Annotated in this window: 157 protein-coding genes, 5 tRNA genes and 2 pseudogenes (1 of these 164 running past the window's edge); 18 read left to right on the forward strand and 146 right to left on the reverse strand. The window is 51.3% G+C overall.

The window, feature by feature from the left end; all coding sequences use genetic code 11:
• Positions 1–328 precede the first annotated feature (328 nt).
• Entirely contained in the window at positions 329–3,391 is a 3,063-nt protein-coding gene (locus tag AC1XDK_RS19570) for a twin-arginine translocation signal domain-containing protein (RefSeq protein WP_483351655.1), read from the forward strand.
• Positions 3,392–4,177: 786 nt separating this feature from the next.
• A complete protein-coding gene (locus AC1XDK_RS19575) occupies positions 4,178–4,525 on the forward strand; it encodes a DUF7344 domain-containing protein (RefSeq protein ID WP_483351656.1) in 348 nt (115 codons plus the stop codon).
• 889 nt (positions 4,526–5,414) lie between these two features.
• Here the strand turns inward: AC1XDK_RS19575 and ddfA are convergent.
• Entirely contained in the window at positions 5,415–5,744 is a 330-nt protein-coding gene (gene ddfA / locus AC1XDK_RS19580; protein WP_483351657.1) for a DdfA family disk-determining factor, read from the reverse strand.
• A 577-nt stretch (positions 5,745–6,321) separates the two neighbouring features.
• On the opposite strand from ddfA, the pseudogene AC1XDK_RS19585 reads away from it, so the two are divergent.
• Positions 6,322–6,627 (forward strand): annotated as a pseudogene (locus AC1XDK_RS19585) (RNA-guided endonuclease TnpB family protein); the annotation flags it as partial.
• Between the two features lie 884 nt (positions 6,628–7,511).
• Here AC1XDK_RS19585 and AC1XDK_RS19590 read toward each other — a convergent pair.
• Positions 7,512–8,027, reverse strand: coding sequence for a hypothetical protein (locus tag AC1XDK_RS19590; protein WP_483351658.1), 516 nt, complete (start codon positions 8,025–8,027; stop codon positions 7,512–7,514).
• A 781-nt stretch (positions 8,028–8,808) separates the two neighbouring features.
• Here AC1XDK_RS19590 and AC1XDK_RS19595 point away from each other — a divergent pair.
• Positions 8,809–10,287 carry a S8 family peptidase gene (locus AC1XDK_RS19595; RefSeq protein WP_483351659.1) on the forward strand — a complete coding sequence of 493 codons (1,479 nt, stop codon included), beginning with the start codon at positions 8,809–8,811 and terminating at the stop codon, positions 10,285–10,287.
• A 130-nt stretch (positions 10,288–10,417) separates the two neighbouring features.
• Here AC1XDK_RS19595 and AC1XDK_RS19600 read toward each other — a convergent pair whose 3' ends face one another.
• Positions 10,418–10,777 carry a hypothetical protein gene (locus AC1XDK_RS19600; protein ID WP_483351660.1) on the reverse strand — a complete coding sequence of 120 codons (360 nt, stop codon included), beginning with the start codon at positions 10,775–10,777 and terminating at the stop codon, positions 10,418–10,420.
• 803 nt (positions 10,778–11,580) lie between these two features.
• On the opposite strand from AC1XDK_RS19600, the gene AC1XDK_RS19605 reads away from it, so the two are divergent.
• Positions 11,581–12,081, forward strand: coding sequence for a hypothetical protein (locus tag AC1XDK_RS19605; RefSeq protein WP_483351661.1), 501 nt, complete (start codon positions 11,581–11,583; stop codon positions 12,079–12,081).
• Between the two features lie 150 nt (positions 12,082–12,231).
• On the opposite strand, the gene psmA is transcribed toward AC1XDK_RS19605, so the two are convergent.
• Positions 12,232–12,966, reverse strand: coding sequence for an archaeal proteasome endopeptidase complex subunit alpha (gene psmA / locus AC1XDK_RS19610; RefSeq protein WP_483351929.1), 735 nt, complete (start codon positions 12,964–12,966; stop codon positions 12,232–12,234).
• Between the two features lie 567 nt (positions 12,967–13,533).
• Between psmA and AC1XDK_RS19615 the strand changes: the two genes are divergently transcribed.
• Entirely contained in the window at positions 13,534–13,764 is a 231-nt protein-coding gene (locus tag AC1XDK_RS19615) for a hypothetical protein (RefSeq protein WP_483351662.1), read from the forward strand.
• A 9-nt stretch (positions 13,765–13,773) separates the two neighbouring features.
• The gene (locus tag AC1XDK_RS19620) at positions 13,774–14,190 is read left to right on the forward strand and encodes a PIN domain-containing protein (protein ID WP_483351663.1); all 417 of its coding nucleotides are present in this window, start codon (positions 13,774–13,776) and stop codon (positions 14,188–14,190) included.
• Between the two features lie 262 nt (positions 14,191–14,452).
• Here AC1XDK_RS19620 and AC1XDK_RS19625 read toward each other — a convergent pair.
• The 56 genes and pseudogenes from AC1XDK_RS19625 to AC1XDK_RS19900 form a co-directional block, all read right to left on the reverse strand.
• Positions 14,453–15,064, reverse strand: a pseudogene (locus AC1XDK_RS19625) (MATE family efflux transporter); the annotation flags it as partial.
• A gap of 81 nt (positions 15,065–15,145) precedes the next feature.
• Positions 15,146–16,384 carry an RNA-guided endonuclease InsQ/TnpB family protein gene (locus AC1XDK_RS19630; RefSeq protein WP_483351664.1) on the reverse strand — a complete coding sequence of 413 codons (1,239 nt, stop codon included), beginning with the start codon at positions 16,382–16,384 and terminating at the stop codon, positions 15,146–15,148.
• A gap of 392 nt (positions 16,385–16,776) precedes the next feature.
• Positions 16,777–17,274, reverse strand: a complete 498-nt coding sequence (locus tag AC1XDK_RS19635) for a hypothetical protein (RefSeq protein WP_483351665.1) — start codon at positions 17,272–17,274, stop codon at positions 16,777–16,779.
• On the reverse strand, positions 17,274–17,807 hold the full coding sequence (locus AC1XDK_RS19640) for a hypothetical protein (RefSeq protein WP_483351666.1): 534 nt from the start codon (positions 17,805–17,807) through the stop codon (positions 17,274–17,276). The genes AC1XDK_RS19635 and AC1XDK_RS19640 overlap by 1 nt, the downstream gene beginning before the upstream one ends.
• A complete protein-coding gene (locus AC1XDK_RS19645; RefSeq protein WP_483351667.1) occupies positions 17,800–17,985 on the reverse strand; it encodes a hypothetical protein in 186 nt (61 codons plus the stop codon). Before AC1XDK_RS19645 ends, AC1XDK_RS19640 begins: the two co-directional genes overlap by 8 nt.
• A 259-nt stretch (positions 17,986–18,244) precedes the next feature.
• Entirely contained in the window at positions 18,245–18,832 is a 588-nt protein-coding gene (locus tag AC1XDK_RS19650) for a dihydrofolate reductase (RefSeq protein ID WP_483351668.1), read from the reverse strand.
• A gap of 173 nt (positions 18,833–19,005) precedes the next feature.
• Entirely contained in the window at positions 19,006–19,227 is a 222-nt protein-coding gene (locus AC1XDK_RS19655) for a hypothetical protein (protein WP_483351669.1), read from the reverse strand.
• Entirely contained in the window at positions 19,224–19,472 is a 249-nt protein-coding gene (locus tag AC1XDK_RS19660; RefSeq protein ID WP_483351670.1) for a hypothetical protein, read from the reverse strand. The genes AC1XDK_RS19655 and AC1XDK_RS19660 overlap by 4 nt, the downstream gene beginning before the upstream one ends.
• A gap of 204 nt (positions 19,473–19,676) precedes the next feature.
• Entirely contained in the window at positions 19,677–19,997 is a 321-nt protein-coding gene (locus AC1XDK_RS19665) for a hypothetical protein (protein WP_483351671.1), read from the reverse strand.
• A 276-nt stretch (positions 19,998–20,273) separates the two neighbouring features.
• Entirely contained in the window at positions 20,274–20,648 is a 375-nt protein-coding gene (locus AC1XDK_RS19670) for a hypothetical protein (RefSeq protein ID WP_483351672.1), read from the reverse strand.
• A 184-nt stretch (positions 20,649–20,832) separates the two neighbouring features.
• The gene (locus tag AC1XDK_RS19675) at positions 20,833–21,207 is read right to left on the reverse strand and encodes a hypothetical protein (RefSeq protein WP_483351673.1); all 375 of its coding nucleotides are present in this window, start codon (positions 21,205–21,207) and stop codon (positions 20,833–20,835) included.
• Positions 21,208–21,300: 93 nt separating this feature from the next.
• Positions 21,301–21,690, reverse strand: coding sequence for a hypothetical protein (locus AC1XDK_RS19680; RefSeq protein WP_483351674.1), 390 nt, complete (start codon positions 21,688–21,690; stop codon positions 21,301–21,303).
• Positions 21,691–21,726: 36 nt separating this feature from the next.
• Positions 21,727–22,479 carry a DNA polymerase sliding clamp gene (locus AC1XDK_RS19685; protein ID WP_483351675.1) on the reverse strand — a complete coding sequence of 251 codons (753 nt, stop codon included), beginning with the start codon at positions 22,477–22,479 and terminating at the stop codon, positions 21,727–21,729.
• Positions 22,480–22,591: 112 nt separating this feature from the next.
• Positions 22,592–23,629: a hypothetical protein gene (locus AC1XDK_RS19690; protein ID WP_483351676.1), complete on the reverse strand. Its 1,038-nt coding sequence runs from the start codon at positions 23,627–23,629 to the stop codon at positions 22,592–22,594.
• A 755-nt stretch (positions 23,630–24,384) separates the two neighbouring features.
• Entirely contained in the window at positions 24,385–24,696 is a 312-nt protein-coding gene (locus AC1XDK_RS19695; protein WP_483351677.1) for a helix-turn-helix transcriptional regulator, read from the reverse strand.
• 520 nt (positions 24,697–25,216) lie between these two features.
• Entirely contained in the window at positions 25,217–26,962 is a 1,746-nt protein-coding gene (locus AC1XDK_RS19700) for a helicase C-terminal domain-containing protein (protein WP_483351678.1), read from the reverse strand.
• 72 nt (positions 26,963–27,034) lie between these two features.
• Positions 27,035–27,424 carry a hypothetical protein gene (locus AC1XDK_RS19705; RefSeq protein WP_483351679.1) on the reverse strand — a complete coding sequence of 130 codons (390 nt, stop codon included), beginning with the start codon at positions 27,422–27,424 and terminating at the stop codon, positions 27,035–27,037.
• Complete coding sequence (locus tag AC1XDK_RS19710; RefSeq protein ID WP_483351680.1) at positions 27,421–27,891, reverse strand: hypothetical protein; 471 nt, start codon at positions 27,889–27,891, stop codon at positions 27,421–27,423. Before AC1XDK_RS19710 ends, AC1XDK_RS19705 begins: the two co-directional genes overlap by 4 nt.
• Positions 27,892–27,946: 55 nt before the next feature.
• Complete coding sequence (locus AC1XDK_RS19715) at positions 27,947–28,690, reverse strand: hypothetical protein (protein WP_483351681.1); 744 nt, start codon at positions 28,688–28,690, stop codon at positions 27,947–27,949.
• Positions 28,691–28,951, reverse strand: a complete 261-nt coding sequence (locus tag AC1XDK_RS19720) for a hypothetical protein (protein ID WP_483351682.1) — start codon at positions 28,949–28,951, stop codon at positions 28,691–28,693. It abuts the gene before it with no gap.
• A 217-nt stretch (positions 28,952–29,168) separates the two neighbouring features.
• Entirely contained in the window at positions 29,169–29,618 is a 450-nt protein-coding gene (locus AC1XDK_RS19725) for a hypothetical protein (RefSeq protein ID WP_483351683.1), read from the reverse strand.
• 474 nt (positions 29,619–30,092) lie between these two features.
• On the reverse strand, positions 30,093–30,404 hold the full coding sequence (locus AC1XDK_RS19730) for a hypothetical protein (protein WP_483351684.1): 312 nt from the start codon (positions 30,402–30,404) through the stop codon (positions 30,093–30,095).
• An 88-nt stretch (positions 30,405–30,492) separates the two neighbouring features.
• On the reverse strand, positions 30,493–30,705 hold the full coding sequence (locus AC1XDK_RS19735) for a hypothetical protein (RefSeq protein ID WP_483351685.1): 213 nt from the start codon (positions 30,703–30,705) through the stop codon (positions 30,493–30,495).
• On the reverse strand, positions 30,702–31,070 hold the full coding sequence (locus tag AC1XDK_RS19740; protein ID WP_483351686.1) for a hypothetical protein: 369 nt from the start codon (positions 31,068–31,070) through the stop codon (positions 30,702–30,704). The genes AC1XDK_RS19735 and AC1XDK_RS19740 overlap by 4 nt, the downstream gene beginning before the upstream one ends.
• Before the next feature lie 117 nt (positions 31,071–31,187).
• Positions 31,188–31,904 carry a hypothetical protein gene (locus AC1XDK_RS19745; protein WP_483351687.1) on the reverse strand — a complete coding sequence of 239 codons (717 nt, stop codon included), beginning with the start codon at positions 31,902–31,904 and terminating at the stop codon, positions 31,188–31,190.
• A gap of 474 nt (positions 31,905–32,378) precedes the next feature.
• A complete protein-coding gene (locus AC1XDK_RS19750; RefSeq protein ID WP_483351688.1) occupies positions 32,379–32,714 on the reverse strand; it encodes a hypothetical protein in 336 nt (111 codons plus the stop codon).
• Between the two features lie 285 nt (positions 32,715–32,999).
• Positions 33,000–33,251 (reverse strand): hypothetical protein, encoded by a 252-nt coding sequence (locus tag AC1XDK_RS19755; RefSeq protein WP_483351689.1) that lies wholly within the window; start codon positions 33,249–33,251, stop codon positions 33,000–33,002.
• Positions 33,244–33,486, reverse strand: coding sequence for a hypothetical protein (locus AC1XDK_RS19760; protein ID WP_483351690.1), 243 nt, complete (start codon positions 33,484–33,486; stop codon positions 33,244–33,246). Before AC1XDK_RS19760 ends, AC1XDK_RS19755 begins: the two co-directional genes overlap by 8 nt.
• On the reverse strand, positions 33,476–33,856 hold the full coding sequence (locus AC1XDK_RS19765) for a hypothetical protein (RefSeq protein ID WP_483351691.1): 381 nt from the start codon (positions 33,854–33,856) through the stop codon (positions 33,476–33,478). The genes AC1XDK_RS19760 and AC1XDK_RS19765 overlap by 11 nt, the downstream gene beginning before the upstream one ends.
• A 271-nt stretch (positions 33,857–34,127) precedes the next feature.
• Entirely contained in the window at positions 34,128–34,631 is a 504-nt protein-coding gene (locus AC1XDK_RS19770) for a hypothetical protein (RefSeq protein ID WP_483351692.1), read from the reverse strand.
• Positions 34,632–35,269: 638 nt separating this feature from the next.
• A complete protein-coding gene (locus tag AC1XDK_RS19775) occupies positions 35,270–35,686 on the reverse strand; it encodes a hypothetical protein (protein WP_483351693.1) in 417 nt (138 codons plus the stop codon).
• A gap of 2 nt (positions 35,687–35,688) precedes the next feature.
• Positions 35,689–35,967 carry a hypothetical protein gene (locus tag AC1XDK_RS19780; RefSeq protein WP_483351694.1) on the reverse strand — a complete coding sequence of 93 codons (279 nt, stop codon included), beginning with the start codon at positions 35,965–35,967 and terminating at the stop codon, positions 35,689–35,691.
• On the reverse strand, positions 35,964–36,374 hold the full coding sequence (locus AC1XDK_RS19785; protein WP_483351695.1) for a hypothetical protein: 411 nt from the start codon (positions 36,372–36,374) through the stop codon (positions 35,964–35,966). The genes AC1XDK_RS19780 and AC1XDK_RS19785 overlap by 4 nt, the downstream gene beginning before the upstream one ends.
• A gap of 376 nt (positions 36,375–36,750) precedes the next feature.
• Positions 36,751–37,194: a hypothetical protein gene (locus AC1XDK_RS19790; protein ID WP_483351696.1), complete on the reverse strand. Its 444-nt coding sequence runs from the start codon at positions 37,192–37,194 to the stop codon at positions 36,751–36,753.
• Positions 37,184–37,537 carry a hypothetical protein gene (locus tag AC1XDK_RS19795; RefSeq protein ID WP_483351697.1) on the reverse strand — a complete coding sequence of 118 codons (354 nt, stop codon included), beginning with the start codon at positions 37,535–37,537 and terminating at the stop codon, positions 37,184–37,186. The genes AC1XDK_RS19790 and AC1XDK_RS19795 overlap by 11 nt, the downstream gene beginning before the upstream one ends.
• Entirely contained in the window at positions 37,534–37,788 is a 255-nt protein-coding gene (locus tag AC1XDK_RS19800; RefSeq protein WP_483351698.1) for a hypothetical protein, read from the reverse strand. The genes AC1XDK_RS19795 and AC1XDK_RS19800 overlap by 4 nt, the downstream gene beginning before the upstream one ends.
• Positions 37,789–37,790: 2 nt before the next feature.
• Positions 37,791–38,201, reverse strand: coding sequence for a hypothetical protein (locus tag AC1XDK_RS19805; protein WP_483351699.1), 411 nt, complete (start codon positions 38,199–38,201; stop codon positions 37,791–37,793).
• 49 nt (positions 38,202–38,250) lie between these two features.
• A complete protein-coding gene (locus AC1XDK_RS19810) occupies positions 38,251–38,973 on the reverse strand; it encodes an ATP-grasp domain-containing protein (protein WP_483351700.1) in 723 nt (240 codons plus the stop codon).
• Positions 38,970–39,200, reverse strand: coding sequence for a hypothetical protein (locus AC1XDK_RS19815; RefSeq protein WP_483351701.1), 231 nt, complete (start codon positions 39,198–39,200; stop codon positions 38,970–38,972). The genes AC1XDK_RS19810 and AC1XDK_RS19815 overlap by 4 nt, the downstream gene beginning before the upstream one ends.
• Positions 39,185–39,778, reverse strand: coding sequence for a hypothetical protein (locus AC1XDK_RS19820; protein ID WP_483351702.1), 594 nt, complete (start codon positions 39,776–39,778; stop codon positions 39,185–39,187). Before AC1XDK_RS19820 ends, AC1XDK_RS19815 begins: the two co-directional genes overlap by 16 nt.
• Positions 39,771–40,040: a hypothetical protein gene (locus AC1XDK_RS19825; RefSeq protein ID WP_483351703.1), complete on the reverse strand. Its 270-nt coding sequence runs from the start codon at positions 40,038–40,040 to the stop codon at positions 39,771–39,773. The genes AC1XDK_RS19820 and AC1XDK_RS19825 overlap by 8 nt, the downstream gene beginning before the upstream one ends.
• Positions 40,037–40,270: a hypothetical protein gene (locus AC1XDK_RS19830; RefSeq protein WP_483351704.1), complete on the reverse strand. Its 234-nt coding sequence runs from the start codon at positions 40,268–40,270 to the stop codon at positions 40,037–40,039. Before AC1XDK_RS19830 ends, AC1XDK_RS19825 begins: the two co-directional genes overlap by 4 nt.
• Positions 40,263–40,829, reverse strand: a complete 567-nt coding sequence (locus tag AC1XDK_RS19835; RefSeq protein ID WP_483351705.1) for a hypothetical protein — start codon at positions 40,827–40,829, stop codon at positions 40,263–40,265. Before AC1XDK_RS19835 ends, AC1XDK_RS19830 begins: the two co-directional genes overlap by 8 nt.
• A gap of 502 nt (positions 40,830–41,331) precedes the next feature.
• Complete coding sequence (locus tag AC1XDK_RS19840; protein ID WP_483351706.1) at positions 41,332–41,613, reverse strand: hypothetical protein; 282 nt, start codon at positions 41,611–41,613, stop codon at positions 41,332–41,334.
• 103 nt (positions 41,614–41,716) lie between these two features.
• Entirely contained in the window at positions 41,717–42,055 is a 339-nt protein-coding gene (locus AC1XDK_RS19845) for a hypothetical protein (RefSeq protein WP_483351707.1), read from the reverse strand.
• The gene (locus tag AC1XDK_RS19850; RefSeq protein WP_483351708.1) at positions 42,052–42,441 is read right to left on the reverse strand and encodes a hypothetical protein; all 390 of its coding nucleotides are present in this window, start codon (positions 42,439–42,441) and stop codon (positions 42,052–42,054) included. The genes AC1XDK_RS19845 and AC1XDK_RS19850 overlap by 4 nt, the downstream gene beginning before the upstream one ends.
• Complete coding sequence (locus AC1XDK_RS19855) at positions 42,438–42,608, reverse strand: hypothetical protein (protein ID WP_483351709.1); 171 nt, start codon at positions 42,606–42,608, stop codon at positions 42,438–42,440. Before AC1XDK_RS19855 ends, AC1XDK_RS19850 begins: the two co-directional genes overlap by 4 nt.
• Positions 42,609–42,640: 32 nt before the next feature.
• Positions 42,641–43,072 (reverse strand): hypothetical protein, encoded by a 432-nt coding sequence (locus tag AC1XDK_RS19860; protein ID WP_483351710.1) that lies wholly within the window; start codon positions 43,070–43,072, stop codon positions 42,641–42,643.
• 61 nt (positions 43,073–43,133) lie between these two features.
• Positions 43,134–44,339 (reverse strand): hypothetical protein, encoded by a 1,206-nt coding sequence (locus tag AC1XDK_RS19865; RefSeq protein WP_483351711.1) that lies wholly within the window; start codon positions 44,337–44,339, stop codon positions 43,134–43,136.
• 65 nt (positions 44,340–44,404) lie between these two features.
• Positions 44,405–45,214 (reverse strand): hypothetical protein, encoded by an 810-nt coding sequence (locus AC1XDK_RS19870; protein ID WP_483351712.1) that lies wholly within the window; start codon positions 45,212–45,214, stop codon positions 44,405–44,407.
• A gap of 66 nt (positions 45,215–45,280) precedes the next feature.
• The gene (locus tag AC1XDK_RS19875) at positions 45,281–45,808 is read right to left on the reverse strand and encodes a hypothetical protein (protein WP_483351713.1); all 528 of its coding nucleotides are present in this window, start codon (positions 45,806–45,808) and stop codon (positions 45,281–45,283) included.
• A gap of 62 nt (positions 45,809–45,870) precedes the next feature.
• A complete protein-coding gene (locus AC1XDK_RS19880) occupies positions 45,871–46,317 on the reverse strand; it encodes a hypothetical protein (RefSeq protein WP_483351714.1) in 447 nt (148 codons plus the stop codon).
• Positions 46,318–46,324: 7 nt separating this feature from the next.
• On the reverse strand, positions 46,325–47,488 hold the full coding sequence (locus AC1XDK_RS19885) for a hypothetical protein (protein WP_483351715.1): 1,164 nt from the start codon (positions 47,486–47,488) through the stop codon (positions 46,325–46,327).
• A 60-nt stretch (positions 47,489–47,548) separates the two neighbouring features.
• Positions 47,549–47,848 carry a hypothetical protein gene (locus AC1XDK_RS19890; protein ID WP_483351716.1) on the reverse strand — a complete coding sequence of 100 codons (300 nt, stop codon included), beginning with the start codon at positions 47,846–47,848 and terminating at the stop codon, positions 47,549–47,551.
• An 88-nt stretch (positions 47,849–47,936) separates the two neighbouring features.
• Entirely contained in the window at positions 47,937–48,077 is a 141-nt protein-coding gene (locus tag AC1XDK_RS19895; protein ID WP_483351717.1) for a hypothetical protein, read from the reverse strand.
• Entirely contained in the window at positions 48,074–48,472 is a 399-nt protein-coding gene (locus tag AC1XDK_RS19900; protein ID WP_483351718.1) for a hypothetical protein, read from the reverse strand. The genes AC1XDK_RS19895 and AC1XDK_RS19900 overlap by 4 nt, the downstream gene beginning before the upstream one ends.
• A gap of 145 nt (positions 48,473–48,617) precedes the next feature.
• Between AC1XDK_RS19900 and AC1XDK_RS19905 the strand changes: the two genes are divergently transcribed.
• Positions 48,618–48,902 (forward strand): hypothetical protein, encoded by a 285-nt coding sequence (locus AC1XDK_RS19905; RefSeq protein ID WP_483351719.1) that lies wholly within the window; start codon positions 48,618–48,620, stop codon positions 48,900–48,902.
• A gap of 41 nt (positions 48,903–48,943) precedes the next feature.
• Here AC1XDK_RS19905 and AC1XDK_RS19910 read toward each other — a convergent pair whose 3' ends face one another.
• From AC1XDK_RS19910 to AC1XDK_RS19975, 14 genes are all read right to left on the reverse strand, one after another.
• A complete protein-coding gene (locus AC1XDK_RS19910; protein WP_483351720.1) occupies positions 48,944–49,492 on the reverse strand; it encodes a hypothetical protein in 549 nt (182 codons plus the stop codon).
• Positions 49,493–49,783: 291 nt separating this feature from the next.
• On the reverse strand, positions 49,784–50,089 hold the full coding sequence (locus AC1XDK_RS19915) for a hypothetical protein (protein ID WP_483351721.1): 306 nt from the start codon (positions 50,087–50,089) through the stop codon (positions 49,784–49,786).
• A 72-nt stretch (positions 50,090–50,161) separates the two neighbouring features.
• Positions 50,162–50,539, reverse strand: a complete 378-nt coding sequence (locus AC1XDK_RS19920; protein ID WP_483351722.1) for a hypothetical protein — start codon at positions 50,537–50,539, stop codon at positions 50,162–50,164.
• Positions 50,540–50,695: 156 nt separating this feature from the next.
• Entirely contained in the window at positions 50,696–50,890 is a 195-nt protein-coding gene (locus AC1XDK_RS19925; protein WP_483351723.1) for a hypothetical protein, read from the reverse strand.
• 62 nt (positions 50,891–50,952) lie between these two features.
• Positions 50,953–51,288, reverse strand: a complete 336-nt coding sequence (locus AC1XDK_RS19930) for a hypothetical protein (RefSeq protein WP_483351724.1) — start codon at positions 51,286–51,288, stop codon at positions 50,953–50,955.
• Between the two features lie 69 nt (positions 51,289–51,357).
• A complete protein-coding gene (locus AC1XDK_RS19935; RefSeq protein WP_483351725.1) occupies positions 51,358–51,798 on the reverse strand; it encodes a hypothetical protein in 441 nt (146 codons plus the stop codon).
• 62 nt (positions 51,799–51,860) lie between these two features.
• On the reverse strand, positions 51,861–52,232 hold the full coding sequence (locus tag AC1XDK_RS19940; RefSeq protein ID WP_483351726.1) for a hypothetical protein: 372 nt from the start codon (positions 52,230–52,232) through the stop codon (positions 51,861–51,863).
• A 60-nt stretch (positions 52,233–52,292) separates the two neighbouring features.
• Positions 52,293–52,520 carry a hypothetical protein gene (locus AC1XDK_RS19945; RefSeq protein ID WP_483351727.1) on the reverse strand — a complete coding sequence of 76 codons (228 nt, stop codon included), beginning with the start codon at positions 52,518–52,520 and terminating at the stop codon, positions 52,293–52,295.
• A 76-nt stretch (positions 52,521–52,596) separates the two neighbouring features.
• Positions 52,597–52,983: a hypothetical protein gene (locus tag AC1XDK_RS19950; protein WP_483351728.1), complete on the reverse strand. Its 387-nt coding sequence runs from the start codon at positions 52,981–52,983 to the stop codon at positions 52,597–52,599.
• 60 nt (positions 52,984–53,043) lie between these two features.
• Entirely contained in the window at positions 53,044–53,223 is a 180-nt protein-coding gene (locus AC1XDK_RS19955; protein ID WP_483351729.1) for a hypothetical protein, read from the reverse strand.
• 1 nt (position 53,224) lies between these two features.
• Entirely contained in the window at positions 53,225–53,455 is a 231-nt protein-coding gene (locus AC1XDK_RS19960; RefSeq protein ID WP_483351730.1) for a hypothetical protein, read from the reverse strand.
• Positions 53,456–53,920, reverse strand: coding sequence for a hypothetical protein (locus tag AC1XDK_RS19965; protein WP_483351731.1), 465 nt, complete (start codon positions 53,918–53,920; stop codon positions 53,456–53,458).
• 255 nt (positions 53,921–54,175) lie between these two features.
• On the reverse strand, positions 54,176–54,679 hold the full coding sequence (locus AC1XDK_RS19970) for a hypothetical protein (protein ID WP_483351732.1): 504 nt from the start codon (positions 54,677–54,679) through the stop codon (positions 54,176–54,178).
• A gap of 59 nt (positions 54,680–54,738) precedes the next feature.
• Complete coding sequence (locus AC1XDK_RS19975) at positions 54,739–55,089, reverse strand: hypothetical protein (protein ID WP_483351733.1); 351 nt, start codon at positions 55,087–55,089, stop codon at positions 54,739–54,741.
• A 133-nt stretch (positions 55,090–55,222) separates the two neighbouring features.
• On the opposite strand from AC1XDK_RS19975, the gene AC1XDK_RS19980 reads away from it, so the two are divergent.
• Positions 55,223–55,555, forward strand: coding sequence for an SWIM zinc finger family protein (locus AC1XDK_RS19980; protein ID WP_483351734.1), 333 nt, complete (start codon positions 55,223–55,225; stop codon positions 55,553–55,555).
• A gap of 277 nt (positions 55,556–55,832) precedes the next feature.
• Here the strand turns inward: AC1XDK_RS19980 and AC1XDK_RS19985 are convergent, their stop codons facing one another.
• From AC1XDK_RS19985 to AC1XDK_RS20015, 7 genes are all read right to left on the reverse strand, one after another.
• Positions 55,833–56,111 carry an SWIM zinc finger family protein gene (locus tag AC1XDK_RS19985; protein WP_483351735.1) on the reverse strand — a complete coding sequence of 93 codons (279 nt, stop codon included), beginning with the start codon at positions 56,109–56,111 and terminating at the stop codon, positions 55,833–55,835.
• A 54-nt stretch (positions 56,112–56,165) separates the two neighbouring features.
• Positions 56,166–56,630 carry a hypothetical protein gene (locus tag AC1XDK_RS19990; protein WP_483351736.1) on the reverse strand — a complete coding sequence of 155 codons (465 nt, stop codon included), beginning with the start codon at positions 56,628–56,630 and terminating at the stop codon, positions 56,166–56,168.
• A gap of 62 nt (positions 56,631–56,692) precedes the next feature.
• A complete protein-coding gene (locus tag AC1XDK_RS19995; protein WP_483351737.1) occupies positions 56,693–57,466 on the reverse strand; it encodes a hypothetical protein in 774 nt (257 codons plus the stop codon).
• Positions 57,467–57,526: 60 nt separating this feature from the next.
• Entirely contained in the window at positions 57,527–57,808 is a 282-nt protein-coding gene (locus AC1XDK_RS20000; protein ID WP_483351738.1) for a hypothetical protein, read from the reverse strand.
• A 92-nt stretch (positions 57,809–57,900) separates the two neighbouring features.
• The gene (locus tag AC1XDK_RS20005; RefSeq protein WP_483351739.1) at positions 57,901–58,365 is read right to left on the reverse strand and encodes a hypothetical protein; all 465 of its coding nucleotides are present in this window, start codon (positions 58,363–58,365) and stop codon (positions 57,901–57,903) included.
• A 63-nt stretch (positions 58,366–58,428) separates the two neighbouring features.
• Complete coding sequence (locus AC1XDK_RS20010; RefSeq protein WP_483351740.1) at positions 58,429–59,274, reverse strand: hypothetical protein; 846 nt, start codon at positions 59,272–59,274, stop codon at positions 58,429–58,431.
• Positions 59,275–59,327: 53 nt separating this feature from the next.
• Entirely contained in the window at positions 59,328–59,645 is a 318-nt protein-coding gene (locus tag AC1XDK_RS20015) for a hypothetical protein (protein ID WP_483351741.1), read from the reverse strand.
• A gap of 366 nt (positions 59,646–60,011) precedes the next feature.
• Between AC1XDK_RS20015 and AC1XDK_RS20020 the strand changes: the two genes are divergently transcribed.
• Positions 60,012–60,443, forward strand: a complete 432-nt coding sequence (locus tag AC1XDK_RS20020; RefSeq protein WP_483351742.1) for a hypothetical protein — start codon at positions 60,012–60,014, stop codon at positions 60,441–60,443.
• A 117-nt stretch (positions 60,444–60,560) separates the two neighbouring features.
• Here AC1XDK_RS20020 and AC1XDK_RS20025 read toward each other — a convergent pair whose 3' ends face one another.
• Together AC1XDK_RS20025 and AC1XDK_RS20030 are read right to left on the reverse strand one after the other, a co-directional pair.
• On the reverse strand, positions 60,561–60,908 hold the full coding sequence (locus AC1XDK_RS20025; RefSeq protein ID WP_483351743.1) for a hypothetical protein: 348 nt from the start codon (positions 60,906–60,908) through the stop codon (positions 60,561–60,563).
• Complete coding sequence (locus AC1XDK_RS20030) at positions 60,905–61,063, reverse strand: hypothetical protein (protein ID WP_483351744.1); 159 nt, start codon at positions 61,061–61,063, stop codon at positions 60,905–60,907. Before AC1XDK_RS20030 ends, AC1XDK_RS20025 begins: the two co-directional genes overlap by 4 nt.
• 131 nt (positions 61,064–61,194) lie before the next feature.
• Between AC1XDK_RS20030 and AC1XDK_RS20035 the strand changes: the two genes are divergently transcribed.
• Positions 61,195–61,686 (forward strand): DUF7995 family protein, encoded by a 492-nt coding sequence (locus tag AC1XDK_RS20035; RefSeq protein ID WP_483351745.1) that lies wholly within the window; start codon positions 61,195–61,197, stop codon positions 61,684–61,686.
• 150 nt (positions 61,687–61,836) lie between these two features.
• Here the strand turns inward: AC1XDK_RS20035 and AC1XDK_RS20040 are convergent, their stop codons facing one another.
• The 14 genes from AC1XDK_RS20040 to AC1XDK_RS20105 all read right to left on the reverse strand — a co-directional run bounded on the left by AC1XDK_RS20040 (position 61,837) and on the right by AC1XDK_RS20105 (position 69,943).
• Entirely contained in the window at positions 61,837–62,079 is a 243-nt protein-coding gene (locus tag AC1XDK_RS20040; protein ID WP_483351746.1) for a hypothetical protein, read from the reverse strand.
• Positions 62,080–62,143: 64 nt separating this feature from the next.
• Complete coding sequence (locus tag AC1XDK_RS20045) at positions 62,144–62,443, reverse strand: hypothetical protein (RefSeq protein ID WP_483351747.1); 300 nt, start codon at positions 62,441–62,443, stop codon at positions 62,144–62,146.
• Positions 62,444–62,502: 59 nt separating this feature from the next.
• A complete protein-coding gene (locus tag AC1XDK_RS20050) occupies positions 62,503–62,661 on the reverse strand; it encodes a hypothetical protein (RefSeq protein ID WP_483351748.1) in 159 nt (52 codons plus the stop codon).
• 232 nt (positions 62,662–62,893) lie between these two features.
• Positions 62,894–63,085 (reverse strand): hypothetical protein, encoded by a 192-nt coding sequence (locus AC1XDK_RS20055; RefSeq protein WP_483351749.1) that lies wholly within the window; start codon positions 63,083–63,085, stop codon positions 62,894–62,896.
• Positions 63,085–63,567 (reverse strand): hypothetical protein, encoded by a 483-nt coding sequence (locus tag AC1XDK_RS20060; protein ID WP_483351750.1) that lies wholly within the window; start codon positions 63,565–63,567, stop codon positions 63,085–63,087. The genes AC1XDK_RS20055 and AC1XDK_RS20060 overlap by 1 nt, the downstream gene beginning before the upstream one ends.
• A gap of 180 nt (positions 63,568–63,747) precedes the next feature.
• A complete protein-coding gene (locus AC1XDK_RS20065) occupies positions 63,748–64,089 on the reverse strand; it encodes a hypothetical protein (protein ID WP_483351751.1) in 342 nt (113 codons plus the stop codon).
• Positions 64,086–64,682, reverse strand: coding sequence for a hypothetical protein (locus AC1XDK_RS20070; RefSeq protein WP_483351752.1), 597 nt, complete (start codon positions 64,680–64,682; stop codon positions 64,086–64,088). The genes AC1XDK_RS20065 and AC1XDK_RS20070 overlap by 4 nt, the downstream gene beginning before the upstream one ends.
• A gap of 154 nt (positions 64,683–64,836) precedes the next feature.
• A complete protein-coding gene (locus AC1XDK_RS20075) occupies positions 64,837–65,949 on the reverse strand; it encodes a hypothetical protein (RefSeq protein WP_483351753.1) in 1,113 nt (370 codons plus the stop codon).
• A gap of 130 nt (positions 65,950–66,079) precedes the next feature.
• Positions 66,080–66,766, reverse strand: coding sequence for a hypothetical protein (locus tag AC1XDK_RS20080; RefSeq protein WP_483351754.1), 687 nt, complete (start codon positions 66,764–66,766; stop codon positions 66,080–66,082).
• Positions 66,767–67,002: 236 nt separating this feature from the next.
• Positions 67,003–67,188 carry a hypothetical protein gene (locus AC1XDK_RS20085; RefSeq protein ID WP_483351755.1) on the reverse strand — a complete coding sequence of 62 codons (186 nt, stop codon included), beginning with the start codon at positions 67,186–67,188 and terminating at the stop codon, positions 67,003–67,005.
• A gap of 49 nt (positions 67,189–67,237) precedes the next feature.
• Positions 67,238–67,528, reverse strand: coding sequence for a hypothetical protein (locus AC1XDK_RS20090; RefSeq protein ID WP_483351756.1), 291 nt, complete (start codon positions 67,526–67,528; stop codon positions 67,238–67,240).
• 360 nt (positions 67,529–67,888) lie between these two features.
• Entirely contained in the window at positions 67,889–68,641 is a 753-nt protein-coding gene (locus tag AC1XDK_RS20095) for a hypothetical protein (RefSeq protein WP_483351757.1), read from the reverse strand.
• Positions 68,642–68,710: 69 nt separating this feature from the next.
• Positions 68,711–69,472, reverse strand: coding sequence for a hypothetical protein (locus AC1XDK_RS20100; protein WP_483351758.1), 762 nt, complete (start codon positions 69,470–69,472; stop codon positions 68,711–68,713).
• Between the two features lie 60 nt (positions 69,473–69,532).
• Entirely contained in the window at positions 69,533–69,943 is a 411-nt protein-coding gene (locus tag AC1XDK_RS20105) for a hypothetical protein (RefSeq protein ID WP_483351759.1), read from the reverse strand.
• 134 nt (positions 69,944–70,077) lie between these two features.
• Between AC1XDK_RS20105 and AC1XDK_RS20110 the strand changes: the two genes are divergently transcribed.
• Complete coding sequence (locus tag AC1XDK_RS20110) at positions 70,078–70,407, forward strand: hypothetical protein (RefSeq protein ID WP_483351760.1); 330 nt, start codon at positions 70,078–70,080, stop codon at positions 70,405–70,407.
• A gap of 254 nt (positions 70,408–70,661) precedes the next feature.
• Here AC1XDK_RS20110 and AC1XDK_RS20115 read toward each other — a convergent pair whose 3' ends face one another.
• The 3 genes from AC1XDK_RS20115 to AC1XDK_RS20125 form a co-directional block, all read right to left on the reverse strand.
• Positions 70,662–71,321: a hypothetical protein gene (locus AC1XDK_RS20115; RefSeq protein WP_483351761.1), complete on the reverse strand. Its 660-nt coding sequence runs from the start codon at positions 71,319–71,321 to the stop codon at positions 70,662–70,664.
• Between the two features lie 82 nt (positions 71,322–71,403).
• Positions 71,404–71,778 (reverse strand): hypothetical protein, encoded by a 375-nt coding sequence (locus AC1XDK_RS20120; RefSeq protein WP_483351762.1) that lies wholly within the window; start codon positions 71,776–71,778, stop codon positions 71,404–71,406.
• Between the two features lie 199 nt (positions 71,779–71,977).
• A complete protein-coding gene (locus AC1XDK_RS20125) occupies positions 71,978–72,910 on the reverse strand; it encodes a hypothetical protein (protein WP_483351763.1) in 933 nt (310 codons plus the stop codon).
• A 210-nt stretch (positions 72,911–73,120) separates the two neighbouring features.
• On the opposite strand from AC1XDK_RS20125, the gene AC1XDK_RS20130 reads away from it, so the two are divergent.
• Positions 73,121–73,738 carry a DUF6735 family protein gene (locus AC1XDK_RS20130; protein WP_483351764.1) on the forward strand — a complete coding sequence of 206 codons (618 nt, stop codon included), beginning with the start codon at positions 73,121–73,123 and terminating at the stop codon, positions 73,736–73,738.
• A gap of 508 nt (positions 73,739–74,246) precedes the next feature.
• On the opposite strand, the gene AC1XDK_RS20135 is transcribed toward AC1XDK_RS20130, so the two are convergent.
• A complete protein-coding gene (locus tag AC1XDK_RS20135) occupies positions 74,247–74,798 on the reverse strand; it encodes a DUF7567 family protein (RefSeq protein ID WP_483351765.1) in 552 nt (183 codons plus the stop codon).
• A gap of 145 nt (positions 74,799–74,943) precedes the next feature.
• Here AC1XDK_RS20135 and AC1XDK_RS20140 point away from each other — a divergent pair, with 145 nt between their 5' ends.
• Both AC1XDK_RS20140 and AC1XDK_RS20145 read left to right on the forward strand, forming a co-directional pair.
• Positions 74,944–75,402: a hypothetical protein gene (locus AC1XDK_RS20140; protein ID WP_483351766.1), complete on the forward strand. Its 459-nt coding sequence runs from the start codon at positions 74,944–74,946 to the stop codon at positions 75,400–75,402.
• Between the two features lie 60 nt (positions 75,403–75,462).
• Positions 75,463–75,825, forward strand: coding sequence for a hypothetical protein (locus tag AC1XDK_RS20145; protein WP_483351767.1), 363 nt, complete (start codon positions 75,463–75,465; stop codon positions 75,823–75,825).
• Between the two features lie 1,003 nt (positions 75,826–76,828).
• On the opposite strand, the gene AC1XDK_RS20150 is transcribed toward AC1XDK_RS20145, so the two are convergent.
• Entirely contained in the window at positions 76,829–77,023 is a 195-nt protein-coding gene (locus tag AC1XDK_RS20150; RefSeq protein ID WP_483351768.1) for a hypothetical protein, read from the reverse strand.
• A 1,416-nt stretch (positions 77,024–78,439) separates the two neighbouring features.
• Here AC1XDK_RS20150 and AC1XDK_RS20155 point away from each other — a divergent pair.
• Positions 78,440–79,234: a lamin tail domain-containing protein gene (locus tag AC1XDK_RS20155; protein ID WP_483351769.1), complete on the forward strand. Its 795-nt coding sequence runs from the start codon at positions 78,440–78,442 to the stop codon at positions 79,232–79,234.
• A gap of 21 nt (positions 79,235–79,255) precedes the next feature.
• On the opposite strand, the gene AC1XDK_RS20160 is transcribed toward AC1XDK_RS20155, so the two are convergent.
• The 15 genes from AC1XDK_RS20160 to AC1XDK_RS20230 form a co-directional block, all read right to left on the reverse strand.
• Positions 79,256–79,468, reverse strand: a complete 213-nt coding sequence (locus tag AC1XDK_RS20160) for a hypothetical protein (RefSeq protein ID WP_483351770.1) — start codon at positions 79,466–79,468, stop codon at positions 79,256–79,258.
• Positions 79,461–79,643, reverse strand: coding sequence for a hypothetical protein (locus tag AC1XDK_RS20165; RefSeq protein WP_483351771.1), 183 nt, complete (start codon positions 79,641–79,643; stop codon positions 79,461–79,463). Before AC1XDK_RS20165 ends, AC1XDK_RS20160 begins: the two co-directional genes overlap by 8 nt.
• Entirely contained in the window at positions 79,640–80,260 is a 621-nt protein-coding gene (locus AC1XDK_RS20170; protein WP_483351772.1) for a hypothetical protein, read from the reverse strand. The genes AC1XDK_RS20165 and AC1XDK_RS20170 overlap by 4 nt, the downstream gene beginning before the upstream one ends.
• Positions 80,261–80,262: 2 nt before the next feature.
• Entirely contained in the window at positions 80,263–80,658 is a 396-nt protein-coding gene (locus AC1XDK_RS20175) for an SHOCT domain-containing protein (RefSeq protein WP_483351773.1), read from the reverse strand.
• 2 nt (positions 80,659–80,660) lie between these two features.
• Positions 80,661–81,638: a DUF8159 domain-containing protein gene (locus AC1XDK_RS20180; protein ID WP_483351774.1), complete on the reverse strand. Its 978-nt coding sequence runs from the start codon at positions 81,636–81,638 to the stop codon at positions 80,661–80,663.
• A gap of 72 nt (positions 81,639–81,710) precedes the next feature.
• Positions 81,711–82,133, reverse strand: a complete 423-nt coding sequence (locus tag AC1XDK_RS20185; RefSeq protein WP_483351775.1) for a hypothetical protein — start codon at positions 82,131–82,133, stop codon at positions 81,711–81,713.
• A 104-nt stretch (positions 82,134–82,237) separates the two neighbouring features.
• Complete coding sequence (locus AC1XDK_RS20190) at positions 82,238–82,483, reverse strand: hypothetical protein (protein ID WP_483351776.1); 246 nt, start codon at positions 82,481–82,483, stop codon at positions 82,238–82,240.
• Between the two features lie 223 nt (positions 82,484–82,706).
• The gene (locus AC1XDK_RS20195) at positions 82,707–82,943 is read right to left on the reverse strand and encodes a hypothetical protein (protein ID WP_483351777.1); all 237 of its coding nucleotides are present in this window, start codon (positions 82,941–82,943) and stop codon (positions 82,707–82,709) included.
• A gap of 186 nt (positions 82,944–83,129) precedes the next feature.
• Complete coding sequence (locus AC1XDK_RS20200; RefSeq protein ID WP_483351778.1) at positions 83,130–83,627, reverse strand: hypothetical protein; 498 nt, start codon at positions 83,625–83,627, stop codon at positions 83,130–83,132.
• A 6-nt stretch (positions 83,628–83,633) separates the two neighbouring features.
• Entirely contained in the window at positions 83,634–84,074 is a 441-nt protein-coding gene (locus tag AC1XDK_RS20205; protein WP_483351779.1) for a helix-turn-helix domain-containing protein, read from the reverse strand.
• A 334-nt stretch (positions 84,075–84,408) separates the two neighbouring features.
• Positions 84,409–85,557, reverse strand: coding sequence for a hypothetical protein (locus AC1XDK_RS20210; RefSeq protein ID WP_483351780.1), 1,149 nt, complete (start codon positions 85,555–85,557; stop codon positions 84,409–84,411).
• Positions 85,550–85,798: a hypothetical protein gene (locus tag AC1XDK_RS20215; protein ID WP_483351781.1), complete on the reverse strand. Its 249-nt coding sequence runs from the start codon at positions 85,796–85,798 to the stop codon at positions 85,550–85,552. Before AC1XDK_RS20215 ends, AC1XDK_RS20210 begins: the two co-directional genes overlap by 8 nt.
• The gene (locus tag AC1XDK_RS20220; protein WP_483351782.1) at positions 85,791–86,036 is read right to left on the reverse strand and encodes a hypothetical protein; all 246 of its coding nucleotides are present in this window, start codon (positions 86,034–86,036) and stop codon (positions 85,791–85,793) included. Before AC1XDK_RS20220 ends, AC1XDK_RS20215 begins: the two co-directional genes overlap by 8 nt.
• Complete coding sequence (locus AC1XDK_RS20225) at positions 86,029–86,940, reverse strand: hypothetical protein (protein WP_483351783.1); 912 nt, start codon at positions 86,938–86,940, stop codon at positions 86,029–86,031. The genes AC1XDK_RS20220 and AC1XDK_RS20225 overlap by 8 nt, the downstream gene beginning before the upstream one ends.
• Before the next feature lie 113 nt (positions 86,941–87,053).
• Positions 87,054–87,458 (reverse strand): hypothetical protein, encoded by a 405-nt coding sequence (locus AC1XDK_RS20230; protein ID WP_483351784.1) that lies wholly within the window; start codon positions 87,456–87,458, stop codon positions 87,054–87,056.
• Positions 87,459–87,730: 272 nt separating this feature from the next.
• On the opposite strand from AC1XDK_RS20230, the gene AC1XDK_RS20235 reads away from it, so the two are divergent.
• Together AC1XDK_RS20235 and AC1XDK_RS20240 are read left to right on the forward strand one after the other, a co-directional pair.
• Positions 87,731–88,912 carry a S8 family peptidase gene (locus tag AC1XDK_RS20235; protein ID WP_483351785.1) on the forward strand — a complete coding sequence of 394 codons (1,182 nt, stop codon included), beginning with the start codon at positions 87,731–87,733 and terminating at the stop codon, positions 88,910–88,912.
• A gap of 51 nt (positions 88,913–88,963) precedes the next feature.
• Entirely contained in the window at positions 88,964–89,281 is a 318-nt protein-coding gene (locus AC1XDK_RS20240) for a hypothetical protein (RefSeq protein ID WP_483351786.1), read from the forward strand.
• Here the strand turns inward: AC1XDK_RS20240 and AC1XDK_RS20245 are convergent.
• The 29 genes from AC1XDK_RS20245 to AC1XDK_RS20385 form a co-directional block, all read right to left on the reverse strand.
• Positions 89,263–89,349 (reverse strand) — tRNA-Leu (locus tag AC1XDK_RS20245). The genes AC1XDK_RS20240 and AC1XDK_RS20245 overlap by 19 nt on opposite strands.
• An 8-nt stretch (positions 89,350–89,357) precedes the next feature.
• Positions 89,358–89,443: transfer RNA gene (locus AC1XDK_RS20250), tRNA-Ser, on the reverse strand.
• Positions 89,444–89,543: 100 nt separating this feature from the next.
• A tRNA-Ser gene (locus AC1XDK_RS20255) sits at positions 89,544–89,629 on the reverse strand.
• 10 nt (positions 89,630–89,639) lie between these two features.
• A tRNA-Ser gene (locus tag AC1XDK_RS20260) sits at positions 89,640–89,726 on the reverse strand.
• Positions 89,727–89,934: 208 nt separating this feature from the next.
• Positions 89,935–90,034: transfer RNA gene (locus AC1XDK_RS20265), tRNA-Leu, on the reverse strand.
• Between the two features lie 271 nt (positions 90,035–90,305).
• The gene (locus tag AC1XDK_RS20270) at positions 90,306–91,001 is read right to left on the reverse strand and encodes a hypothetical protein (protein ID WP_483351787.1); all 696 of its coding nucleotides are present in this window, start codon (positions 90,999–91,001) and stop codon (positions 90,306–90,308) included.
• Positions 90,998–91,372: a hypothetical protein gene (locus AC1XDK_RS20275; protein WP_483351788.1), complete on the reverse strand. Its 375-nt coding sequence runs from the start codon at positions 91,370–91,372 to the stop codon at positions 90,998–91,000. Before AC1XDK_RS20275 ends, AC1XDK_RS20270 begins: the two co-directional genes overlap by 4 nt.
• Before the next feature lie 240 nt (positions 91,373–91,612).
• Positions 91,613–91,915, reverse strand: coding sequence for a hypothetical protein (locus AC1XDK_RS20280; protein WP_483351789.1), 303 nt, complete (start codon positions 91,913–91,915; stop codon positions 91,613–91,615).
• Complete coding sequence (locus AC1XDK_RS20285) at positions 91,908–92,198, reverse strand: hypothetical protein (RefSeq protein ID WP_483351790.1); 291 nt, start codon at positions 92,196–92,198, stop codon at positions 91,908–91,910. Before AC1XDK_RS20285 ends, AC1XDK_RS20280 begins: the two co-directional genes overlap by 8 nt.
• A complete protein-coding gene (locus AC1XDK_RS20290) occupies positions 92,195–92,851 on the reverse strand; it encodes a hypothetical protein (protein ID WP_483351791.1) in 657 nt (218 codons plus the stop codon). Before AC1XDK_RS20290 ends, AC1XDK_RS20285 begins: the two co-directional genes overlap by 4 nt.
• 47 nt (positions 92,852–92,898) lie before the next feature.
• Entirely contained in the window at positions 92,899–93,426 is a 528-nt protein-coding gene (locus AC1XDK_RS20295; protein WP_483351792.1) for a hypothetical protein, read from the reverse strand.
• Positions 93,427–93,623: 197 nt separating this feature from the next.
• The gene (locus AC1XDK_RS20300; protein ID WP_483351793.1) at positions 93,624–94,997 is read right to left on the reverse strand and encodes an RtcB family protein; all 1,374 of its coding nucleotides are present in this window, start codon (positions 94,995–94,997) and stop codon (positions 93,624–93,626) included.
• Positions 94,994–95,368: a hypothetical protein gene (locus AC1XDK_RS20305; RefSeq protein ID WP_483351794.1), complete on the reverse strand. Its 375-nt coding sequence runs from the start codon at positions 95,366–95,368 to the stop codon at positions 94,994–94,996. The genes AC1XDK_RS20300 and AC1XDK_RS20305 overlap by 4 nt, the downstream gene beginning before the upstream one ends.
• Positions 95,365–95,670: a hypothetical protein gene (locus tag AC1XDK_RS20310; RefSeq protein ID WP_483351795.1), complete on the reverse strand. Its 306-nt coding sequence runs from the start codon at positions 95,668–95,670 to the stop codon at positions 95,365–95,367. Before AC1XDK_RS20310 ends, AC1XDK_RS20305 begins: the two co-directional genes overlap by 4 nt.
• A 55-nt stretch (positions 95,671–95,725) precedes the next feature.
• The gene (locus tag AC1XDK_RS20315; RefSeq protein WP_483351796.1) at positions 95,726–96,127 is read right to left on the reverse strand and encodes a hypothetical protein; all 402 of its coding nucleotides are present in this window, start codon (positions 96,125–96,127) and stop codon (positions 95,726–95,728) included.
• Between the two features lie 44 nt (positions 96,128–96,171).
• On the reverse strand, positions 96,172–96,492 hold the full coding sequence (locus AC1XDK_RS20320) for a hypothetical protein (protein ID WP_483351797.1): 321 nt from the start codon (positions 96,490–96,492) through the stop codon (positions 96,172–96,174).
• A gap of 292 nt (positions 96,493–96,784) precedes the next feature.
• Positions 96,785–97,060: a hypothetical protein gene (locus AC1XDK_RS20325; protein ID WP_483351798.1), complete on the reverse strand. Its 276-nt coding sequence runs from the start codon at positions 97,058–97,060 to the stop codon at positions 96,785–96,787.
• Positions 97,061–97,689: 629 nt separating this feature from the next.
• Positions 97,690–97,878, reverse strand: coding sequence for a hypothetical protein (locus AC1XDK_RS20330; protein ID WP_483351799.1), 189 nt, complete (start codon positions 97,876–97,878; stop codon positions 97,690–97,692).
• A gap of 12 nt (positions 97,879–97,890) precedes the next feature.
• Positions 97,891–98,184: a hypothetical protein gene (locus AC1XDK_RS20335; RefSeq protein WP_483351800.1), complete on the reverse strand. Its 294-nt coding sequence runs from the start codon at positions 98,182–98,184 to the stop codon at positions 97,891–97,893.
• A 553-nt stretch (positions 98,185–98,737) separates the two neighbouring features.
• Complete coding sequence (locus tag AC1XDK_RS20340) at positions 98,738–98,950, reverse strand: hypothetical protein (RefSeq protein WP_483351801.1); 213 nt, start codon at positions 98,948–98,950, stop codon at positions 98,738–98,740.
• The gene (locus tag AC1XDK_RS20345; protein WP_483351802.1) at positions 98,947–99,276 is read right to left on the reverse strand and encodes a hypothetical protein; all 330 of its coding nucleotides are present in this window, start codon (positions 99,274–99,276) and stop codon (positions 98,947–98,949) included. The genes AC1XDK_RS20340 and AC1XDK_RS20345 overlap by 4 nt, the downstream gene beginning before the upstream one ends.
• Positions 99,277–99,527: 251 nt before the next feature.
• Positions 99,528–99,761 carry a hypothetical protein gene (locus AC1XDK_RS20350; protein ID WP_483351803.1) on the reverse strand — a complete coding sequence of 78 codons (234 nt, stop codon included), beginning with the start codon at positions 99,759–99,761 and terminating at the stop codon, positions 99,528–99,530.
• A 243-nt stretch (positions 99,762–100,004) separates the two neighbouring features.
• Positions 100,005–100,313 (reverse strand): hypothetical protein, encoded by a 309-nt coding sequence (locus tag AC1XDK_RS20355; protein WP_483351804.1) that lies wholly within the window; start codon positions 100,311–100,313, stop codon positions 100,005–100,007.
• Positions 100,314–100,386: 73 nt separating this feature from the next.
• Positions 100,387–101,001, reverse strand: coding sequence for a DNA N-6-adenine-methyltransferase (locus tag AC1XDK_RS20360; RefSeq protein WP_483351805.1), 615 nt, complete (start codon positions 100,999–101,001; stop codon positions 100,387–100,389).
• The gene (locus tag AC1XDK_RS20365) at positions 100,985–101,266 is read right to left on the reverse strand and encodes a winged helix-turn-helix transcriptional regulator (protein ID WP_483351806.1); all 282 of its coding nucleotides are present in this window, start codon (positions 101,264–101,266) and stop codon (positions 100,985–100,987) included. Before AC1XDK_RS20365 ends, AC1XDK_RS20360 begins: the two co-directional genes overlap by 17 nt.
• Positions 101,263–101,475: a hypothetical protein gene (locus AC1XDK_RS20370; RefSeq protein WP_483351807.1), complete on the reverse strand. Its 213-nt coding sequence runs from the start codon at positions 101,473–101,475 to the stop codon at positions 101,263–101,265. The genes AC1XDK_RS20365 and AC1XDK_RS20370 overlap by 4 nt, the downstream gene beginning before the upstream one ends.
• Positions 101,468–101,863, reverse strand: coding sequence for a transcriptional regulator (locus AC1XDK_RS20375; protein WP_483351808.1), 396 nt, complete (start codon positions 101,861–101,863; stop codon positions 101,468–101,470). Before AC1XDK_RS20375 ends, AC1XDK_RS20370 begins: the two co-directional genes overlap by 8 nt.
• Complete coding sequence (locus AC1XDK_RS20380) at positions 101,853–102,182, reverse strand: hypothetical protein (protein WP_483351809.1); 330 nt, start codon at positions 102,180–102,182, stop codon at positions 101,853–101,855. The genes AC1XDK_RS20375 and AC1XDK_RS20380 overlap by 11 nt, the downstream gene beginning before the upstream one ends.
• Before the next feature lie 490 nt (positions 102,183–102,672).
• A protein-coding gene (locus AC1XDK_RS20385) for a hypothetical protein (protein ID WP_483351810.1) crosses the window boundary here: on the reverse strand, positions 102,673–102,974 show its 3' portion. It continues 52 nt past the right edge of the window; only the last 302 of its 354 coding nucleotides appear in the window; its start codon lies beyond the right edge, outside the window; its stop codon occupies positions 102,673–102,675.

Genomic DNA, 102,974 nt, shown 5'->3' on the forward strand with positions numbered 1-102,974 from the left:
GAGCAGTTCTTGGTTGAGCATAGACACCAAAACCACGGAACTGCTCGCTTCTTAAACTGGCCTAACTAGACAGTGCCGGCTACGAAACAATTTCATCAACAGGAACAGTTCCGCTAGATAACTATAATCGCTCTTCTTTTGTTTCTCGTAATAGATTCACTGTGATCCGTACATGAAACAGATGCAGGTAAGGACTACCGCAGTTCCATAGCACGGGCGAAATAGCACAAAATAGTGAATCAGCACGCAACCACGTAGAATCTGAATAGGCCTGAATTACGCTCGTTTAGGTATTTAACGTGGTCTAATCGAAAACAAGTGCTTATAAATGACGAATATGAACAAAAATACCGAATTCAACAGACGCGACTACTTGAAAACGGCTGGTATGACCACAGCTGCAATGAGTGTAGCGGGATGTGCATTCATTGACGATATCCTGGGTCGCCCGAAAGATAGTGAACACGTTCCATTTACAGTCTGGGAAGAGCTCAGAACGGCGCTCCAAACTAGTCCGGACCATCTACCAGCTCGTGCCACCCGGTTAGTTACCACCGACAATCCGGATCCAGAGAAAATATTCCGATTTGTTCGTGATGAGATAGTCACCTATCCGGATGAGATTGATCAATTCAATCATAATGGTACTCGAGTTCGATGGGGTATCCGAGGAACATTGCGAGGTGGTGCAGGAACACCCCGTGAGAAGGCTGAATTGCTGGCATATCTATATCGCCGTGCCGGATGGACGGCTGAGGTACTGATCGGTGAGGGTTTAGACGACCCGACACAAATGAAGCGTTTACTTTGGCAACCCCTTGAACGACAATTTGCACCACAAATTGACGAAAAGCAAATAGAAGAGTGGCACAAACGACTCGATCAATCAGCGAAAGACGTCCAAACCGTGGATACAATCGACGAACAGGGTCGCGAGAGTCAGCGCCTCGCTAACCATCTGCTTCAGCAGGTGCCATCTACAGAAGTTTATCCCCAAGAATTTGACTGGGAGAGTGGTGCTTTGCCAGTCGTTCGTGTCGTGATTGATGGAGACGACTATTATGCAGACCTATTTGATCTCGATTTACCCTTTGGTGAGAGCCGTGATTCGACCGACTCTCTTGAAATCGCTCCTGATGCATCCGAAACACTACCTGTGGAGGTGACCCTCTCAGCTGTGACAGCTGACGATCCAGAAGAATCATTTGAACTCGTCTCTGGGACTTGGAGTGCCGACGAATTGGTTGGCCGCCAACTTCTGCTTCAGACCCTACCGGGTATCGATTCGTTTGAGCAGCCAACCACCACTTTTCGTGATATCCAGACATTTATCCCCGCTCTCACGATGCAGGCTGTTGACCTAGATAAAAACGAGTCTGGTGAGTTGTCTGTGACAGGTGATGCTGTAACGCGAGCGGGTGATAGGCTCCATATTGAGGAAGATGACACGGTCTCTCGCAACGGAGAGCCATTTGTTCGATCTGAAGGTGGACCAGTATCAAGTGATGTGTCTCGGCTTGATGTGACAGTTGATAGTGGACGATTTCCAGAAATTCAACTTGATGTCCATGCGACCGACGAGACAGGAAAACCAGTAGAGCAACTCCCCGCGACGGCATTCAGAGTTACAGAAGAACAAAAGCCAGTCGGAATTTCAATGACGAGTAATCAACAGGCTCCTCGTGTGGTTATCCTATCGGACACTTCGTTGAGTATGCCCAATCGCTATCTTGGAGATGGAATGACGGAATTAGTCACGGCACTCCGCTCGCATATCCTCAGTGAGTATCCGAACTCTGACATCCGACACTGGGAAACAAACTCTGATCTGTGGACATACTTAGATCGTGCAGCAGGCTCCGATGCGAATCTCATCGTCTATGCGACTGATGGACACGTAAATGATGAACTCTCCCCCGAGATCGAAACTGCACTTCAGCAAGGACCTCCTGCAATAATGCTCAGTGTTTTCGAGAATGAAGACCCTGAGTTGCAAAAGATGGCGGATCTCACCGGTGGGGTGGTTAAACCGGCAGGCGATCACGCGACTGCACAGAAGGCAGTCATCGATTATCTTGAAAAACAAGCACCAACGCTTCCCACATACACACTGACCTATGGATCACCAGCACCCATGGGTTCGTCGGGGAAGCGTCATGTTCGCGTTAGTATTGCTGACAGCGATATTGAGGACCAAACTCAGTACTCTATTCCCAGTTCACCCGCACTACCGCCTCATCTTGCAGGACTCTATCTTACGGTGACGATTGACAAACAAGAGGTAATCCGTACATTAGCTGGGTATGATCCTGTTCGCCACGAAAAACAGCCCGTCACACAGGATATGGTAGATGATGTGACGAGCTCTCTATTCGGGAGTAATTTGCTCTCGTTCGAGGCTGCAGCTCCAGCTGAATCAATCTGGCTTGACGATCTTCTTACTGCGAAACTCTCTGTGGATGGTATCGACCAAGCGCTGATCGACGGCGATGAAAAAGAACTCAATCGTCAGTTGGACGCAGGGTTCACACATATCCCACCTGAATTTTGTTTGCTCACTGGACCACTTCCCGAAGCGATCACTGACCACTCGCTCACATTCCACACTGGATTACGGGTAACACTGTATCAAGAGTATCCTGTTTTCGACGAAAAGCGTGTGGTTCAGCATGTGGATCTCCTTCCATTTTCGAACTTTGCGACAGCTGCGGATGATCCACAGGAAGCGTTTGAAATCACCGTAGAAAAGACAGCCCGACTTGCAATAATAGAGAGTGAACTCTTCAAGACGAGTACTCACTCATTATTGGCAGACAAACAATTGGATGAGTACGGAGCTATCGATGATGCCACAATTGATGAATGGGGTGATGAGCGTGCAGACCTCTGGGACCAATTATTCGATACCATGGATGTATTCAGTGAGTCTGATTACCAGCTCGTACCAACCACTGGGGCTCCATTTGCATTCTGGAACATCGATGAAAAGACTGGTGAATTACTTGGTGTACTCCCCGATCAGAGTGGTGGTGGATCATCTGAGGAAGGAATTCGAAAGGCAATTCGGGAAATTGATCGAGTTATCTACGCGTACAATATCTTGCTCTCTACTATGAGTTCCGCAGGTGCGCTTGCGACACCGGGTGCATTCGCCATTGGCATCGTTGCTGCTTATGGACAGACATTGGCCCGACTCTATGGTGCAGCATCTCTTGCTATTGTTACCATGGATACGTCGTCACTCGACAAGCAAGTCCATAGAGCAATCGCCTATCTCGCATGTAATGTTGCCAGAGCAATCATCTTCGCAGGTATCGGTAAGTGGGTTGTTGATGTTATTGATAATCTGCTATCGATTGCTGGAACGAATCCGACAGGATGTCCTGGATAAGATTATTGTTGAAATATTGCTACGTTGAGATTCACATTCTTGAGTGTTCTTTGACCCACCTCTCCTGCTAGTCTCTAGCCAATAGATGCCGATACAACTACTCACGCCAACGCGTTCGGCATCAGTCCATTCGTTCACAAACCGAACGAATGTGCTGAAATCGTGTGAACGGAAAAAGAGCGACGAGTGTGATATCGCTTTGTTCGAGGAAAGCTAGTGGTCTCGAGAGCGATGGTTTGCAAGAAAATGGTGATCGCGTCTGAACGAGGGGTGCCGAACGATGTCCGTGCTGTATAGAGATGCTCGTGAAGGGCGTCGCACACTGTTGCTGGTGTATTGCTTTCATCGGTTTCCAGCGCGTACTCTCCACATTCGCGATCTTAAACGGGATCAAGGATATTCATCGCCGTTTCAGCCGAACTAAGTGGCAAAAATACGACTCTGACCATTTTCAGTTTATAGAGGAAAGACGATCGATTATCCCATCTTATAGAATGGTTGTCACAATTCCGGAGCTGAAAACGGCTAATGTATTATTACAATTACGGTCTTAGGTATATTTGCTGCATTCGTTTTAAGCTTTCTCTCCGTCGTTTTCAGGCATTTCACTCGATATCGTCCTAAATTCTCACCTAATAAGCACAAACTTTAAGTGCCATTCATTCAGTGATATATAGAAAGATAGCACAGCTCGCCTCCGGATTATCTTTTGTTTCCGTCTATGCTGTCCCGGTGTGTCGTGTTACAGAAGTGATGCGTCCCCAACGAACACAACCAATACCAACGATGAGTGCACCACTGCGTACGGACGACCCATTAACCCCCGACCTCACGTTAAGTACTGCCAGTAAATTACTAAAAAAACCCATACGACGGGAGATTATCCGGTATTTTATTGCCGAAAAGACAGCAACGACTAAGCTTACCCAATTGGCTGACTACGTTCACAAAGAAATCGACAACCTCAACAGCTCTGAACAGGCACGGATCAGGCTTCTCCACATACACCTTCCGACACTCGCTGATTCTGGTGTCGTTGAATACGACGAGCGTAGCGAGACTGTACGGTGTCGGACTAGTGAACGACTCGAACATCTCCTCAAAATTGTCGACGCTCAAGAGTCGCCAAACTAATTGACATCCCCCTCGCTCGCCCTGAAGGGTGAAGACTCCCATCGCACCACAGCAGGTTCTGTGAGATGTTTAAGGTTCGTGAACGAAACGGTCCTTGTCGAGAGTTCAATCCATCACGGAATGGCATTCACTGGCTGTGTCACACAGCCGTTTCCTATCCCCGAATCAGATGCTCCCACCGTTTCCAGCAGGGGACGAACGATTGTCGGCAAGTTCGGAGGTACTTGTGCCGCCACCGGTACCGACGAATCCCAAAGGGATATCTTTGAGCTTCGGTCGAATGGATCCGTATTTTTCTGATTGTCCTGATATGGGCGTGGAGAGACCACGTCGAATAAATAGAGATACGTCGGAGGAGTACCTAAGACAATACTATGCGGGGAAAGTTACCAAAGAGGGCAATTCATCCCCGCGCTTAAAGGCGAGGCTTTCTTGCCTGCAATTCCGTAACAACGATACAGTTGAAGAGCAATCTACCGTGTTATGTTTAATGCAGGCGCTAAACCCCGTCCTTTAGGCGAGGATACAGCGCCATCTTCATTTGTTCAAACGTCCTATTCAGAAGCCTCAGGTACTCTCCGTGCCTATCTCTTAGTTTCGAACCGAATGATGTTATCATTCGGTCACCGACAGTCCGTAAACTGGCAGTTGACTCGGTGTTTGCCACGGCGGAAGCCGAAACAAACAAGTAAGCCCACGGACACGCGAACCGACGCAAAATAACCAAGTAACTCTGAGTCTCGTCCGTTTCCCGGACGAAATAGGAGTAACGGCTCCGTGGCATAGCCAGTACCTCGTCGGGGTGCGAACCCTAAGAGACCAACGAACCACCCAGTAGTGGGTGAGGAAGCCCCGTGCGTTAGCGCCGAGAAGATGTCACCACGCCAAGTTAGTCATCAATTCCTGAGTCAAACTGCTGGACTGTAATCTGTCCACTGCTATCGACTCTAACGTAATATGCATCGTAATTGAATAGAATATGTCCATTTGTGTTGCGCGAAATTCCACTAGCGTTTGGTGCGAAGAGCGCATCAAGTGCGTCAGGATCAACAACCTCAGAAAGGGGCGCGAGGTCAGTAGGATCAACGTCGTTCAGTATCGCAACGGCTCTGATCACTGCTTCACTGGCGCAGTCTGTTGCCGGATCGAACTCGGTCTGGCAGACGACAGTATCTCTCTGCTTGTCCTCATCGTCGGACGGGGATTTGCGTTCAGTCATTATGGGGGTGAGAAGTGCTGACTCTATAATGTAACACACATGGCATGTGAAACAGTCAGACTATGTCCAACAGATTTGTTTTCACCATCTGAAACAGATACACAGTTTGTCTTTGCTCCTCTATGTTAATATTTGGCATTGATTTATATAAAATTGTGGCCGCTATCAAGTATGAAGTTGATGAATTGTTTTCACTTCCCGCTCATTTCGGAGACGTGTAGTACCCTCCAGATCCTGTCAGAATATGTGTACTATGTATGGAGTTCTTCCACTGTACGAGTTTGATCAAATAGATGGTACCGGAATATCTTAGCAAAAATAGAGGGTGCTAAGCTCCCTTCCTCAAGGAGCGACTGAAGGGAAGCGAGTAGGGGAGGGGATACAGCACCAGCACATGCAGCACACACCTGAATCCAGGTAGTTAAGCCATTGTAAACAGTTTCCGGAAGTACAACGCATGAAGTACGGTCCCCGATACCCACAGTTCCCAGAAACCGACTCCCAAGAGGAGTCGCTCGACTGGACACGGGACATCGTGAGACAAACCTATAACCACGGTCTGTACTGATTCGACCAAATCTCTGAATCGGAAGGCACCGTTAAACAGCGCGTTACCAAGATTCGTGACGAGCTTCCAGAGTTGAAAACGTGGTGAACCGACCTCAAGCAAGTCTACTCGAAAGTCCTGCAAACCGCTATTGAGCGGATTGCAACGAATGTCACTAATCTCGGGAAGCTCAAAGCGAAAGGGTATGACATTGGCTCGTTGAATTGGAAGAAACCGCGAGAGTTCCGTAGTTTCACGTATCAGCAATCAGGTTTCAAACTCGACAAGAAGAGTGGCCCAGATGGGTACCCGATGATGGAAGTGAGCGAGTTGAGGAGTATGCTCTCTTCTCGCGGAGTGGATTTAAACACTCCATCGAAGAGGTCGCCGAAGAGCGGGACGATCTTCGCCTGTTCACAGTAGAAGACGTCGTCGAAGCATTGGATGCGTGACTCGTCTTTACGGATACGCTATTCGTTACGGAGATACGTCCGTATCACCAATACACCATCTCTATCGACGACGTAACAGACAAACTGATGGCCTGTTGTGCCTGCATCACGTCCACTGCAACGCTTGCTATAAGCACATAACTGCAGTCGAAACCGCGACGGACGATGGAACCCTCGACGTATCTCCGTCGGAAGAGAGCGAAACGATGCTGAACCGGACAATTGCGACTGTGATGGCCTTGGTGGCATCCTGTGTTAGCGATGCGTGCAAACGGGATGAACAGAACTGCCGAACGAACCACCGCTTCAACCCTTATTATCTATACCTTAGGTCAGACAAGGCAATAAACTCCCTGAGTATCCAGTAATATGCAATATCAGCATTCGTTGGAACCTCCAGAAAGCATATTATACTATATTACCGACTAATCTTAATGTTCAAAAGCAAACCAATTCGTAGCATGCTGGTTGCATCATTGTCATCATCGCCCAACGAAGATCAGGATGATGAGATTGTCGCTCTTTCAGAAGAAGAGCAGATTGACCGCGATCTAATATAGAATCGAGCGCATACCCGTATCTTTAGGCTTGGGAGGATGTCAATACGTAGTGTAGTGTGGATTGTATCTCCTGATCAAATAGCCAGGCATAAATTTTCACTAATATCACATTACATTCAGTCTCATCGCTTTTGTTGTAGCGAGGAAACCCCGTCGCTTGCGGCGGGGGAGGAACCCAAGAGCCATCTATTTTTGTATTTCACCATATTTATTTTGTTGTTCCGTTCGTCCGTCGCGTGCGGTACTCTTCAAGGACAATCGACCCAGTTGATTCTCCTTCATCATTATAAAGAGTCGTTCGTGGCGCAAAGAGGAGATCTGGGTTCACACAGGCCGTCTGTTTCGACTGGTTATTGAGAAGCATTTTGACTGTTGTACAATCAATCCCGTTCACGGTATCGGTACCAGTCACAGTAACCGAGAATGTTCCGGGCTCGGGGGTTTCACCACCGACCGTCACATCGGTGCTGTCGACGGTGAACGTTTCGCCGACCACGAGATCTCGGCCGTCAACAATAACCGTCGGGGCCCGCGCGAGGAGGAAGAAACCAAACCCTGTCTGAGAGTTAATCACCTGTTTGAACACGGATTTAGTAGTGCCTCGCACTGTCGTAGTTGATGAATTGCCATCTGCCGGTGTGCCTGTGATCTTAACTGTGACCTCCTCGCCAGCACTCTCAAGCACTTCAAACTCGATGACTGGCCCGCCAACTGTCGTGTTCAATCGGTAGTACTCTCCCTTGTGTAGGCTCTCGGCGCCTGTAGCTCGTTCTGCGGTTGACGTGAGCGTTGTCCCCGGTACCGGTGTCGTTGTGTTCTCGATCGTGGTTGGAGTTACGGTCGAAGTTTTGTTTTCGTTATTAGAAGCTCCAGTGGTACATCCGGCAATTAAGAGTGTGAAACAGAGCAGTACCACTCCTATGGACGACCGTCTCATCGTGTTCTCTCTAGTTGAATAGTGGGCGTCATACTGATCTGCGGTTTGTCGTCGGTACTATAAGTGATGATCCTCGTCACAATTCTCAAGAGAGACCAGAATTCTTCCGAGACGTTTTTGTCTCGTCCCTCTCCTCTTCGCGTTTTGATCGCCTTCGTGACAACGATCTGTTTGTCGTCTCTGTCGAATCCTATTATATTACTTGACATTAGGTTCCTTCATGACTGCGCGTGTAGAGTTTCTACACAGCCATTTACAGAACCGCTTTCTGCCAATCTATACTCATCGTCTGAACTTTGTTCACAATGTGGAATAGATATCATCGTATGAACAGAGCTCTCGATACAAGATTCACTCAACATAAAATACATATTTAAATAGATTAATACCAGAGCTGGTCTCGTCAGTGAATGCTTGTTTGAGACAGACAGGGGGAGACTGAGCCCTTTTATAAAAGAGATATCCTACTCAAATAATGTTTTTATATATCAAATAATATATCTTCGATAGTAACCGTATTAGATAAAAAGAAATATTTAATAGTAATTAATTGTTGAATGAATGTGTCATGGTAAAGCACGATAGACGGACGTTCCTTCAACTGACCGGCGCAACACTCAGCGCGACAACACTTGGCGTCGGCACTACGACAGCGACCACTTCGGACTCGCGGTTCTTCATCAACCTCCGTGACGTCGACCGCTCGGAGATTCCTGACGACATCGAGATCATCCACGACCTCTCGCAGGCTGACGTACTCGTCGCACGTGGGGACCAAGAACGCGTGAACGGTACAACAGTCCCCGACCGCGTGATCAATCGGGGGGACGACCGCACTGGTGCCGTCAAGTCACGGGACGGGCCGACCACCAGCGGCAAGGGTTCGAGCCACAATCACGACGGGTCGGCCAAGAACAGCGAGTACCAGTGGGACAAACGCATCCAGGACCTCAACAATGAGCTGACCGACAAGCCGGGTGGCGGCAAGTCCATCCACGACACGACGACTGGCGAGGGCACACGCATCGCCGTCGTCGACTCAGGCGTCTACGACGCTCATCCCGACCTCGAAGACGTCGTCAATGATGAGCTCTCTGAAAACGTCTCGGAAGATGAGTACGACTGGCGGCCCAACGGCGCGGGCAACCACGGAACACACGTCGCTGGCATCATTGCCGCGACCAACAGCAACGACGGTCCCAACGGTGGCGTTCTCGGGACGGCACCGGACACCGAAATCGTCTCCTATCGGATGTTTTCCAGGGAGGAGGGAAAACAGGGCGACGGCTACGCCGGGTGGGTGAAAGCCGCCGAAGCAGGCTGTGATGCCATCAACTACAGTGTTGGCTTCCCCGCACCATATGTCTACGTCGATGAATATCCATTCTTGACCGAAGAACTCCGCATTGCAGAACAGGTCGCGGAGTACGTCCGCTCACAAGGAACGGTCATCGTAAACTCCGCAGGCAATGACTCGCTCGACATGAGTCCAGAGAACACCCTCGGTATCCCGACGGAGGCCGAGGGTGTCTTCGGCGTCGCCGCGACTGGCCCCATTGGCGTTGGCTGGGGGGACAAGCACAGCGACAACAAGGAAAAGTGGCTTACAGGCAACCGGCTGGAAGAGCCGACGACCGAACCTGCCTTCTACACCAATTATGGCAGTGCAGTCGATGTTAGCGCCGCCGGTGGTAATGCTGACCTCGAAGAAATTCAGGCGGGCAACGAGGACGCATATAACGACCTTGTCTACTCGACGATCGTGAAGACGACTTACGAGGACGGCCTTGACGAGGACGACAAAGGTGACAAGCCAAGCGAAATCGTTGATACGGAACCGGGCTACGGCTGGAAAGCAGGCACCTCAATGGCCGCCCCACAGGTTGCGGGTGCGGTTGCGCTTGTTCGTTCGCTCCGCCCCAACGCTAGCGTTGAACAGATTGAATCGCTCATTCAGGAAACCGCAAGTAGCGCGCCCGGCGGACAGACCTACCATGGTGCTGGTCACCTCAATCTGAAGCGTCTCGTCAAACGCGCTGAAAAGTAGAGAATATGTATGGTTGAGGAGCGACCCTCGGAATAAACCCGGTTTGGACTTTGGCCCCTGCCTATCGGGCGAAAGCTAACCATTCAGATCACGCGGCAAGTTTCAGGTTTCTTCGTTCGAATTTCGCGTGTTACGACCCAGTTGCCACTCGCTGAAGAATCTGACTGAGCGTGTCCATTCGCTTGCGATCATAGTGGGTGAGGTCATAGCGGTTGCTATTGTTGCGCTCGCTGAATATCTCGATAATCTCAAACTGGACGAGTAATGCCAGTAGATTCCCCACCATTTGGGGAGTCATATTGGAATCGGGAAGGTTTTCACTTAATTGCTTGGTAGAGGGATAGTTCCGCGAACAGACTTCAAGCGCTTCACGGACACGCTCATGATAGGCTTTCAAGAGGCCGTACTTCTCAGGCGATGTTTCCTGCAGGCACTGTGCTTGCCGTTGAAGCGAGTCAGTCATATGTTGTGCGTTACTATCTTCGACCATACTATATTATAAATTCCAGAGCTACTTAACCAGAGAGGAATGGACGAAAACTAGCTTTCGATTTATAGATTGACACGAATGTTTAGGCGGCACTGTCTAGTTAAGCGATTCTGTTGTAGAGTGGCGTTTCAGCGTCTGTAGCGGAAGTAGCGAACGAATCACTTTGTCTCATCATGACGAGGTTTTCAGTAAAACTGCCGAATTCAGTCTTCTCTCGGTGCAGCCACTCTCACTGTCAATAATTCGTCTCTTTCGAACAGTGCGAAAATCTTGTCGATCGTATCGCAGTCACTGGGTTTCCTTATCTAGACAGTGCCGATTAGGGTATATTATTTGTTTGTATATCAGCAAAATAATACTAAACCATAGTTGAGGGCTTTCTCTTGCCCTATGTGACCGGAAGAGAATCGAAGATGACATCATCTACGTGGTGACTTTATTTTCGCATCTTCTTTATGAGGCGTGTCAGAAACCAGTCTACTAAACCATCTCTCAATACGGACCGTTCACTGATTTAAACATCTGTACACCAATTTTCGCGTACTTTGAATCTCTTGCCGGTTTACCGGTTAATATCAATATTCAGTGTGTGATACCTAATGTCGGGTATTGTCGCGTGCAACGACTCTCCCCGACATACGTGGGTACGTTCCGGCTGACGGGCAGGGGTGAAGCGAGAAATCCACCGCTCACCCACCAGCCCGCCGAACCCTATAACATGGGGCTTCAACCGGACTTTGCTGTTCAGTACTTCAAATTACAACGCCGGTTAGCTTATCCCAGTCAATCGTATAGTGTTTTCTGTGAAAGAACAGAACGAACCGGATCAGATCAATGATCAAGAAATGCTTGATCAAACACTTGATGCGCTACTGGCTACCGAGAGGCCTGCAAGTGCGACGACAGATATCGCAGATATCGTCGATGAAAGTCCCGAAACAACTCGTTCAACATTGAACGAACTCTATAACCAGGATCGTATTGAGCGACTGGACATTCGTGACACCGGTGTTCGTTGGTGGGCACCACGTCCAATGGATGAGGTCTTGAAATCGGTCGGTGCAGAAACGATCTTGAAACGACTGAGTGACGAATTAGCAACCTCGATTTCACTCGGCGATGGAACTGTCTACGAGAATGGTGACAAACACCCACCGAGTGAACTAGATCAGGAAGCAGAATCACAGAATGAGCTTCATTCGCCCAAATCTGACTCAGGAGGACTGGTCCCGAGTAGCAAAGAATCTGGGGAAAAGCGTCAAGAGTTGAAAGAGGGCGCTGATCTTGAGGATGTTTCGGAATAGCACAGCTAGAATCACATCATTCCAAGTTGGATTTAAGTTAATGGCAAAGGCCAACGTGAAATATAACTGATAATTTTCTTTCAGGGGTATCTGAAACCAGTGAAAAGCCTTGAGAAAGTATTGTATCTCCAGATTGGCTACTGCCTAGGTTCACTCATCTGGACCAGAAAGATCACGAAGGTGTTCTGCAACTGTTTCCTCATTTACCGTCTTGTACTGGTTTGAATCCGAGTCAATGGTTGCAACACTGACGTCCGCTGCGGAGAACTCATCGTCTTTCACGCTTTGTAAAGCCTGAAAAACTGCCTGGATACCATTATCAAGCGAGAGGTCGGTTCTATACTGCTCTTCGAGAGTGGCTTGCAGGTCATCACTTTTCGCACCGATTGCAGTGGCTCTCCATTCGGACGTTGTCCCAGCCGGCGTTACTTCGAAGAGTTGGGGTTCGCCCTTGCTGATGCCACCAATAAGAAGCCCGACTCCAAATGGCCGTGTACCACCTTTCTGCGTAAGTTCTTGAATATCATCACAGACAGCGGTGGTGAGCGTCTCGACACTTATCGGTTGATCATAGCGCCATTGTTCAACTTGTGCATGCTGACGTGCCTTGTCGACCAATCGACAAGCGTCGGCAGCATGGCCGGCAGAGGCAATCCCGATGTGTGTGTCGGCCTTATGGAGCTTTTCGACCGACGATGATTCCATCAGCGGTGATCGGGTATTGATTTCGGCTGCGAGCACCACACCGTCAGTCGTCCGAATGCCGACACAGGCACTGCCCCGTTTGACTGCTTCGCGAGCGTATTCAACTTGGTACAGTCGGCCGTCCGGGGAGAAAATTGATGTGCCTCGATCGTATGCCTGCTGTTGATTTTGTCCGTGCATTTTTGTATAGAGCGCTTGGCTCTCGTTGCTACCCATTGGTGTGGGTTTTGTAAAGGAGTTTTGTTGACCTGACGAGAAGCGTGGGGAAAAGACCAGATTATAGAATTCTTGACAATGAATGTGCACGTGAACGGCGCTGAGAACATTCGACTAAAAGTAACTCCGATCCCGTCCGTCCTCGGACGCGATAGGAGACTGTACTGTGGCATAGTCAGCATCTCGTCGAGGTGCGAACCCGAAGAGACTAACGAATCGCTCGGTGGTTGGTAGGAGGCTGTTGCTTCAGGCGCGGGAAGATGTCACTCAACAACGGAGTGCGATTTCAGACGGGGGCATTTTACCAAGCGAGTGTATCGATGTGTCTGTCTGTGAACGTGTGAAACAAGTAGCAGTCGAGACAAATGGAAGGAAAAGCATCGACGCTTATTGCTTCCAGCCTAATCGCAGGCGGATGCAAGATGGTCAGTACTGGTCACACGGCAGGCTATCTAGTCATTGCAGGAAACTCGAACTCACCTACCGCTATGAGAATACCAAGGTCATCGACTGAAAAACACAGTACTCTGGATGCCCACAATCACAGTCAACGTTGATGTTGATCTCAAGCAGCGAATGGAAAACCATCCAGAGATCAACTGGAGCGAGGTCACCCGCCAGGCAATTGAAGACAAAGTCAAGAAGCTCGACCTAATGGACGAACTCACCGCTGACAGTAAACTCAGCAATGAGGATGTCGAGGAAATTTCCGCTAAGATCAACCAGAGCGCACGCAAATCCCTTGAAGAAGAGTCAAGGTAGTATTACCGAATGAAGCTGGTTGTCGACGCCAACGTCGTCATCTCTGCACTTATCGCGAATTCGAAAACACGTGAACTCATTGTCACACTTGAATCAGATCTTCTAACTCCTGAAATTGTCCACGACAAAATCGGGAACTACGAAGATATTATCGTCAAGAAATCCGGCATGGATGGGGACCGAGTCAATCAGTTCATTGAACTACTTTTTCAATATATCGATGTCGTCCCCGCTGCAGACTTCTATCCGTTCATTGAGCAGGCCGACAAGGCGATTGGGGCGACAGACCCTGACGATGTATTGTATGTTGCCTGTGCACTTGCTTGTGAAGCAAGCGTCTGGAGCGACGACTCTGATTTCGATGAGCAATATCTAGTACCAGTGTATTCAACAAGTGAGGTTGTCACTTCATTCGACACAATTTGAGAGCGAGAATAGCAGCTACGAATTCCACAGAATGCCGAGACGGCACAGAAACACGCCTCAGGCCGAACAGTTCACCTACAACGTCGAAGTCTCCCCAGAATGGTCAAAGTGCCAATGAAAACGACGAGAACCCCGAAGACCACCACTCTGTAGTCTCCATCGATGAGTGACTGAGGAACTGATGACGAAGTATTTCCACGAGAGGTCACGGTCATTGACAGGGAAGCGTTGAGACCCGAATTAACTATGGCTGGAGAGTATACTAATCGTCTCCCAGCGTCTTCGAGGAACTCTCGGTGAAGTGGCTGTCTGCTCGCTCAACACTCCGCCATGTTCCGCGACGGAACCAGAGATACGCAATAACGCCTCCAATAACGTTGGAGACCGCAAATGCAACCCAGATCCCTGCTGATCCAAGCATATCTGAACCGACCCACGCAATCGGAAATCGGATGACTCCCAGCGTTAGGATTGCAACGGCGGCTGCAAGTAGTGTCTTTCCAGCGCCACGGAAGCCACCACTATACGCGCGCATCACCCCAATGAATCCAAAGGTGAGAGCTGTGTAGCGGATGAATGTTACTCCTTCCGCGACAACTGTGGAGTTTGTTGTGAACACTCCCACAATTGGTTCGGCGAGCAGTAATACGACTAATCCGAATCCGGTCAATGTAATCAACATCACCTTTGCACCGTAATGATTTGCTCGTTCGGCACGATCTATTTTCCCCGCACCAATGTTCTGGCCGGTCATAGTTTCGATGCCCTGTGAAAACGCAATTGCTGGAAGGAATATGACCGAAAACACCCGTGTTCCAATTCCATACGCGGCAACCACGGTTTCGGGAAACGCAGCGATCACGACTAGCATCAGGGTAAACTACCCCTCCCTGCTCGCTCACGGGATACCCCGCTCGCTCCCTGAGGAAGGGGCTTTCATGTGGACTCCCGGCGATCAGTCCGAGGCTAAGGCCTGCGGTCCGTCGTCGGTCATTGTCCCACGATTTATACGCACGTCTACTGGTGCATCTCCATCCAGGGACTTTTGCCCCGAACGGAGTCTGTGATACTGCTGGCGGGCGTATCGTAGCCCGATGTTCTTCGCGCCGTTGTAGTCCGCGTTCACCGCGTAGCCGCACTTCCGGCAAGAAAACTCGGTGCCAGAACGGTTTGCTTTCGCGGTGAACCCGCACTTCGAACAGCGTTGTGAGGTGTGGTTGGGTTCGACCTGCTCGACCGAGACACCACGTTCCGGGGCCTTGTACTCGACGTACTCGTAGAGCCGCCGGAAGGCCCAAATGTGGTGCCACTCGGCGTGCGGTAGGCGATCGCGGATGTCGGTTAAGTCTTCGAACACGATTACGTCGCAGTTGTTCTCGACAGCTTCTCGAACTACGTCGTTCGCCACGGTGTGAATGTACTGTTTCCGCCAGGCTCGTTCGCGTTTTCCGAGCCGAAGAAGTGCATTGTGTGCGGCTTGCGTTCCGCGTTGTTGCATCTTCGCACGGCGTTTCTCGAACTCGTCGATCCAGTGGTCGTAGTCGTCGCCCTGCCAGAACGTCCCAGTCGAACTTGTAGCGAGTGAGTTCACACCGAGATCGATACCGAGGACCGTTTGGTGCTCCGTATCTGCTGAATCGTCGGTGTTCTCGCTGTCGTACCGCCGGGTCGTGATGTGCAGGGAAAAGTCGCCCGTTGCTTCGTCGCGGTGCAGTGTTCCCTGCCGAAGCTCGTACTCGTCGTTCAGGACGAACTGTTCGTAGGGTGTCGGGCTGTCCGAGGGAAACACGTACTCGCAGACGACACGTCCCGCTACCGTGGATAGTGACGCCTGGCTTCGGTGGATGGTCGAAGACCGTTTGTCGAAGTCCATAAACCATGATGTGAACTCCGGTTGTGAAACGCGCTGGCGTTTCTTCCATCGTTCGACGCACCCTTTCACGGCTTCGACGGCACGGTAGATCGCCAGTATGACGAGGTTTGCTGTCAAGTCGGTCTCGGCGCGAAGCTCGTCGTACAGCGCGCTCTGTGCCTGTCGCTTGTTGGTCACGCAGTCGTCGTAGTCGGTATTGTCCCAACAGAACTCAGAGGCACGGTTTGCACACCAAAGGAACTGTTCTCTGGTGGATTGGAGTGCGTCGCATTGCTCGTCGGAAACGGCGAGTTTCACGACGGCTGTTCGACGCACTTCCATAATTCAAAGAAGGACTTCGGGTGCATATATTTAATGGTTAGGTGCCGGTCAGCAATCCCCCTGCAACCCATCGGTTTTCCGAATTCCATCGGTGTGTGGGTTGGTCCAAATACCCAGCTTCGCAACGCGCTCCTCCCCTCCCTACTCGCTCGCTTCGCTTGCTCCTTGAGGAAGGGGACTCCGCGCTACCGGTCACTTGAGAAAGATCGAACCGTGGTCACATCCGATCAGTTGTCTCTGACAAACTGGACATTGTTCGACATCGCATCCGGCGTTGTGCTGCTCTCCACGCGGTACCTGACAGTCAGGGCAGCGATCCGCATCGCGTGGAATATACAATGGAATCTCACCGAGTGTCTTTTTCGATTCCTCTCCGTACGGAATTCGTTCGGTCACAAGAAGGATCCAATCGATTGGTTTTCTTCTTTCCGACGTTCTGTATCCTGCTGTTTCTTGACATCGTCCGGGAGACGACCGGACTCCGGACGAATACCGTCAAGATCCTCTCCTTCGTCGTATTGTGCCATTGCTTCTGCAGTTGCTGCCCAGACGTCTTCCTCATCCGGCTCGATCTGACGGAATACCGTGTCTGAATTGATCTTGAGCTCCCACTCGATAGTTTCGGTGCGATGTTTAACGTTATATTCGATTGACTTTACGTTAACAAATGCTGGCTCTCCGCGTGCTTCATTGTAGGCATCGTCGTCGCGATCAACGGCTTCAAGGAGCTCATCCATCGTTCCAATGCCTTCTCCTTCTTCACCACAGTAATACCACAACCCCCCGCCTTCTTCAGGGTCATAGAAGACCCACCCGCCCGGACATGGGTAGTGAATTCCATTGTACTTGGTAGAGTCGTATTTCTCGGCCCAATCTGGCTTCTCAGGCATTACTGACCCGCCTCCAACTCTCCTTCACGGTAGCAAACTTGCTCGTACCCGCTGTCCATCTCTGCGCGCCGCTTTGCGGTCTTCACAGCGAGCTCTTTCGAGGGAGCTTCGACGAACATGGTTTGATCAGTGGATACCTCTTCGAGGGTGCGTGTTTCGGACACTCCAACCTCCCAGTGATACCAAGTTTCTGCAGCGAGTGCTTCACGAGGAATCCGCTCGATCTCTCCGGCAGGTTCTTTTACACCAGTCCGGTAGGAGCAAATCTGAACACCCTCGTCACCGATGGTGGATCGGGCTATGTCTTCGTCTTCGACAACTTCTAATCGGTAGTCCCCGAATTCAGCCCACTCATCACTTGCTGCAGTGATCTCTCGTTTGGTCCACCGAATATTACCTTCATGGTAACCTTCACAGTGTGCAATTCGATCACCCTTTTGGAGAGAACGAACGATATCTGCAGTGGATTGACCGTGAGGCCGCGGGATCTGGTACCGATCAAGATCTGAATCCTCCGACTTTGACTTACTCATCTTCGATCTCCTTCATTTTGTCTCGAAGTTCGACCATGTCGTCGTAGACTTCTTTAGACTCTTCGTGCAGCTCTGTAGGCCAATTCATGGTTCGAAGCTCGTACGTCATCTGTTCGAGCTTTTTTGACCGAGTAGGTTTCCCGTGCTTTCCCGTCTGTGGTTCTGTGGATCCGTTCATTGTACTTCACACCATGCTTAGTTGGGCATGGTGAAAAAGATACCGATTGGTTGTGATATGAACAAGACCCAGAGAAAAGGACGGCAACTACAGTTGTTCGTAGAGCTCGTAGCTACAGCACGGTGTGATCTCTCGCCCATCGAGAACCGACGTGACTGGTTCTTCGAACGTGTTTCCACATTCCACACATACATAGGGTCCGCCCATGTCTTCGCTGATCGGATTGGGCATCTATTTGTCCACCTTCGTTCCTTGCATTTCAGAATGCATCTTTTGGTATTGGATCACAGTTTGGTTCGGTGTAGTAGTACCCGTCTTCCGTCATTCCGTAACCGTCGGGCGGATCGTGATTTACTGAGATCTTCCGCCTGTATCGGACGAAATCGAACTTTTCACGAATGACGCGTACTGTTTCGCGCCAGATTGAACCATCCCATTCTGGGAAATACACATCCCCATCATATGCTTCGTGAATCTCCGTAAGTACCATCTCGTCAGCGTACGGGAGAAACTCTTCGTATACTGTTGCACCACCAGCAACGAAGACGCGGCTGTCATCCACAACAGACATGGCCTCATCGATATCATGGACGACGATGACATCATCTGTAATCTCGTCTGTTGACCTGGTCAACACGATGTTTGTCCGTCCCGGCATCGGGCCACCAAGCTTCCCGGAGATGTTTTCATAGGTCGGACGACCTACCACGACCGGATGTCCCATTGTTGTCTCATTGAAGTGGCGCAGGTCTTCGGAGAAATGCCACGGGATCTCTCCGTCACTACCGATAACGCCGTTCTTAGCGACCGCAGAGATAAGACAGAATGTTGGTGTCTGTTCAGTCATTCAGTAACTCCTCCCTATGCTCACAGAATGCGAGCTGATCATCACAGATGGGACACCTCTCGTGGTCACACCCACCATCGTGAAGGTCACCTTGTCTTGCGGTACAGCCAGGACATTCCTCGGAAGCGTCCTCTGTGGGGTGGTCTCCGTATGGAATCCGTTGAGATTGTGAATCAGCAGTCATCGACGCCCTCCTCGAACCCTTCATCGATCTTTCTTCGTAGCTTTGCTTGCATCCGATTGCGAAGTGTTGCGAGCTCTATCCGATCTATATCGGCAGACTCCACACCAGCTACTCCCGAAATGTGTTGCAGTGCGTTACGGATGGGCTCTGAATCATCTTCTCGGATCTCTTCATCCAGTGTAACAATAAAGGCGTTATGTCTCTTGGTCATGGTTCTGATTTGCTATTGAGTAGTTCGGAAAGTGCTGCACTGACGGCACCAAATGCCACCCACCCCTCCTCGACGGATACGTATACCGTTCCATCGTATGTGCGGAAACAGTCGCCGATTCTTGTGTATCCTCTCTCGAACCCTCCAACATTCACATGCCCGTCTTCGTCGACGAGACTTGGTGAATCGTAGATCTCGTCCCAGGACTTTGGTTCTAAGTCACTAATCACGTCTTGAGTGCTCATGATCTCACTCGTGGGTCTGTGGGATCAACCTCACCGGCATCCAATTTGTGTGCAAAACACCCTCGACAGAGCTTTCTTCGACGTCCTTTCTTCATTTTGATGGCGCGAAGTGCACCTGCGTCCTCGTCATTGCACCACTCACAGACGGAGATATTTCGCCACGCATCCGGTTCCTCATCCTGGTTGTCGAAACCCTGAGATTCCTCAATCATCATCCAACACCTGTTGTTGATCTTCGGAGGATGGATTCTTGTACTCACTCTTGTCGCGGGCTTCTTCGCTGATCTCGTGTTGTATAACTTCGTTTTCAGTGACGTAGACTCGATTCGAGTTGCTACACGATTGGCACATTATCGTTAGGACACCTGGGCCAGATATTGACGCAGATACCTCCACAAGCCAGTCTGCTTCGTTTTCACAGCCATCGTATCGACACTCTTTGTTACCATTGTATTCTTCGGCTGCAATTGGATCGATGTCTACGTATTGGCCCGATCCTTGTTGGGCGCTGGATTCTCCTGTCATTGTAAAAGTGCTCCTATATCATGCTTAATTGGGCATGGTGAAAAAGATACCGATTCAACAAGTCATCGCCCTACGGGAGAGTGATTGTGACATTGCCATCGTCGGGGCACGTCGACTCGTGCATACTCGCTTGTTCATCTGCAACAGTCTCCAGGTCGCTCCCATCAACCGTCGAGGGCCTCAATTGAGCCATGCTCTCAGCTTGCGCCTTTGTCAGTACCCATCCGCACTCACATGACCCTGCGATTTCTTCATCTGTGTCATTCTCGTCCATAGTCAGTTTTTATTCATCTCGGTGACTATCGACCATTCCGCGGCCAATTGACCTACTGTTTGTACAGACATCGAAGCCTCTCCAGCGATTTTGATTGCACCTGGGAGATAATATTCTATCTTCTCGTACCTAATCCCACTGTAAGCCATCTCTGCTGCAATTTCCAAGCACTTCTCTTCTCCGATTGCTTCGTTGGATTGGTCTTTGACGATCTCCGTGAGACCCTCCATTTCTTCGACTGGTTGCCCAGTCACTTTTGAGATCTCTAAGAGTAGCTGATGTTCTCGTCCAGAGGAGAGCTCTTGGCTAGAAACATCGTTGTCTCTTGGTGCCTGCAGGGAATGCCCGGTGTTGAGTCCTTCGAGCCAGTCGAGCATAATTGTAGCACACCCATATGTTCCTCTCCAGTAATCACCTTGCCCGAATCGGCCGGGAGTCCCGCCTTTGTCTGGATTGTAACAATCGCGTTGGAATGCGGCTGCTTCCCGTAGATCGCGCAGATACTGTTTAACATCTTCAAGACACTCTGGTTGATCGTATGATGTGGGTGGATTCATCTATTTATCCACTCTGGTATTGACTGGCAGCAATTATCTTCCCCATCTCTTTTGAGATCTCCATCGTTGATTCGCGGTGTGGCCCCTGAATTTCTATGGTGATCTCTTCATTCATTATTGAAGCACAAACAGAGTACTCTCCATGTGAGACCTCATGGGCTATCGTGGGTTTTGTCGCTAATGCGGTGACAGCTTTTGCAATGAGGATGTGTTTCAGTTCAGAGCCCGATTCTTCAGCGTCAAGAATTATCTCACCATCGTCATAGGACACATCGTGAACAACGGTTGTGTCTGGGTCCATTCCCTGTTCGATGAGCATTTCGTCGATTGTATTCTTCAGATATCGTGTGGGCACTGATTCCTCTTTTGTGTCGGTCATTGTTGTCTATTGATGACTCTCTAAACCGTGTTTATCAAGATGTTGGACAATAGTGGCGTTCGTCTCAAACAGCGATCTCGGTGGTTGCTTCGTTCACTTGAGCGCTTCCCAGACGTTCCGATCACTTCCTTCTGCTCGCTCGATTTTCTTGAGCTCGTCACGTACTGCTGCCCATTCGACGGCTCGAAAGTCAGAGGTCTTTGCAGGACCTTCGACAATCAACCCGAGTTGATCAGCAATGCTGTAGAGGTAATCTACGCGATTGGATCTGAAGAGCTGGTGTGGGATAGTGGAGTCTCCGATTACCCACAGATACACTTCGACGAGCTGCTCTTTCGAGAGCGTATCTTGACTATCAGCCAGGTCAATCCCGACGATGTCCGCTATCTCTCGAATGGCCTGCACACCCATTCCGGGGCGCGATTCGTATACGAGACGACTATACTGTTCCGTGTGTGCTGCTGTGGTGGCTGCTTTACTCATGGATTGTGATTCGTGTGGTGGTTGTGATTGTTGTGTCTACTCGGATTGAATTCGCGGTGCAAGCATGAATACCGTATTACCGGCCCCATCTGCGTAGTCGTAGGAGATTTTCATCGGCATCTCTTCACCGATTTTCAGTGTAACATCTGTGGATTTTGGGATGGACTTTTTCATGTCCTTGAGGTAGTCGATACTAAAGAGAGATAGAACATCAGCGGGTTCTATCTCCTCCAGTTTTTCACCCTCTTTGAGCGTTAACATCGCATCATCTGTATCCCCTTCTCCATGTATCTGGAGAGCGGACACCCCATCAACCTCTGTGATCGTAAATTCGAGGTGATCGGTCACCATATCTCCTGCCTTGATACCTTGGCTAAGATGGGAACTATCGAGGACCACTTTACCATCAAGCCCCAGGTCAGGGATCTCTGGCTCTTCACGGATTGACGCTGGGTCAATAAGCGCAAGCGTATACTCGAGCCCGTCAACCTTGATGTGGAGCTTTCGCGTCTCTTCGTCTAGTTCCATCTCGACGAGGCCGCCAGAACTAGCCATCCCGACAATATCCTGCATCCGGTTCAGGTTTATACCGAGAACACCTTCTGTTGCTTCATAGCTCTCGAATGCACTCTTCTGAAGCGTATCCGAAATCATCGAAACGTTTGCTGGATCAACGGCTTCGATGAGGATCCCGTCTTCACTGAGCTTCATTTTGAATTCATCAACAATCGCGTCAGCGTTGTCGAGTGTCGTTTCCAGAGCGTCTGCTTCGATTATTGCGTGGAACATTGGTTCTATTTGTGTTTCCGTCCTATTTCCGGTATGACGATTGCGGGGGGTTCCCGCGTTACAAGCTGATTATATGCCAACAGTAATAAAGTTACTGGATATGGTTCAATTATTACTTTCTAGTGCAATCACCGATGTTCAACGTTTCCTGGTGGTATTTCTCCACCTCTGATGTCGAACATTGCGGCGAAATCATGTAGGCGAACTGCGTCGCGATAAAGGCTGCTGCTGCGGCACGAACGACAGTAGAGCTAACACCCGATGGGAACCGATGTTTGTGCTGCTTCCCTATTGCGTCAGGCAACATCCCCTTTGACGGGGCATTTTCTGGAGTCGAGACGTCCAGGGAATCAATCAGATCTGGATTGCTTCGAATCGTCTTAATCGTTTTCAGGTTCATCCCTAACCCAAGCGCGTGCAGATCGACTCGGTAACCGACGGCCGACCGTGCTTGCTTGATGGCGGCTATTCGGTCATCGGGTGACTTCATCGTCTTTAGCCCCCCTAATGCAATGTGTTGTATCGAATCCAAGAGGCCAAGATTCTCGATTGTCTGTAATGCTGTATCGTACGGGGGTTGTACTGGCAATATGAGCTTTGCAGGACAGTCTGATGATTCATATTGGGATAAGAAATCGAGTGTAATATCAAGAGAATCAACATCCTGATATTGGTGTGGGATCTCCGTCTCCATTCCGGTTCGATCTGATGCAACGACATAATCTGCACCCACCTTGGTGGCAGCATCAAGGACATCATCGGGAGTCCCAAATTGCTTCACCCCTGAATCAATGATTAGATCAGAACAGGACCCTCGGACACTTGGTCGGGCCTCGTGCCAGCTCATCAGCTTCCATCGCCACCCCCACCATGGAGAGATCCCCGATGCATAGACATCAATCAATGCATCATCACAGAGTGCCATTCGCTCTTCAATTTCTCGCGAATATTGCGGCGGGACTGTCTCGGATTCGTCTACCGTGAGCTCATCAGTAGACCCGATATTTATGACCTCGAGGCTCCCTCCGTTATGCCTAACTTTCGCAATTCCTGCTTCTCTATCGATTTCTTTGATTTCGATTGAGTCACCTTCGGTGAAGTTTGGCAGTGTGTTGGCTATGTTTGCTGCTGCGAGAGTCGATTGGATCATCTTGTGTTCTTCCTCACAGCCGCCTACTCTCGCCAAGTATATAAATACACTGTATATGGTTCAATAATCAAAAGAAGGACACTATTGATAACGCCTACCGATCACACATCGACTGGCGTACTCGAGTGCCTCAACTGATGATCCATCGAATTCGCTACGGGCTTTTTGTCCGTCTCCGAAAGCACTACGAACTCTGTGAACTCCTCACCACATAGACGGCATCGATAGTCACCGTCTCGTTCATTTGACCATCCAACATAGCGGCAGCACGGCGTCAGGGGCTCGTCCCGTGGCGCATCCGTGAGTAATTCTTCGAGCGTTTCATAGACTTGCGGATTGAGCATCCACTCGGTTTGTGACTCTCCCGTCGTTCCTTCTGGAGCAACGATGATATCGTTTGAGTGGAGCTTTGCAAAATGCTCTTTAATTCGTTTGTCGATCTCTGACCGCGTGAACGTCTGGGGCGGGTCCGGGATTAACGACAGTTTTGATCTGTGTCGAACGATGTAATTGACAACGCTGGTTGAGAGTCCTGAATCGTATCTCTGTGGCATGGTTTTGGTGTGTTGGTGTTAGTGTAGTCACTCGTCGGTGTCGGTACTTGAAACGTAATTCGTCAGGCCCCTCGAAGGAGGCCACCTAAACTGCACGAGTCTGCGTTCCGTATGGGATTTGTTCTGCACCTGGTTCTAGGGTGCTGGCCTCACTTGGTTTGGTGTATCGTGTCTCTGCGAGGCTGGAGACGCTTTATCGTCTTAGAGTCGGGACTTTTCCCACTCTTGCTCTTCTTTGAGATATTGTTGACCTCTGCTCGTGACCTCGTAGTAGTTCGTTCGCTTGTCGATCTTCCCCTTATTGATGAATCCGTGATCGATGAGTTTGTCTAAGTTTGGGTAGAGCCGACCGTGGTTAATCTCCATCTCATATCGGTCCTCCAGGATGGATTTGATTTCTTGCCCACTCGGACGTTTTTCCCCAAGAGCTGCATAGAGGATCTTCTCGTTGAATCCCGAGATTGGTGGGACGCGATTGTGTCCAGTGACGATTGAATCTGTTTCAGTTGCCATCTGTGATACTCATTCTGTACAAAGAGTGTGGATAACTTATAACTTGTCGAATAATTAATATATTTGATCAACTAGTGACTTTCACCAACTCATCAATTGACAACTAAAGTATGGTTCTGGCTACTATTCACTCACATCGAGGGCAGCCGTTTTCAGAGATGTGGTAGTAGCCAGTGCATTCGAGACAACATGCCATATCCGGGAATGACAGGTTGTCGTTCTGCCCTGAATATACGTATGCCGTTATTAGATCGTGTTGATCATTCGCAAGGTTATCCTCGTAGATAATCACCCAACGTTTTGTTGGGTGAATGTACGCCTTGTTATTGTGTGCGTTTTGGACAGGAATTGAATTCCTGAAACACTCTCGTATTTGTTTTGTCGCTTCTATCTTGTTCTTTTTCGTGAAGGGTTTCTTCGTGATCCTTTCACACCATCGTTTTTTGATGTGCAACGTAAGGAAGAGATATGGCTCTTGGTTCGACGAAGACTCTTCTATATCTATAGACATCTATTTGACCTACTGAATTGCGTCTGTAAACCACTCTGGCGGCCCTGCTCGATTCATCACGTCATTGAAACACTCGTCGAGAACGTAGTAGTCACATTGATCGTCCTTATGCCGGATACCCCGACCATAGCTTTGGACGATGTCTCGGAGTGCAGTCTCATAGTACCGCTCCCAGTCACTCCGTTCGTTAATGAGGTAGTTCCACCGTGAATCCTGGGTATTCGGATATGGTACCTTCAACAGCACTTGCCACTCACACTTTTCGTCATGCAAGTCAACGCCCTCCATGCACGCCGGGGAGAGGAAGATATCCTCATCGCTAAACTGCCATTTATCCAGTTGGACTGACGTACTATCGTCGCTATTCTGTTCGTGGACAATCGCATTGTCTTTGAGCTCGTCGCTGAATTTGCTGTGAAGGTTCCATCCGCGATCGTAGCTAACCGTGTGAATGAGACCTTTCTGTCCCTTGTGCTTCATCGATAGGCGTTTGATCTCCTCCACGACCTCATCCCAATGGTCGCTGAGACCTCCACTGGAGAACTCCCCGATAATCGTATCGGTGTGAATGGGTCGATTTTCGACCGGGAATGGCATGTCCTTCTGAACTACTTTTGTCTTTTCAGGATCCAAGCCGAGCTCTTGCAACCATTTCTCGGGTGATTGGAGGTAGGGCATTGTGGCCGTCGAAAGGACGATTTTCTCTGCCCGACTCCATACCTTCTCTTGGAGGAATTTGTCAACATCGACGGGTTTGAGAACGATTCGTTTGGATGGTTCCTCGGTTGGTCCCGTAATATCATTCACCTCGACAACCCACGGACGACCGTCCTTAATCTCCGAGAGTGCGTAGCCCCACTTGCGCTTGAATTCCTCACACTGTTCGACGCCCTGATTCAGCTCCTCTGATCGTGGCGAATCTTCGTCAACGTTCTCGAATTCGTCGATATACTCAGTTGCTCGAATTGCAAGTTCCTGTACTTCCGTGCTCACATCCTTCATCCGCTTCATATTGGTGTGGACCTCCTCATTGATCGTGCCATAGACCGAATTCGGAAGCTTCCACGGAGATATTACAATCCCAGCATGCATGCTGGCAACGTTATCTACCAGTTTGTGTGCCTCGTCGATCTCGAGCAGTTCCCGATCATCAAAGGAAATTTGACCTGTGCCACCACGGTCGTCTTCCGATTGGGGTCGATCGTTTGCCATATCGGTGACAGGGAGATACGAGTCGATGATCAGATAGGCAAGCGTGATAACAGAAAAATCACTCATCATCGCATCTTCCTTCGCTTTCCAGTACGTGCATCCCTCAGTTGCCATATCACGACAGGTCGTCTCACTCTCTTTTCCACTAGAGACAGGGCAGTTCTTACAGGAGTAATCCTTACCCGTCTCTGGGTGGTTCCGTGCGCGACAGACGTAATCTGCCCGTCCGCGTAACACCTCATAGTGTTTGTTGAGGACCTGGTCATCCTCTAACTGATGTCGCAGAGTCTTGAGAGGTGTCGTCATAAAGGCATCTTCTGCTTGCCGCCCGAGTGCGGTATTGTTCGGTGATTTCCCGATTCCTACTGGAAGTATCTCAAGCACATTATCGCATTCCTCGTCTTCCCACAGTGCCTCTGAGGACTCTTCAAGCGCCTCTTTTTGATTCTCTCGGTAGGTTGGGAACGGAAAGACGTCGTCTGCGTCTGGTCGTTCGATATCCGTTTCGTCGTCTGGCTTCTCTTGGTGGTTCTGTTGCGGCATTAGTCCGTCCTCATGTTCTTGAATTACCCGCTATTATTTAAAAATTGCGATGGCTATTCGGCTAGTACTTCTCTACCCCTCGAATGGGACAAACTCGTCGAATCCCTCACCACAGAACTTGCATTCATAACACGTGTCATGCTCTGACGAGAGATTCAGAAACCCGCTATAGGCACAGCAGGGGGTAACGAGATCACCAGGGCTTGGATAGGGCCCTAGTTCGTCATGGACTTTCTTTGCTCGGTCAGACACGGTGAACTTCGGATCATCTGACGACGATTCCTGCGGTTCTCGAAGCAGAATATTCCGTTCACGAAAGGCCAAGAAGTCGGTGATACACTCGTCTGGGATCTCCCCGTAGGTGAACGGCTCGTCAAGCTCGAGAAGGCGAGAGATAACTGCCCGTCGAACTTGAACCATGTAGGTGATTTGGCCTGCTTTTGGCTCTTGTTCAGTGCTCATTCTCTCTCACCATCGGGATTGACGACCGCTTCTGACCATCCCTCTTCGTCAAATTCGATAAACTCGTCAAATGGGCCTCCACATAGCTTACACTCGAAATTATGTTCGTTCTCGGCCCGTAGGTTGACGAATCCCCGATAATAGCAACATGGGGAAACCAAATCTCCATCGTCGGGTTCTGGACCGATCTCTTTCAACATCTGTTTTGCTTTCGGGTCCCATTCCCAACTCCACCGATTTGAGTTACCCGGCTTCCGGGAATGATGGATGAAGATCCCTTCTTCGGTAAACTTCTTGAAGTAGTCTTTGCAGACCTCTGGGAGATCCTGACGATGGAATGGCGTCTCGACTTGAAGAAATCGCTTCAGAATCGACTGATTCATCAAGATATATCGGCTTCGATACGCTGCAAGCGGCGATGCACTGTTCGTTTCCTGTTCGGTTTCCGTAGCTGGTTCTGCGCTCATTGGTCCTTTAGTGAATCCGCGTGAAATCGGTGTCTAACAACGATACTTCGAGTATTTAGAGATCGTCCGCATCGGGCGGAGACGCATACGGCAAGATCTCGTCGATGAGATACCGGATATACTCGGTCGTCTCCATCTCTGGTGAGTAAACTTCTACCCACCCAGACTCTGCTAACGAGACTCGTCGAAGTTCATCCATGTAATCGACGTCAAGTGTCGTGACCGACGATTTCTCAAGTGCGTCATTCACTTCTTTGTCTGTCATCTTATCGTCAGCCCACTTCACTCCTGATCTGCCTGTATCCTCTTCTAGTGGGTCACTCCAACCGGTTTCGTAAACCATCAACCGGTCGCGATTGTCGTTAAGGAATGCATGCAAATCGAGTTTCGCAGACTCTATCGTACAGTTGACTTGAGAATGCGATGCAAGGTCAAAGACGAACGACCCAGCAGACGATGATGCAAGCATAAATCCGTCATGGTCGTTGTGATCCGGGGTTGGAATGCCTGCAAACTCGGTGTACTTCCGGTCCTTCACTTCCCGTTCGCCGATTACCACGGAACTGCCATCGTCAAAGGCACCTTCCTTTTCGGCAACCTCATCCCATATTGCACGACCTTCGACCGCGTTTGTTCCTGAAGCACCGAGGTCAGCTTGGATGGATTGGTTGATCGATGCCATCTTGACCAGTTCGTGCTCTTCCCCCTGAATTAAGGCATCGCTCGTGGACTTCATATCCAAGGCACCCATATCATTGAGCGCCCCATCCGTCACAATCCCGATCTTTCCAGCCTGCATCTATGCCCCTCCTGATGGGAGCGCGAGCGTTTCTGTAATGAGCCGATCAACCGAGTCGCTCGGTGCAACAGATTTCACTGAATGGACGACCGGGGAATCGTGATCCGAGACGAGTGCGGGACAGCTTTTCTGCTCCGTGCCGACTTGGACGAGATACGGCGATTCTTCGTCACCTTCTTTCGATTCGAGCGAAAGAAGCGTTCGTGAATCGGATTCACTTCGGTCGATAACGGTGAATTCTTTCCCGTAATCGTTGATCATCACTCGATCTCCTTCTGAAAGGAGATTCATCACTGTACGAATCCTCGATCGATATTGAGGAGTCTCTGGTGTTAGCGTATTCATGGTTCTGTTTGGTCCGTCCTCTCGCAAGTGCGGATACTCGCGATCTACTCTGTATTCACGCTAGCCGAACTTAAAAGTACCGAATACGGTTCACTCAAACAGACAATGACACGATCGGAATAGTGAATCGAAATTACTGATCGGAATCTGCTTCTGGCGGCTCGACGACTTTGACAAGATGGTAGGTTGCTGGCTCGTTATCCTTGCCTTTCACCAAGCTGTCCTCCGAGCCGCCGTGAGATATACTCAGTCCCACCTCTAGATCCTCCGCCTCTTCTGGCGATAGTTCATGGGACTCGACAACCGACTGGTGGGCAGACTCTGATTGTCCAAGGTCGAATTGAGCATCTTCGCAGATCAGTTCAACGACGTCGTCATAGAATTCCGGGTAGTGCTCTTTCAAAATCGGGAGCTCGTACGGAAGGCGCTTTACCGCACGTCGATGGGCTGTATTCTTGAGCTTGTAGACGGTACTCTGATTCCGATCTCCGACCCCCACGATTGCTTCGATTTCAGCAGGAGTGAGAAAGACGCGCCCCTCGTCATCGGGTCGCTGAAAGGCGTCTGGTTTCGTGTCGGTCATTTGTATTCATATCACGATTCTGTATCGCGGTATATAAATACACCGCAGTTAGTGTAGACCAAATACCGTTATTTTAATAGCTGATTGTCTGAGGACCTCTTTGTGAGCAACTCCATATGAGATCGACAGAAGAAAAACATCGCAATAAGAGAAAGACTCACGCCAAGATAGAAAATGCTCTGATGGACGTGACTTCTCTGTATAATTCGTTGGATGGCACTAACAACAACCCCGATATTTAGCACAATGCTTACGTCACAGCCTAATTTTCCCCACTCTACGAGTCGAGAAGATTCGCGGATCTGGTTACTGGTATTCATTTATCTTCTCGCTGATTCGGATCATCTGTCTCGTTGATCACTGCCGCTGCTGGAACAATCGTCCCACAACAACTCACTTTCGCGGACTCTGGCCCACAGACAGTCGTACTAATCGGTTGTTCCTCACAGTCTGGATTGAAATCACACATTGTGATCAGTGCTCCCTTCCGCGGATAATCTCGCGCATCGATTGCTCTCCATCTGATTCGAAGTAGAGCTCTCCGTAGTGGATTGCAAGCCCTCCCCCTCCGAAGAGGATAGTCAGGGTGACGAACCGGATAACTAGCTCTTCGAAGTGGAGCGCACTTGGTTCGGGTGTGGCTTGGAGAATGATCTGTGTAACAGTCCAAAGGAACAAGATACTACTGGCCTCAAGCATTGTCTTCTCCTGTACTGGGTTCTGTACGCCCGCCTGTAGTGGTTCTGTTATGGTGGTTCTTCGCTTGCATTGGTCCATCCTCGTCATATGCATTCACCCGCGGATATTTAAAGATAACGAATACAGTTCACAAAACAGAATAATTACCAAACTATGGGATCACGAAAAGATGAACTCACCAGCGAGGCTTTTCTCGCTGCTCGTTGAGAAACATCGCGTAGTTGAAGGGCAAACTACCCAGGATAAAGACGATTCCAAGCCCTCCACGAACGAGGTCGGAATGCCGTGGCACTCCAAAGAGGTATGCAGGGACACTGAGCAGCACGAGGACCATCCCCATTGTGAACAACGTCAGAAAGATTCGATCAGGCGAGATGAGTGTGTTCACAGTGTTCCTCCATGGATCAACCATACAAACAGCGCAGAGATGATGGCATTGACACTCGCGACGAACACAATCGCCCATTGGTACTTGCGGGTTTTCTTACAGCGCTCTCGATCCTTCGAGAGAATCTGTGAGCCCGTATCCGAGTACCCCGATGTAATCGCTAACGCGGTGATAATCCAGAGCATCATCCCCTTCAACACTAGCAAAGTGAGAACGAAGGTGAGCGTCTCGGGTAACGGACGATGGTAGACTTCGAATGCGGCTAAGAGACCAACAACCACGCCCCCATACAGAAGCGTCTTCTTGAGCTTCCAAACACACCGCCGCAATGGCCGTGGCTGTTGGTTGCTTACTTCGTTACTCATCCGTCAGTACCCCCTCGGGAATCGTATCGGATGGAGATCGTTGCCTACCGCTACTGCCGTCTTTGGGATCGTTTTGTGATATCATCTGTCTTCTATCTCGTGTTTGGTTATCCGCGGTCAGTGCGTTATCTTGAAATCTGATTCGACACTGTCGACCAGTGTCTGTGTGTCTTGATCGTGGTTAGTGAGCACTAGTCCTGCATCAGTCTCTTCGATGGTCGCGTCGCTCGCTTGGATCGTGCCTTCCCCACTCGAGAGACGTCCAGTAATCTTCCCGGTCGCCGGGTTGATGGACGTCAACTGAAACTGTCGAACCTCTCGTGTGAGCAAGTGGAGTTTGAGCAATTCGAATGGCTCAATCTCTGCAAATTCATCAGGGACATTCTCACTGTAGGTGTTCGGATCGTCAACACCCGTATCCACTCGGACGAGAGACTGGATGTTCTGATGGCCGATGGTGTCACCGACACCAAGCACCAGTGGATGGTTCCCGCCTTGCGTCTGGAATGTGGCCGTTTTCTCCGGACCAATTCTGATTCTGGAGCGGCCATTCTCAATCTTGATCACGACTCCGTAGCAAACCTCGGGAGCGCCAGAATAGCGGTACTCACCGCCAGATCTGTGAGTGGTCCATTCAATATGAAGGGCGTCTCCTTTCTCCAGCTGACTCGGTTGTACTAGCTGGCCTTCCATTCCCACCTCTGGCGTGTCGACGAGAACTGTCCGCTGGGCTTGGATGGCTTCGTCAAGGTCGCTACTAACGAGTGTATCTATGTGTGGTACATCGGTCTGCGTTGCTATGGTGGCCTGGTTCGAGGCCTGCGATTCTGACATTGTGGTCCGTCCTCACTCCCATGTATTACCCGCGATATATTATAACTTGCGATTGGCTTCGATATCACTCGAACGTATCTCCACACCAATCTCCGTGATCGACAGCAGTTAATTCACCATCGAAGTCATTCGGCCGATTTTGCTTCAGATATGGCGACCGAGTGTGATGCTCTCGATACTCTTCTCGGTGGTCTTCTGAACAGAACCACAATGGCCCATGGGTGTTGTATTCGTTACCTTCCGCGAGTCTGAATGCCCATTCTGTATTAAGCGGCTGCCCACAAATTTCACACTTGGTCATGGTCTCAACGGAGCAAATCGCCCAAATCAACGCGCATTCCGGTTTGGTCCTCTACCGTCTCAGAGATCCCCTGCAGTACCCAGAATATTGCTGCTGATCCTCCTGCAAAGAAACTCACAACCACAGCCACTCCAAAAATTAGATCACTTGCCATACTCTTGGATGATCACTCTCTACTGGTTCCAATCTTTTGGTCTACGAGGAAACTTTTTGAACCATGTGGGATCACCAGTTGCACTATCATCATACATTTTTGTATGAATGTAGTTCTCCGTCCAAATAACCATCTCGTAACCGATTGGACTGATTTCGTCGTCTGGAACTTCCTCCACACTGGTGTACAGCTCTTCACGATCGACAGTGTAGTCCGCCGTTTCGTTTAGGAATTGGATTACAATGGTCTCTATGTCCTCTATACTCAGTTCTTCCTCGATCTTCTGACGTGGTGTGCTTTTGATGAGCATAAATCCTTCACAAGACTTTCTCGTGCCCGCATTCACTACAGGCATACCCTGATCGAACCCTCCCTCGAATCACATGACCCCATCTCAGGTCGTGCGATCCACATTCTTCACAAATCATTGTTGATCGAATATTGTTCGAGGATGTTATTTATATTCCGCAGCCACGGACGATTCGACCACACTCAGTGCACTGCTTGGATGGCCATCCCGGTTCAGGAAGTTTCCCGGACCACGAATGGGTCTGGCATTTGAGCCAGCAATTCACCGTCTCTGGATACACAACGGCTTTCACGAGCATGTAGCCTTCTCGGATCCCGTAGTGAAGTAAATTCACGCGAGAACACCATCCTTGAATTCGCTAGCGAGACGTTCGGCGGCCTTCTGCCCAACTTCCGATTGAACCCGCTTTACTTGTCCGAAGATGTCCCAGTCGTAAACACGCCAGTAACTTTCTGCGTTCCCACAATCTCCGTTGTCGCATATCCACAGTAGCACGTAACTCGTGTCCGTGCAATCCATCACGGAACCACAATCGGGGCAATTGCGTTCGGTCTGTTCTGCTGGTGGTGTCTCGTCAGTCATTAGAATCACCACATCGTGCCTCTCCTGCAGGTGTGAGACTCACGTCGAAGATAGTGTTCTCACGATACCGTTTGACCTCCTCTTCTTTGAACAGGATCGCCTGCAGCGACAACCCATCGTAGACGTATGCGAGCTGTGTCCTGTCGTCGAGGTACTTCTCTCCACGAGGCGAATCGTCCGCAATCGTCTGGTAGTGTTTGCTCTCCGACCTCGTCTCTTTTGATTCACTCGCCATCGTAAGCCTCCGCAAGTGCCTTCGACGCATATCGTTGTGCACGAATCCAATAGAACCCAGACAGGTGCATATCCGTTATTTCCTGTTCTCTTTCCGGGTCTTCCTCTTCCAGTGCGTCGTCTATTGTACTGGCGACGTCCATCTCCCCCGGATCCTCCTGGTGTTTAAGCAGGGCATCTCGGACTCTTTCGTGCTCTTCTGCTGCCTTGAAATACACACTCGCCGCGTAGAGCAGTATGTTCTTGAAGTACTCGTCGCCAGCCTCTGTGCGCCCATCCTCGTCACGCATGGTCTCGCTGTCGTACTCCCCAGGCGGCGTTGCATTTCGAAGCTGTTCTGTGATATCTTCCGATTCGGTATTCTCTGTCATTGTTTGCTGAAGTAGTCCTCAAACGACCGTGTTTGCTTTCCTATCCGACTATCGTACCAGATGTGAACGCATCTGGGGCAATCGAACACACCACGTGTTCCCGTCGTTGCTCGTGCGTTCGTTCCACAAAACGAGCAAAAACCAATTGCAGCTGGTGGACCCGTTTCTGCTCTTCCAAGTGGCCCCATTGGGTACGGACGACCGCCGTACTTCTCGTTATGGAACCGGTGTTCTTCCAATCCACGCTGTACCCGAGAGGGTGTTTCTGAAGTCACGCGGACCACTCCGTTATGTTGTGGTTCTCTTCCTTTCGACGGTCTATCTCTTCCTTCTCGGGGTTCGGGGGTAGACGTGTGCGTGTCCACTCTCGGTCACCTTCCTCAGCTTTCTCCCGAAACACTTCTGGATGGTAGTGCCATTCCCATCGGTAGTTGCATTCCTCACAACAGAATGCTCCTCCACTGTGAGGGCCATTGTATGGGTCGTCGTCTGGTCCGTATCCGGTTGGGAACCTCCACCCGACGAGTGGCATGTAATGCTCTTCGAAGCCACACCAGTCACAGACGGTTGGTTCTTCTGCCTCACTCCATTTGGAGTTAAACGCACGCACCTCGTAGTCGTAGCCGAATTCACGCTCAAAGAATGCCTTGAGCCCGACCGCTTCGTGACGGGAGTCGTAGTTTCCCATCTGGGCCATGTAGTCTCCGTCTTCGTACGCCTCTTTGTCCACAAGGTCGAACTGGTAACCAGTATTCCGCTCGTCTTGTCCCCTCATCGTCTCACACCTTGCTCAATATAGCATTCAACGATCCCGTCCAATCTGAAAACAGGTGGGTCAATGTGCGCTTTCGATGGTTCGTCATCGAATACGAGTCCACGTTCAACCGGATCCTCGTTAAGCGGATGGGGATCGTGAAACGAGTCGTCTGCGTGGACGTATAGCGTGATCAATTCTACGCTGTTCGGGAGGTTCGTTACTTCAAACCCAATCCATCCACGGACGCTAATGTCGTTACAGAGAACTTCAGTCTCTGCTTCGTGCCGACGCACACCGTTGTGGACCGGCAAATCATATGTTTCGTCGGCTGTCCCGTAGCTTTGTTTTCTCCCACGCCATACTCGTAGTGTGGCTGTCTCGGTGTTACCAGTCAACGGAATACACCTCATTATTACGCTTCGCGATGTCCTCGTTGCACCACAGGCACATCGACGTGGACCAGATCTCACCATATGCGTTGACATCGCTTTCACACACTGGTGTTTGGTTCTCACACGTCGGACACAACTCCATTCGAGCACCCGATTGAATCATTGATTCAGCATTCCCATATTTGGTCACATACCGTCTCCAGTACCGTCTGAATGTACCAAGGAGAGTGTCCCGCTGAATACCCCCGTCGGACTCAACAGGCATCACGCGAACCTCCCTTGATACGGGATACGCGGCCCGCTGTTCTCGTCCTCATCATCGTCTTCGATAGGCGCGGGCCAATTCGGAGTGTAGCCCGAGAATCGGTCGGAGTAGACGACGTGCGCCTTTGTCTCTCCACAGTAACAGCGGACGACCTCGTGGCGAAGCCATCCCTCCGCGTCCCCTGTCGTCGAGAACGCGATTCGTTCACGGTAGAACGATAGTCCGTGCTCTTCGTCCCGAGCTTCTGCCTCGAATGGGTACGTTGCGTCTATCGTGTGGTACGCTTCCGCTCGAAAGTCGCCGTCGTCCCACGCCGTTACTTCGAGCGTGAACGCCCCGGAAAGTCGGACCTCTGCCAAGTCTTCGATAGACTCGACGACGTTCCGGTCGTACTCGTATTCAGTCCCTCCCTCCATGTTTAGCAGTCCTCCAGCCGGTCGTTCAGACGCGCTATCTTCCTCTCTTTCTCGGCTTCGACCGCGTCTTCCCCGAACACGAGTGCGAGTTGTTCGGCGATGATGAGCACGTCGGCGATTTCTCCGACAATCTCCTCGTTGGTAGTCCGACCACGGTAGAGGCGGGAGAGTTCTAACGAGAGTTCGTTGCACTCTTCGATGCCCATGCAGATTTGGGCTTCCTCTCCCCACTGATCGAGCGCTTTCTGGTAGACACCCGCCTCGTATCCAGCGTCAGTCATGGCAACTCGCCATCCTTATTTCGGCACCACGCGAGAATGTCCTCGGCAGGACCATCCGCGAACCGTTCCGTGACGACATCTAAGTCCGAAATGATGGACGGGAACGGTACTTTGCGGTCTATCAGTACCTCAACGACAGCCACGAGACTACGACGGAACTCAGTCGGCTCCCCTTGGTCTAATGGATGCTCTTTCTCCAAATTGTGGAGGACCATGTTACCCCAGTCAGATATTGTCGATATTTCCGTCACTATCGAAGCCGACAACTCATCACCGTAGACTTTCACTGCCGCGTCACTCGGGTTTATGTCGTCCAGCGAGTCACCGTCTTTATCATAGGCAGTAGCGACCGCATTCGCTACGCACGGATTGTCGAGACCGACCTGTTCGGTTCGTTCCACGGACATCACAGGAACCACCGAATTTCCTCTCTTTCGAAGAAATCGTTCCCACAACGCGGGCATTTTTTCCGATTGGGATTGAACCCGTCTTCGTTACGAGTCTCTTCCCATCCACAGTCACACCGGTTCATGTCTGTCGTCATTGTCTCACCTGCGAAGTACGTTCTACAGATCCATTACTCGGCATCTGTTGGAAACACCTGTACATTATGCTGCGTACTCGTCGTCAGTTCTATTCGGTGCCCCTCTCTGATGTGATGGTCTTCAGCGTCTCCCATCGATGTCCCACGCCAGTTGCATTCTTCGTGCTTGCAGTTGTAGGGACGTTGGTACGACTTCATCATGGGCTTTCGGCCGTCTATTGTTGGATTACTATTGATCATTAGTACCACTTGAATACATCATCCAGGACATCATCTAACGCGGACACACGGTAGCCATTGAGATATCCCGTATCGATCTTTTCGTCGTATCGGCCGTTCTTGATATCGCTCACAATCTGGTCCACCGTGTCCTCAGAATCGCTCGGATCGCTCACGTTCATCCGATACAATACGCACTTGAGACACTCATTTTGTCTGATTTTCTCTCTCGGTGCGTGACGGCCAACAGTCTCTGTCTTGTTCCACATCGCACCAACGACGTAAGTATCTCCGTCTTCTTGCCATCCAACGAGGGTTGATTCTCCATAGGGCCTTCGAAGAACAAACTGATCGTCTTCTACTCCCGTGACGATGTTTTCACGTCGGTAGGCACGATTAGCAACCTCTTCGAAGAGCTCTTTCGGGTTCTGATACGTTCCAGGGGATGATTGATCACTTGCCATTTTTCTTCTCCCGGAACCGTCTGAGCCACTCCTTGCGGACTGACTCCGGAGGTTCCTCACCGTGTTTGAGGTAGACCGCAACAACCTCGTCGTTCCCTTCCGCTTCCATTAGGTCGACCGCGAACTGGGAAAGTTGGATTGAGACTGGGTTCCCATCCTCATCTCGACGTGTCCGGGCCATCCCGATGTCGTCTAGCTCCTCTGCCAGCTCACGGACGTCTACCTCGGCACTGTCCCCGTACTTCTGTTGCAACTCCGCCATGGTAATCCACTTCCCTTCACTGTCAGTGAACCCCACCGTGTCCTCGTAATCACTGGGATCAACGGCAGCTGGGTCGTTCACCGCCGATCACCTAGTTCGATCACTCGGACATTCTCATTGCCTTCTGCCCTGTTATGGGCATACTTGTTTGCTCTCTCTTCGGCGTTCTCTCCGTAGAGATATTTTAGGACTCGTTTGGCATAGATCCCATCAGCGAATCCTGTCCCGTCGTATCTAATGACTTTACATCCCTTCCTCGTCTTCCTCACACAGATCTCAATGTCAGCACCATCTGTCTTTGATTCTTCTGTCTGTTTTGTGGTTGGACTCATGATTATTGATTAAGGCGGTCGGTATCGACACCAAAGACTCTGACATCGATATTTTCGAGTAGCGTTTCTCGATCAGCGATGGCTTTTTCCTCGGGCATGTCAAGCGACACCGCTCTCACGAATGGGTCGCTATCAGATCCTTCTGCAGGAACTACAATCTCATATTTCCAATTATGGGGCTCACCACCGACTTTGAGAGTCAGTGTTCCCGATCCGTTCTCGACACATTCGAGAGGCTTGCCGAGGATAATCACCGATCCGTCGTCATCTCCCACTCGAACTTCTACACCACCGTCTATCTTAGCCATGATCGGCAGGCGGTCACGGAGGGGAGAATCTGGATCGTAATGATCGGGTACCCAGTCCGGCAGTTCTTCACTCTCTCTTTCTGGTTCTGTTGGTTGTGGATCCATCCTTAGATCTCATACCATGCTTGGTTAGGCATGGGGAAAAAGGTACCGGTTAGAGAATGTCGAAGCGGTTTGGGGCTGGCAATTCGCCAGCAAACCGTTCTGGAGAATATGGCTGATCAAGGTGCTCGGAGATCGCAATCCACGACCCATCACTGGGATACAATCCATCCAACCCCATATCGATTGCATACCACTCTCCTGTCGACTTGCTCTGGATGAAGTCTAACGACCACGCGAACGTGTCCATCTCTGACGCGACGGTTTCAGCAAGGTCATCTGGCCATTCGTCCACGTCGTCGAGAGACTCCCGATAGAGTACTGTTCCATCTCGAATGAAGTAGCGCACTTCTGCAGCGACAGGGATCCATTCACGGATAGCGATTCGTCCACCAATCCGCCGCTTCCCAAGCGAGAGCTGCCGAAACATTTCGAGCACCGTCGTCTCAATGTCGAGTGGGTCTTGGGAGGTGATCTTTGAGCCAGCCTCTCCATCGTACTTCCCAGACGAATAGTCGCTTCGAACAAAGGCTTCTGTCGCGTTGAGCCGCTGCATGAAACGAGTGACTTTCCGATATTCTGCCGAAAAGTAGGTATCTGTCCCACCGTCAACCCCGACAAATGTGGTGGCTGGAGTCTGGATATCGTCTAACGTTTCGAGTAACGGGTGGTAGTAGCTCAATCGATTGCGATCATCGTGAAATGACGCGATGAGAGGGATTCCATCTGGCAGGTCCGGATGGGTGACGATCGGCGTGTGTAGTTCGAGCGTCACGGCCTCTTCTCCCGATATTCAGCAGCACGTACCAAGACGTAGGACGCACTGATCGTCAGAACACCTACGAAGAACACTGATACTGCGAGGGAACTGATGAGAGTCTTCGAGACGTCAGTTCCATAGTACAGGACGGTAAGCAGCACACCGGTCAGTGCCCAGATCCCGACAACGGCCCCGGCGTTGTCGCCTGCAATCTCTGATAGATCTCTCACTTTTTCCTCCACTCATGGATTAGGAGTCGAGCCTGATTCTCTAAACCCTGCTTGATTGCTTCATCATTGGTGCTGAATGGTACCCATTCAAAGGCAATTGTTGGACGGGACAGCTCGTCGATCTCGAGCCGATACTGTGTTTGCTCGTCGACAAGCGATTCGAATGTGGATGTAATGGTATCCACAATATCCCGTGTCGTCATTCGGGCAAAATCCGCATAATCACCATACATTTCCCCGATAGGCTCTCTGTCGCCCCCGTAATAAATCCGAATCTCCACATCGCTCTCTGATTCGGTTACAGGGCCTTCATCAGCCACCTGAGAATGCATCCATTCCCCAGATGGGTTTTCTGGGTTTGAGGTGTCTATCCAACGGACTGCAGAAACCGTGAGATCTCCGTCTTCGTGGGCGCTTGCCTCTCGAAATCGAACTTGTGCAAACCTTTGGGGGGCATAGACTTTCCCGGTGAAAAACTCCCCATCCCTCCAGAAGATCCTGCCGGCGTATCCAGGTACATCGTCTTCTCTAAAGGTCTCCCCAAGGAGGTCGTCGATTATCTGCTTGAGAAGTTCATCCTTGCTAGGCATTTATGATCATCTCCTCGTCGCACATCGGACACTGAACTGCATCCTCATCCTCTGTTCGAATAAGTCGGCCACACGAAGGACACTCCACAACACTGATGGGATCAACTACTTCACTGCTCCCGATTTCTTCTAGTGGTTCGAGGTACCACACAAGCAGTGGGCCAGTTCCACCTCTGGCTTCAGTATGGATGATTTCAGAACCTTTGGGAATGCTCCCGGTCTCTTTCACCTTCGTCCTTCTAATTGTTCGACGTTGGCTCATTCTGGGGCCTCATTTTCGACTGTATCCGGGGTTTCGCACGTCTCTCTGATGGCGCTCATCAACTCCCCATATCGGTGCATTTGTCTCTGGAGGTTCACCATCGCATCCGAAAAAGAGAGACCAGGGTTCTTAATTTCGTCCGTGGATCCATCCGTGGCAACACTGTTCTCCAGTTGTTCTACGACCGACCCAATTGACATCCGTTGTTCGAGACTGGTCTTCTCAGGCATCATCTTCTCCGGAAAAATCCCCGAGTCCGTGGTTAAGCGACGCTCGGTCTTTGTCGGTCGACGCGTCTTCTCCACCATCTGTCGCGGCGGTCTGCTCCTCCCGAGGTGTCTCGTGCTTTTTGACTAGGTCATGGCCGTGTTTTTTCTCGACGTGCCGTCGAGCCTTCTCAAGACTACCAATTGGGCCTTGACCAGTGCACTTCGTGCAGAACCAGTTCACCTCGCGACGAATACAGCGATCGTAGAGCTCCTGGTACTGTTCTGATGACCATGCATCCCCAGGCAACTCTGGCGGGACGTAGTTGAACGATTCGTTGTGTTGTTCCCATTTCTCTTGAGGGCTCTGCTCAAGGCCGAATCGTTCGCGGATCTCCTGGGCTACCTCGTCGTTATCGGTTGTCGCTGCGTAGGCTTTCAGCGCTGCGCGTGCAGCACGATCATCTTCCGGTTCGAGCACGAAACAATCGTCCACCGAGTCGCCGTCTTTGATCACCTCGTACTTGTCGGGACTCTCTTGTCGGGATCTCTCCTGGTCTTGTTCAGATTCCTCGGTAGTCATCGAATGCCTCCCGTGCAATTTTTCGTAGCTTGTACGCGTTATCGAAACACTTCGTACAGAAGCTCTGATCACAGTACTTCTTTGCCACTTCCTCCGGAGTCAGAAACTCTTCTTCGTGAATCCAGGCCCATTTCCCTCCGATCACTTGGCCGCAATCGGGGGTCTCTTTGTCGCTACTCAAGTGGATTCTCCGAGACGGTGATACGCAGTACGGTAGTCTCTCTCGCTCGAAAGTACTGGGTGATGATTGTTCACTCATTGGTCTCATCCTCGAGTCTGTCGATGGTATCATTCACGTGGCTCAGTGCAACCAACGGCCGCCCATCATTCATGAGCATACGGATTGTATGAAGGTCCGCAAGAACATCATTCACGTACGGATCTCGGTCAGAACCTTCTGTTGATTGTTTACTCATCGGAACCACCAAACCGCAACACTGCTGATTCAAACTCGATTGGAACCCCACCTATTTTGACGTCTCTCAGTTCAATAATCATGTGCTCACTCGACATTGCGCCCCTCCGTGTCTCTATGTCGGTGATCTTCACCGTGCTTTTTCGCAATATCCATCGCGAACGCGATATGATTCAGCGCATCTGCGAACATTGGTAGCGCCTCGTAATACTGGCCGATCTGTGCCTGGTCACGGGCCTGGAATAGTTCATCACAGGCCTTGTAGATGTGATATCGTGGTTCGTCGCCCAGCCACGCTTCTGCGTCTCCCTTTCGCTCAATATTCTGTAGGTACTGGGACTCCGACGCATCAATGAGTGTTTGAATCACGGTCTGTGGGTAGGCACTCTGTGAGATGTTCGGGCTGGTAACCGTTTTCCGAGGGCCACTGTAATTCTGGCATTGGACGATATGGCACGAATCATCCTCATGCTCACAAGTTGGACAACCTCTCCAAGTGAATTCTAGCGACGAATCCCTCTCTCTTGGTTTCCTCCGTGTCTACCTCAGCAGCTGCTTCTCTGGGTTCCTCATCATCATAGAATTCGTAGTACAGTTCGATGTGACCAAGATCGGTATCCTCGTCGTATCCGGCCATGATGGAATCTGCGTCCACAGCCGCGTCAGCTTTCGCAAACTGTGCTTTCAAGTGCTCCATCTTCTTCACCTTCTCTGTGTACTCTTCCTCCATGTCTTTGATGTTGGCCAGAGCATCCTCTCCGAGATCGTCGGTCGTCGGTTGCTCACCACGTGGTTTGTCTTTTGGATTCATTCGAAAATCTCCCCTAGCTCTTCATAGAGAGTTTTAGCGTCTTCCCTGGGTAGCGACATGGGCGGCGTCGGGTAGTCTTTAGGTGTGTCAGCTCGGATGATGACATCGCCATCCCCGAATTCTTTCACCTCTACATCTTTTTCTACTGCCATAAACTCGTGTTTCGTCTGCTGTTTGAATTGTTTTTCACACATATCTGCGGTCTCCAGATTGTAGTCTCTGAACCAGATCTCATTTGGTATGTGATTTTCCGCCTCGTCGAGGTCGACACGAACGTTTCGACCAGCAACCTCGACGACAATACCGTCGTTGCCTTCCTCTGTACCGTTCTTTACAATGACTTTGTCACCCTCCTCGAATTGTTTGGGTTCTGTTACAGGGCTCACAGCGATCCCTCTTCGGGGTTGAAACAGTCCGCTATCTCGTGATATCGCTCTGTATTGAAGTACCCGACATTCACAAGGAAGTCTTCGGCCTCATGAAGGTCGAGACCCCACCGCTCAACGAGGTCGTCCATTGGATCGAATGTATATTCGTACTCTTCGTCACTCATGTCTGTCAGTTTAGAATCTGCGCTCATTGTGATCACCACTCATTTGTTCGGATTCGTGTGATTACGATCTTGTCGCCGTCCTTCGAATCATGTGACTGAATGTTTCCAACGACGTAGTCCGCCTCATACCCATCTAAGCACCGTTGGTTATACGTTTGTATGGTCTCCTCGAGCACGCCGACAATTTCCAGATACTTGCGCATCATGGATGGCGTAAGATACTCTCTTCCAGAGAGGATCTTTGGCTCACCATCTCGGCCATGGTTCAGTGGCTTGTAGGTGACTTGTTTTCCGCTGATGACCTCGGCAAACCCCGTGTCTTGGTACTCTATCCGGTCGCTTTCAGGGAGGCTGTCGACATCGACCCTGTCCATCATTCGCAGGCTGCCGAGATCGTCATCATTAGCTGCCTTGCTCATCTCTGTTCGCTCCTGGTTCTGGTTAGTGGATCCATCCTTGATCACACCCCATGCTTGGTTAGGCATGGTGAAAAAGATACCGGTCAGACTACGCCTTCTCGATTTGCTATTCAACACATAGGAGGTCGTCTTTGTCCATGAGAGCGCCGTCAGCGTCAATGCCCGGAACAGGCGACTGACAGGCGGCCACTGCCTCTTCTGTCGCCGTGACCGTCCACCGACCGTAGTACTTCTCGAATCCTGCGAGTACCGATGCAGCGTGCGGCAGGCCACTCGGGTCAATTGTCCAGTGATCACCCGTCCAATTCGCATCCGCCGCATCGCTTTTTATCGCGTCTTTTGCGCCCTGTTCGACAGCCACCTCGTAGCTCATGTGTGCTCGGAGCCGTCCACTGTCAGTGAGCGTAAAGTGAATCTCGCCGGTTGTATCGGCGTGCGTGACGACAAACGCTTCGTCAGTGCCAGTGAAGCGGAAGTGTTCGCCATCTCCATCGATCGTAACGACTTGACGCTCGTAGAGATCTTCATCGTGTGCTCCAAAGATCTCCCGTGGCGTGCCGGGCGTGTGTTCCTCCACATGGTTCTCGAGCGTCTCTGTGATGGCCGCTTCGTCGACAGTCGGACGCTCGTCAGCAGCTGACGGGTCGACGTCTCGAGAGCCGCCGTAGGTTCGCGCCTGTGGCATCTCCGAGATCTGTGCGGTTGCAGACTCTATACGGTCCTCTGTTCGCTCGTACTCGTCGAAACTCGTACTGCCACTGCCCCAATTGTAGCCCTCGCCACCACATTCCGGGCACTGTGTCCGAAGCCGGTGGTTTTCGATATGGCCCTCTGTGAACGGGTTACCAGTATAGTAACTCGATTGTACCATCGGCACCCGCACTTCGTCACACTCCGGGCATCGGTCGATCTGGTGAAGGACTGCCACTCCGCGCTCCGTGGCTGTAAACCTGCCACCGCCGACGTGGGCAATGAGGCCGGTTTCGAGCGCTCGCTCAAGTGCCGCATACCGCCATGACCGCGGGAAGTTGTAGAGCGCGCCGTTTGGACGTCGCATCTCCGTGCCGGGTTGACCGTCGCCGTACATCCCGCGCCAGCCACCCCGCCCGATTCCGATCGGACCCATGTAGTACGTATCTCGGAGCAAAATCCGGAGCGCCCCAGGCGAAAACGCGCGCTTCGTGAGCGCTGCACGAATGTCATCGGGGAGTGTGGAACGGATCGATTCGGCGTCCGTGGCTTCCGCGTGCTCAATTGCTTGGTTGTTGTTCGCGTGGGAGTCGTCATCCGAGTGGGTGTGGGTTGTCGACATCTGTCTTCTGCCCTCACTCTTCTGTAGCACCCCTTAGTATAAAAAGACTGCGATTCAGCTCTGGCCTACTTGAACCCTTTGACCTGAACCGAGACAGAACTATACGAGGAGTGTTCGCGTTCACTCGCCAGGACGGTTTTCCGATGAGTGTAGCCATCTGTATTGGCTAATCTCCTCGCAAGATCTTCGACCTCCTCCTCGCCCTTGATCGAGACAGAGAAGACATCGGGATCTTTCGCAGCGGCTTTTGCCCCTCCGTACTCGCCATATTCGAGATCGGGCATGCACGCCTCCAAATCCGCAAGGATCTCCTCGGTTCGACGATCGGGGCAATCATCGGGTGGCGAGATTGCCTCTAGAGAACGAAACTCTTGCTCTGTATCAGGGTTGACGGCAGTATCTCCCTCGTATTTCCGGATGCTGACCGTCTCCTCGACACCATAGGCCCATCTCTCCATCGGCTCGTTTGAGAGAACGATTGTGATATAACGGGAGGTACTTGGGTCTGTTTTACCCACTGCTGGATGTCGAACCCGTCCTGTTCGCCGGTTCCCGTCGATGTCCGTCACCTCGACATAATCGCCCTCGGAGAGCTGGCTCATGAGAACGAACATTTCGTCATTCGACCCATGGCGAGATAGGAACGACCGCGCACAGGAATCACAGACCGAATGATGGCTATCTCCCAGCGGGTAGGCCGTTTCCTGCCGCTTGTATTTCTCGCGATCAAGATTCCGCTGTACATGCGGGTTCCCACAGAGAGGGGATCCGAATCTGACGATATGGCGTGTTCCCGTGAGGAATACGCCTTCGCCATCGGTTCGATCATATCCGTCTCCGACAAGTTCGAGTCCGTTGCGTGAAGTTTGGCTCATCTGTCTTCGACCTCGTTCACACAATCCACCCACTACTATAAAAAGACTGCGATTTGAGTCTGTCGGTCAGTTGTCGAGCGCCCGAAGTTCGGCAGCCGCACGTCGGAGCGTTTCGACCGAGAGACGTTCATCACCGGGCGTCTCATGGTTGAAGATGATTGCGTCCATGTGGCCGTAAATCGCCTTGGTGAGGTCTTTCCGGTCGTCACCACGGAACAGTCGGATGTGTGCGTTTGCTTCGTTGCCCATCCCGTGCCACTTGCGCTGGAGATCCGTCTTCAGGTTGGACGTCGGGTCAAAGCTGATGTTGTCGTACCCATCCGCCGCGGCTTCGAGGCCCGTCGCGATGGCTTCGCGTTGGTCGGCCTCGGTGAGCGTATCGTAGTTGGTCTTCATGAGGTGTTCCACCCGTGCGATGTCATCGTCAACCTTCTCGACTTTCTCCTTCAGTTGGTTGTGCTTCTCCGATTGCTCATTGATGAGCGCCATGTCCTTCTTGTGCTGGAGTGCCTGGCGCAGCTCTTTGAGTTCTTCGAGGGTGTCGGTCATCGTCTCGGTGTCAGCCGTCACGTCTTGAGTCTGAGTTTGGCTCATCTGTCTTCGACCTCGTTTACACAATACACCCCTTAGTATAAAAAGACTGCGATTGTCTTCTATCAGTCGGTTCGTTTCGCTAGTTCCTCGTGGAGTTCACGGTCAGCATCCTCGATCTCTTGGCGTTTCCTATCGTGTGCCTTCAGGTAGGCCAGTACCGTTTCACCGGTCGGATCAGGGAAGACACGCGTCTCTCTGCCGTCGAGCGGGATCGTGTCCGCTTTGTCCATCTCTTCAGTCTGTATCCGCAGGTAGTCTTCGATCTCCCGCACAGTGGAGCGCAACCGGGTTTCAAACAGCGGTGCAACGAGCGGGTCACTGTCTTCGGGTTGTTCTCTGCATACTCGCTTCCCGTCCGCAATTCCAGGGTCGTACCGCCGAACAACGATTCTCCACCGGTCGCTATCGTGGTCGAAGATGGCCGTTGCTCCAAGTGTGTCCTCTGCCGAGGCATTCCGCGACCATCCGTCAGGGACGTCGTCCGTGTCAAATTTCGGTAAATCGTTCATCGGTGGGTTACTCCGATTCGTCGCTAAACAAGTCGTCTCGCATCTCGGCGAGTGACGAGTATTCGATTTCGTCGACGTTCTGAAGGCGCTCGTCGGAGAACCGAATCAGATGATTCGAGTCGAGATCTACCCGCTGTTTTCGGTAGTCGGGTGCTGGTTCGTCCGACATCGGTTTTGTTCTCCCAGCGAATGGATTCGGGTAGCGAACGGTCACCGTCTTCTTGTTGACTCGAATCACCTCCCCATATCGGAGGTTGGGATTACGGAAATGGACAAGGTCGTCCGTTTCGAGTTTGTCCCGCATCTGTTCACGTTCGCTCTTGGCGGCTTGCTCGTTCTGTTCGGCGACCGACGAGCCGATGGCATTCAATGCCCGCTGTCGTCCGCCACGAGCGGCGGAATCTACCTTCTTGATCTTCTCCCGTAGTTCTTCGCTGGCGTCTCGCTCGTAGCGTGAGAGACGGCGTGATTTGCTTGCTGGGTAGTTCGCCGGGCCCGCTTCAACCCAGGACGGCATCTGTGCGTATCGCTTACGCTTACCCATCCACTTGTTGAATTGGCGTCGTGCCGCGTTGAGTCGCCGTAGCAGCACGCGGTCAGTGACGTAATGGCTCTTGGCGTCATCCGGCAGGCGCTCGTGAGTGGATTTCACTTTCTCGATGACGTCGGTCGGTTCGGACCACACCCGTTCTAGGGCGATCTCTTCGAGGGCGTCGGTGATCTCGGTGATCTCGGTCGGGTTCTTGAGCGGGTCGAGCTGGGATTTCTCGTCAATCGCTGCGAGCGTCTTCCGTCGACCGTCACCCCAGGCGTGGATCGTGGATGAATCGTCTTCGTCGTCTTCGCTGTCTTCGTTATTCTTGTCGTCTTCGCTCTTCTCGTCTTCATCGTCATTCTCGTCGCCGTCAGTGGGTTGCGTGACGATCTCGATCTCTTTCACCTCTCCTTTATCGGTCGAACCAGCAACGAGGTAGATACGCCCGCTATTGACGTTCTGGATCAGCATCTTTGAGGCGCTCGTTTTGTTGTCGACGAACTCGACGCCGACCAGTCCACCGCTGTGATTGGCGCTTGTGACTGTGAGCGCGTTCTTGTACTGTGGGATCTTGATAACGGTGTCTTCGGTGAGCGTTTCGTACGTCTCTTTTGCGGGATTGACTTGGGTCGACATCTGTGTTCTATCTCCGTTTACACAGAGAACCCGCCACTATAAAAAGACTGCGATTTGCGTCTATTGGTCCGAATCTCCGTAGTAGTCGTCACGGACAGGCTGGAACAGAAGGCGCGTCTGTCCTTTCCAGTCGCCGACATTGTAAGGCGCGTAGTCGTCACTTCGACAGTTCTGCAGGAGCTTCGACAGTAGGTATTCAGATTCGGCGATAACGCTAATCTCGTCTTCGTCGGTCAGCGACACACTGGAGACCATCCCCGAGAAAGTCGAGAGATGGGCCGCAATGGTCGGTGCGTGGGTGTATATCTGTTTGATAGCCGCTTCTTTCTCGTCGTCGGGCTGAGTTTGTGCTTTCGACATCTGTCTTCTGTCCTCACCCTCAACAACAACCCGCCACTATAAAAAGACTGCGATTCAATTCTGTAAAACGGTGTTTTTGTCTATCGACTCACGGAGCGAGTAACGCAACCGCGGTCCACAGAACGCCCGAGGATACGGCGAGAGCGGATTCGCCTATGGTGAGGGCAATCATGCAGGCGAAGAGGGTAAGCACCAGCAGCACGCCAGCAGTTTCCTCGTGGTACCTCATTGAGTTGCCTCCGATGTCTCCGTCTGAAGCTCTTCGAATTCGCCCATCTCCTCGAAGCCAATACGGTCGACCATGTGAGCAATGCCGTTGATGACGATGATATCTCCGACCATGCAGCTACGCATCTTCCCGCCAATATAGCCAAGGTGCTTGTCTCGACGTGGACCTTGGAGTCGGTCGTAGATGTGTCGAAGGAGTTTGGTCGTGTCTTCTGGACCAAACGACAGCTGTTCAGTGCTGGTTTCTCCCTCGCAAGTCAGGTCGTAGGCTTGTGCGAATATTTCGGGTGTGACGTCGTCCGGGTCGGCGTAACAGCGGATGTCGCGGGCGGTTTCAAAGCCGTCTTTGTCGGGATCGTGCGTCGTGTAGTAGACTTCGGTCGTGATCTCTGTCATCTGTCTTCTGTCCTCGTTCTACTGTTATCCCATTAGAATATAAAACTTGCGATTAACTTCGAACAAAGGCCCGGAGTTTTCTGAAACACCAATCGCAATCTTTATTACAAAGTGGGTGCTACACAGAAGTGGAGACAGAAGACAGATGTCGAAAGCACAAACCCAGCAGGACGAGACCGATGATGAACCGCGCTACCCAGACAACCCAGACACGCACAACGGCTTCGAGATCTCGAAAGAGAAATACGTAACCGAGCATATCGGCGGTATTGGTTACAAGTGCTCGTGTGGCTACGAGGGAGCGCTCTACACCCCGAGCCGAGATCGTCCGACGTATCATGCAACTCTTCGATATAGATGCCCGACACCCGACTGTAGGCGTGAAATGGAGTCGGCGAACAAGGTGGACATCCTCGACGACACCGAATAACAGCGACGAAAATCAGTTTTCCCTAACGCCCGAGATGGGCCTTAGTCCGCAGCGACGAATCGACCTCGAGCATCCCGCTGTTTTTCTCCCGAGTGGATGATCGAGTGTAGCCAGTGCGGGATTACGTCGATCTCGTCGTCCATGTTGAGCCACGGGATATCTTTCGGGTGATGGACGTCGAAGCCACCAAAGACCTTGTGTGGGTCGGCACCGTTCGCGATGGCTAAGAGCTGATGGACCTTGACCTTCTGCCAGACGCTATCGCCGTCCTCGTCGCGACCGTCTCGGAGATGCCATTCCTCGTAACCATCCGTGTTGGTCCGATAGCCGGCGTAGTTTGCGGTCCTGGCTTGCTTGGCGCGTTCGTGGGCCATTTCGGCACCGGGTTCGATACCGTGCTTTTTCATCCAGTAGCGGACTTTTCTGGGTGTGCAATCCGCGGGAAATTCCGGTCGGTTGGCGATCTCTTTCTGTGTGAGACCCTTGCCGTAGTACAACTGCTCTAAGTAGGCTTGATTTTGTAGGGGCTTGTCAGGTATCTTTGGTTGAATTCCGGTACTCTTATTTGGGGATGAGTCTTCGATTGACATGGCATTCCTCGTTCCGTATGGGATGCCGCATTGGTTCTATCCGGGTTGGTTCCCCGGTAGGATCCGTCCTCGCGGTGGGGCTGGTTCCCCCACCGCACTTTCCTTACGCGACACCCCGACGTCCTACGCCAGTGGTGAGCTTGGCTTACGTCGGTGCATGTCGTCACCGACTGTAGGACACCGCGGGTTCTGGTTCCGTCCTGGTTCCTCGTACGCACACCACTCCCTTTAGCGTTCCCGTGAGCCGCCCCAGCGTTCGTGCTGTGGCGAGGGAAGCGGTGGGTGGTCTCTCTACATCTCCAGGTCGACCATCGCCGTCTCGACGCCGTTGGCTTCGGTGTAGACCTTGCGAACGGTGTAGTCCGCGTCTTCGATTGACTGAACCGCTTCCTCGACTTTCTCGTCGTCAAGGCTGGCGTGGACGATTGGGCACGTCATGCCGTATCCCATCATGACGCCCTCGAGCTCGTCGAGGGTTTCTATCGCCTGCATGTATTCGCCTCGGCTGATTCCTGTTTCTTCGTGTTTCTTGGCGTCGCGGGCGTTTGCGGCTTGAACAGCGTTCGTGAGTTCGGAGTTCGTCGGGTTGGGTCTCATCTGTCTTCTGTCTCCACTTCAGTGTAGTACCCCTTAGTATAAAAAGACTGCGATTGTCTTCTACTTATTACTCTATTCAGGAGGTGCCATCGCACGGTCCTTTGCGAAGGACACCAGCTGATCGTCATTCAGACGCTTCAGACGGCGGACCACGTCGTCAAACTGTGCGGGGGTGACGTCCATCCCGATGACGAAGTGAAAGCCCATGCGTGCGTACATGGCGAACTGTGCGGACGAGACGGTAAACGACCTCTTCGCACCGGTCAGATCCGTCTTTTGAATCTCGTTCTCTCCCTCGACGTCTTCGGCTTCATAGATTTTTGCTCGAGACTTGCCCAGGCTAATTGCGAGATAGCGCTCTTCGGTCTCTGCCGCGTCTGTCGCTAATGTCTGGCCGATCTGATCTAGTTCGGTTCCGGTCGAATCGTCGTCGGTCGTTGTCGTCATCATCTGTCTTCTGTCCTCATTGTATTGTTACCCCGTTACCACTTAAAGATTGCGATTAATCTCTACTAATGCATTCCGAACGTTCGATGTGAGTCACGGGTGTGACGTGCGTCTGAACGGGTAGATGGCATGAGAATCAGCTATGGCCGCGGTCGACGTCTATCGCATGTCTCGGTTCCACCGGTCGACGTCGCCCCGAGGGTCGGCGTCTTTGCGGTGATCGTCACACACCGGAATTCGACCGGTCATTCCGGGTCGAGACGAGGTCGCTTCGTTCGTGCAAGTACCCCACTCGCAGCAGTTCTCGGGCGTTCGGGTAGCGGGTTCGGCGTCGTAGAGTGCGTTAGCGTTCATCTGTCTTCTGTCCTCATTCTATTGTTGTCCCTACACCACTTAAAGATTGCGATTGTCTTCTGTTACAACTTGAGGATTGCCTCCGCCACCGTAAGCGCGCTCTCTCGGTGTTGTGGTGCGATGTAGCCGCCCCAGATGGTGCGCTCGTCGCCTTTCTCGGCGACCACAGGACGGAGTGAGGCATTCAGACAGTCGGGGCACCCTGATTCACCAGTCGTCGCATGACCGGTATTCACGGGGACTGAGTAGTGGGTGAAGGCATGGCAGTGAACGCAAAACTGACTCTCGACGTCGCCGTCGTAGTTCTCACGTCGCGTTCTGCATTCCGGGCATTCGTTGCGGACGCTGTCGTACTTGTGGTCACAAACGTTGCAGGCCGTGCGTTGGGTTGTCGTCATCTGTGTTCGTCCTCATTCACACAGAGGACCCCTTAGTATAAAAAGACTGCGATTGTCTTTTGCTGGTGTTTAGATATACGATTCTAACATCATGAATCCGTATGCATTACGGAGCGCATCGGTCAAATCAGCTCCGTCGGGCGTCTCGATGGTATTCAATGAAGATTCTACACTGTAATCGTGTTTGACGACCCATTCATCCGAGTTACGGGTCTTTCGGATATGGATGAAATCGTAGTTTTCGCCACTAAGGTCGTCTACCTCATACGTGATGGATTTGATACGCTCTTTTGCGATTGTATCCTTATCGAACAGCGTCGCAGAGCTAAAGACCCATTCACCGACACGGTGGTGCACACCGAGCTTGTCGGGCCGGTCGACCGTCTCGTCCTCTTCTCTCCTGTCGCCAAGGGCGTCCTCTTTCGCGGACTCGGCGGCGTTGCGTGCGTTCTCTCGTGCGATCTGTGCTTGGTTTCCGTGCGTCGGGTGGTCTGGGTGATTCGTTCGCATCTGTGTTCGTCCTCATCAACACCAATGCACCCCTTATACTTAAAGACTGCGATTGTCTTCTATTAGATGGAGCCGATGTCGTCAGGGAAGTGTTGGCCATCGATGAACGCTTTAGCGTATTGTTCGAGCGCTTCATCCCACGGGCCAGTGAAACCCTTCTTCTCAAGCTCATCAGCTGACATAATCCGTTCTCCCTCAATGTACAAGCGCATCCCGTGTGAGAAATGCGATTCTCCCTCACTCACGATCTCGTAGCTGTATCCTCTGTAGGACGTAATCTCGTCTGCACAGGCTTCGCACACCTTCTTATCCGACCCATCTTTGCGCAAGACAGGAACAAAGACGTCGTGCATGACTTCCCCACAGTCTTCGCAGGGCATTCCTTCAGGCATGTATACGTTGTACGTCTCGAATTCTTCCATTCTCGTCATCATCTGTCTTCTATCTCCGTTTAGTCTTACAACCCTTTACTATAAAAAGACTGCGATTGTCTTCTATCGCTTCAATGCTTCCTGAATGCTAATGGCGGTACTATCGAGGACACCACCAATCACGTCAAAGTCCGTGCGAACATCGTATGGGTCCATGAGTTCGTACGTGACTTCATCGGCGACAAATTCGGTATGGCTTCTACCGCGTTTGAGCCAACGGCGGTCGTTTCCAGCAGGTGCAGGGTTCGGTGCTTTGTATCCAATCTGATTGAAGCCGATTTCTATCGTCATCTGTCTTCTATCTCCGTATAGTCCTAACACCCCTTAGTATATAATGATTGCGATTGTCTTCTACCAGTGTGTTCCGTCAGTCGTACAATTCCCCGACGGAGTCGTGATTTTCCATCCAGTCTGTGGCCCAGTCGAGAGCGTCCGTGACGTCCGTCTCATGCGTAAACTCTCCGACTGTGATGGTAGTGCCATTGATGGTAACTCGGGCGTGATACCAGACGAATGGCTCGGTGTATTGGCTCTTCTCCGAGACGGTCATGTAGGTATCCGTCTCGGTGTGTTCCCACCGTAGCCGCCAGCTACTCGCATCCGACTCTTTTTCGACCATTTCGCCCGTAAGGGGATGTTCGTATTCGATTGTCTCCTGTTCAAGTTCCCAATTGCCGACCGTCTGTCGGCCATCGCGGTATTGTTCGAGGTCCTCGGTTCGGGCTTCCCATTCTTGCTTGTATGCTTTCGACATCTGTCTTCTGTCCTCATCCTACTGTAACACCCCTTAGTATAAAAAGACTGCGATTGTCTTCTATTCCAGCACTACATTCCGACTATCGCATTCCGCGCACCACATCCCGGTGGTTTCCTCGGTCACATCATGGACGACGTCAAGCAATTCGCCCGTCTCTGGGTCGTAGATACGGTCCTCTTCCCCTTCGGTCGTATGTCGGAACCGCTCTTTGTTCCCACAATCGAGGCATTCAGGCATGTTAGTGGTCCTCCTGTTGCCGCGCGTCTTCTTCGAGGTCGGCGAGCAAGTCGAATTCCTCCGTACTATCCGGATAGCGGTATGTCTTCTCACCTTCTAACTGTTCGACTGTTCCCATGGTCTTTGGGTCGTCTATCTCGGTGATGTCCCCCGTTTCGAGATTCACCGACACCTTTTGCTCGACCCATACTGGTTCCGTAATCACCGCTTCGATTGTGTCATCTCCCGACATTCACATTCCCTCCGTTTCGGTCGTCTCAAGTTCGAGCGCATACGTTTTCGTGCCGTCTTCTTTGACGTCGTCAATGCGCAGACAGGCATCTTTCGGAACTTCGAACTTCAATTCGGGCGTTTCGCCCGAGTTATCGATACTCACCTGACTTTTCGGGGTTCCTTCTACCATGATGTGACGCACGCCTTTTCGGAATGCGGACTTGTCCCAGACGTCGATCTCGTCGTTGTAGGGCGAGCGCTCTATGTTTTGGTCGTCAATTTTGTTCTCGTGGTAGACCTTCGTCGTCTCGGTCCCTTTGATGCGGAGGTGGGCAAATCCGTTTTCGATTTTATCGACGATGGCTACGTTCTCCGACCGGGTATCACGCGCCATGATAACGTCGTCTCCGACGTATAGGGGTTCGCCATTCAGCTGTATGCTCTCTTCTTCGTTGTCGTCTTCTGTGATCGTGTCTGTCTTCATCTGTCTTCTGTCCTCATTCTATTGTTCTCCCGTTACCACTTAAAGATTGCGATTGACTTCTACAACCTATCGATATTCAGTGTATCCTCATGGCCACAATTCTCGCATTCTATATCCATTATAACGCCGTTGTCAGTGTCTATATGGCCGCTTTGGGTAAAGTAGCCATAGCCGCAATTCGTGCATTCCATCTATCTTCTATCTCCGCATAGTCCTAACCCCCCTTAGTATAAAAAGACTGCGATTGTCTTCTATCTATTCCGTTGCTCGACGGAGTCCGGTTTTCCAGCTATCCGATTGACAGCAAACCGTGAGCATTCCCTCGTCGTCATCGTCGTCATAGAGGCATTTCTCGCTTGCCTCACCGCATTCCTCGCAGATAAGGGTTAGTTCATACTCCGGTGTCTCAAAGTAGTCTGTGGACGGATTGAGACACACAGAGATGACCGGTTTCCAGTTTTCTCTATCTTCGCCGGAACAGTGAACGAAGATACCATCGTCTGTCTGTCGAAAGTCCATCCCGAGATTCAGCCATTCATCCGCATCTGGGTTATCGTACCTTGATGCGCCAAGAATCTTCGAACCGTTGCTTTTCTCCGGTGTGTCGTTATACCCGATCTCCCAGTGATTAGCACTCCAGTAACCGTCTATGTCGCCCGTATGCGCTCCGAAGCTATCGCCGTATTCGAGCGATTCGAGCGCTTCTTTGATGTCTTCAGGGTCGGTCAGTATCTCGTCATCGGTCGTTGTCGTCATCATCTGTCTTCGTCCTCATCTACACTGACGCACCCATTTAACTTAAAGGTTGCGATTGAATCTTAGTAGGCCTTACCCTTCCATTCCTTGGCCGCTCCCATCGTACACTCTCCGAATTCGACTAGAACGTCTTCGGTGACTTTGTCAAGTCCACGGAGTAGTTCCTTCCCGTCGTCATCGAGGATACCCGATACGCTGGTATCATAGCCGTTGTCTTCGAGATAGTCGTCAAGCCACCACGTGCATGTGACTGGCATCGAGGTATCATATCCCGCGTGAAACCGCGCCATGCGCCATATGTACTGTGTGAGTTTATCCGCCGTTCGGGGTTTCGATGGACGGAGTCCGCCACTACGACCGGTAAGGTTATCGACCAATTCGTCCATATCGAGTTCAAGTTCGTCTGCGTTCATCTGTCTTCTATCTCCATTTACTCCAATGCACCACCTATACTTAAAGACTGCGATTGTATCCTACTTATGTACAATCTTCAATCGCAGTCTTTTTATACTAAGGGGTATACTGTATAGATGAGGACGAACACAGATGAGCCAAACACAGACTCAATCCGTCACCGCAAAGCGCGCACAATGGGAAGATATGGTTTTCGTCGTTCCTTGCAAGGGCAAGGTTAACGTCGCAAACGTCTCGCACGGCGAAGATAACGCCAAGAACCACACTTACACCGTTTCCGTTGAAGACGGCGAAGCGGTCAAATGCACCTGCCCCGACCACAAATACCGAAACCGCAAATGCAAGCACATGCAGGCCGTTGAGAATTCCGACGAGACGATGGCTGCGGCGGGCGAAGACGACGTTTGCGAGAATTGTGGGGATATGATTGATCTGCCATGTTTTGAACACTTCGAAATGGCATAAACACCGAAACAGGCGGTAAAAACACCTGTTTCGATAGTTGTAAAAACCTACCGACACCTCAGAAGGCAGGGGTGTCAGAAAAATTTCCAGTCGCCGGCTCACGCACACACACCCGTTTCCACGCCACGCACCCGTTTCCACGCCAGCTCACGCGGCCATTCGTTTCCACGTCACAATATACGTCCACGCCACCCATGCATTTCCACGCGAGCTCACGCAGACATGCGTTTCCACGCTAGATCGAGGATCGTCGACGAGATCGCAGAGATGAAGGGAGTCAGAATTGTATCGGGGATCGTCCGGTTTGTGCGATCACGGCCATGATGTGTTTGCAGGCGTGTTTCTGATCAGGATCGTGATTTCTGTAAAAGAAATCGTCACACGTGCAAGAGACTTCCCGCATGTCGACGAAATACATCTTTGTCTCTTTGTTGGGGTCCTCGACCTTTGAGTAGACATCATACAGATCTGTGCCTTCTCCATGCGATTCTACATAGAATGAACCAGTGAATGCAGATTGCATCCGTTCGGTGGGTATGGCAGAGTGACTTGACATTGCTAGTTTTGTAAAGTGATAATTGATGAGTTGATTACTATCCAGTAATTTAACTCAAATGTCGTAGATTGATTTCACCCGTTCTGGATCGTCAGGGTGTGTGGGAGCGGAATTTAGCCGGTCGGGTTGGACGATGTATTTTGAGATGAAGTTGCTTGGCTGCCCACGAAACACAGATCGAGGGACTACTGTCGTGTTGTTACCATCCGAGATGATCGAACCCTCGAACGATTTGGCGAACGCATGCTTCCCATCAGCAGTGACGTATCGGACGACGAGGTTCAGCCCCTCGGAAAAATCGATCTCATTACGACCCTTTGGCGTGGCGTGTAGAAGGTGTTTGATTGTGACCTCCACGGCGTAATGCGTCACTCCTCCCTTTTCCTCTGGCGTGAGCGAACACTCGGAGCCGAGACGCCCCCACGACTCCGGGAGTGGCCGAGAGTCTTCGAGTATTTCGCTGGTTCTGGTTTGCTTGGTCGTTGGTTGTGATTTCATTGGTTCTGTGTTCGTCCTCATCACACCGTACGCGCCTATCACTAATAAAGATACTGAATATGGTTCAATAGACAGAAAGAATACTATTCGGAACAGTTGGAAAATGTATCGTGTGCTATTCGACTCTCCCAGTTTGTGTGTCCTATCGGTTCCAATTCCCACACGTCCTCGACGGGATCGAGACGGGACGAGTCGGCACCAGTCGTCGTCAGGATACCACAGTGATACAGGAGCGCCTTGTACTGGTGCGTGGTCGGCGAGCGGTAGGTATCGGCGTCTTGGAGTGCGTCTTCTAGATCCACATCCCCGGACTTGGCGAGCGGAGACGATGGACGAATGAACATCTCGTGAGCAAACGCCGGATCTTCGTCATAGGCCGCAAGGACGAGACCGGGAAGCGTGAGTTTTCCACCGTTCTCCTTGAGGATCGAGACGATACGTTGGGTCGGGTGGTACGACAGTGCCACTTTCTCGGCGATCTCCGTCCACTGGGGAGCATCTTCGATGAAACGCGACCGCGTGCCCTTGAGCGACTCAATGAAGTCGAGCGCCTCCTGAGAGCCTTCATGAATCTGAACCGCTTTGTCTGCTACCGAATCTCCGAGTCGGGTAAGTTCTCCGTCGTCGGTGATCAGGCCGAGATTCTCGGCACCATTGCGCGCTTGCTTCGACATACCGACGATTTGTGATTCGATGATCTCGTCGGCGTCTTCCCCGTACGCTTCTTCCCGGAGGACCGCCAACGGAACGCCGAGGTAGTTCTTCGGGTGATTGAGTCGGAACTTTCGGTATTCGACACCGCCATCGGAAACGGTGGTCGTTGCTTCGTCGGTCGGGTTCGTGGTTGTCGCTTTCATCTGTCTTCTATCTCCGTTTAGTCTTACAACCCTTTACTATAAAAAGACTGCGATTCGCTTCTATTCCGTGGGAACGATTGCTTCCTTCAGGTGCTGGTTGTGGAACGTGCTGAAGGGGATGTGTCCCGTCGTGCCCGACCGGTACTCGATCTCGTAGTAGTCGATTTTGTGGGCATCTCCCATTGTCCTCTCTCCCGTTACTTTGAATTGAACGCCGGGCGAGGACGCATATTTGTACCAGACATCCTCAACAGGTGCATGGCCTGCTGTCCGCTCGTTGGTATTCCGTTCGTAGGGGTTCTGTTCCGGGTGGTTCTGTCCCGGCGTTTGGTTCGTAGACATTGGTTCTGTCCTCACCCTACGCTTCACACCACTACTATAAAAAGACTGCGATTGTATCTGGGTTAGTACACCTTGTGTGTATGCTCGTCCTCCTATGCCTCGTTGCCTTCCATGACTAGTTGATCTGAATTATTCGAAACCGCATCATCCAGATTCGCTAGGATCTGTTCTTGCGATTGTGGGTGTCTTTTTGCAAGGATCAACGACAACGAATCACGGATATCGTCGTAGTTGGTGATCGTTTGGTGATCTTCCTGTGGCACGTTGTCCGGGTGGAAGTAGGGGTCGAGTTTATCGAACACCATGTGCTTCATTGCGGCGAAAGCCGCCGTATTGATTGCAGACTCGAGAGTGTGATCTTCCCAGAACTCATGGAGGTTATCCGCATCCCAGCCTTTCTCATCAATGATCTTCATCTTCACCGTGGGATCGACGTGCTCTAGGCGATTCCCGGCTACCTGCCCGACTGTCATCCCGTAGTCGAAATCATCCTCTTCGACCGCACGATTCATGACCTTCTTTGCAACCGTATTGACTTCTTTTTCTACTGTCGTCATCTGTCTTCTATCTCCATTTACCCATACAACCCTTTACTATAAAAAGACTGCGATTGTCTTCTACTATTCAGTGACTCGCGGCGCGACGAAGATACAGGCGTCGTTCTCGGGAATGTCGATCATCACCGGATAGTCCGATTCAGACGGATTGACGCACACGTTTTCAGGGTTCGTGATATCGAAGCCTAATTCATCTTGGAGTTGCTCGATATGCTCATTCGAAATCATCGACTGATTGTCTTCGTATTCGTAGCGCATACCCCGGTCGATACGTTCGATATTCGTCGGAGTAGCATCGACAGGTTCGAATAGCTCTTTGGAGCGTCCGACCGTTGAGATGGTCATCGACGTACTCGGGTTCATATAATCGTCATGCTCGTCGTCCCACCGAACGTCGTCTACAGTCACTTTCTCATTTTGGACGTGACCGGTGTATTTCGTTACTATCTCGCCTCGTGGCTGAATGTTCCCTTTGTGGCACCCGACGATACGAAGGTATGCCATCACCGTGACTTTGGTCGTACCGTCCGAATCGAAGCCTAGATCACGGTCAGTAACTCCCCAATTGAACAATTCATCGTGCAGGTAGTCGAGACGACGAACAGCATCAGCGACCTCCTCACCGCCTTCGTTCAGGTAGTGAGCGATAAGCTCTTTCGGCGTCGAGCATCCGGTCTCGCGCTCGATCACCGGAGCGCTAGCTGACCCAATTCCTTTGAGCTGGTCGAGCGAACCGCCACTATACGTCTCAAAATCCTCCGCTTCGATTAGTTCCGCGACCTCTTCGTGCGTGGCTTCTTGGTCGTTCCATCCGCCTTTTTTGCACGTGACGGTTGCGGTTTCGTCGGTCGTTTCTGCGATCTGGTACAGGACGTCGTCGTTGCCGAACGTGGTGTGCTTGCTTAGCATCTGTCTTCTATCTCCATCTAAGCAATGCACCCACTATAACTTAAAGATTGCGATTAGCTTTTCTGACCAACCCCACCCGAGAATCGGAGACCTTCGGAGAGTGCCGGGATATCGGTCTCTCGGTCCTCTTTCTTCGTACGCGACGTTACATCATCAAGTGGTACATCCACCGTTTCGGTCCCTGACTGGATACGGACGTCCATCTCCGAGAGCGGTATATCGTCGGTGGTCTCGACGGCATCCTGGTCGAAGCCTGGCGGGAAGACTATCGCCTTGAGCGTCCCGTAGCGGCTTCGGACAACACCATCTTCGTTCTCGTACGTGAATTCCAGCAAGTCGCCAGATTTGATGTGGTACTTCCAGTATGCCATTATGCGAACACCTTCTCCTCAAAGCATTCACTATGTGCTTCCCCATCTGGTAGATCTCGGACTTTCTCAGCCATGTCTGCCCCATTTCCTTGATAATCATCCTCCCAAAGACTCTGTGTCTCACGCTCGTCTGCAAGATTGCCACAGAGAGCACAAGTTACGGACTTGTCGATATTCACTTCTTTTCGATTTCGTGGACCGCCTTTGATTGTATTCTGCATCTATCTTCTGTCCTCACCAACACCAATGCACCCAGCTAATATAAAGATTGCGATTAAGACTCAACAAAACTCCGGGACTTCTCTCAAACACAATCGCAATCTTTAAATAGTAATGGTGAGACAGTGTAAACGAGGTCGAACACAGATGAGCCAAACACAGACGGAAGAGACGGACAGTTCGCTAGAGATAAACGACAACTACGCACGTATCCTTGACGGATGCACGGAGCCACAACACGAAACTAAAGAGGACAGTGGTATGATGGCGGCTCTTTCCGACATCTGGATGCTCGAACAGATGGGTTGCGAGGTCGACATCAAGATGCCATTCGAATTCGAGGTCATCGCCGAGATTGATGGAATTCGATACTCGATCCGGCAGAACGCTACCTATACGACTATCGACGGAGAAAGTTGCCAAGCTACGAATACCTACACACTCGGTATGGACATCGACGGCGAGCATGTAACGCCGAACAACCCGAACAACTCCGTACAAACTATGTCTGTCGCGTTCTGGATACTCATTCAGATGATTGAATACGACCCACGGGTTATGACGAAGCCGATAGCATAACAACCGGACACCCTTCTCGCGTTTGTATTGCAGCTGCCGTCACAATCTCGTTGAGTTCGTTGCTAACTGGATTGGTGTCTGCCGGCGGGTTGGGAAAAGAAACCGCGTGACGACCGTCTAGTCGTCTTCGTAGTGGTCGTCAAGCCGGCGGATCGCGTGGTCGACCGACATCGAGAGGTTGAGCGCGCTATTCGGTTTCTGTCCACCGGCACGATCTAGCAGGAACTTCAATTCCCGGAGGTCGTGGAGCGTAAGCGTGACGGGTTTGTTCATTCCCTTTGCGCTAATCTTCTGGTAGAGCGGCTCGTCTTCGGTAAGCAAGTGCTGGAGGACGAACCATCGGGCACCACCGCCGAACTTGATATCTGCCGTTGGAGGTCGGTATTCGTCGCGAACCGGCGGGAGGTTCTCGGGTTGTTCTGGGCTTACGTCGATGTGCAGTTGCCGAATAGCGCCCAAGTTCATTGCTCTTCACCTCTCCACCATTGAACGATGATTGTTCCGTCGCTCTCATCAACGTCATATTCCGCATCGTCGGGTAGCTGCAGGTCGATCTCCATCTCGCCTTCGCGTCCATCTTCTGACTGACTGTACTCGATTGGTAGCGTATCGTATTCCATCTGTCTTCTATCTCCATTTACTCCAATGCACCGCCTATACTTAAAGACCGCGATTGTATCCTACTTATGTACAATCTTCAATCGCGGTCTTTATATACTAAGGAGTATATTGTATAGATGAGGACGAACCAATGCACCAAGAAATATACGCACTTGTGGAAGCACAGACTGAAGACGAAGCACTTGCAAACGGGAAATCGGCGTTTGACCGCCTCGTCGGTACGGGACGCAACAGTAAATCACGGTTTGACTACTACGTGACGTTTGACGACGAGACGTCATCTGTCGCCGGCAAGGCACGATGGGGCGACCTCCCGGTCGCGGAACCAGTCGAGTCTGACGATGGGGAAGAGCTGCTAGAGCGTGGCTGGGAAGCAACCAAACAGGAATTCGAACGCAACCTTGAGAAGGTACGAACAGCGGTTAACGACCTCGATGACGACGAGATAATGAACGACAAAGACCTAATCCGCCATACGTTCCATAATCTTGGCGCGTATAATGGCCCATCGGTGTATCTGTATTCCGAATTCGGCGAAGGTATTCGTGGTCGAGAGCGGCTTGACCGTGTCCTCGATGGCGACGAGAACCTGTGGATTGTCCCGGCAGACGTCCACTACTAAGAAAAACCCGCTTCGAAAAATCCTCTTTTGGAAAACACGAGAATCAGTAACCCAACGATGAGCTATGGCTGTCGAGAGATTGTAGTCTCTGCAACCAACGGGAAAAGTAGTCGTCGAGGATATCCTCGTGTTTTGGTTCCTGATCGGGTATCAGGCGAGTTGTTTCACGTTCGAGACGGCCATCCGTTGCTTGATTGTATAGCTGATTTCATCGAATGCAGGTGCCTCGTAGAGGATATCAATCGCCGCCTCTATAGCGAGCGTACGCTCCGTGTACCGTTCCTTTGCTTCGTCGGAAACTGTTTCTTCATCGCCCGGTTCGACGGTAACGTCGACGTCGTCGAGCGTTTCGTGAGCGAACGTCACTTCGTACGAGTCTGTGAGTTTCGTCATCTGTCTTCTATCTCCACTTACTCGTAACACCCCTAACTATAAAAAGACTGCGATTGTCTTCTATCTATTCCAGTGTGGCAGCATAATCGATGACTGCCTTACGGATTTGTTCTGCCTCATCTTCGCCCGCTTTCCGAACGATCTGGTCGAAGACGTCGACCGGGTCCATTTTCTGATATCGGAGTAGTGGCCCCATCACACCTTCTCCACCTAGCGCCTTTGGGTTGTGGTCGGTGGACCGGTGGATCTCTGCAGCCGCGGTTACTCGGTCACTGTAACTATCGTCGTATTCGCCTCGGATCGTTTCGACCGCATTGTTCCATTCGTTATCGTCCGTCTGGGTGGAGTCTATTGCTTTCGACATCTGTCTTCTGTCCTCATTGTATTGTTATCCCGTTACTACTTAAAGATTGCGATTGGTTTCTACTCTCCCGTTTGTCGTTCGAATTCAGCAAGCACCTTCTCCAATTGGACGAGGTCGAAACTTTGTTCCATCATCGGAGTATCCTCTTGGTTCTCGTAAACGTGGCTGATTGCTTCGTATGCCAATTCTGCTTGCGTATCCGGTAGTTCTACGGTCATCTGTCTTCTAACCTCATCCTAACAGACGGACCAGTACTATAAAAAGACTGCGATTGGCCTCTACTGGCTGATTGTTGGCGAGCTTAGATGCTTTGCCTCCGATTTGAATCGGACATCACAGTCGGAACAGTACCGGAATGTGTACGTTGTCCCGGTCCAGGCATCACCTTCACGACCGATTCCCTCATACGACCCAATATCACCACACTCCGGGCACGCAAGTTCCGACACTTCAACAGCCATCTTTGACCACCTCATTCTCGACCATCATCCCGTGACGGAAGATACGACCGTGGTCCATCTCTTCTAGTTCTCTCCACGTCCAGTACGTCTCTTCAACGAGTGTTGGGAGTCCGTCCGGCCCATCTTCATACACCGAGACGGATATCCCTTCACCGTTCTTGCTAATCTCTGTCCAGCTCATTAGTTCTCACTCCGGTAGTCGTCGTACGATGGGAATTCGTCGGCGTCAACACCGCTGTAGTCCTTGAGGTTGGCCCGGAGGATACCGGAGGGTTGCACGCCTATGCAGCCACTTAGTCGGTCTTTGTACCACTGGCGGGCGACCTCTAGTTTCCGCTCTTGGTCGACGTCGTCTTTCGTAAAGGACTCCCAAAGCGCAAACACGATTGTCTCATCTTCGGGTAGGCTGTTGACAAAACTCGCGGCGAACCATCCTTCGCGGGCAAGTGCCGTCATAGGCCAGAGCATCGACTGTGGAGCACCCGTCTCAAGCACTCCCTCTAGTTCCTTCCCAAGTCGGTGGTCAAGCGCTTTGCGTGCTCCGACACTCTCTTTGTAGCTATTCCAGACTTTGGCTTTGGCGTATCCGGCCATGATTCCGAAGTCCGGGGTTTGGTCGACGTCGTCGTCCTGCTGCATGATCGCGTTCATTGCGTTCGTCATCTGTCTTCTGTCTCCATCCTACTGTAGGACCCCTTAGTATATAAAGACTGCGATTGTCTTCTATCACTGGAAATTGTGACAGAATCCAAATATTCGAGAAAATGGGTCCGCTCGCGGGCATACACCCGTTTCCACGCCACGCCACACGCCCGTTTCCACGCCAGAAAAGGAGGGTAGTTCCTATTCGAGTGCTTCTTTCACCGATTCGATTTGCTCTAAGAGCTCATCAGGTGCGCTATCGAGTGCTGGGTCCGACTCTAGGAATTCCATGACGTCGTCGAGATCTTCCCGTGGGACAGTCACCGTATCCCACACATTCCGTTCGTGGGCGACGACAGCGGTGTTGAAATGCTTCCCCAATACCGCCATCTCTGCTTCACTCGTATCGAATTCATCTGCATGCCGGGATTCAAACCGAAGGTGCTTCCCTGCTTTCTTCACGGCGTCTTTCGATACAGCAACCGTCTCCCCGAAGTCGAGATCCTTTCGCGTCTCGGAGATCAGCTGCTTCTTGCGATTCATTGTTCTGCCTCCGAGGGAAGAACGATGTGCTGATGAATCGTGAATTCGGACGCATCCTGATAGTCCCGAACGCGGTTCTCGTCCGGGTTCTCACGAATCTCTTCAAGCCGCGTTTCCGCTTCTTCTTCCGTTTCGAATGGCCCGTCAAAGTGTGCGTTATGGTCCTCCCGAATGTAGTAACACCCACCCGTCCGAAGGTCAACGTCGAGATACTTCTCGGGGTTGTTGAGCAGGTCGGCAAAGTGCATGAACGCTTCAGCCATACTGCAATCGTACTTCTCGGACCCATCGATAACATACCCTCTCGTGAATCGGTCGTAGAATCCTATGTTCCATCCGTCGTCATGGTTCTCGGCGAACAGAGTCACCTTCAGGAACGAATTTGTCCAGTGGACCCTTCCATCATAGTCCTCCGTTTTCTTCCACTCGTCCCACGTAGTGAGTCCCATCGCATCGCGTTCGGGATCACGGTGCGCACGCTGGAGCTGGCCGCGGTAGACGTCCCATAGTTCATCTTCTTCGTCAGTGGTGTACGGTCCTTCGAGCACGGTCGACGGTTCGGAGTCGGTCGCAACGATGTATTTACCTTGCATCTATCTTCTATCTCCGTTTACTCAATACACCCACTAATATAAAAAGACTGCGATTGGATTTCACTTATATGGGGTGTGGTCCACCCGATCACCCGATAAAACGCACGGGTTCACGCACACACCCGTTTCCACGCCAGAAAACGAAGATGTGTAGCTATTCGACTTGGTGGACGTGCAAATTTCGTTGGAATGGCTCACCGCCACGCAATTCGCCGTGGTCTTTTATCACGCATCGTTCTCCGATGAGCACTTCTGGATCGTCCGGTACGCCACCGATAGGATCTCCGAGAATCACCTTTCCACGATTCGTGACGAGCATTCGCATCTCTCCCCATTCTTCACGATAGGAATCAATACCTTCAACGACGAATTCATCACCGACGACGTCGAGTGCTCCTGCCGGATCTCTTGGGAATGGTTCCAAGTCGTCGGGGTCGTGGACAGTTTCTGCAGTCCAATTCGAACGCTCGATCAGATCTCGTGCATCTTTGAGCTGCCGACTCACCGTGCTTTTGTCTTTACCCAACTTCTCTCCAATGGCTGTAAGCGAGATGCCGGGAGACTCTTCACGGATCGCATAGACCTTCGCCGCTTCTGCATTCCGATGAAACACCCCATTGATCTCTAGCTCAAGAGCTCGGAGCTCCCATGGCTCTACGTCGAAGGTTACTCTAGCAAAGTACTCGTTGTGGGTACTGTTGCGCGTTTGGTTCCGTGTCGCTTCTGATGCGAGCGTCTCTTGCGCGATATCGAATTCGTCCGGCGTCAATTCGCGGTCGTGGTTCCGTTTGATTTCCTGTGCCTCGTGATAGAATGGCTCTTGGGACAACACGGAAAGTGTGAGATTGTCGACCGCGGAAAGACCCTCGTAAACCGCGTCGCCAACAATGACATCAACTCCTTCTTCCCACCCTCTCACGAGTGTATCGATGTCTTTTTCGATCCGTTCGTCGGTTACTGGTACTGTCTCCAGGTCATCTCGCTCATAATCTTCATTGAGCGATTCGAGTTTCTCACGATACTCTTCGTGCATCCGTTCACGATTGAGCTCGACTGGATCTAACGAGAGTCGTCCTATGCCTTTGACAGAGTACTCACCTCCATCTGGTGATTGCCAGGTCGAGTAGGCTACCCAGATGTCTGAATCGAGGTACTTTGCAAGGTGGTACCCAATACTGTTCGTATTATCATAGGTACCATTTTCAACGCTGAAGTAGTCGCTGTCAATCGGGAGGTCGTAGTCGTCGAAGTCTGGTTCATCGGACATCTTTCTTCTATCTCCGTTGTATACGATGATACAATAGTATATAATTCTTCCTATGTTGTTGTATCAGAAGGTGCAACGAAGTATAGAGATACAGCTAGTCACCAAGACCGATGAAAAAGAGACGTCGACGTTACTCGGCCTGACCGTTGTCTTTCGCGGTCTCGATCACCGTGTCGGGCTGGGCCATGTGGCCAGCGCCGAGCTCGTTAGCTTGCTCCTGGGCCTTGTTCTTCTGCAAGCCAGTCGCCACGATCTCATACGGCGTCTCGTTCGTGTTGAGCACACCGTAGGTAATCGACGACTTGGCACCCGACTCTTGGAGTCCGTTGTTCGGACGGAACACAGCAATCCCATCCGTCTCTTCGATCTTCTTCGGGTAGTTTACCTTGCCTTCAGCACCCGCACCATATGGCGAGTCGGCGATCCATACGCCGGGTTGCTCCCCGAGCAGCTGCATGAGTTCCTCGACGAAGTCGAACCGATCTAGCGAACCGGATTCGATCTCTCGCCCGAGCTCGTCGAGACGGTCGACGAAATCGTCGGTCGGTTGCCGATCGTCTTCTTCCTCACTCCCGTACTCGGGGCGGAACAACGCCGGCCCTTCTTCCGCCTCGTAGTGCCGACCGTACCACACGTAGCCTTGCGTCTTAGTCTCGTCGCGAACTTCCGTATCGGGCTCATTCGAGAGCAACTCCATGAGTCGCAGCGTGACGTCATCGAGCGTCTTCGTTCGAGCATCCAAGTTGGTCGCGAGCGTTTGTGCAAGGACTCCGAAGTCCTTGTCCGATAGTTCGGGCGTCGTTTCTGATTCTGACATACCCTACTGTTGAACCCAACTACAAATAAAGCTTGCGATTATAAATACAGACAGTACCCAACCGGAGTCTCTCGTTGTCACTCAATCACTACTGCTAAGAAAAAAGGCTGCGATTATCTTCTATCGTTGTTGTCGACGTCTACTTGCGCTTTTTTCGGAGCGTCTCCTTCGTGACTCCACGATCGTTTGCTATCTCACCGTCGCACAAGTCCTTCAGGATCCGGAGGAATGAACTACTACCCATCTTCTTCACCTCCAGGGATATCGAGCACATCTGGATTTACTGCTACCTCTCGAGCGACGCGGTTGAGCTCTTGGCTGTCCATCGCGACATCGAGGAGTTTCTCAATCGTCTTTTTCTGTATCGTTGCACGGGCTTCGCTCTTGTCGACTGCCTCCAGTTCGTCTTCTGCCTGCCTCATCGCCATACGAACACGGCTCTTTGCTCGATTGCGGCTCAGACTCCCCATCTCACACCGCCTCCTCTGCCAGCATGAAGACGTCTGGCTTGCTTGCTCCCGGGTCTCCCATGATCCCGTCCCATGCGCCGGCTTTGAACACCAGTCGCTGTGGACGGTCAAGCGAAAGGTCTGCAGTCGCTTCTTCGAACATCTCTTCGTCAAGTGCCTCTCGTTCTGCGAGGTCGTCCGCATCGATAACCCGTCCGTAATTCTCCTCGTACAAATCCTGCCCCATATGGCAGGCACGTGTGTAGATCGATTCAAGTTCGTAGTCGTCGAACGTCGTCTGTGTATCTTCCATCTGTCTTCTGTCTCCACCTTAGTTGACTACCCGGTACTATAAAAAGACTGCGATTCTAGATTGCTATCTTCTCACCTCGTTTGAACCACTCGGCGTCGACAGGTACCACAGCATTGCATTGAGTGCATGCTACTCGCCCATCTGGTTTCTCCTCGAGCTCATCGACAGCTGCCAGACACCACGGGCAAGAGCCTTCACCACCGCTGCCGGCGGACGTCGTCTCACGATCGGGGCAACTGTCGTCACTACTCGTCGGTTGCTCGTCGGTACTATCGGCATCAGGTCCAAAGTCAGCTAGCGTCGGCTTGTTCATGGTTGGAAAGAAAAGCGCTCGTCGGAAAGCGGTTCGGGGGTTGGTCGTTACTCAGCTTGCCACCAGTCGTAATCTGCCATATCGTCGTCGCCGTTCTCGAGGATATTCCCAGCGTTGGCCATCAGCGCATAGGCGAACCGTTCAGCGTCTTCTTTCTCATCAAACAGCTTTTCAAACGACAGGTTGCATGAAACCCCTTTCAAGAGACAGGCGAACCAGCAATCTTTCCGCGGGACATATCCTACGGTGACATGAATACCGTCACGGCCCCCGAGTAGGAAGTATACTTGCTCACCATCGCTATCACATCCCCACAGCCACCAGTCGCCGGGTTGTCCGCCCTCCTCCCACGCCTGTTTGCCATTCTCAAAAGACAGCACGTCCGTATCGGGGGACCACGATGGTTCGTTATCGACGAGTTGCCCGTATTGAGTGCCTCGAAGTAGTTCCGCACGGTCAAGCTGGGGGTTGCGGTCGTAAAAGTCGTCTTCAAGTGGCCCCGTTTCGACTTTCGTTGCTGTCTCAACGGTTGCAAGACGGCCTTCACTATTACCGTCACGCCGACTGCCGTAGACCTCGCCACCGTCAATGTGCACGAGGATATACCCTCGTTTGGTGCTTAACAGAACCGCTTCATACTCATCACCGTAGCGCTCGTCAGTCAGACGTTCTATGACCAGGAATGTGTAACTACCCTCTTTGTTCGGGTATGTGAATTCGACGCGGTCCCCCTCATGCAGATCGTCGAGGACGTCGATGTTTTGTGTCGGTTCATCGTCGGCGTGTATTGCTGTCGTCATCTGTCTTCGACCTCGTTTACACAATACACCCCTTACTATAAAAAGACTGCGATTGTACTTTGCTTTTGTCTATGCCTGCCACCAGTCGTAATCTGCCATGCGTTCTTCACTCACAGCATTTTCGAGGATGTGTCCCGCGTTAGCCATTAGACCATAGGCGAAGCGTTCGGCGTCTTTCTGCGAGTCGAACAACTGGCAGAACCGGCTTGCCGGTGCGTGGCCTGCATCAATGTCGGCAAACCATGCGTCTTTGCTGCCGACGTAGCCAACATGGACGTGAATCCCTCCGCGGGTCCCAAGCTGAAAGTAGATGTGTTGGCCGCTCGAATTGCAACCCCACATTTCCCAATCGCCGGGAAGGTTGTCTTTCTCGAAGGACAATTCATCCGTTTCCGGAGTCCAGGACGGTTTCTCATCGCACAGCTGATTATAGCGGGTAACTCGAAGTAGTTCACCCCGGTCCAGCTGGTTGTTTCGGTCGTAGAAGTCGTCGTTTTGTGGTCCCGTTTCGACCTTTTCCGCCGTCTTGGACTCTCCAAGGTAGCCTTCACTCATGCCGTGGTCGGGGGAATAACCGTAGGCTTTCCCGCTCTCGACTTGGACGAGAACCCAGTTGTAGACTTTGTCAGGGTTCGCACTTCGAAGAACCACCGCGTCGTACTTCTCTCCGTGACGATCGTCAGTAGTCCGCTCACGGACGTCCCACGTAACGGTAACGTCGTGCCCCGCGGGCGTTATCTCGACTTTGTCGCCCTTATGCAGGTCGTCGAGGACGGCGATTGCTTGTTCGGTTCCGGTCTGGTCGTCGTTGGTGTGTGTTGCTTTCGACATCTGTCTTCTGTCCTCATTCAGTTGTAGTACCCTTCACTACTTAAAGGTTGCGATTGGCTTCTATACCATTGCTTGTTGCATGTGGCGATGGTCGGCGATTTTGAACGCTTCCGTCGCGACGCGAATCACGTAGTTAGCGATCGCATCACGGAATTGGTTAACGTACAATCGGCCATGGTCCGGGGCATAGTACATTTCCTCGCAAATTTCCTCACGGAAAGACCGTTTGAATGCGGGATTCCGATGTGGCGGGTCCGTCACTAGGACCGCCTCGTGGTACCGCATCGTCGTCACCTTGCCCTCAAAGGCGATACTCCGATCAACCAGTAGGTTGGCGTAGTGGGCGACAAACGAGTTAATCTCGCGCGTATCGCTAATTTCACCGTCACGGTAGCGCCGACCGAGTCGGCGGACGTCGGATTTGAAATTGAATTGGTCCAGGTCGTCCGGGCTGAAGTTTGGGTCTATCATCTGTCTTCTGTCCTCACTCACACCAATGCACCCACTTAAGTTAAAGATTGCGATTGTCTCTCAGCAAACCTCCGGAGTTTATTCACAGCCAATCGCAAGTTTTTTATCTAGTTGGGTAGAACGTACATGCGTACATGACACGAGTCACAAAGCAAATAACCGAGGTCGAGCATGCAGGGAATACGCTCACGATCGAATACACCCGAGAAGACCATTCGGCCACTATCCAATGGGAAGGTAAACCGGAAATCCCCGAGGAAACCAGTGCCGTCGAGCTCGGCGAGATAATCAATGGTGACCTACAGTTGAAGCTTCTCGCCAATACTATCCATGTTCACTTGGATCCAAATCGTATCACGGTGGATCTCCAAGATTCATCCGGCATCGAAACGTGGGGTGAAGGGAGTCGAACAACTATTGTCCCGGAACCTGGCGATCCATTCGGGTTCCTAAGCGACGAATAGCGACCCTCTCTTTTCTAAACGAGCGCAAAAAACAATTGAGTAAGTCTCACTTCTTCCGCTGTTTTCGGAGCGTTTCTTTCGACACACCGCGGTCGTACGCTATCTCGCTATTCAGCATTCTTTTCAGCTGTTTCATGGCCGCTCGGAATCCGTTCATAGTAGGACGGGCAATTTGCCCGACGTCCTCGAAAGGGATTGCACCTCCCATCAACGCTAGTGAGGATATTGAACGGAATCCTCGACGGGTTTTGCCTTCAGTCGAACCGTTTTTGATAGATGTATTCGAACGGAGGTGCTGAATACTTCATCACACCGCGGTTCTCATGAGCATTCTTCGCGTGAGTGTACCGCGGTTCGAAAGCCTCGCAAATCATCTGTGCCTCTTGACGAGGGAACACCCGCCGACCCTTCCGTATGCTTGCCGCGACGTCTACGTAGTTTTCAGGGGCAAACGTCCGGTCATCTTCATACTTATCTCCATACTTACCGACATCAGCGAAGGAGTCGATAAGGTCCGCGACTCGGGAAGTTGTCTCTTCATCTTCGAGGCGGACGGTGATTGGACGGACTTCGAGTTTTTTGATGGTCCGGTGGCAATTCGGATTCGGCGGTCTGTACACTGCTTCATCTTCGAGGAGTGCGATTCGGTGGGGTTTATTGCCACCACAGGAGAGGTGAATCACGTCGTCCTCGATCTCCGAAACGATTGCCATGGTTCCCACCGGTCGGTCCTCATCGTAGGGGCAGTCATTGATTCGAATCTGCTCACCGACCGCTATTTCGTCCAGCTCTTTGCGGACGTCTTCTGGCCCTCCAACGTAGTGTTTCTCACCCACGAACTTCTGTTCGTAGAATTCGTTCTCTTCGTAGGTGCGAGTCGTCGTGCGAGTCGAATGCTGAAAGTTTGTCGTCATCTGTCTTCTATCTCCATTTACTCATACAACCCTTTACTATAAAAAGACTGCGATTGTCTTCTACCAATTCCGATAGTGGCTGCTACATCTGAACTTGTGGTCGAAGGCCGTGATTCATATCGAAGTATGCAGCGACGTCTTCCCCATGCCGATACGGATCTCCACTGTACGAATCGGTAAGCTCAAACTCCGAATCGTACATTTGAGCGGTAGCAGTGTCGGAATTGTCGTTTGCATCCACAACGATAGACCGACTGACTGAATGGTCCTTTGCCAACGACTGACCAATCTTTTTGACCGTCGCCGTCTCGTAGAAACCCCACGTACCGATAACAACAACACCATTCCGGCATCTGCATACGTATGCGTCTTGTTCAGCGGCGAGGCGTTCAGCGTCGTCCTCTATCTCGTCGGTCGACCCATCAACCTCCATCGTGATAAGCGCCCATCCACTCATAGCGAATCACCTTCGTTGTCACAGTTGGTCATCCGCGCTTTTCCGGCGATCTCTTTTGCTATTGTCGTCATCTGTCTTCGATCTCCATCTAAGCAATGGAACCCACTTAACTTAAAGATTGCGATTGGCTTCGATGGGGAAGAGATAGCAGTGTCGCCACTCCCGACGAGAAAAACGAGAGAAAACCGGTTAAGGTACCTTATAGCGTGTTAATTCGGGGTGCAAGCCAGTAATCTATCTTCCCCTTGTAGGTATCTCCGAGGTCCCTCTCCAGAATCATCGGGAATTCTTCTCCGGTCTTGAGAGTGAACGACTGCCCATCCAGTTGGGATTTCAGCTGATACTTGAATAACTCATAGAGGTAGTCAACAGACACGATGTTGTACGTAACGTCGCGATAGTCGCTATGGAATTCGACAGTATCTTCGAACCTCTCGACCTTGTTCCGGTCGATACTACGACTGTGATTCTCGGGGTTGTAGTCGTAGCACGAGATATCCTCGATGAACAGCGGTTCGTGGGGTTTGACGTATTCTTCTTTGTCCTCATCCCACGTCTTTTCTTTTATTGACTCGAAGCTAATCCCGTTGCGGGAAATCCCGATTATGCACCCTTCCGACTTGACGTCACGTGCCCACTGTGCAAGCTTGTAACCATCTTCGAACGTAACCGTGTTGGCAAATTCAAAGCCCAGTAGGTCGGGTTCCTTACGAATGTAGTCCGGGTCAATCGTTTCAGCACCCGCGTAAACGATTCCGTCCTTATCGTAGAACCTCATTTCACCGCCTTCGATGATAACCGCCATCGTATCCGTATCAATGACCTTGAGCATAGAACGCATTCTCTCGACGTCCATCCCGACCTCTCCCGGAATCGTGCAACGGAATTCGTACCAGTCGTAGTCCGGGATATCGATCTCGTGCATGCATACGTTGGCCGCATCAACGACCTTGACAGTGAGTGCCTCCTCGGAAATGTTGAATTTCACTTCGTCGATACCCGCACCTTTACTGCTACCATCGAGCGTGCGAAGCACGAGGTTGAGGTGGTCGGTGTAGATACTACCACGGAAGTTAACGCCGGTTGCTTTGTTGTCGATCTCGCTTACTGCCTTCGGGCTTGTTGTCGTCATCTGTCTTCGATCTCCACTTCAGTGTAGAACCCGTCTATAGTTAAAGATTGCGATTAAGATCTACTTATGTACTGAATACAATCGCAGTCTTTTTATACAAGAGGGTATATTGTATAGATGAGGACGAAGACAGATGATGACGACAACGAACCAAGCAACCGTCGCCGAACAGCTAGATACCGATAGCGTGCATTCGGAGGTGCAGGACTAATGGGACAGCGTGCACTTGTCGCCTACGAGCAAGCGGACGGGACGTACGAAGTCCACTATGCCCACTGGGGGCAGGTCGACCTCTGGATAAAGCCAGCCATCGAAGAGAGTGGCGAGCGCTTCCCCACGCCAAACGGTCGGAAAATCGACGAAGACGTTTACGCCGAATGCGAGACGCTCGACGAAGTCGTTAACCAAGAACTAGACTTCTGCATTCACGAAGCGTTCTACGTCGTCGACCGTTCCCTGAACGTGCGTGCGTTCCTTACGTTCCACTACAACTTTGCGAATTACCAAGACGATCCATCCGACCCATTCGGAGAAGGTGCGCTCTATGAACCGCGGTGGGCCTACGAGAATGACCCTAACCGTGAACCCTTCCCCGTTCACAGAAACCCGAAAGGCAAGTTTGACGGGTTGCTTACGAGCGCTCAGAACCTCATAGAACTGAATAAAATGACCGTTGAAGAAGCGGACGAATTCCTGAACGAGCAGGTCATCGAGGAATTTGGTCACAAAAGCATAGGGAATGACACCAATATCCCGGACTACTCCCCGCGTGGCGGACTGAATGCGACCGACATTAGCGGGTGTGGTGCCGTCTTCGTGAAACAATAGGCGATACCACTCCCGTTTCCCGGAGCCCGCTCACGCGCCAACTGTGGCCGTAGAAAAGAATCCCTTCTCCCGCGGATCTCGACGTCGACCGGCACTAGAAAAATGCGCTACTCTCCCCTGCGCGTGGAAGTATGGCGACTATCCCCGCCGTGCCTCGCCGGTTCCGCTCACTCTTCCCGCCGTCTCGGCGAGGCATGAGCTCACTCGAATCACCTCGGTTTCGTGCGGTCGTTCCGTCACGCCAAGGCGATTCGTGCAACCGAAACGCCCCGTTCGCCCCGTTTCTGGGACGTTTGGGACGTTTGCCGGACCATCCCGGACTTTTCCTCCAACCAACCACCCTTGCCGAGATGGCCCGTTGTGTGTTTCCTCCCGAAACATCGGCGGTAGATCTTTGCCGCGTTCGCATCGGGATGTGTGATACCGTCGGAGTGTGTTTGTCGTCTCGTGTGTGCTACCTCCTACTTCTCTATTGCACCCACTTGTATATAAAGACTGCGATTCAACCTTAGGCTATTACCCTATCTCGGTCCCACAACACAGGACCAGTCTTGACATACGTCTCGTCGCCCTCGTCCGTCTCGTGTGGGCCGAGATACTTTGTATGGCCAATGTACCCATCGTCATCACTGATACCCTCTAACTCAACGTGAGCCCAGATATGGCCGCGATTAAACTCCGCGACAAAGCCGCGGTCTCCGTTAGTCGGTTCGAGCGTCGCCTTACAGTTACACTCATCACAGAACACACCTTCAAAGCGAATCTCCGTCCATGAACACGACTCACAGACAGGACAGTCGATATGGTCGAAGACATCAGCGTCATACCGCTCTTCTGTCTCCATCGGCGTGTCGTCCGTGCAAAGACCAGCTGAAAACTGAATGTCGTCAGGAGAAACGCCACGCTCTTCCGCCAATTGCCTCCTGAATGCCTTCGGAGGCTCATCCTCGCTGTGAACTAGTCCCTGAAGCGCGTCTACCGCTCTTCCGGTCATGTAATACGCGATTTCGTCCGGTATCTCTTCCTCATCGACGCCGTCGATTGCTATGTATGCCGTCATCTGTCTTCTATCTCCAATTACTCCAATGCACCACCTATAGTTAAAGACTGCGATTTACTCCAAACAAACATCCGGAGTTTTTGCAAACTTCAATCGCAGTCTTTTTATAGTGGCAGGTATACTGTATAGACGAGGACGAAGACAGATGCCAGAACTTAGCTTCAACGTAGAAAGCGAATCGTACAATGTCGAATGTGAGACCTTCGGAGTCAACGAACAAGAAGACGGTAGCTGGAAGGTGCGAGCGGATGGAGAAACCGTCTATGAAGGCCATACGGCTCCCTACTGCGTCTCTATGGCCACTCCGAAGAGCGTGATGAATGCCTTCGATGAAAAGGTCTCGGACGATTGGAACCGCGTTACCGACAACAAGCACACCCTCTCCGTGCGAAAAGACGGGATGACGGTTATCCTCTCCAAAACCAACTACTATGAAATCTCTCTCCACCACGGCAAAGGCGTGAACAAAGGCTACCAAGGCTGTGCGAAATACGACTTGGTCTATGAGAAAATCACTAACAACCCACAAGAGGCCATCGAACGCGCGCTATGGCTGGTCGAGAATGCCGAAACGGTGGTTGAAGGCTTCCCGTCGAACCTGTAGAAGGCAATCGCAGTCTTTTTATAATAGAGGGTATATTGAGTAAACGAGGACAGAACACAGATGACGACACAATACAAGGACCAGGTTTCCGTTGAACCCGATAACGAACAAGCCATCCGCGATACGCTCCGGTACCTCGAACCCGGCGAGCGCCTAGCGGTCAGGTGCGAGGACGGGAAAAACCGACAGCTAACGGTCGATGAAACCGAAATGCGCCAGCGAGAATTCACTGTCCACGGGAAAGCTGGATTCCACCTCCGGGTGACAGCCCGCGGGCGTGTCGACGGCGGAACAGGAAAGAAAAGCTCTCAAGCCTGCCACGAAACGGCCCACCAATGGGAGCGGACGTACCTGTATGCCCCACCCGCCAGTGGGTCCCCCGGCACCGACCGGCACCAAATCCATACCATCCGGCCATACTGAACCCGTCGGGCGGTCGACACCCCCCCCACCTCGACCGGACGGCGGAAATCGAGATCGGCGGCCACCCCCCTGCAGCCAGCCGGCGATCCATTTCCACGCCACCTCACCCCCAGGGGCAGACCCATTTCCACGCCACATCAGCCGTCGAATGACTTCCACGCCACCTTTGAGCTGGACGTCGACCTATTTCCACGCCACAAATCACTTCCACGCCACACCTCGACGTCGAGCTCGAGCCGACGAAATGCTTCCACGCCACGATCGACGCCGGCCTGCACCTCGAGACAGATGCATTTCCACGCCACAGCTGGACGTCGTCGACGAGCTGATCGAGATCTACTTCCACGCCACCTCCGAGACGCTCGTCGAGGTCGAACCGCCGAACCATTTCCACGCCACCTCGCAACTGGATCTCGGCCTACTTCCACGCCACATGATCGAGCCGGCGATATGCTTCCACGCCACCTTTTGCTTCCACGCCACAGAAGCCGGTCGTCGACGCGCAGATATACTTCCACGCCACAGAATCAAGACGGAGTTATGCTTCCACGCCACCTTTCGGTTCCACGCCACGTACGAGCTCGCGATCGGGGCGACCAGGAGCGTAACCGCAGCCGGAGCCAGCGGGTTGTTGATTTCCACGCCACCGTAGCCGGCCATCCATCTACTTCCACGCCACATCAGGTCGACGTCGACACTCTCGAGAAAGTAGTGATCGAATGAGAAACCGCCAGGGCAGACCCCTGACGGAGGGCAGCGCGGTTGTGCTGAATCCCTCGTTGGGTAACCACGAGAGCATCCAAGTTGTTACGTTGGATCTCCAAGTGATGAGCTTGGACCCGAGATGGTTAGCCTCGGTCGTGGTCAGACAGTGGTTGCGGTGAATTCAGGTGAAGATCACTTAGTGACCGCTGTTTCAGGCCACGATATACGGTTCACACCACAGCATAATAAAGATTATCCAACCAGAATGTTGCATCCGCCGGCTAATCGACCTGATAATCTACTTCCACGCCACGTTTGACGTCCTCGACGAGGTCGACCGTTCTATGTAGAGCCCTCGAGTACAAAGCACCGCGAGAAACACAGCCAGAAACGCATTCGTGACCGTCGACCACTCCCGGACGACCACGACGACCAGCACATTAGCCAGTGCGGTCAGGTACCCCATCAGATACAGCTGCGTCATCGGCTTCATATCTCATCACTCTCGACTATCCAGAATAAGAGTACCGAAAACGGGCGTGGAGCCCGTAGTGACACATGAATCGCACCATCGACGTTGACACAGACGTCGAAGAGTGGCCGGCGCAGGCAGTCCGGCCACCACCATGCGAGAACGAACGAACACACTTGGGCAGTAGCACGAGTAGCTCCCACTCGTCCAGGCCATCACAGAGGAACACCACCACGTGATCCCCCTTTTCGGCCCTTGATTGCGACGTAGGATTGGCCCTGATCGCAAAGGGTGGTAGGAGCGCACACACGGATCCCGAGAGCAGACCTCCCGCGTTAGCGAGTTGGTCATGTCCCGTCCCCCGCACTTCTACAGGGTCCACCCTTCTTTTTAACGATGTTGGTGCTCAGGGACGCCGTCGACCCCGACACACCCCGTCCTTCACCCGACCATCGTTTCCGCTGTCCATATGACCGTAGATATCGGGAGATAATGATCAACCGGCGTTTCCGATGTTACTATATCCCCGGAGTTTGGCTCAAAATCACCAACCACCCGTTCCTGAGTTTCCTCTGATTCCTGTGTTTCCTATGTTTCCTGTGATTCCGCTGATTCCTGTGTTTCTTCTGTCTCCAAACCACCGATAGACTGTCTGAGAGAGCCATTTCCACGCCACTGGTTACTTCCACGCCACTTTTTCGATGTCGAGGTCGACGTCCAGTTCCACGCCACGTCGGCACCCCCCATCTCGTCGAGTGTCTTGTCGACTGTCGAGACTACTGTCATGCTGTTGGTTTACATTGAGGGCATGACCCCCCGCAGAACCGCCAAATCACACCGATTTCCACGAAGATGAGCCGGCGGTGACACCGCTATCGATTTGTTATTTACCGTGATCTCTGTAACCCTGTATACTCTGTATTTTATGAATATATTGACGTCGACGGGTTCGAGAGAGAAATATTAGGCAATAAGACCCGCATTTTGCCATTATCAGTAACAAGGTTTACTTATAGCTAACACATATAAGATCATGTGTCATCTCATATTCGACTCTATGGCGTGCTGTGTGTTGTGGGTATGATTGTCGTTGCTGGTTGTACTGGTGTTGCATACTCTCCCTCTTCACCGACTGTCGACGAGCGCCTAACTGGATCTGAAGTATCTGGTGGGCCTCCTATTGTCCTTGAAGACTCGAGTAGTGGTGCAGGACACATTTCTCAAAAAGATCGCGCAGCAGGCGATACAGGACCGTCAGAAAGAACGGGAGATAATAGTGGGACATCGGGGGATGCTGATACTGGTTCTGGTTCTGATTCTGATTCTGCTGTGGTTGAGCCGACGCTTGTGGACTACAATGCGAGTGCGTTTGCTCAAGGGGAGACCTCGACGGAGACGGAGAGTAAGCCACAGTCGTATGAGGTACGTGTTGTGCGGGTGGTTGATGGAGATACGTTAGAGGTTCGCTTCTCGGATGGGCATACAGAGAACGTCCGGTTGTTAGGTGTGGATACTCCGGAGACGTACATTGATACGCAACCGGAGGAGTTCGAGGGAGTGAACGACTCTGATCGTGGTGCAGCTTGGTTGGAGGACTGGGGGATGTTTGCGAGCTCGTTCATGGAGCGGACGGTTGCTGGAGAGAACGTGACGATCGCGGTGGATGGGATGGAGGATCGGCGAGGATACTACGGACGTCTATTGGTCTACGTGTCGGATGGGTCTGGGGGGACGGTTAACCAGGAGCTTCTCGAGCGTGGGTATGCTCGGTTGTATGAGTCGACGTTTGAGAAGCGGGATGCCTTTGCAGACGCTGAACGGAAAGCGCAGGGGAACGATGTCGGCTTATGGAGTTACGATGGGACGGTGAATGAGAGTGCGGCTCCTATGGGGGAGTTGTCCGTATCGACGATTCATGCGGATGCTGCAGGGAACGATAACGTGAATCCTGGTGGGGAGTGGATTGTGTTGACGAATACGGGGAACGCGAGTGTTGATCTTGCAGGGTGGACGGTCTCGGATGAAGCAGACCACTCCTATACGTTCACTGAAGACGCGGGGTTGCTTGCTTCGGGTGAGTCGGTGCTACTCTCGTCGGGAGATGGTGAGGGACTTTCGGAGAAAGAGCACATCGTCTACTGGGGGTCGGGTGCTGTTTGGAACAATGGTGGGGATACGGTTACGGTGTGTTCGCCGAATCGGACGAGTGGGACGACAGTGACGTACGGGTAGGTCTCTGAAGTAAGAGCCGCGTTAGTCGGGGTCGAAGTAGCTGTATTCTCTGCTCTTTTCGGTTCCGCCTTGATACAGCGTCCAGCCGACGATGGCGAAGGTCATTGCTATCTGGACCTTGAGTTGGATGAACGGCACGATTGAGATGGCCATCAACAGGGCTCCAGTGTATCGCGCTGTTTTCCAAAACGATTTCCACTGTTTGAACTCCCGTGGAGGCTCTTCGTCAGTCATGGTATCCTTCTTCCTTGACGATTACCTTGTGAATGGAACGGAACAGGAGTATGCTCCCGATGATTGCCGTGGCCACTCCGAAAATTGGGTTGGATATCTTCCATACTAGAGGGGAGCTTAGTATGAAAACTGTCCCGATATTCTGCCACATCCAATAGAGTTCTTCATGAATCATTCTGTAGCCTTCTCCTTTCGAGACAGTGCTTTATCGACCGATTGCTCAAACTCGGCGTGGGTGATGTGTCCGGCTACGAATTGCTCGGTGACTTCGTTGACCGCTGTAACGTGTTCTGTTGTGCAGTCTACGTGCGTGGTTTCGAGGAGATCGCCACAGCCGGGACACATCCACGAGTGGACCCACGTTCCAGGGCCATCCCAGAGTGTCGCGACGGTGTCGTATTCCAATTGGCACGCTGAGCACTCTCCGGGGTGAAGGCTTGTTTCGACACCCTCCGTTAGGGGTTCTTCCGTATCCGACTCGGTGTCGTATTTCTTCGTCGACCCATCTTCTTCAGAAGTCGTGGACGTTTCCTGTGTGTCCGTCTCCGATTCAGGCCGGTATGTGTACCATAACGCTACACCAGCCAATATCGGGAGATAACGAAGGGGTGGTTCTGCAAAAAATGCAATTCCCAGGAAAGACATGACAACAGCTGATAGCCAGCAGATGATAGCTGTTCTCAAAAAGGCACGGAACAGAATCATCGGTATCTCACGCAATTGTGTGCCCGACTGCCGATCGGGATGGATGACGTAGCCGTTCTCGTTCCGTCCAAGGGGTTCTCGTGCCATGGTTAGTCCTCCACCTCTGCAGCCTGTAGTTCAGCAATCCGTTCCTCAAATTCCTCCTGGGAGATCTCGCCATGGGCGCGACGGCGTTTCAAGATCTCTATTGGATCCTCTGACTGACTCTCTTTTGCTATTTCAATCGATTTTCGATGGTCAAGATACCGGTTGAATCCTACCCACCCAAAGGCGATTAGTATCGAAACCACTGTCAAAGGGAAGGCAAACACAGACCCAGTTGTCCAGAGCATCCCAACCAGTCCATAGATTACTATCCCCAGGAAAGAGAGAAACAGACCGGAGTACCCGATAAATGGATCTCCATCATCATCATCATCATCATCATTGCCTGCACTCTCTGGGGGCGTCTCTGGTTGGTATCCGCGAGTGGTGTCTTGAGTCATGATTACGTGAGAACTTCGAGCGTGTCCACACATTTCTTTCCATACTCTTCTCCCGTTATCTCCCCTTGATTGTACTGGACGGCCCACTCGTGTTTGGCGTGCCACTTCCCGATGGTTCGCCCTTGGACATCTTCGACGATTGCGAAGAGTTTCCCGACTGTGTAGTTCTGTTGGATGGCTCCGGCATACGCGCCAGCGACAGCGCCGATCTCTCTTGCACTATCGACCGAGGTGCTTGCGACGGAGGTGTAGGTACATTCGAGATCGCCATCATCTTCGGCTTTGACCGTCGGACTCATACCGAAATCCTGAAGCGAGTACTTCATGATGGTCGCTGCCATCTTGGCGGATTCCTGGGCACTTGGTTTGGATTGCTGTTGAGTGGATGTGAGATCTCCGGATGCGAATTTGAGGGTTCGCTTCTCGGTCCATATCACGTCTTCCCCGGCTGGATCGAGGTCGATCAACTCGACTTGGAAGTCTTTCTTCCCGTGGTACCCGTAGAGCTGTGGTGCTCGGATCGTGAGTGTGTAGGTCCCTTTCTTCTTTCGTGGGAGCCGTTGAGATCTGGTTATCAGCTTCCCATTGATACGGACTTGTAGTACGGGTTCTCCGTGACTGGTGGAATCTGCACGGGGCATCCGAGTGTCTGCAGTGACTCGAACGTCGAAGTTTGAGAGCCCCGAGTCCGACTCTTCCTTGTTGATGAGTTTGACGTCGAACAGTCGATTCTTGATCGCCGGCTGTCTGGTGGTTGTTGCCGTTGTTGTCGTCGTTGTGGTGGTTGTCGGGGTCGTCGTTGTTATCGTCGAGGTGGTATCCGCTGCTTTGCCAGCTGCTTTTGCTTCTTCAGTCGTTGGCGTCGGGGTCGTCGAGGTCGTCTTCGGAGTGGTGGTTTTCTTGTCGCCGCTGCCAGAACAGCCGGCGAGGGTTGTTGCGAGTCCTGCGCCAGTGAGGATTATGAATTTCCGTCGTTGCATGGTGTCTATCCCATGCTTAGTTAGGCATGGTGATAAAGGTATGGGAAAGAAGGCGAGTTCTGCAACGGTGTTTCAGTGGTCGTTCCCCTGGGGTCCGACGGTGGAAGATAGGTCGAAAAGCCCTTCATCGGAGAGTTTCTCGTAGAGAGGGCGCGTCATTCGGAGAACTTCCCCAGAGCCACCGAACCCGACATCCATATCCAGTCCCACTTCTTCGATGGGCGGGGCTTTCTGCTCGTAGCGTTCGATCTCGAAGGTGGTCCTGAGTTTGTAGTTTGGATCTGGTGGGGAGAGCGAATGGGTAGAGGGAGTCTGATCGATCATTTTGATGTCCAGTATCGGGTATTGGTCCCAATCGTGGATTTGGAAGATGTTTTTGATCTTGTCCTCTTTTTTCTCGAGATATTTCTTTGTCGCCTTGCGCAATTTGGTGTGGACTAGTTGGGGTGGTTCATTTCGGTAGGTTTCTTTGACGAATGGATGGTCAGGCATCATCGAATCAGCTTTGCCACGGGTTTTTGAGGGTGCTGGTGACGCGACATCTGCGAAAAGAGGAGTTTCACTTGAAATCCGGTGTGTTTACACCGGAAATGGTGGGGTCACCAGGGCTGATAATCGTCGGCTGTTCGGTACCGACCGTCTTCCTCGACGACGAGTCCCTGATCAATTGCTGCATTGATCGCTGTTTTTGCTTCGTCGACAGTGAGTGCGTCCTGTTTGTTGATGTTGCAGATGATCACGCCGAGGTGTTCGAAGTCGATCGTCTCGGGCTGATTCGCGTCACTGGTGTTGTATTCGATTGTCCGTGCAACCCGGTTGATGGTGTCTTGGTCTATTTCGGTCATTGTGATCGGTGGGTCTGGGCCACTTTGTACGTGAGTCCTGCATTTGCTAAGAGAAAAATCCCACAGAAGATGAACACGAGATAGAATAAGTTGACTTGGCTTGCGGACAGTAGCCGAGTCTGATTATTGATCAGAAAGATGCCGATGATCCCTATGATCACTAGAAATCCCCCTGTGGCAGCGTTGATTATTGATTGTGCGATGAGAGGAGATGTTCGTATGCTCATCTCGTTTGTCTCTTCTTTTCTTTCTCGTACGCTTTTACAGCTGATGCGAAGAGAAAGAACCCGATCGGGAGATTGAGGAGGAAGATTCTGTCATGGGTGGTTGTGTACATAACCGCTGCAAAAATGCAGCATGCAGCACCACAGAGGCTATTGAGCTTCCAAGGTACCTCATACAAATCGTGAAGATCAATCGTTGTGATTCTCTCGTGGAGATTCTGAATGGAGTCCATCATTTGGATTCGCCACTCTCCTTCGATTCAAACCGATATTCCATCATCCCCGAAATGAGAAGGTAAACACTAGGAGGAACAACCAGCAGAGAGATCTGGTTAACAGTTGTTACGTATATCACTGTCCCGACGAGAAACAATGCTGCCCCATAGAGACATTTGAGCTCCGACCGTTTATGGATCAGTGATTTACTCGTTGCCATCGGTTTCGTGAGGGTCTTCGATATCTATTTCGACACCATCGTCGAGCTCGAGATCGGTGTCGTCGTGATCGTCTTCGGGAGTGGAGCTGTTCTTCTTCATCTCTTCAGCATGTTTCCCCATCTGTTCTACTACTTCCTTTGGCGAGAGGGGGCGAACACGGAATCGTCCTGGAAGACTGGGCATTGAGAGCCACTCTGGATGTTCGTCCCCCTCATTGTTAATGAGTGGGTTTTCGTCCCCTTCGATGTCATCGAGGAATGTCGAATGTTCTGCGAGTGGCTGATCACTTTCTCCCATCTCTCCCAGTACCATCTTTCGGAGGAGATCTTTATCCTCTTGGATGCAGTCGATGTGTGCCCAGCGAAGTTCGTTGTACTCGTTGTCGAAGTCACCGACTTCGATCTGCGTGTTCTGTTCGAGCGCCCCTTCACAGAGGCTGCATTCTGGTGCGAGACCGAGCGAGCTAGTTGTGGTATTCGTCATGAGTTGTTATTGTTGGGTAGTGGGTGTGTTTTTATCAGGGTTGTCCTCGAAGAAGTTGCGAAGTTTGATACAACTTTTCTTACTGGGTTTAACGCGTCCGGATTCCCACCTCGAGATTGTCGATCGAGGCGTTCCAATCGCTGCTGCTAGATCCTTCTGTCGAAGCCCTGCGTCTTCCCGTTGCCGTCTGATCTCGTTAGGGGAATACTCGGGGAGTTGGTTTGGGAGATCATGACTGGGATGGACGCAGTCTTGGTTCACATGATCTGCAATCGTGGATTCGCTCACCTCGAAAACGAAGGCGAGCTCACTGTGTGTCCAGCCATCTGCGTCCAGACACCGAATCGCGTGACACTCATTGGTTGAAAAGTCGCCACTTTGGATCGTCGTATTTCTCCGCTTTTGCAATTCCTCTTTTGACAGTGGTTCTATTTGTGCGTTGGACATTGGTTCTGATCCTTACTCTTGCTTAGTTGGGCATGGTGATAAAACCTCCGGATCCGTGCTTAATTGGGCAAGGTTAAAGGCAATCAGGAACCATAGTCGTATGTATGAATAAGATGAAGAATGACAGTGGGGAATTTGCGGCATCTCACAATGTCTCGAAGCAAGATGTCCTTTCGACGATGGACTCAAACGAACCGTATACGACCAGCGAAGTCGCAAGTGCTTTGCAGATCCCGACACGCACTGCATACAAATATCTGGATGAGCTGGTGAGCGATGAACAAATTCAGAAGAAGAAGCCGAACCAGACAACCGTCATTTGGTACCGATCTAGCTAGAACCCAGGTATGTCTTGGGAGGATGGGTAAGGATCTCTATTTTCCCGGATCTTGAAGAGTCCATCTTCATCAGAATCTTCGAGTACTTTCTGAATTCGATCATGCGGTGTGGATTTTGCATTAGATGGATTGACGTTGAATGTGATTTCGAAGGCTTCTCCCGTCATATTGAACCGCTCGATTGCGGTGATGCACATCTCCTCGGTGGTAGAAACCCTTTCGGAAGTTACGGTCACGTCCAGCACTTCGTCGTTGTAGTAGGCCTCTTGTACCTTCGCCAAATCCTTGTGCAGCTCCGATATCTCATTTGGCGCAAGTAAAACGCTGATATCTTGAGATCGACTGTGCCCGTGTTCGGACATCTCTACACTGGTTATTTTTGAGAAGTGGACATCGTTCCAGACTAGTGTTGGGACCAGGCACTGATCCGGGACGGTGGCTGGAGGATCTTTCGGCTGGGTTGCCCATCTCTTGGCTCGTGCTTCTTTCTTTTCTTCGTATAGCCGGTGGGCTCGTCCACGGATATCCAGTTTGAACACTTTCAGCTCATCCCGTGCATCTAGCGAGATGTCCCATCGAGGGATCGTCACGGATTCTTGTAGCACCCAGTCTGATTCAAGACGATCGAAGAATTCCAAATTTGCGCAACATCCTCCTTTGGGCTCTCCGATATAGATGAGTGTCTCACCGCCGCCGGCAGCGTACTGATCGAGTGCTTCGACACCCATTGAATCTCGAAGCGGTGGCCAGCAGAGCATGAGTGTTCGGTTTGGATGCTTTCGTGCGGTGTTTGGTGTGCCGTAGTGGACTGATGTGAATTCTGCACTTGAATTGGTGTGCTTATCCATGGGGAGAATCTCGCCACCATTTGCTTGGATGAGACTAGCCCAGTATCCGTGCCCAGCACCGATCTCGAGTAGAGGACTGTACTCGACGCATGTTCGAATTGCTTCCTCATTTGGTATGGCCCAGGCCCAATCATCAACGTATTCCTGACGGCGCTCGACGTCCGGTGGCTTGCTTGGTGGTGTCAGAAGCCCGCCCGGACCATTGGGGACCTCTGGCGGCCATCCTTCGGTCGATTCTGGAATGGGGTCTTCTCGAAGATCGTCTTCAGGAACCTCGTCAAGATAGGGATTATCCATCGTTCTCGTATGTGGCCGGTGTCTCCATTCGTTCGAACAGCTCTGCCTGGATGTAGGTGAGTGCGAGGCCTGCCGTTCTTGCTAAATATCTATCAGACTTCGCCCCTTCATTGTACATCACGTTGTGAATCCTTCTGAGCTCGCTTGTCTCTTTCTCGTCCAGGGTTTCCAGATCAAAAATCGAAGTCTCCATCTTTAGGTCGTCTAGGAGCTCTGGCGAGGTTATCTTAATCTTAGCCATGTTTCTCCTCTTCCAATTCTGTCGAAAGTCGAGAGACCATCTCTGACGCGAGGAAAGCTAGGACGCCAAGGTGATCAAATGTGAGTTGCTTATCGCCCTTTGAGTACTCGTGGATCTCTTCGTGTAGTTCCCGGATCTCCGAAAACTCCATCTCTTCGATCTCCTCGACGGTTATCGTGTTGTCTTCACGACCTAATTTGTCTTGTAGCTCCTCGGATTGTATCTCGATTTTATTCATTGTCTTCCTCCTGGTCGCTCTCGGTTGGCGGGAAGTTGGATGCAGGGATATAAGCAGTACCTCCTGTCTTCTCGATTGTGGTGATGAATTCCTCAGGTGTTGCTCGTGTCTCGATTGTTTCTCCATCGTGGATGGTGTTGCTGAATTCATCCACTTCGATCAGCCATGGCTTCTTTCCATCATTTACGTCATTAGGTACCGGAGGTAACCTACGACCGGCCATATGCCGTGTCTGTGGCTTTCTCATTGAATCAGCACGAAACATGATCCTCATGGTGTCGTAGTCATCTGATTCGTATGGGGCGAGTGCATTGTGGTCTTTGTACCAATCCTGGGTTTGTAGGTCGTCGAATGAATCGGCATTCGTGAAGATGGCAGTATCTTGATCTCGAATCAGACAGAGCCGCCATTCATCAAGGCCTTCGTATGTAGCGTCGCTCGATTTATCCTGACCTTCGCTCACAAGAGTGGTGTCATCTGGGTCAGTCCCATCATATCGCCGATTCCGCTCTGCTTGGAACATCCCCATGAGTGCAGCCACATCTCCATCCTCTAAATCGTCCATCAGAGGGTTGAAGGAGCCCATAACAACGTCCATCGAATTATCATCTGATCCCGACTGATCGAAGGTTGATATTAAGCTAATGTTCCCTTCGGAAGTGTCCTGAATCTTCTCGAGTTTTCCACCCGCAACTGCCTCTCCTTCATGTATTGCTACGATATGGCTCCCTACCATCTTCGAGAGCATCGTGATCTTCAGGTTCCCTATTGTTTTCACGTTGTGCGGTGGTGTATAGGTGAGGCTCCATCCGTTGTCTCGCTCCGAAATCGGGAGTGGCCCATCTAATCGAATGAATCCATCATCACCGACAACAACGGCAGTATCTGCGTCGTCTGACCCCATCTGGTCATCGATATAATCCGAGTGGACTACTCGCTCGGATGGCGAATTAGTATCTTGGTCCGACATGGTCGACACTGTCTGTGTCGGGGTTAAGAGGATACCGGGAAAAGGGATTAACGCGAATCAGTGAGCTGATCCATCGGCATTGTTGGCGCCTCTATCCGGAAGACTTGATTGGAATCATCTTGGTTACGCAGGACGAAGCAGTACTCATCGTCAAACGCGACATTGAAGATAAGCTCGCACCCACTGTCTGCCCAGCTCCTCCAGTTTCCTGGATCTCCAGCGGCGGGTGCAGTCGAAAAGTCCAGGCCACAGCTACATTGCCAGACAGCAGTCCCGTTATTCTCACCGTACATGGAATCGTATTCCATCGGCTCTCCACAGTCGCATGTCACCGTGATCTTGTGGCCTCTGACGAAGAACTGTCCGTCAAACTCCCAGTGATGGTAGTCTTCGTCGTGGGGACACTCGTGTGGGGCTGTTTTGTCGTCGGCTTTGGTAGCGGTTTTACTCATTGCTCACTTCCGAGATCTTGCACGCATGGTTCGTTTCGTTCTGGTGAGTCTCGAGTTTTTGACGAGCCGTTGTAAACGCGTCTTTGTCTGCTATCAGTGTGGAGCATTCGTCGTCGAGACATTCCACGTTGTAGTTAGAGTGCGTTTGGTCGGTGGGGCTTGCTGGTTCTATGGACATTGGATCTGTCCTCACACCATGCTTAGTTAGGCAAGGTGATAAAGGTACGGGTCCCGAACCTTGAACTATCTGGAGACGCTATTTACTATTGCTGATGTCTCTGCGTATTGTCTACGACACTTCTGTCACAACACTTGAAGAGAACGGTTACACTATCCTCGAAGAATTCGACTTTGGGAACGCTGGTCATGCAGTCCTCGTCGAAACACCCGAGAAGCCACTCCAGATCCAGTCTACAGCTGACGAAATCGGTCACGTCGACTATGACTTTGAGCTTGAACCGCTCGCGCTCGCAACGGGCGATTCGGATTTCCTTGCTACCTACGATGACGCGCGAAAACTCCACAATATCGCCCCTGATCTCCCCGGTAGTGGCGAGGGGACGACCGTCGCAGCTATCGACAGCGGTGTCGATACGTCGAAATCACTTTTCGACGATGTGAATTTTGAAGAGGTCGATTGCACTGGAGACGGGAACGGGGACCGTGTTGGACATGGAACGGCTGTTCTCGGACAAGTCACCCAGGTCGCACCGGACGCCGATCTTGTGATGCTTCGTGTCCTCAATGACGAAGGGCGCGCATCGTTGAGCACCGTCTATCGGGCATACGACTGGCTCGAGAGCCATCAAGACGAGATCGATGTAGTGAACATCTCTCTTGGATCGTCTCAGACCTCAACTCGGTTTGACCAGATACACAACGACCTGTTCGAGGAAACCGGGATTCAGGACGTCGTCGCTGCAGGCAACAGTGGCGGGCCAAGTGGCAGCCCAGCGACCGCGGCGAAGGCCTTCAGTGTCGGTGCATGTACTGAAGAGGGTGCGATGGCCGACTTCAGCTCGTACAACCCGAAGGCAAACAGTCCAGAAGTGACCGCACTCGGCGAGAACGTCAAACTCCTCTCGGCTAGCAATGTCACAATGGGAGAGAAAGTAACCGAGGACTGGGTGAAGGCGTCGGGGACGAGTTTCTCAGCACCGCTGATTGCAGGGCTCATCGCCAAAGGACTCAGTGCTGGTGAAGAGAACATCCGTGACCGACTAGTCGAAACGGCCCAGAATCTCAACGGGACGGAACGTGACGGTCATGGTCTCGTCGACTACCAAGCAGCTGTCCGTGATCTTGTTAAGGAAGATACTGGATCAGCGAAGGTGTGGAAGTTTGCGGGGACTGATTCGCTTTTCCTTAACAAAGACTGGCTCAAGACGGGGTCGTATGAAGTGACGAAGCGTGAGGAAGAGGGAGAGATTACTCTTACCTTCGAAAAACAGTAGTCACGGATTGGTGTATTAAATACTTATTAGTTTAGAAGACATAGTGGTTGTATGAACAACCCAAGCGACATTTTCAACACAAAACCAGACACCATCAAAGACCTGGAAGCACTAGACGACGAACTGAAGATTCCAATCGACGAAGTCCGTGCTGCTTGTGCCTGTGGGAACTTTGCGTACAACGATTCGTTCGTCGACACATGCCAGTGGATGGTTAACCACTATGGCCGTTGCAAATACATTCGAGACGATGGGAGAGAATACACTCTCCGAACCACCTATGAGAATGGGAAAGTGGAGAAGGGAACGATAGACCAATCAGTAATTGGCGACCACTTTATCTTCCCAGATACTACCGCCAGGATTTGAACCTGGAATCCCCGCCTTGCGAGACCGAATCTTAAGTTCGGCGCTTTGAACCGTTTGGCTACGGTAGTGCTTTTGACGCCAGAGGTCGGATTCGAACCGACGGGGCACGATGCCTACCTGTGTTCCAGACAGGCCCCTTGGCCAGACTAGGGTAACTCCGGCATGCTGCAAACGCCAGGAGAGGGATTCGAACCCTCAACTCCTCTCGGAGGTCAACTTGGTTTCAAACCAAGGCCCATACCATTCGGCCATCCCAGCACAACGCCGTGGACCGGATTTGAACCGATGAGGCAATGACGCCCAACCGCTTTCGAGGCGGTCGCCTTACCAGACTAGGCTAACCACGGCATGCTGCAGACGCCGTGAGCCGGACTCGAACCGGCGGTCCCATAATGGGAGTACCCGCGTAGCAGGCGGGCTCCTTACCAGACTAGGTTATCACGGCAAACTGCACCCAGACGGATTTGCACCGCCGAACTCCTACGAGACCACGCCCTCAACGTGGCGGGTTTGTCTACTTCCCGTATGGATGCTCCAATTTTAATTAGAGCGCATTGGGCTCTTCTTATTGAACGGTCAACGCAGACGCTTGAATTAGATGCGTCATACCGGCGCTTATTGAATCGAAATACGCACCCCGTTCAATAAGAAAGTGAATCGGGTAGGATTCGAACCTACGACCATCTCTCTCGATTAACGCCTATGCACGGCGTTCTGAGCGCCGTCCCTTCGGCCAAACTCGGGCACCGATCCAAAATGGAGTAAAGAGAAACGACTGACTGGTTCGGTCAGTCGTCAACAACAAAACGAACTTTGACCAACCATGCGAGGTGTTTCACACCCCACGAAGGTTGGGACGATCGAAGATGAAGCCTCCGACGCACGTCACTATTGCTCAAGAGATAGACTGAGCAACCGCGATAGTGACGAAGCGTCGAATGCTGCGTTCATCTGTGCGTGGTTATACAAAGGGGCTCCACCCCATATATAATTTCCCCTATATACGACAGATATCATACTACTCTCACGATCGTATGTTAGTCCGAAGAAACCACGAACACGATGATTCCTGATGGTAGAAGAGATCGAGGAAGGTATTGACCGCACTTTGACGGCATTCTTCCGGTGCGTCGATTAAGATGAATGTTTCATCCGGTTTTGATCGGTCACTCCCTGTTGCAAAGAGTTGACTCCGGGAATCAGGATGATAGATCACGTAGTGGTGGTGGATCTTCCGATATCGAAACGCGGAGTTTCGCAGCGTTTCCGTGATGATATATTCGAGCCGCTCAGGGGCCGCTGCCCCCGCATACTTCTCAGGAATCTCTTCTGTGTATGCGTCTCGTGGGTGGATCTCGATCAATTGATTGACTTTCAGAAATTCACCTTCCGAGATATCGTCGATAACCTTGGAAAGTGGCACGAGATCATTTAGCTTGTCTTCTTTTTCTTCGTTCTCCTGTTCCCTCGCATAATTCCGAAGTGTGTCTTTGAGACGAAGATGGACCATGTGTGATGGTGTTGTCCGATCATATTCATCCATAGCTGGGAGCTCACGAGTCTCGTCGAGAACAGATGAGATCACATCATGATCCGATGGCTCTGCTGCTTGTAGTTTTTCCACAGCCTCGTCCGAGATTCGATCAGAAGATTCGGCATGAGATACTGCATCCGCAAGTGAGCGTTCAGCAGGTGGCTTGTATCCTGGTGGCATCGTCATTTGTTTGTCTCCTGTAGGATCTCATTCTGTGGGTACTGACCAGCCGCTCTGAGAAGGGAGGAATGTGCACCGAATCGAATCTTGATCCCAGAGGGGAGCGAGAGTGTCTTGTTTTCTTCGTAGATCCGTTCTGCTTCTTCTACGGTCATCCCTACGACCCGGCTTTCCCAGTTTGGATGGTGTTCGAGGATCTCTTGGAACTCTTTCGGGTAGTGCTCTAGATTGGCCGCCATAAATCTCGGCGTCCCCTCGTCGTCGCGGATGATGTAGATCCAAACCATACCATCGACAGCATCTGTTTGGTACGGTGGCTTGGGCGTCGGATCGTCCACCTTGACGTTGACTTTCGGGAGTGTGCTGGTGTCGCTCATGATCTCACTGTCACCGTGGTTTCGAACTGGTGCAATTCGACGTTCATCTCGAAGTCATCGTGAGCGGTTTTGCAGGCGTGCTCTTGGCAGAAACTCACAGCCGCCAAGTAACGCGTAGCAGGATGTGACCAGTCACAACCAGAGCAGTTACAGGATACCTCATAGCTAGGGGCACCATCGGGACGGGTGCTATCAAGGATTGCAGCAAGCCCGATCGTCGCGCCAGGAAATCCCTGCAAGTTAGTCACTGGACTCACCACCGAACCGCTCAGGGTACATCTGTTGCATGATCTGATCCGATAACACGCCAGCGTGATTGAGACGAAGCATTTCTTTGAACGCCCGCTCACGACGCCGCTCTTTGCGTCTCTGTTGACGCTCCAAACACTCCTCGGTATGCTCGTGCTCTGATGCAAGGCCCCGAATGCGTCTTCGTGCTACTTCACGAGCCGCGGGAGAGTCGATCTGCCCGAGGACTTCTTTTTCGATTGGTGTGCAGATCGGGCAGGAGGGCGACTCGGCTGCGGATTCGATTTCAACCATCATGGTCCTCCGATGGCTGAAGGCGAATGCTTAGTCGTCTGTCTGTCCTGCTAATACGGTCAAGATTGAGTTGCTCTATATCAATTGCACCCATGTACTCGGTCTGAATCGCAGAGCGGATCGATTCACGCAACTCATCGGAAGCAGAGACACGGTGATCCCATTGGGGGCCGTTGTAACCGACCGTTTGACCCGATGGGAGATCGATCTCCTCTAAGATCTCATCGACCACGTCACTGTCGGCTCGAATATCGAGGACGACTTCACTTGGATACTTTTTCATACGTCGAATTTTCGGTTACCGATCGTCATTTCCATTTCTTCCCAGTCGAGGTTAGAGAGTACCAGGGGAACTTTCTCCGTTGTATTCGAGTAGGGTCCATCCCCTGGCAGATCTATCATTAGCTCTCCAACCATTGGTCCGGCTCTGAAAAACTCCGAGATGAGCCACCCAGTCTCCCCATTTATTGGGAGGGAGAATTTGAATTCTGATTGAGATTCACCAATGTGATTCTGTTTTCGACGGGGCCGTCTGATTATTGCCCCAGGTGAAGCGGGGAAATCATCCAGTCCTATTTGGATATACTGCTCACCGGTTCTACTAACAATCTCTAGCTGGACGTTGACGTCGTCCAGATCGATGTCAGACCCATCATCGTCAGATAGATCGATTAGACTGTCTGGTGCGTCATTTGCAAGCTCAATACCAGCGGTGAATTCTACGTATTCGTGGTCAGAGATCACAACATATGGGTCTCCCTCGATACGTATGGACCGATGTGGCTTTTCTCGCTCGATTTCATACTCCACATGCTCTCCTCTCTCCTCAATGCTGTCCGCGAGGTCACGGAATAGTTCGGCAAGAGATTGTTGATCGTTTTCTGGCTCATCATCGTCTGAAACCATGCTTGAACTGTGGTAATCTTCGTAATTCATGTACTGTAGTTTCGGGTTAACCGTGTTCTTAACGTCATTTGAGAGGACTACGCATCAACGAGCGTGAGTTCCATCGCTTCCCAATCGACATCTTTGACCTTGAGAAACCCGTTCTCGTTTCTCTCTGAGAATGCTCCAGGCCATGAGAGGGAGAGATCACCATAGATGGCGTGATTACAGAGGCTTGCAGTCACGATGAATGAAGTCTCTTCGGAAAGAGGTATGGTGAATTCGATTCCATTTGCATCAGGATGATGGGAAGTCCCGCCTACTTTCGGAGTCTGCGATCTCTTGAAAACCCGTTCTGGAAGGTCGTCATCAATATCGATATTCACGATATAGATATCGTCGCTGCCTTCCGTCGTGATCTCTAAAACGCCTTCTGAGACCGACTCACTTTCTTGATCAAGAGTCGATTCTTGTACAACGTTTTGTGAATCGTCGTATTCGAAATTGAATGGCTTCTCGAGAGTTTCGAGAGAAATGGTTGGTGTGTCATTGTAGTCGCCACGCAATCGAAGTTCCGTATAGTCATTCACGTTGATATCGACGCCTCCATCGTCTTCTTGACTCACCGTGACGATGAAGTTCCCAACCCACAACATAACCCGTTCGAATGGTTCATTCCCCCGTAGATTGATTGAGAGACGATTCTCGTGGGTCTCTGAGAGTCTTGGTTTGAGAAAGTGAATTGGCTGAGGCCCTGGTGGATGTCCTGTATCGGTCATCGATACGAATATGCGACAGAGCCGGGCTCTTAACGATGTCCGGCCTACGGTTTGAAGTTGATTACAGGTTTCAGTCGATCGACGATCTCGGCAGTCGGCTGGATCTGCTGTTTGATCAGTTCGACTGACTTGTACGCGTCTGGTACCTCATCCGTCGGCACTGATGACGAGAAGATCCCGTCATCTGCCATTGCTTCGCGGACCTCCGTACTATCGAATTCTTCTTCGGCCCAGCCACGAGAGCCGAGACGTCCACTCCCGTGTGGTGCAGAGTAGTTGTACTCTGGGTTCCCTTTTCCACGGCAGATGAGCGATCCGAATTGCATATTCATCGGGATAACGAATTCCTCGCCTTGGTGAGCTCGCGTGGAGCCTTTTCGGATCATCCCATCTTCGAAGTCGACGTAGTTGTGTGGTGAGTTGATCCGTTCACAGATGTCCGCGCCCAGTACTTCAGCGACGGCACCGACCATCTGATTCCGATTGCACTCGGCGTACGTTTGCGCGAACACCATGTCCCGTAAATACCGGATCATGGGCGGTCCTTGGAGGTAGTCGAGTTTCGTATTCCGGTGGCTATCCGGTTGGAACGATTTGATTTCCTCTCCTAGTTCGCCGATCGCCTCTCCGTCGTAGTCCGCCTTTATCTTCTCCCAATCAGGTGAGCCGTCTTCGAGGGCGTACTCTCGATGGACGTCGTCCATCTGCTCCCACTTGACGTCATTCTCACGTTGCTCGGTGGCTTTATCCTGCCAATGGGACTTGACGGCTTGGCCAAGGTTTCGAGAGCCGGAGTGAACTATGACCCACAGATACCCCGTTTCCTGGGAAGCAGATAGTTCGACGAAGTGGTTCCCACTCCCTAGCGTCCCGAGTGACCGGAGAACATACTCGGGGTCCGTACCGACGCGTTGGCACAGATCGGTGAAGAACGAGTCATCGAATTTCCAGTTGTGATAGGGGATTGCAGCCCCAACAGTATCGGCAAGGTCGAATATCCGATTATCTGCCTTTGTGGTCGGATACACTTCGAGGAAGGGGTTCGGTTTGTCTTCGTGAACAACACCAGTCCCCATTGGAATCTCCGACCGGACCTGTTCGTCGATCTCTCCCAGAGATTCATCTTCAAGGTCGTCTACAGTCATCGAGAGTCGGGCTGCAGTCATTCCACAGCCGATGTCACCCCCGATTGTATTCGGGACGACTCGGTTACCAAGCGCCATCGAGAATCCCACGATCGCCTGAGGTCCCAAACCACCGTGACAGTCAGGTTGGTACTCGATTTTGTTCTGGAACGCTGGCGCATTGACTTGTTCCTGGATCTCTTCTCGCAACCCGTCTTCTACTTCTGATTCGGGGAGGTGGACTCGTGCAGTCGTATGCTCTCCGTTGATCTCCATCGACTCTGGTTTACTCACTGCATTTCCCCCGTAGACGTTGCCAGTTCTCGATAGATTGGCTTGAGCTGTAGCCGTTTGAGTCCCCATCGGCCGGTTTCCGATTCTTCAATCTCGGGAATTTCGTCTGCGAGAATACCATAGAGCGAAGAGACCGTTTCCTTCTCAAGAGTTATCTCGGAGTCGTCTGGCAGGATCTCACGAACAATTGCTTTGATTTGGTCTTTCTGGAAGCACGTACTCCTGTCTGCGTAGAACCGATCATCATCGATCCCGACCTCGTGGCAAATATGCCGGCGAATGGTATTCGTTTCAGCGTACTTTAACGGTGCGCCGTCAATCAACGCTTCTTGTGGTTCATCACCGCTCTGGCTTGTAGCTGCCTGACTCATTGAAAGTCCTCCGGAGCAGGTCGGTTCTCGTACCGATCTTGGTCTGCCGTCTTCATTTCATGCTTTGCTCCGGCCATCCGTCCGTGCAGTTGCGGGATCTGGTTATTGATATCCTGGGAAGTCTCTTGGATCATTCCACGGGCGGTTTCGATCGTCGTCGCTTTATGTGGCGCTTTCTCTGCTGCCTCGTTGAGGAGCTCGAGCGCTTGTTTGAGCTTGTTGACGGCTTGTTGGGAGTCGTCCAAGGTGGAATTGTATGCTCGGAAGTGGTTCTCCTGCGTGGTTCGCTGTTCTGCTTGCATTGGTTCTGTCCTCACACCATGCTTAACTGGGCATGGTAAAAAAGATTGTGGTCTGTTACTCTGAGTTGATTTCTGACTTCACAGCAAGAGAATACGCACGTCGAGCCCATCGACGATCCTGATCCTTCTCTACCCTCCCGAGCTCATCGTAAGGCACCATACAGTCCTTCCATCGTTCAGTGAGTTCGTCTGGGAGATCTTCCCGCTCCATGAGATTCTGTGCCCAGTACATCCATTGTCGATGTTCTAGTTTGGCAAGCTTCTCGATAAGGTCGCTATCATCTCGATTTGGATGTGGGACGCACTTTCGACAAAGGAAGAGTTTTTCTACAATATATTCGTTGGGATCATCGCCAAGATGGCTGAACTCTTTCTCGTGAAGCTCACTAAGCTCCGTTGTTTTGCCGCACCCTGAACAGGTGTAGTGAGTATTCTCGGATTGTCCGGTGTTACTCATATAATCCACTGAATATTACTCGTGTTCAAAAGGATATTGGATAGTTAGCGGTCAAGAATGTCGTTTAATTCCCCGACATACTCAGATGCAAGCGCTGCCGATCTGCGTCGTTTGAAGATTGCTTCGGCTTCCTCTTTTGACCGAGCATTGATACTCACAAATGTTTCTTCTTCTGGATCCACCCAGACGCGATAAACGTGAGTTTCGGAGAAGAGTGGCGGTTCTGTGGCTACTTGATCCGAAAAGGGCTCTTCCGACACGCTCCCCAGGATCCCTACCTCCACCGAATTCTGGCCCGCTCTGTACATCTTTTCGGCATGTTCCAGTAACCAATTAGCCATCTGTGTTTGTTTGGTACCCGCCATCAACCAGTTCGACCCGATGGTCGTCCATCAGAAGATCCTCTAATTCATCTTCGGACTCTGGGACATCGTCGAGATCGAATGAACCATCTATTTCGTGGTCTTCGCTCAACAAGGCAAGTTGGACATCTTTGACTGATGGTCGTGATGATTTCCGTCCGTCTGCACGGACGTCGAAATACACACAGTTCGTGGGAACGGGCGATTGCCCTAGATATTCCCGGTTTTGAATCGATTCTACAGCAGCGTCGATTATCTGTTGTGACGTGTCTGTCATAGGTTGCCGATATTGTGCTTATTCGGTCGACTTCTCTTCGATGGCGATCTGTGTTGCGTTCATGAACCCTCGAATCTGAAGACCTTGCGCAGGGTATCTCATGTGCGGGAAGTTGTCGTGTTTCTCTTTTATTATCTCGTATGAGTTTTCCAATACGTCCAGGGGTAAGTCCTCTTCCTGCAACTGCTTCAGGGTATCCAGTTCCACATTTGTCCCCTGCAGCTTCGATTGGAATTCTTGTTCTTCAGATTTCTTTTCTTCTAGTTCGTCGATCCGCTGTTGTATCTTACTCATAGTTTGTTGGCTTGTTTATTCACCGCTCTCTGCCAGTGGTACGTCCTTTTTAATCCTTTCAGTATCGATTTGTTCCCCACACTCAACACAGTGAGTCTCTTTCCAAAACACTAGTCGGGCAGTTAACGTCGGTGTATCGCTGCAAAACCCGATCGGTGAATATTTAGTTTCGTAATCGTCGTGATTACATGCTCTCTGTTTGCGTTTCTGTTCTTTGTTTGGTTGATACTCATTTTTGTAATAGCTAACTGTCCCTGCAAGGGCCAATAGACGCATACTCACGATTATTACGGTGTTTTGCATGGTTTGGTCTATAATACGGCCGCCAATCCCCATAGCAGGAATGCGTATAGCAATGCGATAGCGACCAGTACCCATCCCATTGATCTTGGACGTTTCGGGCAGTAGTACGTATGGCCACAGGGGAAGTTGTTTATCTGTCCATCCGGAGTCATTTTACATCTCATGTAGACAGGGTATCCACAATTCGAACAGTGGTCTATCTCTTCAGTGAGTGCTGATGGCTCCATCACCCGATCACCTTGTGACCGCACTTTTTGCACGTGTATCCGCGCCTGAGATCGCCATCGACATTGTGCCCAAAGACGAGATCGAACGAACCACATTCTTCACAGAGCATGGTTCTCCATCTCCTCGGTTGGATTCTCGGACTGGGCGTCCCACCAAATGATTGAAACAGACTCACAGTCGCGTTTCTCAAGCATTTCGCTTGTTTCGTGGTTGTCGATCAGTGTCACTAACCCATCGTTGGCACTACATACCGATTTGAAAAACACAATCTCGTTGTTGTCTGCCATGGTCTCAATCCATTACTCTGACCAGACGTCTCTCGGGTCGCGTGGTTTCTTACCTACACCAACGTCTCTGTACTCTGGATCGGCAATATACGTGTAGACGACCCAATCTCGTGACCAGGCTATGACGTTATCGCCGTGCCCAGATGAGTGAAGAGGTTCCGGTAGCTCATCAACTGATTCGAACACACCCTCTCCTTGAACGTGGATCGCTTCGAAGTCTTGATCGAACTTATCGAGGGTTGCCCTCACATCGATTATTATTGGTCCGCCTACGTCTCTATCAACAATCGTTCTTTCGCTAATCACGGGTCTAGTACTGACCGTCGTTATCGGGGTTCTTCACTTCATCGCTCCTGCAAATTCGTAGGACCATCCCATCCAACAACATCGTTCGGTTTCACAGTCTATGTAGGCACCCACAGTGTTGGCTTTAAGATCAGAACCACACTCCGGACATTCTTCTTCCTGTGCTATCTCTTTCGCTCGCTCGTGGTCTGGGCGTCTCATCCTCGATCACCATCAGATATGTCTGAGGTCGGGTCACAATCCCAGACAACTGTGTTGCATCGGTCGCAATGTTTTGCATATTCTGTGTCTTCCCATGGGAGGGATACTTTTTCAACGATCCATACGTGGCCAAAAATCCAGCACATTATATCGTGAACCAACATCGTTCTACACTTCCCGTCCTGGATGACAGATCTTGTCGAGTTTGATATCCCTTGCACGCTTCCGACACTGATACGCTATTTTTCGAGAATGGATTCGTTGCCAACCCCTACTGTATTCCCGATACATCTTCGTCTTCAGATCTTCTTTCCTCGCACGTTCGATATATCCGTCTGCATTCTGTAGTTCGTTATTCATCATTCAACCACGTTGCGTAGCTAATATCGAGTATCTCAAAATCACACGGGCACTTTTCGGAGACCTTCTTTCTGATTTCGTCCTCGTCAGCTGGTTCTGCCTTAACCAGTAGCGAATTGCTATCTGGAGGAGACGGACCATATCCATCATAGACGTGAACTGGAAACGAGAGGACCACTTCATACCAGTCTTTGTCATCGGTCATTGTATTCTCACCAGTACCTGTGACGGATTTTTAACGAATCTTGCAAGCAGGGGTGCAACGACAAACCCTGAAAGCAGAATCCCTGAGAAGATGAATAGTACCCAGAGTGGTAGTGCGATAACCATCCCTGTGTCACCAAGTAGGCTTGCAGCTGGTATTGCAGCAAAGACTGCTGCGGATGGTACCACCATTCCGAACCCAATACTTGCCAAACACCACGGGTCTTTGTATCCAACTTCTTTTGATTCGGAATACCCTATTAGGAGCACTCCGATTGAATACATCCCTCCACTAAGTACCAATCCAGCTGTGTAGTTTTGTATCATCTCTTTGCACCTCGAACGGGAGTGATTGCCAGATAGCAACCGCATTCCTCACACCTTGGTTCTCTCGCAAGCCAACTTGCCGGGTAGTCAGACAGCCTATGTTCTCCTATCGAGTAGGGGCATCCACTCCGGTTTTCTTCCGGGCACACAACCCAGACAGTCGCTTCATCAAGGATTGCCCTGCCAAGATCAACAACACTCAGTTCATCTAATGAATGTGGTTCTGTCATTGTTCTATCACTCTTAATGGTTTAGTCAGTAGTGGGTTGCTTACCCGCCAGAATTCTCGACATTGGCTTGTAATTACCTTCCAGCATTTGATGGTTCGCATCGTTGAAGACTTCGAGGTCGTATTTCTTTGGTTCGGCATCATCTGGAGGATACGTCCCCGTGAATACTGCAACGCTGCCCTCATCGTGATGTTTAACCACACAAATTGCGTCCCGATATATTTCTTGTTTATTGTCATGGTTCTTCCCACCCATATTCGGATAATCTGTAGTCATTTCATATACTTCTCTTCATCAATAGATTCGTAATCTCGTTTCTCCATTGATTTTCTAATCTCTTCGATTGCTTTTCTCTCGCGTTGTGATTTTATCCAATTTCGAATTTTACCGAATATTCTACGTACTCTTGCCATCATAATCCACGAGTGGATTTGCTTTCATGTTTTGATTATTCCGCAAAGACCCGTGAGGGAGTCGAACCCTCATACTCCAACGGGGTTAGTCTTTCAATTCATCAACGCGCCATGCATCACCACTTTCGAGGTCTTCAAACCGTTCATCCCACAGCGGATCCGAGGGTGTCACTATATCCAAATCCCATTCTTCAACCGAACTTCTCTTCAATGCACGAATCTCCTCGAAAGTCCCGTCACTGTTTACAATTTCATCGTGGTTCTGGACAGTTGGTTGTCCATCCTCGTTATTCTCGATTTCGAGGTCTGCGTCGTCTTCATACGCTACCATCAGCACGGGAACGAGTTCGTCTTCTTTTGCTTTGCTCATTGTTTCACAGCGGTAGGTCGCCACCCAATCCCTCCCGACGAATCGAACGTCAGTACGCCAACAAGGGGTTTGGTACTCATTTGAGTGAATAGGTCGTTTATACCGCCAACTCGGTCTGTTCGGTCATCTGTACACGATCACGCGAAGAGAACATCGCACCCCACTCATCGAGGACTTCAATGAGTTCGTCAGGCACGTCCCCGTACACCGCTAAGAGGCTGGCGAATGGGGCAGTCGTGGGGCGCTTCTCGGGGTTCAGGAACGACAAACGCCCCTCGATGAAGCATAACAGATCTGCGTCCAGTACGTACTTATGGAACCACTGAGGCGATGTGCGAACGGGAATGAGAACGACAATGCAACCAACGTCGTCACGTTTCACTTCGTTTACGCACTTTCGAACCCACGGCCCGATGTCAGAATACGGCGGATTTACCCAGACATTTCCAAACCAAGCTTCCGAAAGACCATCGTCGTCTTTCGAAAGCGTGGAGTCTGCAAGTGCCGATTCTTCAGCCCCGCTGCACGGATCTAAGTCGAATCCACCGACAGCGTTCTCAATGGGTCGAAAGAGTTCTTTTGGAGTCCCCCATTCATCGGTTGATTCGTCGGGATCGAATCGTAGGAAATCATCGTCAGAAGTACTATTGGTATCCTCAGCACTATCTACCAGTTCTGTTTCACCTCCCGGTTTCTCAGTAGGCTTTTCCATTTTCTTGACCTCCAGTATCGGTATTTCCTTCCTCGGGAGTGGTTGCACGATACACTCGTTTTCGGGCGTCTCCCAAGACCGGACGTTTCTCTGCATACTCGGTTTTACACAATTGCCTCGTCGCTTTCCGAACACTCTTTTTGCTCATCATCGACGAATCTGCCAGCTCTTGGACCGTCATCCGACCATTGTCCTTGAGTATGTAGTGGATCAGACGCACGTTGATTGGAAGTGCTTCGAGCGTAGCACTCTCATCGCGCTTCAAACCAATCCCTCCATTCTCATGTGGCGAATCGACGATAGAAGTGCTCTGGCGTTCTCATTCGTGTACTCGCCCTTTGCTCGGAGTGTCAACCCTTCATAGTGGACCTCTGTACCATTCACTTCCGCGTTGCTAAATTGCAGGCGTAGCAAATCACGCAACGGTATCGTCTTTCGCCACGGTTCGATTCGCCCCACGGACTGCTCAGTCATCAAAATCCTCCGGTCGTGGAGCGTCCTCACACGCTTTGATATGTGGCGGTTTCTCCAGTATGTCCCACATCATTTCGACGGTATCCTCGGCTTTTAGCATCCCGTAGGTGTCCATCAGCTCTCGACCCTTGTCGGACAGACGGAAGAACTGAAGCGGCGAATCACCATCCCAATCGTCCATCGACAGTTCGACAGACTCCACAACACCATTGTCAGCAAGCGCCCCGAGATGTTCAATAATCTCCCCACGGGTGAGGTTGGGGTTAGCGTGGACCAGTTCGTCCATCGATGGTGCTTTTTTCGAGTGCCCCACGATGTCTTGGAGGATCACGAACCGATCTGAGTCCTCTCGGATACATTCGATAGCTTTCTCCGTCTCAGACGTCATCGAACATCACCTCGAAACGCTTCTTTAGCCTTGCTTTTTTGCGAAATTCGAATGCTATCTCCCGAAAGAACGCATAATTCTCTCGTCCATTCTCCTGTGCGTATCGGTCGCTTTGCTTCGCTGTCCTAAGATACACACCATATTTCAGGCCTGCAACGTGTTTTAGCGCTTCTTTGAAGCCTTCAACGGGGGACCCACAAAATGGGCAATCACCGTCGTTCTCTACCGCTTGTCCAAACCCAAAGGATTCGAAGAAATGCCGGCAGTACCATCCACCGTCTTCTTTCGGGTGAATTGGCGGCCCCTCCGCCTCTGCCATATCCCAACGATCAACGACCATTTAGAACGACCCCCATGTCTCTCGCGACGGCGTTACCTCGAATTCCTCTGCAACCGTGGCTTTTCCTTTGTGGTCCTCACACGCCCACACTGGTGGGAGCCACGAGTACATTGCTGGTTGATACACCCATCGTCCCCACTCACCACAGACAATACACTCATCACGCTGTTTTTGATGATGTTGCCACCGTTCTTCGTCATAGTGATTCTCGAGAGTGTAGTCTTCAAAGCACTGTGCTGCTTCCTCTTTCGTGTCGTGGGGTTCGTGATCAACACAGTACCCTATCGGTTGTATTCTTGACCGACGCTTATTCGTCATATGGTACCCGGCAATATCGTCTTCGTCGTAGTCGTCTTTCGATGCACCGTCTTTCAGGAGTGGTCGGATCTTTTTGTGGTTCATCGGTGGCTAATTGGGATCTCCTTTACAGGATTCCGCCTGCTCGTCTGGTTTCTGTGCACGTCCATGGTTAGTTCTCACGAGAGAACACTCGCGACAGGTATTGTCGGAATGTTGTGTCCGATCCTGCTAGTTCTTCCGCTTCGCGGTACGCTGCCGGGATCTTTCGGAACTTAAACCGTGCGAGCCCAAGCGCAACGCCAGAGATTCGCACTTTCCACAGCGGCGGTCGTTTCTCTTGAGGGTTAACATCGTAACCACGGTACATCCGGTTAGAGACCCACGTCCAGCCACGGATCCAGAGAGCCACGAAGACCGCAATCGAGACCACCACTATAACGAACATGGTGACGATCGCAAAGAGCGCGACGA

The sequence above is a fragment of the Haladaptatus sp. HS23 genome, assembly GCF_056892285.1.

Excerpts from the sequence above, each read along its gene's own strand:
- AC1XDK_RS20115 (WP_483351761.1), bottom strand. The coding sequence starts at position 71,321 with ATGACGACAAACTTTCAGCATTCGACTCGCACGACGACTCGCACCTAC.
- AC1XDK_RS19650 (WP_483351668.1), bottom strand. The coding sequence starts at position 18,832 with ATGACTGAACAGACACCAACATTCTGTCTTATCTCTGCGGTCGCTAAG.
- AC1XDK_RS20145 (WP_483351767.1), top strand. The coding sequence starts at position 75,463 with ATGACGACACAATACAAGGACCAGGTTTCCGTTGAACCCGATAACGAA.
- AC1XDK_RS19680 (WP_483351674.1), bottom strand. The coding sequence starts at position 21,690 with ATGAGTAAAGCAGCCACCACAGCAGCACACACGGAACAGTATAGTCGT.
- AC1XDK_RS19875 (WP_483351713.1), bottom strand. The coding sequence starts at position 45,808 with ATGAGCCAAACTCAGACTCAAGACGTGACGGCTGACACCGAGACGATG.
- AC1XDK_RS19900 (WP_483351718.1), bottom strand. The coding sequence starts at position 48,472 with ATGACAGAGATCACGACCGAAGTCTACTACACGACGCACGATCCCGAC.
- AC1XDK_RS19595 (WP_483351659.1), top strand. The coding sequence starts at position 8,809 with ATGGTAAAGCACGATAGACGGACGTTCCTTCAACTGACCGGCGCAACA.
- AC1XDK_RS19720 (WP_483351682.1), bottom strand. The coding sequence starts at position 28,951 with ATGATCAACGATTACGGGAAAGAATTCACCGTTATCGACCGAAGTGAA.
- AC1XDK_RS19955 (WP_483351729.1), bottom strand. The coding sequence starts at position 53,223 with ATGCCTGAATGCCTCGATTGTGGGAACAAAGAGCGGTTCCGACATACG.
- AC1XDK_RS19730 (WP_483351684.1), bottom strand. The coding sequence starts at position 30,404 with ATGACGAGGATGGACCAATGCAAGCGAAGAACCACCATAACAGAACCA.
- AC1XDK_RS19655 (WP_483351669.1), bottom strand. The coding sequence starts at position 19,227 with ATGACCAAGAGACATAACGCCTTTATTGTTACACTGGATGAAGAGATC.
- AC1XDK_RS20120 (WP_483351762.1), bottom strand. The coding sequence starts at position 71,778 with ATGAGTGGATGGGCGCTTATCACGATGGAGGTTGATGGGTCGACCGAC.
- AC1XDK_RS19905 (WP_483351719.1), top strand. The coding sequence starts at position 48,618 with ATGTCGAAAGCACAAACCCAGCAGGACGAGACCGATGATGAACCGCGC.
- AC1XDK_RS19890 (WP_483351716.1), bottom strand. The coding sequence starts at position 47,848 with ATGTCGAAAGCACAAACTCAGCCCGACGACGAGAAAGAAGCGGCTATC.
- AC1XDK_RS20220 (WP_483351782.1), bottom strand. The coding sequence starts at position 86,036 with ATGAATAAAATCGAGATACAATCCGAGGAGCTACAAGACAAATTAGGT.
- AC1XDK_RS20215 (WP_483351781.1), bottom strand. The coding sequence starts at position 85,798 with ATGGCTAAGATTAAGATAACCTCGCCAGAGCTCCTAGACGACCTAAAG.
- AC1XDK_RS20330 (WP_483351799.1), bottom strand. The coding sequence starts at position 97,878 with ATGGCAGACAACAACGAGATTGTGTTTTTCAAATCGGTATGTAGTGCC.
- AC1XDK_RS19920 (WP_483351722.1), bottom strand. The coding sequence starts at position 50,539 with ATGATGACGACAACGACCGACGACGATTCGACCGGAACCGAACTAGAT.
- AC1XDK_RS19755 (WP_483351689.1), bottom strand. The coding sequence starts at position 33,251 with ATGACTGACGAGACACCACCAGCAGAACAGACCGAACGCAATTGCCCC.
- AC1XDK_RS20105 (WP_483351759.1), bottom strand. The coding sequence starts at position 69,943 with ATGATAGACCCAAACTTCAGCCCGGACGACCTGGACCAATTCAATTTC.
- AC1XDK_RS19935 (WP_483351725.1), bottom strand. The coding sequence starts at position 51,798 with ATGCGAACGAATCACCCAGACCACCCGACGCACGGAAACCAAGCACAG.
- AC1XDK_RS19985 (WP_483351735.1), bottom strand. The coding sequence starts at position 56,111 with ATGTCAAGTCACTCTGCCATACCCACCGAACGGATGCAATCTGCATTC.
- AC1XDK_RS20290 (WP_483351791.1), bottom strand. The coding sequence starts at position 92,851 with ATGAATTACGAAGATTACCACAGTTCAAGCATGGTTTCAGACGATGAT.
- AC1XDK_RS20310 (WP_483351795.1), bottom strand. The coding sequence starts at position 95,670 with ATGCAAGCAGAACAGCGAACCACGCAGGAGAACCACTTCCGAGCATAC.
- AC1XDK_RS20200 (WP_483351778.1), bottom strand. The coding sequence starts at position 83,627 with ATGACGAATACCACAACTAGCTCGCTCGGTCTCGCACCAGAATGCAGC.
- AC1XDK_RS20175 (WP_483351773.1), bottom strand. The coding sequence starts at position 80,658 with ATGACTCAAGACACCACTCGCGGATACCAACCAGAGACGCCCCCAGAG.
- AC1XDK_RS19800 (WP_483351698.1), bottom strand. The coding sequence starts at position 37,788 with ATGAGTCCAACCACAAAACAGACAGAAGAATCAAAGACAGATGGTGCT.
- psmA (WP_483351929.1), bottom strand. The coding sequence starts at position 12,966 with ATGCACGGACAAAATCAACAGCAGGCATACGATCGAGGCACATCAATT.
- AC1XDK_RS20080 (WP_483351754.1), bottom strand. The coding sequence starts at position 66,766 with ATGTCAGAATCAGAAACGACGCCCGAACTATCGGACAAGGACTTCGGA.
- AC1XDK_RS20025 (WP_483351743.1), bottom strand. The coding sequence starts at position 60,908 with ATGAACTTGGGCGCTATTCGGCAACTGCACATCGACGTAAGCCCAGAA.
- ddfA (WP_483351657.1), bottom strand. The coding sequence starts at position 5,744 with ATGACTGAACGCAAATCCCCGTCCGACGATGAGGACAAGCAGAGAGAT.
- AC1XDK_RS19940 (WP_483351726.1), bottom strand. The coding sequence starts at position 52,232 with ATGATGACGAGAATGGAAGAATTCGAGACGTACAACGTATACATGCCT.
- AC1XDK_RS20185 (WP_483351775.1), bottom strand. The coding sequence starts at position 82,133 with ATGATGCCTGACCATCCATTCGTCAAAGAAACCTACCGAAATGAACCA.
- AC1XDK_RS19600 (WP_483351660.1), bottom strand. The coding sequence starts at position 10,777 with ATGGTCGAAGATAGTAACGCACAACATATGACTGACTCGCTTCAACGG.
- AC1XDK_RS20285 (WP_483351790.1), bottom strand. The coding sequence starts at position 92,198 with ATGAAAAAGTATCCAAGTGAAGTCGTCCTCGATATTCGAGCCGACAGT.
- AC1XDK_RS19855 (WP_483351709.1), bottom strand. The coding sequence starts at position 42,608 with ATGAGTGACGAAGAGTACGAATATACATTCGATCCAATGGACGACCTC.
- AC1XDK_RS19670 (WP_483351672.1), bottom strand. The coding sequence starts at position 20,648 with ATGCTCGACTGGCTCGAAGGACTCAACACCGGGCATTCCCTGCAGGCA.
- AC1XDK_RS20135 (WP_483351765.1), bottom strand. The coding sequence starts at position 74,798 with ATGACGGCATACATAGCAATCGACGGCGTCGATGAGGAAGAGATACCG.
- AC1XDK_RS19910 (WP_483351720.1), bottom strand. The coding sequence starts at position 49,492 with ATGTCAATCGAAGACTCATCCCCAAATAAGAGTACCGGAATTCAACCA.
- AC1XDK_RS20090 (WP_483351756.1), bottom strand. The coding sequence starts at position 67,528 with ATGGAAGATACACAGACGACGTTCGACGACTACGAACTTGAATCGATC.
- AC1XDK_RS19965 (WP_483351731.1), bottom strand. The coding sequence starts at position 53,920 with ATGAAGACAGACACGATCACAGAAGACGACAACGAAGAAGAGAGCATA.
- AC1XDK_RS19950 (WP_483351728.1), bottom strand. The coding sequence starts at position 52,983 with ATGTCGAAAGCATACAAGCAAGAATGGGAAGCCCGAACCGAGGACCTC.
- AC1XDK_RS20275 (WP_483351788.1), bottom strand. The coding sequence starts at position 91,372 with ATGAGCGACACCAGCACACTCCCGAAAGTCAACGTCAAGGTGGACGAT.
- AC1XDK_RS20040 (WP_483351746.1), bottom strand. The coding sequence starts at position 62,079 with ATGACGAAACTCACAGACTCGTACGAAGTGACGTTCGCTCACGAAACG.
- AC1XDK_RS20195 (WP_483351777.1), bottom strand. The coding sequence starts at position 82,943 with ATGATGGACTCCATTCAGAATCTCCACGAGAGAATCACAACGATTGAT.
- AC1XDK_RS20165 (WP_483351771.1), bottom strand. The coding sequence starts at position 79,643 with ATGATTCATGAAGAACTCTATTGGATGTGGCAGAATATCGGGACAGTT.
- AC1XDK_RS20045 (WP_483351747.1), bottom strand. The coding sequence starts at position 62,443 with ATGTCGAAAGCAATAGACTCCACCCAGACGGACGATAACGAATGGAAC.
- AC1XDK_RS19790 (WP_483351696.1), bottom strand. The coding sequence starts at position 37,194 with ATGGCAAGTGATCAATCATCCCCTGGAACGTATCAGAACCCGAAAGAG.
- AC1XDK_RS20210 (WP_483351780.1), bottom strand. The coding sequence starts at position 85,557 with ATGGATAATCCCTATCTTGACGAGGTTCCTGAAGACGATCTTCGAGAA.
- AC1XDK_RS19740 (WP_483351686.1), bottom strand. The coding sequence starts at position 31,070 with ATGAGTAACGAAGTAAGCAACCAACAGCCACGGCCATTGCGGCGGTGT.
- AC1XDK_RS20055 (WP_483351749.1), bottom strand. The coding sequence starts at position 63,085 with ATGAGCTGGACAGAGATTAGCAAGAACGGTGAAGGGATATCCGTCTCG.
- AC1XDK_RS19960 (WP_483351730.1), bottom strand. The coding sequence starts at position 53,455 with ATGTCGGGAGATGACACAATCGAAGCGGTGATTACGGAACCAGTATGG.
- AC1XDK_RS19760 (WP_483351690.1), bottom strand. The coding sequence starts at position 33,486 with ATGGCGAGTGAATCAAAAGAGACGAGGTCGGAGAGCAAACACTACCAG.
- AC1XDK_RS20280 (WP_483351789.1), bottom strand. The coding sequence starts at position 91,915 with ATGGTTGAAATCGAATCCGCAGCCGAGTCGCCCTCCTGCCCGATCTGC.
- AC1XDK_RS19700 (WP_483351678.1), bottom strand. The coding sequence starts at position 26,962 with ATGCCGCAACAGAACCACCAAGAGAAGCCAGACGACGAAACGGATATC.
- AC1XDK_RS19845 (WP_483351707.1), bottom strand. The coding sequence starts at position 42,055 with ATGAATCCAAAAGACAAACCACGTGGTGAGCAACCGACGACCGACGAT.
- AC1XDK_RS20070 (WP_483351752.1), bottom strand. The coding sequence starts at position 64,682 with ATGCAAGGTAAATACATCGTTGCGACCGACTCCGAACCGTCGACCGTG.
- AC1XDK_RS19870 (WP_483351712.1), bottom strand. The coding sequence starts at position 45,214 with ATGAGCCAAACTTCACGCAACGGACTCGAACTTGTCGGAGACGGATAT.
- AC1XDK_RS20370 (WP_483351807.1), bottom strand. The coding sequence starts at position 101,475 with ATGACTGAGCAGTCCGTGGGGCGAATCGAACCGTGGCGAAAGACGATA.
- AC1XDK_RS20150 (WP_483351768.1), bottom strand. The coding sequence starts at position 77,023 with ATGAAGCCGATGACGCAGCTGTATCTGATGGGGTACCTGACCGCACTG.
- AC1XDK_RS19925 (WP_483351723.1), bottom strand. The coding sequence starts at position 50,890 with ATGAACGCTAACGCACTCTACGACGCCGAACCCGCTACCCGAACGCCC.
- AC1XDK_RS19945 (WP_483351727.1), bottom strand. The coding sequence starts at position 52,520 with ATGACGATAGAAATCGGCTTCAATCAGATTGGATACAAAGCACCGAAC.
- AC1XDK_RS20015 (WP_483351741.1), bottom strand. The coding sequence starts at position 59,645 with ATGGCATACTGGAAGTACCACATCAAATCTGGCGACTTGCTGGAATTC.
- AC1XDK_RS19765 (WP_483351691.1), bottom strand. The coding sequence starts at position 33,856 with ATGACAGAGAATACCGAATCGGAAGATATCACAGAACAGCTTCGAAAT.
- AC1XDK_RS19725 (WP_483351683.1), bottom strand. The coding sequence starts at position 29,618 with ATGACCGACACGAAACCAGACGCCTTTCAGCGACCCGATGACGAGGGG.
- AC1XDK_RS19785 (WP_483351695.1), bottom strand. The coding sequence starts at position 36,374 with ATGTCCGTGGAACGAACCGAACAGGTCGGTCTCGACAATCCGTGCGTA.
- AC1XDK_RS20160 (WP_483351770.1), bottom strand. The coding sequence starts at position 79,468 with ATGACTGACGAAGAGCCTCCACGGGAGTTCAAACAGTGGAAATCGTTT.
- AC1XDK_RS19970 (WP_483351732.1), bottom strand. The coding sequence starts at position 54,679 with ATGATGACGACAACGACCGATGACGAGATACTGACCGACCCTGAAGAC.
- AC1XDK_RS20235 (WP_483351785.1), top strand. The coding sequence starts at position 87,731 with ATGTCTCTGCGTATTGTCTACGACACTTCTGTCACAACACTTGAAGAG.
- AC1XDK_RS20110 (WP_483351760.1), top strand. The coding sequence starts at position 70,078 with ATGACACGAGTCACAAAGCAAATAACCGAGGTCGAGCATGCAGGGAAT.
- AC1XDK_RS20035 (WP_483351745.1), top strand. The coding sequence starts at position 61,195 with ATGCACCAAGAAATATACGCACTTGTGGAAGCACAGACTGAAGACGAA.
- AC1XDK_RS19710 (WP_483351680.1), bottom strand. The coding sequence starts at position 27,891 with ATGAGCGCAGAACCAGCTACGGAAACCGAACAGGAAACGAACAGTGCA.
- AC1XDK_RS20030 (WP_483351744.1), bottom strand. The coding sequence starts at position 61,063 with ATGGAATACGATACGCTACCAATCGAGTACAGTCAGTCAGAAGATGGA.
- AC1XDK_RS19820 (WP_483351702.1), bottom strand. The coding sequence starts at position 39,778 with ATGCCTAGCAAGGATGAACTTCTCAAGCAGATAATCGACGACCTCCTT.
- AC1XDK_RS20170 (WP_483351772.1), bottom strand. The coding sequence starts at position 80,260 with ATGGCACGAGAACCCCTTGGACGGAACGAGAACGGCTACGTCATCCAT.
- AC1XDK_RS19575 (WP_483351656.1), top strand. The coding sequence starts at position 4,178 with ATGAGTGCACCACTGCGTACGGACGACCCATTAACCCCCGACCTCACG.
- AC1XDK_RS20190 (WP_483351776.1), bottom strand. The coding sequence starts at position 82,483 with ATGACCGAAATAGACCAAGACACCATCAACCGGGTTGCACGGACAATC.
- AC1XDK_RS20180 (WP_483351774.1), bottom strand. The coding sequence starts at position 81,638 with ATGCAACGACGGAAATTCATAATCCTCACTGGCGCAGGACTCGCAACA.
- AC1XDK_RS20345 (WP_483351802.1), bottom strand. The coding sequence starts at position 99,276 with ATGATACAAAACTACACAGCTGGATTGGTACTTAGTGGAGGGATGTAT.
- AC1XDK_RS19990 (WP_483351736.1), bottom strand. The coding sequence starts at position 56,630 with ATGAGGACGAACACAGAACCAATGAAATCACAACCAACGACCAAGCAA.
- AC1XDK_RS19685 (WP_483351675.1), bottom strand. The coding sequence starts at position 22,479 with ATGTTCCACGCAATAATCGAAGCAGACGCTCTGGAAACGACACTCGAC.
- AC1XDK_RS20230 (WP_483351784.1), bottom strand. The coding sequence starts at position 87,458 with ATGAGTAAAACCGCTACCAAAGCCGACGACAAAACAGCCCCACACGAG.
- AC1XDK_RS19825 (WP_483351703.1), bottom strand. The coding sequence starts at position 40,040 with ATGAGCCAACGTCGAACAATTAGAAGGACGAAGGTGAAAGAGACCGGG.
- AC1XDK_RS19975 (WP_483351733.1), bottom strand. The coding sequence starts at position 55,089 with ATGAACGCAGACGAACTTGAACTCGATATGGACGAATTGGTCGATAAC.
- AC1XDK_RS20305 (WP_483351794.1), bottom strand. The coding sequence starts at position 95,368 with ATGAGTCAGGCAGCTACAAGCCAGAGCGGTGATGAACCACAAGAAGCG.
- AC1XDK_RS19775 (WP_483351693.1), bottom strand. The coding sequence starts at position 35,686 with ATGGAGGGAGGGACTGAATACGAGTACGACCGGAACGTCGTCGAGTCT.
- AC1XDK_RS19645 (WP_483351667.1), bottom strand. The coding sequence starts at position 17,985 with ATGAACGGATCCACAGAACCACAGACGGGAAAGCACGGGAAACCTACT.
- AC1XDK_RS20270 (WP_483351787.1), bottom strand. The coding sequence starts at position 91,001 with ATGACGATGCCACCAGGATACAAGCCACCTGCTGAACGCTCACTTGCG.
- AC1XDK_RS19675 (WP_483351673.1), bottom strand. The coding sequence starts at position 21,207 with ATGACCGACACAAAAGAGGAATCAGTGCCCACACGATATCTGAAGAAT.
- AC1XDK_RS20010 (WP_483351740.1), bottom strand. The coding sequence starts at position 59,274 with ATGCTAAGCAAGCACACCACGTTCGGCAACGACGACGTCCTGTACCAG.
- AC1XDK_RS20315 (WP_483351796.1), bottom strand. The coding sequence starts at position 96,127 with ATGAGTAACACCGGACAATCCGAGAATACTCACTACACCTGTTCAGGG.
- AC1XDK_RS19615 (WP_483351662.1), top strand. The coding sequence starts at position 13,534 with ATGCCCACAATCACAGTCAACGTTGATGTTGATCTCAAGCAGCGAATG.
- AC1XDK_RS19745 (WP_483351687.1), bottom strand. The coding sequence starts at position 31,904 with ATGTCAGAATCGCAGGCCTCGAACCAGGCCACCATAGCAACGCAGACC.
- AC1XDK_RS20240 (WP_483351786.1), top strand. The coding sequence starts at position 88,964 with ATGAACAACCCAAGCGACATTTTCAACACAAAACCAGACACCATCAAA.
- AC1XDK_RS20340 (WP_483351801.1), bottom strand. The coding sequence starts at position 98,950 with ATGACCGATGACAAAGACTGGTATGAAGTGGTCCTCTCGTTTCCAGTT.
- AC1XDK_RS19835 (WP_483351705.1), bottom strand. The coding sequence starts at position 40,829 with ATGACTACCGAGGAATCTGAACAAGACCAGGAGAGATCCCGACAAGAG.
- AC1XDK_RS19895 (WP_483351717.1), bottom strand. The coding sequence starts at position 48,077 with ATGAGGTACCACGAGGAAACTGCTGGCGTGCTGCTGGTGCTTACCCTC.
- AC1XDK_RS19930 (WP_483351724.1), bottom strand. The coding sequence starts at position 51,288 with ATGACGACAACCCAACGCACGGCCTGCAACGTTTGTGACCACAAGTAC.
- AC1XDK_RS20380 (WP_483351809.1), bottom strand. The coding sequence starts at position 102,182 with ATGGCAGAGGCGGAGGGGCCGCCAATTCACCCGAAAGAAGACGGTGGA.
- AC1XDK_RS19665 (WP_483351671.1), bottom strand. The coding sequence starts at position 19,997 with ATGACAGGAGAATCCAGCGCCCAACAAGGATCGGGCCAATACGTAGAC.
- AC1XDK_RS19865 (WP_483351711.1), bottom strand. The coding sequence starts at position 44,339 with ATGTCGACAACCCACACCCACTCGGATGACGACTCCCACGCGAACAAC.
- AC1XDK_RS19570 (WP_483351655.1), top strand. The coding sequence starts at position 329 with ATGACGAATATGAACAAAAATACCGAATTCAACAGACGCGACTACTTG.
- AC1XDK_RS19880 (WP_483351714.1), bottom strand. The coding sequence starts at position 46,317 with ATGAACGATTTACCGAAATTTGACACGGACGACGTCCCTGACGGATGG.
- AC1XDK_RS19770 (WP_483351692.1), bottom strand. The coding sequence starts at position 34,631 with ATGAGGGGACAAGACGAGCGGAATACTGGTTACCAGTTCGACCTTGTG.
- AC1XDK_RS19780 (WP_483351694.1), bottom strand. The coding sequence starts at position 35,967 with ATGACTGACGCTGGATACGAGGCGGGTGTCTACCAGAAAGCGCTCGAT.
- AC1XDK_RS20005 (WP_483351739.1), bottom strand. The coding sequence starts at position 58,365 with ATGACGACAGTAGAAAAAGAAGTCAATACGGTTGCAAAGAAGGTCATG.
- AC1XDK_RS20075 (WP_483351753.1), bottom strand. The coding sequence starts at position 65,949 with ATGTCCGATGAACCAGACTTCGACGACTACGACCTCCCGATTGACAGC.
- AC1XDK_RS20130 (WP_483351764.1), top strand. The coding sequence starts at position 73,121 with ATGGGACAGCGTGCACTTGTCGCCTACGAGCAAGCGGACGGGACGTAC.
- AC1XDK_RS20125 (WP_483351763.1), bottom strand. The coding sequence starts at position 72,910 with ATGACGACAACAAGCCCGAAGGCAGTAAGCGAGATCGACAACAAAGCA.
- AC1XDK_RS19980 (WP_483351734.1), top strand. The coding sequence starts at position 55,223 with ATGAGCCAAACACAGACTCAATCCGTCACCGCAAAGCGCGCACAATGG.
- AC1XDK_RS20000 (WP_483351738.1), bottom strand. The coding sequence starts at position 57,808 with ATGTCTACGAACCAAACGCCGGGACAGAACCACCCGGAACAGAACCCC.
- AC1XDK_RS20205 (WP_483351779.1), bottom strand. The coding sequence starts at position 84,074 with ATGTCCAACGCACAAATAGAACCACTGTCAAAAGAGGAATTGCAAAAG.
- AC1XDK_RS19620 (WP_483351663.1), top strand. The coding sequence starts at position 13,774 with ATGAAGCTGGTTGTCGACGCCAACGTCGTCATCTCTGCACTTATCGCG.
- AC1XDK_RS19630 (WP_483351664.1), bottom strand. The coding sequence starts at position 16,384 with ATGGAAGTGCGTCGAACAGCCGTCGTGAAACTCGCCGTTTCCGACGAG.
- AC1XDK_RS20085 (WP_483351755.1), bottom strand. The coding sequence starts at position 67,188 with ATGAGGCAGGCAGAAGACGAACTGGAGGCAGTCGACAAGAGCGAAGCC.
- AC1XDK_RS19705 (WP_483351679.1), bottom strand. The coding sequence starts at position 27,424 with ATGAGCACTGAACAAGAGCCAAAAGCAGGCCAAATCACCTACATGGTT.
- AC1XDK_RS20065 (WP_483351751.1), bottom strand. The coding sequence starts at position 64,089 with ATGAATCGCAAGAAGCAGCTGATCTCCGAGACGCGAAAGGATCTCGAC.
- AC1XDK_RS20350 (WP_483351803.1), bottom strand. The coding sequence starts at position 99,761 with ATGGGTGGGAAGAACCATGACAATAAACAAGAAATATATCGGGACGCA.
- AC1XDK_RS19640 (WP_483351666.1), bottom strand. The coding sequence starts at position 17,807 with ATGAGTAAGTCAAAGTCGGAGGATTCAGATCTTGATCGGTACCAGATC.
- AC1XDK_RS20360 (WP_483351805.1), bottom strand. The coding sequence starts at position 101,001 with ATGGAAAAGCCTACTGAGAAACCGGGAGGTGAAACAGAACTGGTAGAT.
- AC1XDK_RS19635 (WP_483351665.1), bottom strand. The coding sequence starts at position 17,274 with ATGCCTGAGAAGCCAGATTGGGCCGAGAAATACGACTCTACCAAGTAC.
- AC1XDK_RS20095 (WP_483351757.1), bottom strand. The coding sequence starts at position 68,641 with ATGACGACAGCAATACACGCCGACGATGAACCGACACAAAACATCGAC.
- AC1XDK_RS19805 (WP_483351699.1), bottom strand. The coding sequence starts at position 38,201 with ATGGATCCACAACCAACAGAACCAGAAAGAGAGAGTGAAGAACTGCCG.
- AC1XDK_RS19690 (WP_483351676.1), bottom strand. The coding sequence starts at position 23,629 with ATGATCCAATCGACTCTCGCAGCAGCAAACATAGCCAACACACTGCCA.
- AC1XDK_RS20320 (WP_483351797.1), bottom strand. The coding sequence starts at position 96,492 with ATGGCGGGTACCAAACAAACACAGATGGCTAATTGGTTACTGGAACAT.
- AC1XDK_RS19885 (WP_483351715.1), bottom strand. The coding sequence starts at position 47,488 with ATGTCGACCCAAGTCAATCCCGCAAAAGAGACGTACGAAACGCTCACC.
- AC1XDK_RS19660 (WP_483351670.1), bottom strand. The coding sequence starts at position 19,472 with ATGAGCACTCAAGACGTGATTAGTGACTTAGAACCAAAGTCCTGGGAC.
- AC1XDK_RS20020 (WP_483351742.1), top strand. The coding sequence starts at position 60,012 with ATGAGCCAAACACAGACGGAAGAGACGGACAGTTCGCTAGAGATAAAC.
- AC1XDK_RS19715 (WP_483351681.1), bottom strand. The coding sequence starts at position 28,690 with ATGCAGGCTGGAAAGATCGGGATTGTGACGGATGGGGCGCTCAATGAT.
- AC1XDK_RS20225 (WP_483351783.1), bottom strand. The coding sequence starts at position 86,940 with ATGGGGTCAGACGACGCAGATACTGCCGTTGTTGTCGGTGATGATGGA.
- AC1XDK_RS20325 (WP_483351798.1), bottom strand. The coding sequence starts at position 97,060 with ATGAGTAAGATACAACAGCGGATCGACGAACTAGAAGAAAAGAAATCT.
- AC1XDK_RS20140 (WP_483351766.1), top strand. The coding sequence starts at position 74,944 with ATGCCAGAACTTAGCTTCAACGTAGAAAGCGAATCGTACAATGTCGAA.
- AC1XDK_RS19830 (WP_483351704.1), bottom strand. The coding sequence starts at position 40,270 with ATGCCTGAGAAGACCAGTCTCGAACAACGGATGTCAATTGGGTCGGTC.
- AC1XDK_RS19750 (WP_483351688.1), bottom strand. The coding sequence starts at position 32,714 with ATGCCTGTAGTGAATGCGGGCACGAGAAAGTCTTGTGAAGGATTTATG.
- AC1XDK_RS20060 (WP_483351750.1), bottom strand. The coding sequence starts at position 63,567 with ATGACGAACGCAATGAACGCGATCATGCAGCAGGACGACGACGTCGAC.
- AC1XDK_RS20100 (WP_483351758.1), bottom strand. The coding sequence starts at position 69,472 with ATGTCGAAAGCAACACACACCAACGACGACCAGACCGGAACCGAACAA.
- AC1XDK_RS19695 (WP_483351677.1), bottom strand. The coding sequence starts at position 24,696 with ATGGCAACTGAAACAGATTCAATCGTCACTGGACACAATCGCGTCCCA.
- AC1XDK_RS19995 (WP_483351737.1), bottom strand. The coding sequence starts at position 57,466 with ATGAAAGCGACAACCACGAACCCGACCGACGAAGCAACGACCACCGTT.
- AC1XDK_RS19915 (WP_483351721.1), bottom strand. The coding sequence starts at position 50,089 with ATGAGACCCAACCCGACGAACTCCGAACTCACGAACGCTGTTCAAGCC.
- AC1XDK_RS20375 (WP_483351808.1), bottom strand. The coding sequence starts at position 101,863 with ATGACGTCTGAGACGGAGAAAGCTATCGAATGTATCCGAGAGGACTCA.
- AC1XDK_RS20050 (WP_483351748.1), bottom strand. The coding sequence starts at position 62,661 with ATGACCGTAGAACTACCGGATACGCAAGCAGAATTGGCATACGAAGCA.